Genomic DNA, 115,343 nt, shown 5'->3' with positions numbered 1-115,343 from the left:
GAACGACGATGTCGTAGGTATAGCTGTTCATCGCGTAGCCATTTTCAGCGTAGTTGATGGCGGGCTGCACCAACTGTTGCCAATCGAGTTTGCCATGTTCCTTGTGCGTGCTGTAAAGCAGTTTGAGCGTCCCAGGAATTGCGACCGAGCGTGGGCCAAGTATATCGTTGCGGCTGATGGCTTTACCATTGCTGTCTAAAAACATGTCCGGCGTTGCACTGGCGGGCGCCGCATCACGGCCGTCGTAAGCGGTGAAGCTTTTGTTTTTATTGTCATAGTAAAGAGCAAACGTGCCCCCACCAATGCCGGTCATATCCGGTTCGACCACACCCATGACAAGCTGCATGGCGACCATCGCATCAATCGCATTGCCCCCTTGTTTCAAAATAGAATAGCCAGTACTCGTGACATAAGGATTGGTGGCGCTCACCATAAAGTTGTCACCCTCACTATTAGGTAAGGTAGGAAAGGGATCAGGTTTTGCTATCACGGTACTAGAAACGATAGACAAAAGAAGAAGACTTCGTACAGACATGTAGACCTCAAATAAAGGGTATTGATAGTAATTAGGCTAGCGGATATGAGTAACATATCCAGTTTACTTAAGGTTACGGCAATGTCAGAAGACAGCCTGAGTTAGGTAAAGAAGGCATAAACCCAGACGAGAGATAATGCTCGTTTATAGGTAGGTGCTGTAAAAGAAATACAGGGTGATGGATATGGAACTGTAGGTAACAAAGCGACGCACAATGATTTGAGGCACCTGTTGGGAGAAATGCGCCGCGAAATAGCCGCCTGTTAATGTACCTAGCATGACGGTAAGCCCTGAGCTCCAGTCAATCAAATCGGTAAAAATAAAAATAACGATGGCCATTGCAGAAGCACACGTCGAGATCAGTAGTTTTAGCCCGTTCATGAGATTGATGTCGCGGTAGCCTGCAATCGCGAGGTAGCTCAACCCAATTACACCTAACCCAGCGTTGAAAAATCCGCCAAACACCCCGACAGAGAACAAAAACAAGCCAAGAAAAACAGTGATGAATCCACCATGATGAGTATCACCAGTCGAAAGTTTTTGCAGTGCTCGGTTAGCTTTATCGCCAAAGATAAACAACAGGGTAGCCGCGAGTAAAAGCCACGGTACCGCATACAAAAATTGCTGCTCCGTTGTGTAGATCAGCAACAAACTACCGCTGAAGCCACCGAAAACACTGAGCAATACGATTTTGATCAGATTGGAGCGGTCTTTGATGATCTCGCGGCGAAACGCAAAAGTCCCACTGAGGTAACCGGCGCAAGAAGCAAAGGTGTTGGTCGCGTTAGCAATAATAGGAGGAATGCCAACGAAGATGAGGGCAGGGAAGGTGATAAAGCTGCCGCCACCGGCAATCGAATTTAGAATGCCACCGAAAACTCCGGCACTAAAAAGCAATAAAAGCTGTAGAAAATCCAGTGACATAGTGGTTAAGTGCTGAGTTGAAACAATTGATTAACAATAAAGGATTTTGTTTTTTCCAGCAATACTGTTTACCCGTGATTGAGAGGTGGCTTAACGTTTAGCTCAACCCTCTGACGAAGCACGAAGCACGAAGCACGAAGCACGAAGCAAGTTTACCTATACACGAAGTACGCTGGTGGTTAAGAGACAAAAACGAGCTAAGACTTCTCTAAGGTTAATCATCATTGAGAAAGCCGACGTAACGTGCCACTTGGTTTTACGATACATAGTCGAAATTATACAACGTAGTTTTTATGTGTAACCAATTGAATTGTTGTGAAAAAACAAGGTTTGTCGAGGTGTTTTCAATGTGATGATATACGCTTCTATATCTACGATTAGCCGATCCATGTTCTGCTTGGGAAATAATTAATTGTGTCGTAGCTCACACTTATTTAAGTTACTGGTAACATGTTACCAGTAACATGCATAATATAAACCCATATTGACGAATTAATTAAAATCAGGATTCAACATAGGCTTGGATTAGGGGATAAGAATATGGCGGGTAGCAGTGTAATAGTGATGGGCGTGTGCGCATCAGGAAAAACCACAATAGGGGCAATGTTGGCGCAGAAATTGGGCCGAAAGTTTATCGATGGTGATGATCTTCATCCACGAGCGAATATTCAAAAAATGGGATCAGGTGAGCCACTTAACGACGATGATCGTGCCCCTTGGTTGGAGCGTATCCGCGATGCGGCCTATAGCCTTGAAAGCAAAAATGAACACGGCATCATTGTTTGCTCTGCATTAAAACGCCATTACCGAGATCAAATTCGAGAGGGTAATGAACATGTTACTTTTCTATTTTTAGATGGTAGTTATGATTTGATCCTTGAGCGTATGCGTAATCGCTCAGGCCACTTTATGAAAGAAAATATGGTGAAAAGTCAGTTTGATGCGTTGGAACGCCCAGATACTGAACCACAGACGGTGGTTGTAGATATCGACTGTACGATGGATGAAGTGGTAACGAAAGCAGCGATTGCTCTGGAGGTTTCACGTGGTTAATCAAGTAGTCAGAGAGGTCACCTCACGCATTATTGAGCGCAGTAAAGTGTTAAGAAGTCAGTATCTTGAGTCGATGAAGCGCCAGGAGTCGCTAGGCAAAGGCCGTACTCAGTTGTCATGTGGTAACTTGGCTCACGCGGTCGCTGCTTCTTGTCAGAGTGAAAAAGATCAAATCCTCAATTTTACTCGTTCAAACGTTGGTTTGGTGTCGTCGTACAACGATATGCTGAGCGCACACCAACCGTATTTAGGGTATCCACAAGAGATTAAAGTGGCGCTGTCTGAGTATGGTCATACCGCGCAAGTCGCGGGCGTCGTGCCAGCGATGTGCGATGGCGTGACGCAGGGCCAACCGGGTATGGACATGTCGCTCTTTTCTCGCGATGTGATTGCACAAGCCACGGCGATTTCACTGAGTCACAACGTATTTGATTCCACATTACTGCTCAGTATTTGTGACAAAATTGCGCCGGGGCAATTGATGGGCGCACTGACTTACGGTCATTTACCCACCGCTTTCGTCCCTGCTGGGCCAATGAAAACAGGCATCAGTAACGAAGAAAAAGTCGACGTTCGCCAGAAATATGTTTCGGGTGAAGTGGGTGATGATGCGTTATTAAAGATGGAATGCAGCGCCTATCATTCACCGGGAACCTGCACCTTTTATGGCACTGCCAATACCAACCAGCTTGTTTTTGAATCCATGGGATTGATGTTACCGGGATCGGCGTTTGTTCAACCCGATACCGCGCTGCGACGTGCATTGACAAAGTCTGCAGCGGTATCGATAGCCTCAATGGCGAAGGCTACGCCAAATTATCGACCGTTGTATAAAGTGGTGGATGAAAAGAATATCGTCAATGGTGTGATTGCACTGCTTGCTTCCGGTGGTTCTACGAATCACACCATTCATATGGTTGCGGTCGCAAAAGCGGCAGGTATTATTTTAACGTGGCAGGACATGAGCGACCTGTCAGATGTCGTGCCGTTACTGGTTAAAGTCTATCCAAATGGCCCGGCTGATGTGAACGCCTTCCATGACGCAGGTGGGGTACCTGCATTACTGAAACGTCTAGATTCGGAATCCTTACTGCACCGAGATGTTCAACCTGTGTTTGGGTCATTTGCTTCCCAAATGTCGCTGCCAAGTTTACAAGGTGAAGAATTGATTTGGACGCCTGTTGAGGAATCGACGGATGGCGCTGTGATCTCACGATTAGATGAGCAGTTTAGTCAAAGTGGTGGGACGAAAGTACTCAATGGGAACTTGGGGACGTCGGTCATTAAGGTCTCTGCGGTATCGGAAGATTATCGGCTGATTGAAGCGCCTGCCAAGGTGTTTCGATCTCAGCATGATGTTGAAAAAGCGTACCATGATGGTGAGCTCAATCAAGATTGCATGATTGTGGTGACGCATAACGGCCCCGCGGCAAACGGTATGCCTGAACTGCATAAACTGATGCCGATTTTAGGGAATATTCAAAAAGCAGGGCATCAAGTGGCTCTTGTCACCGATGGCCGTCTCTCGGGCGCATCAGGTAAGATTCCATCGGCCATTCATATGTCACCAGAAGCGGTGCGCGGCGGCGTGATTGGGTTAGTGCAAGAAGGCGACATAATTCGCTTAGATTGTCAGACAGGAACGTTAGAAAACCTGACCGATATGACAGGACGAACGCCGGCGGTGGTAAATACGGAATCACAACAACAAGAGTGGGGGCGCAACCTATTCTCAGTGATGCGCAATACCGTATCGAGTGCACAAGAAGGCGCAAGCTTTATCGTATAGAAAGCGTTTGATTACCCGTCCATATATTCAAATATCAAAGAGCCAGATGAACCCACGGCTTGTCTGAGTCATTTGTAGAGCCTGCTTGAGTTTATCTTGGCAGGCTCTTTTTGTTTTGTGTCATTGTTTTTGTACAATTGCTTTATGCGATGGTTTTACGCGAGTGGTTTCAGTTACTCTTATCTATACATAGCAGGAAAGTTGCTATTCAGGCTTGCTCAACGCGTCATTTCTTGGGATCATCGCAGCAGATAATGAAAATTTTTATAGGCCTGTTATTTATGTCCAAACTAAGTCTCCAAGAACAGATGCTAAAAGCTGGTTTAGTTAACGAGAAGAAACTGAAAAAAGCCAAGAAAGGCTCAAAGAAGTCACGTGTTCAAGCCCGTGAAGCTAAAGCCGCTGTGGAAGAAAATAAAGCCGCGCAGGTTGAGCGTGATAAACAGCTGAATAAAGAGCGTGATGAGTTGGTATTGAGCAAGGAAATTCTTGCTCAGGTTAAGCAGCTGCTCAATATGAACAAGATAGACAACAAGCACGGTGATATTAAATACAATTTCACGGATGGTAACCTAGTGAAATCCCTGTACGTCGTGCAAGAGACGCGAGATCAGTTAGCGAAAGGCATCTTATCGATTGCGCGTTATGAAGAGACTTACGTTGTGATTCCGACGATTGTGGCGAAGAAAATTGCTGAACGTGATTCGACGACAGTACTCGAGAATGATGTTAAAGAAGAAGTCCTAGCGGAAGATGACCCATACGCAGAATACGCGATACCCGATGATTTGATGTGGTAACCGTGACTCTGAAATAAAAAAGACCGCTGAATGTTCAGCGGTCTTTTTAGTTACTCATCTAGCGATGACGGATTAGAACTTGTATGAAGCGCCTAGATATAGGCCACCAACAGTAAATACGTCGGTGTTGTCTGGTGCCACTTCTACATTGAATGCATCTATTTCGTAAGCAAGGCGCATCGCAAGGCCGTCAATCATTTGAGGTGAGTACTCAACCCCCACGCCATAACGCAACCCAGTAGCCCAGTCATCTTTTGTTTGACCGTTATCTTTGAGCTCCATTCCAACTCGGGATAAACCGATTGTCGCAAATGGGCGAAGACCGATATCGAACGTGTAGCCAAGGTTTGCCGCTAACGACAAGCTAGTTGGGCTCGCGGAAGCATCGGTGTCTGACGACGTACTTAATTTACCGTAATGCGTATAACCGGCTTCAATTGCCACGATACGGTTGAATTGATAGCCTCCGTACACTTTCAACGCTCGCTCACCATCCATTGTTGGAACGCGAGATTCATCGACATTTTCCATCTTACTTTCTGTAAGGCCAAACCCACCACCAATATAGATACCTGAGTCAGTTGCGCCTGCATAAGCGCTTGAGGCAAATACGGTACATAGTGCTAGAGCCACTGCTTTTTTCATTCTTAAACCTATTCTTTAAAATTGTATTTATAAGGACGTTGTTATTTGCGCAGTATTATAATGATTTGGTGTGTTTATCTCTGTGTAGGGAATGTCTGAGTCTGTATAGATGGTGTCACATTGTGTGACAATAGGCAGCAAGGCTATGCTACCTATTGTGGATATCGAACACGTGCTTACTGAAAATACGATTACCGAGAGGATAGCGATTGAGATTATGGTTTTAGAGGCTATCTCCTGTTGTTAATTGGTGTCCCAAGTCGTAACTCCGTTGTTTTGGACGTTCTCCTTTTAAAGCGGCAATGAGTAGCTGTGCGCTTTTTTCACCAATTTCGTAGCGAGGCGTGTCAACACTGATGAGCCTAGGGTGAATCGCTTGTCCGATATCTAATGCGTTGTAACCCACTACCGCGAGGTCGTCAGGAACTAAAATATTTCGTTGCTGCGCGGTTAAGATAGTGCCAATTGCCAGGTCATCATTGGTGCAAAATACGCCATCGATATCAGGGTATTGTGCTAATGCCATATCAAGCAGTTCAGAGGCTAGAGAGAAGCTAGAGTGCGAGCCTGTTAGGATATGTTTAATCTCTAACCCAGCTTCGCTCATGGCCTTATCGTAACCTTGCATACGAAGTTGAGTACGGGTATCTAGCCGTGCACCAAAGTAGGCTATCGACGTTCGCCCTTTGATGATCATCTGTTTTACGGCTTGATAAGATGCTTCAATATGATCCAACCCAACGGCCATATCAATCGGGTTCTCGGGCAATTCCATGGTCTCAACCACTGGGATGTTAGCGGTTTTAATCATTTGTAGGGTGCGTTTTGTGTGGTGGCTTTCCGTTAGAATGAGCGCATCGACTTGATAAGATAGTAATGAGGCGACCTTGTTTTCTTCCTCTTGTTCATCGTAACCAAAATGAGCAATCAATGTATCGTATCCGTGCGCTTTAGTGACCGCCTCGATGCCTTGAACAAATGATGCGAAAATTTGGTTAGAGAGCGACGGCAATAAAATCCCAATCGCTTTACTTGATGACTTAGATAGCATCGCTGGCGCTCTGTTCTCGATATACCCCACTTCCTCTACAACTTTGGCAATCTTGACTCGCGTTTTAAGTGCCACTGAGTCGGGATTACGCATGAAGCGCGATACCGTCATTTTTGTTACGCCAACTTGATCGGCGATGTCTTGTAGGGTGGGACGACCTTTTTGTTCCACTGTATTATGCCTGACGAATCAATGATAATGTTACATGTAACATTATCATTGATTCTCGTCTAAATCCAAATGCTTGTACATCGTGTCCCATAATAGTGAAGCAGGGCGACTTATTATTTTTTGAGCGCATACGTTTGCGTGGTTTTTTGCGTGTGCAAGGGGTCATTGATTCGTGTATGTTTGCTGCTCAAAGTATGCGCTACGCTATTTAATGAGTAAAAAATATCATCGTTTAAAAATAAAAAGAGTGAGAGTTAGAATGAATTACCACGCATTACCAAAAATTGATCTGCATTGTCACCTCGATGGTAGTGTCAGACCAGAAACGATTATTGAACTTGCCGCGCAGCAAGGTGTGTCGTTACCAAGTACCGATGTGGACGTGATTCGTGATCTGATGATTGCACCAGAGACTTGTACCGATCTGATGGAGTATCTAAAGCGCTTTGATTTGCCATTGTCTGTGATGCAAACCAAAGAAGCGATCGAGCGTATTGCCTTTGAAGTTTATGAAGATGCGGCATTAGAAAACGTAAAATATATGGAAGTGCGCTTTGGCCCTCTGCTTCACCGCGAACAAGATCTAACGATTGATGCGATTATTGCCAGTGTTGTTACCGGCATGAAGCGTGCAGAGGCGGCTTACGACATCAAAGGAAACATTATTTTATCTTTGCTGCGCCATATGCCGACCGATGATATTAAAGCCGTCATCGATGTAGGAGCTCAGTACGTAGGTCAAGGTGTGGCGGCATTTGATCTTGCAGGCGGTGAAGAACCTGGTTTCTGTGAGAAATTTATTCCTTTCGCTCAGTACGCTAAAGAGCAAGGGCTTAATGTCACGATTCATGCCGGCGAGCAAGGTGAAGGACAGAACGTCTTTGATGCGATTACTATGCTCGGCGCTGAACGTATCGGGCATGGTATCCATATTACGACCCATCAAGCGGCATTTGATCTTGTTCACAGCAAGCAAATAGCACTTGAAACCTGCCCAAGCAGTAACGTACAAACCAAAGCGGTTGAGAATCTTGCTGACCACCCAATTGAATCGTTTCGTCAACAAGGCATTCCTGTGACGATTAATACAGACAATCGCACAGTATCGAACACGACCATGACTAAAGAAGTGCAAAAGGTCATTGAACAATTCGGTCTATCGGCTGATGATTATGCCCACATTTATCGTAACAGCGTTGATGGTGCATTTACGGATGAGAAGACTAAGCAGTGGTTGCTATCCAAAATTTAAAATCAAAATCGTAACCTAAGCAGCGTAACCTTACTCGTTGAAACTGTTTAACAAAAGCCCTGATAGTCGATACTGTCAGGGTTTTTTTACATCATTTTTGGTACCTAACAGTCGAGTTTATATCCTATGTTAAAAGTATGTCCTCGCCTGAAAGTAGCCGTTTGAACGGGGTGGAATTAAAGCAGGAGATTATTATCGTGGTTATTTATTCTATTTAGTTAGCTGTTAGCTGTTAGCTGTTAGCTGTTAGCCGCTGGACGATGGCGCTCTGCTAAGCGCAGGCTTGGGGTTTCCTTAGGAGTGGTCTACAACTTAATAGTGCATTTTTATTTATCAAGGATAATGGGATGAAGATTGGATTAAGCACTGGTTTAATCGCGTTGATGCTAGCACTTCCAGCATCGGCGAGTTGGATGCTCGATGAGCAGGACTCAACACTTAAATTTGTGTCGACGAAAAAAGCGGCGGCGAGTGAAGTACACCATTTTAAAGCAATGTCTGGTTCGATCAGCGATGACGGCAAAGCAACCGTTATTCTGGACTTGAGTAGCGTAGAAACCAATATAGCGATTAGAAATGAGCGCATGAAAACCATGCTGTTTGACGTGGCGAACTTCAAAGATGCAACGATCACTACCGTCGTCAATATGAGCGAACTCGATGGCTCTGATATTGGTGGTATTTACACCACAACAGAGGATGTTACCGTGGACTTGCACGGTAAACAAAAAACGTATGCTGCGAATCTTACCGTCATGAAATTGTCAGAACATAAGCTTGCCGTAGTCTCAAACAGTCCAATTATTTTGAAAGCGGCTGATTTTGGTTTGGAAGCGGGTATAGAAAAGCTAAGAGAAGTCGCGGGTCTACCGTCAATTAATACGTCTGTCCCGGTGACTTTTATTTTGGTCTTCGATCATAAATAAGTAAAATACCTAATTGGAATCACCTAAACGCACCTTTGGAGCGTTTAGGTGAGTAAATCTCGAACTTAGACATGCCCATTCTGATACCCCTGAGTCATATTCACACTGACCAGCTTTACGCTAATAATACCTGTATCAATAACTTATCTTCAATCCTGGATTGATAGGTATCTGTATTGATAGGTATCTGTATTGATAGGTATTAGCTATTTTATCTATCACATAATCCGATTATATTTTGTTTTTGGCTTTCTCTATCCTGTAGTTCTATGATCGGAGTAAGAAAATGACAATGAATAGACGAGCATTAATTGTAGAAGGTGGCGCAATGCGAGGCATATTTGCCAGTGGCGTCCTTGATGCCTTTATGGAAGACAATTATATGCCTTTCGATTTTGCTATTGGGGTGTCGGCCGGCGCATCAAATTTGGTGGGCTACTTGTCGCAAGCACCTGAGCGGAGTTTTGATGTCATTACCAAAATGGCCACAAATAAACGTTTTTTTAATCCTACGCGTTTTGCAAAAGGTGGCGATCTTGTTGATGTGAAATGGCTATGGGAGGAATCGAATCAGCGCTACCCACTTGATTGTGAGGCGTTGTTCTCAAGTATTCCAATGTTTGCAGCTGTTACCAGCATTGACACTGGACTGGCTGACTACTATCGAGTGGAGCCTCATTCTTTAGCGAACATTATTGAAGCGACGACAGCACTCCCTCTTGCTTATCGTCGTCCCCCTTGTTTTTCCGGTGGCTGTTATACCGATGGTGGTGTGGCAGATTCTATTCCTGTTCGAGAGGCGTATCGTCGTGGAGCCCGAGACATTACCGTGATTTTGTCTCACCCACTAAGCTATGAAATGAAAGCCAGTAAATATTCTTGGCTTATCAAGATACTGTTGAACAAATATCCTAATATCGCTGAAGCAATGAAAGTTCGTTCAGACAATTATAATCAGTCACTCGATTTCATTCGACACCCTCCCAAAGACGCCACGATCAGGGTGATCGCCCCTCCTGAAAACTTTGCAGTGAAACGATTAACGATGAACCAAGAGATTTTGAAACAAGGCTATCAAATGGGACGAATGGCGGGAGAGGAACATCTATTGATTCGCCAAGGCCGGTATGGTCTGCATGAAGAAAACTGCCATTTTTGTTTTTGAACCAAACCGAACAACACAGTAAACGACTTGGTTCAAATATGATGTGCTAACTATCGATGCGTCATTTCTTGGGTAGATTGAGACGCTAAATTTTAAAATAAGCCAGTTTATGTGATAAATCTTCAGATGCTTGAGCCATTGTTTGAGATTGTTCCGCTAAATTCTGGCTGGTTTGTTTAATCTCATTGGTCGACATATGTACGACACTCACATTTTCATTGACGTCATTAGCGAAGATGCCTTGCTGTTCAGCGGCGGCGGCAATTTGTGTCACCATATCGTACGTTTTATTTAAACTGTTTACAGCATCATTGAGCTGCGCTTGCGTTTGTGTGGCGAGTTGCACACTGTGTGTGACCTTATTTTGATTGGTTGCCATGACACCAAGAACACGAGTGGTGCGCTTGTTGAGTTCATCAATTGTCCGTTGGACCTGAGACGTTGACTGTTGGGTCCGGCTGGCGAGGTTTCTCACTTCATCAGCGACGACAGCAAACCCTCGGCCTTTTTCACCGGCTCTCGCAGCTTCTATCGCGGCGTTGAGTGCGAGCAGATTCGTTTGCTCTGACACTTCAGTAATGACATTGACCACATGACTAATATCGGCGACGCCTTTTTGAAGCGCTTCCATCAAGGTATGCGTATCGGTGATGTCGTCTGAGATTGATCCGATATTATCCAATGTGTGGGCCATACTACGACTCCCATTATTAGCTAACGTTTTGCTTGTTTCTGTCGTTTGGGAGGTCCTTTCGGCATTTTCTGCAATATCTTGAATTGTGGACGACATTTCATTCATTGCGGTTGCAAGTAATTCAAGCTGTTGATTTTGCGACTCTATGCTGGTGGCCGTTTCTTCACTGGTTGCGGCGATGGAGGATGAAAGCTGCTCTGAATGATGGGCCGATGTTTTCGCCACAGAGATTGTGTCGCGAAGGGCTACCATCATCCGCTGTATTTGATTACTTAAAACCCCTAGCTCATCTTGTCTGTTTGTTTCTAGGGATTGGGTTAAGTCCCCATCTGCGATGTTATGTACGCTTTTTACTAAGGACTCGATGGGTAGAATGATGTTTCGAGCGATAGCGCCACAGATCAGAACGAGAAAGAGAGCCGCAATACCGTCAATCACCAACTCTTTGATCACTGAGGATCTAAACTCATCGTCAATATCAGAAAGAGGCACGCCAGTCCCAATGATCCAATCCCATTGGGGGATATAAATCACGTAAGTGATCTTCTCAGATTCTGTACCTTGTTTATCTTTCCAGAAATATTGTACAAAGCCTTGTCCCTCAGAGACGGCAAGGTTGATCAGTTGCTGCATAAAAGGCTGACCGCGGGCATCCGTGATCCCTGATGTGTTGATACCTTCATAGTGAGGTTGTGTGGGGTGCATAACGATATTCTGGCTAGCGTTGGCCACCCAGAAGTAATTGCCTTGTTCATATTTCAGCTGACGTATGGCAGCCAGTGCCTGTTCTTGCGCCTCCAGTGTTCCTGCTCCGTTCTCCAGACCGATGTAATGATGGACGAGTGTTTTTACTATCTCGATATTGGTGCGAATCCCATCTTTTCGATGTTCATAGTTTTGTTGTTTTTGTACCGTGAGATTAAACACACCAATGGAAAAAAGAATCATCACCGCAATAATAACGATGAACTGAAGTTTGGTACGGATAGACAAGCTGTTGAGATTCACTTAAACGTCCTTTGAAGGGGGTTTTGAGTTCTAAATTGAGCTCGGTTTATGGTTGAATCTTTGTCGGCAAATGCATGAAAACATTGATACCCAGAATTGATTAACTATGAATAAAGTGAATACATAGAGGGGTGAACTGAGGGGGTGTCGAAGGGGTTGTTGGGTGCTATTGATCGTGGTGATGCATTGGTGTTAGTTGTTCGTTTATTGTATGCAAGCCTATTGGCTGGTATTGAAACATCTCGAACGTCATGGTGAGATTCGAGATGTCCTCATTGTATAAATGGCAATGCGGTGATGCTGCGTTGTGATCGACAGATTGACTCGAACGCAGTGCGGTGTCTAAGGGGTTTCACTACACGAATCGTCACTGCAAGACTCATCGATACAGCATTCGTCTTGTAAAAACCCAATGACGCCTTCTAGATGCTCATATTGGGCAACACAATATAATGTGCGTCCCTCTCGGCGCTGCGTGAGCAAGTTAGCAGAGGTGAGACTTGAAATATGATGCGATAAGGTTGAACCTGGGATGTCGAGTCGATCTTGAATCTCACCTACCGGTATACCTTGATGGCCTGCACGCACTACTTGGCGATATATTGCTAATCGTGTGACGTGGCCAAGCTCTTTTAGTGCTTTTGCTGCAGTGGTGATTTGCATAGAGTTTCTCCCATTTTTTGTATTTCGATAATAATGGAAATTACTGGGAGTCTCTAGCTTTTTTTAAGGTTTCAAAGAGCCTATCGAGGATTGGGTAGGCCATGGGAATCACGACATACAACCCAAGAGCAAATAGCATGGACCCAAATAAGTCTATAGGCCGATGCATACCAAGCCATAAACGGCTCATCGCAACACCAGACGCCCAAGCTAAAGTCAATGCCGCCAAAGTATAATGACCATTTCTTACAAACAAACCACCAAAAAACAGCACACAAATTGAAGCAAAAATAGTGTGCCCAGAAGGGAAGGAATAATCAGTTTCACCCATCCAATGTTTGGTTCTCCAGTGACTGACTTGTTGCGATGTTTGTTCGATGGCTTGATTCTTCTCTTTTACGCTGAGGTCATAAAAGCCTTCCGGAGAATGTACGATATGCTGCTCCGCCAGTAGTTCCGTGTAGGGACGTGGGCTCTGTGTAACGTCTTTTAACAGTGATTTAGCAGCAAAACTTAATACCAGAAGTAACCCTAATTGGACAAGAAGAGACAACTTATTCGGTGCCTTTTTTACGACCCATGCCGCTGTTGTCATGAAGACCACTAAGGTCATTAAGAAGCCTTGATGTCCGGCCGAATAAGTAAGGTACTGCATCGCCGCGCCAGTTACATCACTGACGTCGCCACTCAATACGGATGGATAAAAAATTAACGTTAACAGAAAGGTAATCGTAGCGAATACGGAGAGGCAAAGCATGCCGGAAATTTTGGTATCTGAGGTTGAAATATGTGGCATGGTATCCGTCTACTGAATTTTTTCAGCAGGCATCATAAGGGATTATTACGTTATTTCTAACAGAGCAATGTCATAATGTGACATTGATATGAATCTCGGCGGATACAAAATGCGATAGGGGTGTGCGTCTTAGTTCTAAAATTATTACGATTTGGCTTTAAAATTAAGACGTAACGAAGCAAATTGTGTGGCATTAGTAAACCGATCTCAAGCGTTACGGTTTGCGTATGTCATACATTTCACTTCGATTACTAAGTCTGAGTTAAAGATCGCTCATGAGTGTTTCAAGTTCTTCATTGGCACGTAATATTAGCGTATTAATTTCATTAGCATCCCTACAATTTAAAGATACATCCCAGTGTTTATTGGTCCGGCAATCAATGCCCTGTATATGAACAATAGCGCCCTCGTATTTGAATGTTAATGTCTCAAACGAAGCGTCATGGTGCTGTCTAGATTCGACAATATCGATATCTAGCTGACCTACTGGGTTGATATATACATTAGCATGGTGACAGCGAGGTTCCGCGAGCAGAAAATTGCGATGAGTTTTAATCATGTTCGTCTCCTTAGCAGTATGAAATGGGGCTGAAATTGGTGTCGTGTAGAGCAACGATCGCAAGAAGAGTCTAGTCACAAATAACAGTGACAATGATGACGTTATGATGAACTTAATATTATATAAATAAAGACAGAGAGTTAGATTCAATGTTTGGTTCAGGCGTTCAACCTACATTCAATACCTACATTATTTGTAGCAGTAGCATCAATGCCAATATCAATTAGTTGTGAAATGCTCACTTAATGCTGAGCGACGATTCTGCCCCGGGCTGTAGCCATCCATAGGCACGGTGTGTTCGTAACCTTGCAGAATAAATCGCTGTGGGGGAAGCGCTGGTGTAATACGTCGTAATTGAGGTGAGCGTGGCGTTCCTACTTTTTCGTAGACCCAAGAACCGCTGCCGGTTTTGAGTTTGATAATGCGGCCATCGAATTCATATTGAGTCGCGATAAGCCGATGATTTCGCTGCACGCCACTTGAAGCAAATGTCAGAATTTCGGTGCTTTGTTTGGGTGCACCAATCTCAATCCAGTTGCCGTAGACACGTGATGGCGCGACATGATTTTGATGGCTGGTGTAAAAAGCGACGCCAAGTACTGAGGCGAGGATAATAGAAACCAATAAGATGATGATGAGAACTAGGCTATCGTTTGTAGTTGATTGTTTTCTGCGACGTGACGTCATTCAGTATTCCTTTTTTAGCTCTTAGAATGATATCGACCATCTGGGCGCATACTTGAGCTTACGTTGCTTTGTTTATTTGCTGTAGCCTTGGGTTGTAACAGTTTGTGGTTTGCGATCTCAAACGTTCACCGTCGCATTTATAGAGCCTGTTAATACAAGGTTTATGTTAATTAACAACAACGTTTTGTTGATAGGGCTGAAACAGCTGATTCACGTTAACGCTAGCGTTTAGCCTTGCAGCTAATAGATATAAACCGCCAATTTTTCTGTGTAAAAATAAAGCGTCAGCAGGGGGCGTGTGCCAATAGTCTTTTTCCATACTCAACACGGTACCTGCATCGCTGAGGCGCTGAGCTAGGTTACTGCTACCGAAGTTATAAGGCCCTATTTGTTTTAGCGGTTCGCAGGCAAGTCTAACTAAATCGAAAATGGCGGCTTTTTGGTCGGGAAGAATGTCTTGGTTGAAGAAACCGATTTGAGTCAGAGCGAGGCCTAATGCGTCGTTATCGTCGTTGAGGATGGCCGAAAATGCGAGCTGGTAACCTTGGCTGATTTGCTCGTTGTAGCTGCGTGTCGCACCGAAGTCGAGTAATACCACTTTCTTCTCCGCAGCGTTATAAAGAAAATTGGCGAAGTTTGGGTCTGTTTGTACCAACTTAAACTCAAATATTTCCTTGAACAACAAACTCAGTAGCAAGTGAACCACACGATTTCGTGTCTCTTGATCGGCATTAATTAGGGATTCAATAGGGTCACCAGACACATAAGTCATGGCAAGAACACTGTCAGTGGTGATGTCGGGAATGACCATTGGCAGAATAAAATCATCACTGCCGTCTAAATGAGTGCGATAGCGATTGAGCAGGGATGCCTCAAGCAAGTAGTCGGCCTCCGCATGAAGCTGCAGCTTTGCCTCTTCTAGCAACCCTTGGAAATTAACACCCTTAGGAATTAATCCAACGACATTAAGTAGCGTCCCAACGTTATCCACATCGCTATCGATGCTTGTTTTTATACCGGGATACTGAACCTTAATGGCAAGTTTGGTGCCCTCTTCAGAGTGGGCTTGATGGACTTGACCAATAGAGGCACTGGCAATGGGTTTAAAATTGAATTCGATAAAGTGGCTTTTCCAATCAGGGCCGAGTTCTTGACTCATGACATTCGCGAGCTGTTTTGATGGCATCGGTGACCCGTCGGAGCGCAGCCTAGCGAGGATTTGTGCAAGCTCAGGGCTGATGAGATCGCCTGCGTCCATGGACATGAGTTGACCCACCTTCATTGCAGCGCCTCGTAAATGCGCGAGTTGGTCGGCAACACGTTTGACATTGTTAGGTGTGAGCAGCAAGTCTTTCTTGGTGGGGCGTTTACCCTGTGCAAACTGTTTGGCACCCTCTGTCACCATCGCACCTGTGACTCGGGTCGCCAAAGAGGCAAGCTTGCCAAATCGAGTTAGGCGACTAGTTGGAACCTTACTTTCGTTGTAGGCCATAGGATTACTCCGATATCGAAATCAGTAATTAAGCGATGTAGTATGAGAAGAGATTGTTATAAACACGGCTTGTGAGGCATAACAATATCGACTGCTAGCGGGTTTTCGCTTTAAGCGCATTTATAATCTTATACCGATTGCGCGCCACAATTGATCAATGACTTGTTTTACGTCAAATAGTGCGGTAAAACCATGTTTTTATGTTACATAATTGATCAAGGAAGTCCCATGATAAAAGAAAATACCTATTTTGATGGTGGAGTGAAATCTCTCGGTTTTACCCAAGCTGACGGTGACAGCAGTGTCGGGGTTATGGCTGCTGGAGCCTATACATTTGGTACGGGCGCACCAGAAAAAATGAGTGTGATTAAAGGTGCTTTGACGATCAAGCGCACTACTGATGCAGATTGGGTAACGTTTAGCGCTGGTGAAAGCTTTGATGTTGAGGGTGATTCAAGCTTTGACGTACAGGTTGACACGCCAACTGCATACCTGTGTGAATATTTATAGATTTTGCTGCGAGCATGATTTAAGCACTAAGGCCTTGTGAGAATGGACTTCGAGCACTGTGCTAAGTGAAAATAACGCATCGACAAATTCGTCGATGCGTGACACAAAGGCAGTGGATAAGGTGTCTAAGTGAACCGTTCGATTGAGAACGGTTTTGTTTATTTAACGCAATTTTCGGTACTTGCTTGCAAGTGAATGGACTGCAAGTGAACGGGTTGTAAGCAACTGAGAAACAATAGATTAGTAGGTTTCAAAGACGCCAGAGTTATAGTCTTCAATGGCTTGCTGAATTTCTTTGGTACTGTTCATCACAAACGGGCCATAGTGAACAATCGGTTCATTGATGGGTTCTCCTGCAAAAACCAATACCCTTGCATCATCGAGTGCTTCTAATGCCAATACCTCTCCCATAGACAACAGCGCCAATTCTCCTTGTTCTATCGTTTGACCCGCGATAACAATACTTCCTCGGTATGAGTACACCATGGCATTGTAATGCTCGGGCACGGTTAAATGAGCCTGCTGGCCTTGTTTTGCGTGCCAATCTGCGACAGTTAAAGGGACACCTGTTTTGTGTAAAGGGCCACTGACTGCGGTGTCATTGACACCAATGTCCCCGGCGATGACTCGCAATAATCCCACCTGATCATCGTTGAATTCAGTGATAGTCTCTGGCTGAAAGTCATGGTATTGCGCCGCGAGCATTTTATTTTTTGCTGGTTGGTTTATCCAAATCTGGAAGCCATGTAAGGCGCCTTCCTCCATGACTGGCATCTCGCTATGGATTACGCCTCGACCTGCGGCCATCCATTGTGCGCCTCCAGAGCGAAGTTCCCCTACATTGCCCATGTGGTCACGGTGCTGAAAGTGTCCTTGTCGCATGTAAGTCAACGTTTCGATACCGCGGTGAGGATGAGGTGGAAAGCCTCCAATGTAGTCTTTCTTGTCGTCTGAGCGAAGCTCATCGACCATGAGAAAAGGCGAGAAAGCCGGGTTGTCAAATCCATGAACGCGACGAATTTTCACACCATCGCCATCGGATGTGGCGTGGGATGGAACGATTTGTTGAACGCTTCTGTGTATGGTCATAATACGTATCCTTGGCAGCGTCATACGCATAAACATGCTTCATGCGATATCCGCTCGATATAGGTTACCTCATACTATAAAGCTCAGTGGAAAGGGGTTGCAGGCGTAACAAGCGATGAAGTCGTTCGAAGAATTTGAATGATGGGTGAGTGGTGTTAATACGAGGTGGTTTTTACGGTGCAGGCTGGTTCAGTATGGTATTTGTTGTTGAGCTGAGTATAATGGCAACCGTTTGCTTCGTATAACCCCAATAATATGGTTTGGGGGTCTCTACCAGTACCCGAATAGTGCTGATTACGAAGAGTTAAGATCACAGTTGTGCGCTGACTCTTTGTATTGGTAATGAATTTGGTATTGCTCTTCAAGTCTCTACACGATTATTGTTTTTGTTGAAACTGTTTGTCTAAAAGCGGTTCGTTTGAAAACAATGCCTATGAAAATAGTGTGTATGAAAACAAGGCGCGCGAAATCATTGATGATGAATCAAGGGCAAGAATAGCCCCATGATTCGCCTTCAACGGGTTTATGGCACCCATGTTGAGACCAAAGGCTTTCGAAAAAGTCATGAATTCCTCCCATACTAAGACTAAGTGCACCCACAATATGAACGATTAAGGTGGAATATGAACGCATTTATTCAAGGTCTTCCCAAGGTAGAGCTACATTTACATATTGAAGGCTCACTCGAGCCTGAATTGTTGTTTGAGCTGGCTCAGCGCAACAATATTGATTTACCTTACTCGTCTCCAGAGGCGCTCCGTACCGCCTATGAATTTGACGATCTACAGTCGTTTTTGGATATTTATTATCAAGGCGCAAATGCACTCATTACGGAACAGGACTTCTACGATCTAACATGGGCCTACTTGTTGCGTTGTCAGACGGATAATGTGATACACACTGAGATATTTTTCGACCCGCAAACGCATACTGAACGCGGTATTGCGTTTGAGACGGTGATTAATGGTATCGACCGAGCGCTGCAAGATGGTAAACAGAAATTGTCGATTTCATCTCACCTCATCATGTGTTTTCTACGTCACTTGCCCGAATCATCGGCCATTGATACTTTGCAATTGGCCTTGCCCTACAAAAACAAAATTATCGCCGTAGGGCTGGATTCATCAGAAGACGGTCATCCTCCGGAAAAATTTAAGCAGGTTTTTTTGCAAGCGAGAAACGAAGGGTTTTTAACAGTAGCCCATGCCGGTGAAGAAGGACCAGCACAGAATATTGTCGACGCTATTGAATTATTAGGGGTGAGCCGTGTAGACCATGGCGTACGCTGCATTGACGACCCTGCCTTAATCCAACAACTTATCGCGACTAAGATGCCGCTGACGGTCTGCCCATTATCGAATATCAAGCTGCGAGTTTTTGATACGATGTCTGAGCATAACATTGTCGAGTTATTACGAAAGGGCGTATCGGTGACGATTAACTCTGATGACCCAGCGTATTTTGGTGGTTACATGAATGACAATTTTTATGCCGTCAGTATGGCTCATGACATGACAAAACAAGAGCTAGCTCAGTTCACGTTGAACGCGATCGAGGCGAGTTTTATCGGTGAACCACTTAAACAGGCTTATCAAAAACAAGTTCAAGATTACCTAGCGCAGGGGGAGTGATGTGGGCATCCGACGACGAGTGGGTGGTGTTGGTTGGTTCCAAGCGCGCTTGAGGATAAATCCACTATAATGATGAAGTCGTCATCCCTGAAGGTGGCAGCCTCTAAAAAAGGAATGACGACTTTTCGTTGCTCAAGTCTATGCCTAGACATGAGCAACGAGTATGACGTTCGAAAGGTGGGTGATTCAATTTGTTCGTACTGTTTCCTGTGTTTTTTATTAGTAACTGTGAAAAACGTCAAATTTGATATGTCAGCTTAACGTATTAGGTCTTAAATACGCATTAGCGCTTAGATACGAATTAGTGCTTAGATACGAATTAGCACTTAAATTAAATATGCCCTCATTCTTAAACCCACATTAGACCTTCAACACAGATAGTGAACCTTACGCTGCTCGCTTTTTGCTTTTTTCATCTCCTCAGCAAGTGTCAAATCAGAGAATTGTCTCAACAAATCACAAAAATTGGCTTCTAGGCACTATGCTAGGTAGAGGATGGCAAAGTTGCTAGATACAAAGAAGAGACTACTGATGGAGGCGTTAGCGTCGTCGAGTTGGGCGTTAAAGATGCCCGATCTTACATCAATTGGCTAAACATAAAATGTTGAACGCAAGACACTTGATGAGCTTGAGGAGTTGATATGAAAAAATATGGAGCCTTGCTCTGTTTATTTGTTCCTATGTTGTCATGGTCAATGAACCGCGCTTGGGAAGAAGTTACCATACCGAGTGAAGGTGAATCTAACTCAATAGGTAGCTATGCGAATGGCTGCCTTGCTGGTGGAGCGGAGCTTGCTCCGACGGGAACAGGGTACCAAGTTATACGCACGCAGCGAAATCGCTATTATGGGCATGTCGACATGATCGACTATCTAACATCGCTGGCCATCCAAGTCGACGGACTCGGGATCGGGCGGATTTTAGTCGGAGATATTGCGATGCCACGTGGCGGTCGATTTGCCTCTGGGCATGCAAGCCATCAGACGGGGTTAGATGCAGATATCTGGTTACGCCTACCTGATGAGCCTTTGAGCCCAGAGCAGCTGTCTACCCCTAAGGCGTATTCGGTTGTTGACCTTAAAAGTTATCAAATTGAAAAAGAAAAATGGACAGACAGCCATGCATTGCTGATCCAGACAGCAGCAGTCGATGACCGTGTGGCTCGGATTTTTGTGCATCCAGTCATAAAGCAACAATTGTGCGACACCGAATGGACTGACCGAGACTGGTTACGAAAAGTACGTCCATGGTGGGGACACTATTCTCATTTTCATGTACGTCTGCATTGCCCTGAAGGCGACACTCAGTGCGTAGCACAATCACCACCCCCAAAAGGTGATGGATGCGGCGCTGAACTGGCCTCATGGAAGCCTAATCCCTACGTTGCACCTAAGCCAAAAGCGAAGGTAGCAAAGACGCTAGAGACCCCGAAAAAGAAACCGGCCAAACCCAAATACAGCGAATGCGTTGCGTTATTGAATCAACAATAACGCCGCGAGTGCACTGGATTATCCGGTTCGTTGGAACGACACCTAGAACCGTGAAGCGGGCGACTTTGTTCACTATGCAGTTGCGGGTCATGTCAACAAGCCTAACCGGTTGACCCTGCTCATTACTGAACACGATACTCGATAGTGACCTGATTACCATCAATGTGAACATTGGTAATGTCACCGTCGATGGTGAGCTTGGTATTAAAAAGGCGTTGATCGACAGCCATGATATGCGACGAGCCTTTTAATGATGGCAAATGATGATTAGGGTTAATATGCAAAAGTTTGCAAAACTGTTCGATAAAGGGCGCATCCAGCGGGTGCTGGCCATTCAAACGATTTGATAGCTCAACCTGACTGATACTTAAGCGTTTAGCGACTTCCATCTGAGTAATATGCATCTTTGCTTTCTGTGACATCCAGACCTCATAGAGCGCGTCTGTATCTTGTTGTGTATAGTTCATCATGTGTTTAACCCCTGCGATTATCAAGAAGATGTAAGCCTCTTCATTTATTGCGCCGTATTCAACAGCAAACGACTTCCTTTGTTGTCAGTGTAGAGAAAGGCAGGTAAGGGCCATGTAGTGCTAATGACAATTTATCGCAAATTCACGCTAACTTGAGATGCTCTCCTCAATTAGTGACGCGTATTATATGCGCCTAAAACCATGCCTTACTAAGGCATGGTTTGTATTGAATTTGTGGTATGAGACGCGATACATACGGCTTAGCTTGGGCTGGATACCTCGTCAACTAAATACAGAATGGACTGATAGGGTATACCGCTGTGGTGGGCTAATCCTATCTCACATGTGATGCTGTTACTAAACCCGCGCTGGCAATTAGATGGCACCTGTGATTTTAACGGCGCAACGGCCGCTTGGTTCAATTCTGGTGTTGTGAACCCTTTGTCACCGGCCCAGCCGCAACATTGAATATGTTCTGGAACAATGACGGAGTCGGCGCACTGCTTAGCAAGAGCAAGCATGGTCTGTTCTAGGCCCATTCGACGTGAGCTGCAGGTAATATGCAACATGACGGGTTCGTTGATAGGTGATAAAGATAAATGATCTAAAAGGTAGCGACTGACAAAACCAACGGGTTCACTAATGTCGAGTGGTTTGGAAAAATGCTCAATACTGCGTTTTGCGCAAGGACTGGTATCCATCAAAACCGGGTAGCGACCTTGTTGACTGGCGTGCCAAAGTACATCTTCAAGTTCGGATGCCTTTTTTGTGGCTATCTCAATCATCCCCTTACTGTCGTAGGGCATACCACAGCATTGGTCGGCAAGCTCTGGCGGGATGATTACCTCATATCCGGCCTTGCTTATTAGTGACAGTGTCACCTCTGTGAGGGGGCGCTGATCGACTGCATTGGGTTGTGCTGACATATTGCGGCTTGCACAAGAAGGAAGGTAAACCACTTTTTTATCCGACTTCGTATGCGAGTTGAGTTGATATGAGGTGGTTGCTGCGCGATTAAAACGTTTACCGTTTGGGGTTTCAGCTAACCAAACTGGTGTGCGTTGCTTGGTCACGGCTCGTAATCCGTCGGATAGTTTTTCGACACGTTCACCACCGAGTATATTCTTGGCGACCGCGCCACTTTTTAACCCGAAGCGCGCAATGGAAGCTGTGGTTGAGAAATGCTCGGCTGTCCATTTGGCAACGGGTTGGAAATTTTTGTATTGAGCAGAACGAAGCTTTTTAACCAGATCACCAGTGTTGATACCAACCGGACATCGGTCCGCGCACAAGCCAGTAGCGGCGCATGTGTCCAGCCCTTGATATTCAAAGACCGACTTTAGCTCGTCAGTACTCATTGTCGACGCGACGTTATCGATAGATGCGCGTTCTCTGCGCTGTATTTCACGGTATAAGACAATACGCTGACGTGGGGAAAGGGTCAGTGTCCGTGATGGGCAAACGGGTTCGCAAAAACCGCATTCAATGCAACGATCAATCAGATCATCGGCAGCTGGCATTGGCTTTAGATTTTCGATGTGAGAATTTGGGTTATCGTTAATAATCACCCCTGGGTTGAGCAAGCGATCAGGATCAAATAGCGCTTTAATTTTTTGCATTAATGCGTACCCGTCATGACCCCACTCAAGTTCGACATAAGGTGCCATGTTACGACCGGTGCCATGCTCGGCTTTCAAAGAACCTTGGTATTTGACGGCAACGAGTTCGGCTACGTCATCCATGAATTGACCGTAGCGACTCACCTCGTCTTGGCTATCAAACCCTTGGGTAAAAACAAAATGCAGATTTCCTTCTAACGCGTGCCCAAAAATAATGGCCTCGCTATATTGGTAGCGGTCAAATAGCGCTTGGAGATCGCGAACCCCAGCAGCGAGGTTTTCAACAGGGAACGCGACATCTTCAATAATGACGGTCGTACCGACTTCTCGTACCGCGCCGACTGCGGGAAACATGCCTTTTCTGATCCCCCAGAGCGTGGATACGGTGGCTGGATCTGTGGTGAAAGGTACCGACTCGATAATTGAGAAATCGGATAGCGAATCCATCACGATGCTGGTGGATTGATCCAATGAATGTTGGCAAGAGGCATGAACCTCGATAAGCAGCGCGGCGGCTTCAATATCTAAATGTTGGATAAAATCAGGCATGCCAGGTTTGTCGGCAACGGATCGGAGTGATCGACCATCCATCATTTCAACGGCGGCAACTGGCGTTTCTGTAAGCTTGGTCACCGCTTGACTGGCTTCTTCTATGGTAGAGAAAGTGAGCAATGTTGAAGATTTGAATTCATGTTCAACGACGGTGTGGTAGGTGATATCGGCAATAAAACCGAGAGTTCCTTCGGATCCGATCATTAGGTGCTCAAGGATTTCGATGGGATCGGTGAAATCGACTAAGGCATTTAGGGCATAACCTGTGGTGTTTTTTAAGCGATATTTATGCGTAATCTTTTGGGATAAGGTGGAATCAGCTTGCGTCGCTTGCGCTAGTTGCATGAGCCCCGCGAGAATATCAGGCCGAGTGTGCTTAAAGGCCTCAATACTGCCATTGTCAGCGGTATTGAGCGTTGTTCCATCGGCGAAAACAATCGTCATACTATCGACGGTTTTGTAAGAGTTCTGCGCTGTCCCACAGCACATGCCACTCGCGTTATTCGCGGCGATCCCCCCGATCTTACAGGTATTAATCGATGCTGGATCGGGGCCAATTTTTCTTTTGTAGGGTAACAAATATCGGTTGGCATCCGCGCCAATTACCCCCGGTTGTAGGCGTATTTTATGTCCATTGTCCAAGATATCGTGATCACGCCAGTCATCGGTTAGTGTAATGAGGACGGAGTCAGAGACGGCTTGACCAGATAAACTGGTACCCGCTGCTCGAAAGGTAAAATGCACACCAAGGAGTGCGCATTGTTGAATGGTAAAGATGACCTCGTCTAAGCTGTTGAGACGCAGTACAATTCTTGGCACCAAGCGATAAAAACTGGCGTCAGTACCGTAAGCTAAGCGTTCAGGTTCACCGGTAATAATGCGCTCTGATGATATGCGTGTCGCAAGCGTTTGTTGCAGTTTCTCATAGCATTCAATGCTTGGGCTTTTTTCAGTGTGAGTCATTGATCGTGTCCTTACGGTTCATTCGTGACCGTCTATTCAATACGGTTTATTCATCTTCCAGAAAAATAACGATGAGTTGGCTGGGGCCATGTGCACCATAGGCCAGCGTTTGTTGGATATCGGCCGTCTTTGATGGGCCAGAAATTAACAACGCGTTGGTTGGCATGTAATGACTCCATTCTCCTTTTGCTATCGCTTGCGGGAAATTAGCGAATAATGCTGATTTTTTTATCACGGCAATGTGGCATGGTGGGATCAGCGAGAGTGTTCTTGGTTCATGCTCGGTTGGCCATAAGATTAAGGCACCAGTATCAGCAATTCCACCGAATGTGTGTGTGATACCCGCGTCAATTTGGTCAAAAAGTTCGCTTTTCCATTCTTCGATCTTGTCAGAAAACTCAGTGACTTGAATTTGAGAGGTGGCGTCATGGAACGCCTCTATATATTCGCCAGCTGTGCCAATCGCGACGTTATTCAGCTGATACTCTTCAACCGTTTGGCGCAGCGTTGCGACAAGAGAAGCACGCGTTGTGATTTTTACATCCGTATGGTTGGCGGTCATCATGCCAATAAAGCGCTCGGCGTAATCGTCCGGCGTTAGGTTAGGGTCACTTCCCCAAGGCAAATAAGCGCCGTTGTGTGGCGATGAATTCGAGCTGCGGGGTGCATTTTTGAGGCGGTCGAGGATGCGCTCTTTGGTTTGCCGAGTGTTCATAATTGTCGCCTCAATGTGATGATTTATTGGACTTAAGCCTGCGCGACTTGAGTTGTTGATGTAAGGTTTGAGCGGCTGGTTTTGGACTCGTGCGGCATTGGGTCCATGCTCCGAGTTTGTTTGGCACCATATGTTGAAGCTTGGTGGCGAGATAGGTCGCCGAATGATAGAGGTTTGGTGAAGATGCCGCGACCGCAAAGCTCTTCATTAACGCGGCTTCAAGTACACTGTGCGCTGAATTTTGTCCATTTAAAGGTGCGTTACCATCGCTGGTGGGTTGCTTCGCTTCTTTTCTTAATCGTAACAGCATCTCTGGGATTGGTATTTTAACCGGACATACCTCACCACAAGCGCCGCAGAGACTGGAGGCGGTCACGAGGTCCTTCGTTTTATCTAAGCCCAGTAGATGTGGAGAAATAATCTTTCCAATGGGGCCTGGGTAAACGGTGCCATAAGCGTGCCCTCCGATTTTTGTATAGACCGGGCAGTGATTCATGCACGCGCCACAACGGATACATTGTAGTGTCTTACGAAGTTCTTCATCTTGGTATGCCTGACTGCGTCCGTTGTCGAGCAGTACTAGGTGGACTTCTTCGGGGCCATCTTTCTCGCCCGGTTTTCTCGGGGAGCTGATCATATTAAAATAGGTCGTGATCGCTTGGCCTGTGGCACTGCGTGTGAGTGCACTGTATAACGGAGGCACATCTGATAAGAACTCCACCACTTTTTCTATGCCAGTAATCGCGATATGGACATTAGGCACAGTGGTCGACATTCGCCCGTTGCCCTCGTTTTCGACCAAGCAAAGTGTCCCAGTCTCTGCGACAGCAAAGTTCACACCGGATAAGCCAATATCGGCTTCAAAGAATTTTTTCCTGAGCCTTGTGCGGCCTGTTTGAATAAGGCTGTCCACATCATCTGTCGGCGTGAAGTTATCCAAGTGTGCCTCGAAGGTGTCGCTGACCTCTTGTTTATTTTTGTGAATCGCCGGCATGATGATATGCGAGGGTTTATCGCCATCAAGCTGAACGATGTATTCACCCATGTCGCTCTCTAAGCAGCTAATACCGAGTTTTTCCATCGCATGGTTCATCTCAATCTCTTCACTGACCATCGACTTGCCTTTGATGATCTGTTTCGCATTATGCTGTTTTGCAATACTTGCGATGAATGCGTTAGCTTGAGCTGGTGTGTCGGCCCAATGCACCTGAATGCCGTTTCTATAACAGTTGAACTCAAGTTGCTCGAGTAACTCAGGGAGCTTGCTTAGGCAACGTTGACGGATGGATTCGGCAATGTCTCGAATACGTGCTTCTTCTTGTGGATCGTTGAAGGCTGCTTGCCGCTTCTCTCGTAAGTAATCCATCGCACCACGAAAATTAGCGCGTAATTGCCTATCAGCAAGGGCGTCTTTGGCCTGCTGGTGAAAGTGCTGTGGGTTTTGGCTCATGAGTCTCTCTCCTGCGTGCGTTCTAATAAGAAAGAAGCAAGGTGACGCCCTTTAATTGGTTTATTTTGGTATTCAAAGGCGCCATTGATGTTGAGCAGACAACCCCAATCTGCGCTGACGAATGTCTCGGATTGTGTATTTTCAATGTGGCGAGTTTTGTCCTCTACCATGGCTTGAGAAATGTCGGGGTGCCGGACTGAAAAGCTGCCACCAAAACCACAGCATTCACTTTCGTAATCTTGTTGCCGTAATTCCACCTGTGATAACTGGCTCAATAATTGTGTGGCGGTGACATGCACGTTCATCTCTCTTCGTGCTGCACAAGAGGTATGCATAACGACGGAGGTTGCCTGTCCGGTATCTGTGAGCTTGACGCGGCATACATTGACCAAAAACTCGGTCAGTTCGAACACTCGCTCACAAAATGTGTTTACGCGTTGCTCACTAACATCTCCGCGAAAGAGCCGTGAATAATGGTGATGCATCATACCCCCACAAGATCCCGATAAGACAATCACGGGGATATTGTCAGGGAACAGATCCATTTGACTTTGAGCAACACGCTTGGCTTCCTTTTCGTAGCCAGAGGTATAGGCAGGTTGTCCACAGCACGTTTGCTTTTCAATAAAGATGACGTCGATATTTTGCTGTTCAAGCAACGTAATGGCGTCAAGTCCAGCGTCTGGGTCAAAGATGTCGACAAGACAAGTCGCATAGAAATACACTTTTGTCGGCTTTGGTGGATAAATGCGCATGGTAATAGCTCCAGCTTCACTGCCTATTTCGATAGGCTTATTTTGTTATAGACCATAGTTAACGTTATGAAAAATAAACAGACCTAACGTATTTAAACAACATGCCCCGTCAGCGTAAACCGTACCGGAACACGGTGCCAATGGGGTGAGTTTCACTGCTCGATAGCCCGTTTCAGTTCTTCTATCGTCCAGATCGCTTGTTCATGTTCGAGTTGCCTTCATCAGTAAGTAGGCTTGTAATGAATTTGTTAGCGTTGTGTGAACTTAACGCTTCCCTTTTTATGAATACAGAGAAATAATGAAAATGATTATTTCCAAAAATGACATAATATGATGCGCGCAGATGATTTAATTTTGTTTTATCAAGTAGTCGAAGCAGGGGCGTTTAGCCGTGTTGCAGAACAAAATAACCTTACAAATTCAGTGGTTAGCAAAAGAATCGCTCGGTTGGAAGATGAGTTAGGTGTTCAGCTATTATATCGAACAACACGTAAATTAACGCTGACTGAAGCAGGCAAGGCTGTGCTCCTTAGTGCCAAAAATGTGAAGCATGCGACGATGGAGGCCGTGGCAGCCGTATCGGGCTTTGGTGAAAATGTCAGTGGTCATATTAAAATGTCGGTACCGACTATTTCTGGCGATCTGATTTTGGCTGATGCAGTGGCTGAATTTTGTAATATGCATCCAGGCTTAAGTGTTGATATGTCACTAGACAACCGATTTGTTGACCTTGTTGATGGCGGATATGACCTAGTCATCCGAACAGGGTATCTAGAAGACTCTAGCTTAATTGCTCGCCATATCCTCGATTCTCAATGGGTGGTGTGCGCCTCTCCTTCTTACATTGCCAAGAATGGCAAGCCACTCAAGCCCAATGATTTAACCGACCACAACTGCCTGCAATATGCCTACCAAACAACAGGCGCATCAGACTGGGAGTTTAAGGGACGTGAGGGTAACGATATTGTTAAGGTCTCGGGATCGTTCTCGACGGACAACGCAGGAGCATTACGAAAAGCGGCTCTTGGAGGACATGGTATCGCTTATGTGCCGAGATGTTTGGTCTATCATGATGTTCGAAATGGACAGTTAGTCGATATCTTTCCTGAGCAAGTGGGGAAAAAGCTGGGTATTTATGCGGTCTACCCTTTTACACGCCAACCACCAAACAAGGTACGCTTGTTAATCGAGCATATCAGAACGCGATATCTTACCATTTCTCATTACTTTTAATGGGTATGATAAGCAAGGACAACGGCACTGATATGTAGGTTATCTGACATAGTAGATAACGTTTTACACAAGCTATCAGTTATCGCGCGACTGCTCCCCCAAGATTCAGAGTCGTTGGCCACTCGGTGATGATATTACCACCAAGAAAAATGTTGCCATCTACGGTCAGTGTTTCAGGCAAGGTGGTGATGTTTGAGCCACCAATGAATAAACTGCCTTTCACAATGAGATGGTTTGGCAGCGTATCGATTGGCGCTCTCATCACACTGAGATCGCCATTGACGATCATACCCTCAGGTAGCTTTACGACTGGTGTGTCGGTTAAATTGATATACCCTCCTGGTGTCACGGCTTCTGGCCAGGCCGTTAGTAGGCTGCCGAGTAGATTAGCGTAACCTGTGATTTTCGTTCCTCTTGGAATGAATGCCACTAAACTATTTGATGCGTCTAGGCTACCTTGGATGTCAATATTGTTTGGCAATGCTTCGATAGGCGTTTTAGCAATATTGAGGTTACCTTTAACGACGAGTCCTTCCGGTAATGCTGTATAGGGTTTATTGCGAAGATCGAGATTGCCATAATTATCAAGGTGGTTGAGAATTTTGTAGTGATCTAATGCCGTAGCACTGAGATTGCCGGTTGAGGCAAAAAACGTCGCAATAAGTAACCAAATACGAATCATAGAAAGTCGAACCAATAAACAACGCAGAATACAGGTAGTGTGCAATGAATAATCAACGAAAACAATGGAAAACATGGAGCCTAGTTTCGAAGACGGGTTTAATTTTGTTGCTGGGAACCGCGATCCCTTTTTCTGCAGTTCAAGCCAAGGTGATTAGCACACCAGGTGTTGATGTTGGTGCGGCTGTCTTGCTCTCGGATGCAAAAATTGGCAAGCGTGTCTGCTACTACAGTGATAAGGCGTTTTCACTGGGCTCAGTGATTAGTGTAGAAGGGGTGGTTTTACAATGTGTTGCTGAGCAAGACTTTGAGATGAATGGCGAGTTAAAATGGGTGCGTTTAAAAAGCGAGCCATAAGGCTCGCTTCACTTATTATGTGCGAATCTCACTCCAGCGCGAACCACCGCTGATGCGCTTTGGTGGTCAACGCAATGAACTTTAGCGTGAAAGTGTGCGTGTTTTTAATTCAAAAATTAGCTTTTCGGCGCTGACTTCAAATTTAAATCGAGCGTGTAGCTCTTTAGCATCATCTGCGAGAGGTGCGATGTCACATTGAACCTCGCTCGATACTGACTTTGCAAGGTCTACATATTTTTGGATTTCAAGCTCAAGCTGGGCTTTTGAATCAGAAAAAAGCTGTACTTCCGCAACATCGTCGCCTTCTTTGATGATGAATCCCATCTCACCAGAAACGCCGCAGGCTTCGCACACTTCTTCTTCTTTGTATGTATTTGACATGATAATACCTCTTACTAGTTATAAGGCTATTCTATCGCTGTGAATTTAAGGTAGCCAGAAAAAATTGTTTGAATTTATGAAAGCTATGTATGACGAGATATAAGCTTTTACAGGGGATTGACTCAAATCGTGGCGCCTTCGATACACTATGTTGCATAATGCATGTGAATGCTTGTCAATAGTACCTATTATTTAATTATGCAAGCTCGCCAGGGATAATGTGACAAAAGTCTCAAAAACAAGACCGGTGTGCTAGTGAGAGAGTACACAATTATCTTTACTGAACCGAGAAGTGTTAGACTTTATAAGTCATATATTCATTTATAATATTTCAATTGTGTGCATATCTACATATAACATTTAAATGTAAACTTTGATGCCGTAAACAGGGTTTTAATAAATATTCATGTTTTTTTGTTAGGTAATTTTGGCGAGTACTGCTTTAATTATGGTATAGCATACAGTCAACGCACCAGAGCGATAAGAGAAGAGCATCAAATGCCAAAGCGTAGTAAAGAAGATACTGAAATCACTATTCAGAAGATTATGGAAGCGGTTGTCGACCAAATTATCCGTTTGGGTTACGACAAGATGTCTTACACTACTTTGAGCCAACAGACAGGTGTTTCAAGAACAGGGATCAGTCATCACTTCCCTAAGAAAACCGATTTTACCGCCGCATTAGATGGGCGTATTTTTAAGATGTTCATTGAGCATTTAGAGTTTGAAGGTGGACTAGATAGCTTTATAAACAGTTGGTTAGCAGCTTTAAAAAATGAAGAGTTTTTGGCCATTTTGAAACTGCTTTTCCATCATATTGTTACCTCAGAAAATGCTCATGAGTTTGCATCTAAAGGTATCGACCGTTTGTATAAATTGGTTGAAACTCAATATGGTCCAGGAAGTGAGAAAGAATTGGAGTGGTTACTTGGCCGTTCGTTGATTCAACTATCTAAGTGACGTTTAGTTAATTAGTTATCTAAAAAATACCGCGCCGAGAAAGGTCGCGGTATTTTTTTACTCTCCGTTATATTATCAGCAGTTAAATTTATTTAATTGATATGTATTTGTCTGATAATTAACTGGCAAGGACCACAGGGAAGCCATTATTTGGGTGTTTGGTTATTATTGACTGATAGCCATAAACATCCTTAATCATTTTACTTGTAATGGCTTCCCAAGGTGTCCCATCAGCGACGATTTTTTGATTGTTTAGTACAATAATTCTATCTGAATATTGAGACGCTAAATTAAGATCATGAAGAACAACGACCACCGCTGTATTATGTTTGTCTGCCATCTCACGCGCCATCGACAATGTATTGTGCTGGTGGGCTAAGTCGAGCGCTGAGGTGGGTTCATCGAGCATCAAGATACGTTTCTCATTAGCATGGTGAAGCTGGCAGAGCACCCTTGCAAAATGAACGCGTTGTTTCTCCCCTCCCGATAACGTGGGGTACTGACGAGCGCCTAAGTGGGATATATCGACTTTTTCCATGTATTGCTGTGCAATGGCTTTGATTTCTTTATTCGGGAGGTTTAACGGTATCGCACCAAGCTCAACCACTTCTGAGGCAAGAAATGGAAAGCTTAGGGTGCTATGTTGCGCTAACAACCCTAAGTGTTTTGCTAGGGCAGACTTCTTCCAGTTATTTCGTGTTTTGCCAAAATAGTTCACATCTGCATTTGCTTCAATTTCGCCACTGAGGACTTTTAATAGTGTGCTTTTCCCTGCACCGTTGGGACCAAGTAATGCCGTGACCTCACCTGATTTCAAGTGAACCGAGACCCCATCTAGTATCATACGTTGCCCAAAGTGCACGCAGATGTTTTCTGCCGAGATAGCGGCCGATTGGATGTTCTGGCTCATTGATATGGTAGCGGTATGGGGGGGCTTTGAGCCGTCTACACGATCTTCTAGCGAGCGGCCTGTGTTCGTTAGCATCATAATATTTTCCCTTTTTGTTGGAAGAGTAAATAGAGGAAAAATGGGGCGCCAACCATTGCTGTGACGATGCCGACAGGGAGTTCTGCCGGCGCAACTGCCACTCTAGCAATCATGTCTGCAGCCGTCATTAGAAGTGCGCCAAGTAAAGCTGAAACAGGCAGCAGCGTACGATGGTCTGGACCAATTAGCATTCGACCTAAATGTGGGATAACTAGACCAATGAACCCAATCGGCCCAGAAACACTAACGGTCACTCCAACCCCCGCCGCTGTGAGTAGAATAAGCTGACGTTTAAGGCGTTGAACCGGGATACCTAAATGCGTTGCCTCAGATTCGCCCAGAAGCAGTGCATTCAGTGCCATCGCTTTTCTAGAAAAAAGAAAAAACAGCACTAAAAGTGTGGCGAGAGAAAGTAAGATTTTCCCCCACGTTGCGCCAGCAAGTGAACCCATCGACCATAATGACAAGTCTCGCAACATCTGATCATCGGCTAGAAAATTAAGATACCCAATGCCTGCGCCAGCAAGCGCGCTGATCGCGACGCCGGCGAGTAACATAATGGTGACTGATGTGCCAAATTTACCAGACCCGAGCTTGTACACTAATATGGTGGTCAATGCGCCGCCCAAGAAAGCAAAAATGGGCACGATAGCAAGGTTCATGAACGCAGGGAATTGTATCCCTAATAATGAGAAACTGACGATGGCAATTGCGCCGCCCAGAGAAGCGCCGGCTGACACACCAATAATGCCGGGCTCTGCAAGGGGGTTTCGAAACAACCCCTGCATCACAGTACCGCAAAGTGCGAGAATGGCACCAACAAGCATGCATAACAAAGTACGTGGCAATCGAATATCATTGACGACCAAGGTGACATGAGGGGCAAGTTGGTCAGAATTTGCCGTTAAAGCGAGGAGGCTGTCAAAGAACGTGATGTTCATGGGGCCGACTGTGATCGAATAGATCGCAGCCACGCTTAATAAAGCTGTGAAGCCAAAAAATAAGAATGATGACGGTAAATGTCTAAGCATAAATTCAACACGGTTCATTGGAAATGGGGGGTAACTCGTTTGTTAACTTGATCAGCAAACGAGCTAAGCTGTGATATTTGAGTCCAATACTTGGGGGACGGTCAGTTATTTTTCTATCCTTTTTTATGAGGTCGACCGTCGGTTATTGTGCGTATAACAATTGATTAATACGTTCGGCCTCCGACAGGCTTTTTAACCCTAGTCCGCCGACAAGAGCGTGGCCATCGATCGTGATAAATTGCTTGTTCTGTCCTGCTGGCGTGGCAGAGAGTAAAGGCAATGCTTTCAATAAAGCATCACTGCCACCCATTTTTTTGTAGCTTCTTCCACTCACTAAAATTACGTCTGGTTGCATTTCAATGATGGCTTCGTTTGACAAAGGTTTATAGGCGTTCAGCTGCTTTGCCGCGGGGTTAATTCCGCCCGCAAGATCAATAATGGCATCTGGTGTAGTGCCACTTCCCGCGACGTTAGCTGGCCTGCCTTCATGGATTAACAGGAATAGAACTTTTTTCTTAGCTGACTCGGTCGAGGGTTGGTTAGCGGTAAGCGAATGCAGTTGTTCGTTGATGTTGGCGTTAAGCGCTGCAACGTTATCTTCTTTATTAGTCAATGCGGCTATTTGTTCAATACGGTGCTTCAATCCTGAGACCGTTGGAGATGAATCAACCACCTCCACCTGAACACCCGCCTGTTTTAGTTGGGTAAGCGCAGGCTTAGGGCCCATTTCATCCGAACCAATGATGATGCTTGGCTCCAAAGCGAGTAGGCCTTCAGCAGATAGAGCTCGATGATAGCCGACCTTAGGGAGCGAACTGCCTTTAGGGGCGACGCTTGTGACATCCACACCGACGAGTTGATTATCTGCGCCGAGGGCTATTAATAACTCCGTGACCGATGCACCAGCGCTGACAATTTTTGTTGTTTCTGACATTGAATGGGTGGTATTGCTGGTTTGTGCGTATGCGTGAAACGTTACTAAAGATGTAATAGAGGTAAGCAATACCGTTTTGCGTAGCGTATGCAGCACACTTTGAAGGTTCATGGTTTTTAAGTCCGTGGTTTTTAAGTCCATAGTTGGTAGATCCATAGTCGGTCGATTCCTAATTAATTTCTGGCTTATTAGTTAACGGCTTCTTCCGTCAGTAACTGTGTGGCGGGTATACCGTTGTCTTGCATGAAGGCCAGCAACTTAACGAGGTGTTGTACTTCGGCGGCTTTATCTGCCGCAATAATAATGGGACGATTGGTGGATTTCGCCTCTTCTAACAGTGCGACTTTGAAGTTATCCCAATCAATATATTCCTTTGAGTTAAGTGCCCAATAGGGTGAGCTGGTTAATATATTGACCGTTAGGGATTCAGTTTCAACGGCGGACACTAAATTTGAATCCGTCGCGGGCAGAGCTACATCTAAACTCTCGAGTCGAACCGAAGCGGTTAACATCAAAAACACCATGACAATAAATATGATGTCCAGCAACGGCGTAAGATCTGGATAGAGTGGTGCGTTTTTGGATGGTTCGCTGATCTTTATCATCGTGCTTCCATGATCGGCAGTTTATCGATGTTTTGGGTATGTAATGGTTCTTTGTCAGAATGCGGCATCTCTACACCTTCTAGCCAAAGATTGACGTAATTAAGCGTGTGTTCCAGTTTAGCGACGACTCTTTCCGCCCATAAACCGATTAACTGTGCTCCAGCAATTGCGGGCAGCGCAATAATTAGCCCTGCGGCAGTCGTGCGCATAGCCAACCCTAAACCTTGCGCAAGGTCGTTCGGAGTCACATTGCCTGATGCTGCCGCAATCCCTTTAAACATATCGATCAGCCCCAACACCGTACCCAATAAACCAATCAGCGGGCTGATGACACCAATTAAAGACAGCAGTTTTAATCCAGAATGCAGTTGGTGACGTTTGGCTTGCAGCCAAATACTGGCCGCATCTTCGCGCAGAGATTTAGCAAATGAATGATGAGCGAGCAGCATGGCTACACCTCGATAAAGGAGTGGTCGCTTATCCGACAGTGTTGAAGCGAGTTGCTCAATGTCATTTGCGTTAGTGGGTGACACTTGGTTCAAGTGTTGGCGAATGGCACGCTTGCCAACACCGGTACTGATAGCGATCTGAAATAATCGTTCAATAATAATCATTGCAGTAAGTGCTGAGCACATGAGCAATGGCCATGTCATAAGGCCGAGTTGCTGTTGTAGAGAGTCTAAATGTTCCATGATTAATCCAATTTAAAACGAACAGGAATTTGAATTCGGTGTGCAACGGCAACTCCTTTGACGGTGTATGCAGTAAACTGCCATTGCTTGATCGCGTCGAGAGCGGTTTTATCCAAAATGGTGGCACCAGAGGATGTCACAAGGACTTGTTTTGTTTGGTTCCCCGATTCATCTAACCAAATCTCATAAGTAGCAGTGCCTTCAATACCACGCTTTCTCGCAATCCTTGGATAGCGAGGCTGGACGGGTGTGGTTGAAAAAGAAGGCGTTTCTAACAATATTGGTTCACTGCTTACCCCTTTATTAACGATCGCAGCTTGTGCATTTACAGGAGGAGAATCGGTTTCACTCGCCGTTTTAGTCAGGTCGTTAATAGACTTGGTTTTATTTTCTTTGGGTGTATTGTCAGGTAATTCTTGTTGCTTTTTCTTAACTTGAGCATTGTTCTTATGCAGATCGCGCTCAGTTTTAACTACTTTTTTCGGCGGTTTAGACGTGACTTTCTTTTTCTTTAATGGTGCAGGCTTTGGTTCAACGGTTTGCGAACTCGCTGATTCTGTAGTTTCTTTTTTAGGTTCAGTATTATTCTGTTTAGGTGGCTCTGAAGCAGCCTGTGCAGGTGCTGATTGAGCGACAAAATTCAAAGAAACGGAGGAGGATTGGCTTCCAGAAGGCATCGCAAAGACCTTCTGTTCATTGTCGACCAACATGAAACTAAGATGTATCGCAACAGATAACCCTCCTGCAACGGCATACCTTTTAATGTTCACATTTTACCTCTGTTCATTGTGAGTCTCTGTCTATATGACGTGGTGGGCTATGACGCCCATTGGTTTTTAAAAGCCAATTATGTATCACAATGAAAATAAGATCAATTATCAATTGCATTATCATTTGCATCAAATTATGATCATGAAAATGTTGTAATGAGTACTGCCGTACAGGGCTGAGCTCTGTCAGAGAATAGCTATGAATATTGATTTAACTCGCTTAAACAGCTCACACTTTGGTGTGGCTTCACCGGATCCATTACGTTTTGCATTTACTCAAAAAACCTCTCCTCACGCTGGAGGTATGGGCATGCCAGTATCATCAGAGCGTCGAGAATCCTTATTTCGAGATCTGACGAACCAACCTTCATCACGCTCCAAGAAACGATGTCTTTATATACATATCCCATTTTGTCGAGTGCGATGTACGTTTTGTAATTTCTTTCAAAATGCCGCCAGTCGCCAGTTAGTGGATGATTACTTCGCAGCATTGTTACAAGACATTGAGGCCAAATCTCGACTACCGTGGACACAATCCGGACTTTTTCATGCTGTTTATATTGGCGGTGGTACGCCAACTGATTTGTCTCCTGATCAGATAGAAAAATTAGGCCAGGCGATCAAGCGTTCTTTTCCACTGGCAACTGACTGCGAAATGACGCTAGAAGGGCGGACTAATCGTTTTACGGATGAGATGTTTGATAAAGCCTTAGAGGGGGGATTCAACCGTTTTTCATTTGGTGTACAGAGCTTTAATACCAAGGTAAGACGAAGTGCTAAGCGCTTGGATGACAGAGAAGTGGTGCTTGATCGTGTCTCAGCATTAAGTGCGAGAGACGAAGCCCCTATTGTTATCGACTTACTTTATGGCTTGCCTTATCAAACGTTAGAGGTTTTCGCTCAAGACTTAGAGGACTTTAAGTCATCGGGTGCACATGGCATTGATCTATACCAACTCGTAATTGGTGGTAATGCACCCATGCTGAACTTGGTTGAGAAAGGGCGTATTGACCCGCCCGCTACTTCAGCAGAAAAAGCCAGCATGTATGAACTTGGCGTTAAATTCATGGATGAGCACTTTATCAAGCAGTTAAGCGTCAATCACTGGGCAAGAGACAACAGAGAGCGCAGTCAATACAACAGCGTCGCAAAAACGTATGCGGAAGTATTGCCAATAGGCTGTGGTGCCGGTGGCAATATTGGCGGCTATGGCATGATGAATCATCGCTCATTGGACGCGTATATGTCAGCAATGCGTTCTGGCAATAGCCCCATCGCGATGATGACGAAACAGCACGACCTCGAACCGGTATTTGCGAGCCTGAAAGCCGGGTTTGATAGCGGTGTGGTTCGCAGGAGCGAACTAAATACCATCGGGAAATACGACACTTTTACGGTGCTAACGCCATTATTCAAGGTTTGGCAGCAAAACGGTCTTGTGGAATTAAAAGACGATTATTTGGTCTTAACGTTAGCAGGAAGTTTTTGGGCGGTGACTTTGGCTCAGGGCGCGATCACGGCGTTGTCGACTCAAGGCAATACACAATCGACGGTGAACTCAAACTCAGCGTCTCATTCTCATCATCAATCGAGTACGCAATCAAAACTCGCTGGATAACGAAAAATATAGGAATTGAAATGACAGCAACACTAAACCAACAAGTTGAGGCAATTTTAGCGGATGAACCAGCACTTCTTCCTGCCGCCATCGCCCTACAGCTAGAAGTCAGTGAATGTGATGTGGTTTGCGCCTTCCCCGCCGACATGGTTGCGATATCCGATGGCAGCATGGCTCAAGAGATCTTGGAATCACTGACAACATGGGGGCCTGTAACCACGATCGTACACTCATTTGGTTCCATCTTTGAGGTTAAAGCGCCTTTCCCTAAAGGAAAAGTGGCACGTGGCTATTACAACTTAATGGGCAAGGAAGGCGAATTGCATGGCCACCTTAAGCTCGACTTAATCGTCAAAGTGGCCTTGGTTAGTAAACCATTTATGGGTAACGAGAGTCATTACTTTGGCTTTTTTGACGAACAGGGCAATAACGTTTTCAAAATCTATCTAGGCCGAGACAAAAAACGCCAATTATTGTCAGACCAAGTGATACGTTTCAAAGAGATGCAGAACATGATTCGAGGCTAATGTAACGAATTTAAGGTGACGCGTCGGATGCAGGTTAGCCGAGTTCGACGCTAAGCTAGCGCGATATTATTATAGATAAAAAGCTCATCAATAAGACCTATTATAAAAATTAAGAAAGTAAGGAAATAAAATGGATAAGCAAGTTAAGCAAGAGCGTTTGCAAGGACGTTTAGGACCTGAGATAAAAGAATTCCGTCAAGGGCGTAAAACCATTCAGCTAGCGACCGTTGATGCGGAAGGTTGTCCTAATGTGAGTTATGCGCCGTTTGTACAAAATCAACAAGGTTACTTTGTGCTGATTTCCCAAATTGCACGTCATGCACGTAATTTACAAGCTAACCCTAATGTGTCTCTGATGATGATCGAAGATGAGTCGGAGAGTAAACAACTATTTGCTCGTAAACGCTTAACGTTTGATGCGATTGCAACGGTAGTGGAAAGAGAAACACCACAATGGCATGCGGTAGTGAATCAAATGCAAGAGCGGTTTGGCGAGATTATTGATGGATTAAGCCAGCTACAAGATTTTGTTTTGTTTAACTTAAAGGCCGAGCAGGGGCTCTTTGTAAAAGGCTTTGGTCAAGCTTATCAAGTGTCGGGTGATGATTTAGTGGATTTCGTCCATCTGCAAGAAGGCCATCGTCGTGTCGAGACGGCTGAGAAAGTAGATTGATATCGGCTGAATAATATTACACGCATAAGGGGCTACGATTGTTGCAGAGTGCAGACCCTTATGCGAAGACATCGAGGAACCATGTAGAATCAATAAGTCATCGCGCTGAATTATATTAGCTACGCATGAATCAGAGGTAGCTAAGCATGAATAATAGGTAACCATGCTGCGCCACGTACGCCGCTGCTGTCGCCGTATTTGGCTTTAAGTATCGGCGTATAACTATCAGGGCTAAAAACATATTGAGTCATTTGTTTTTCAATATCCGAATAAAGCGATGCTACCTGTGACAGACCACCGCCAATGACGATGGCATCCGGGTCTATCATATTGATAATGTATGCAAAGCTACGAGCGATGTGGTCAACAAGTTGATAGTAAGATAATCTCGCTTTATGGTCACCTCGCTGGTAAGCCTCGATGATTTCTGGAGCCGATTTGGTTTCGGAAAATCGTTGAGCGTATTGCACTTCAAACCCTGTACCAGATATAAATCGCTCAATGCAATTTTGACGACCACAATAGCAGGGCTGACCAATGCCATCTTTTGAATATTCATAATTTGGTAAGGGATTATGGCCCCATTCACCACAAATCGCATTGGCACCAATAATCAATTGCTGATTCACGACGAGTCCACCACCACAACCGGTTCCAAGAATGACGCCAAAGACCACTTTTTTCCCTGCTGCCACTCCGTCCATGGCTTCTGACAATGCAAAGCAATTGGCGTCATTGGCAATGTATACATCTCGATTCAGCGCTTTCTCTAAATCTTGTTTTAGATGCCTACCATTTAAGAAGGTGCAGTTGGCATTCTTAACAACGTGGGTTTTGGGGCATATTGCGCCTGGAAGGCCTAAACCAATACTGCCTTTTTTACCGAGTTTAGCCTCCGCTTGTATCACCAATTCGGTAATCGATGAGATAAAGTTGGCGTAATTGTTCGGTGTCACAATTCTTTCTTTTATGAGTTCTTCATTATGTTGATTGTAAGCTCGGAGTTCAATTTTTGTTCCGCCAATGTCTAGGCCAAATTTTATTGTATTCATGATCTTTGGGTTCTCAAGCGGGTCATTAGAGGGGTTAACGAAAAGAGCAGTAAACGGAGTTATCTGCTCTTGGGCGCAATGGCTTTATCGTTCGAATTACGTCTATTCGTTATTCGAGTACGGTACGAAGCCGAGCAATCTTTTCTTGTAAGATTGACGTTGGGCAGCCTAGGTTAAGACGTATAAACCCTTGGCCTTGCTCACCGAAGCTATAACCCATTGTAGGGATGACACCAGCGCGGTGTAGTCTGTTTTCTAGCTCTTGGTCACTAAGATTGAGAGCTCGACAATCTAACCATGCCAAATAGGTGGATTCTTGTTGTCGGTATTTCACTTTTTTCAGCTCAGAATCAACAAATTGTGCCAGCACGCAGTTATTGTTTTCTAGGTAACGCAAGGTTTCACTCAACCATTCTCGGCCATGGCGATATGCAGATTGGTTCGCCAGTAAGCTTAGTGAGCTGTATACATCAATACCGTATGCCAATAGCTTTGATTTTAATGCGATGGCTTCTTTTTCATTTGGGATCATCGTGTTTGTCAGACGCATTGATGGCAAGCCAAAGGATTTAGTACCCGCAATACACACCGCCATTTTCTGACGATACTTAGGGTTAACTCGTAAACAGCTGAAGAACTTATGGCCACTAAACACCACATCTGCCCAGATTTCATCTGAGATAATATAGGTGCCGTACTGATGACAGAGCGCACACACTTTCGTGACTTCTGCTTCAGACCATACACGCCCGCCCGGATTGTGAGGGTTACATAGCATGAGAATCTTGATTCCCGTTTTTAGCTGACGCTCGAGATCCTCAAAATCAATCGTGTAATAGCCATCATTATTGTCGAGTGGTGATACGGCAAGTGAGCGATGGGTGTTTTCAATGGTGCGATAAAAAGCGTGGTACACCGGACTGAACACCAAGACTTGGTCACCAGGGTTACTCCATCGTTCAATCAACATGGCAATGGCAGGAAGGCTTCCGGGCGTAGTGTGAAACCATTCTTTCTTCAGTTCGACTTGATGATTCTCAGACCACCAATCAATCACCGAGTTAAAGTATTCATCGCTGCGCTCTGAGTACCCAAAGACGCCGTGTTCAATGCGCTCTTTAAGAGGGGCAGTGATGAATTCTGGTGCTTTAAAGTCCCAGTCAGATACCCAGCTAGGTAGCGCTTCTCCTTTTGGAACCCCGAGCCACTTTTCCATGTAGTCCCACTTGAGGCAATCGGTATCATAGCGATTGATAACGGTATCTAATTCGTGTTGCATAAATGTCCTCATTCGTCATGGGAAGCGTTAGCTTCCCATTGTTGTGTTGATTTTTTACTAAATAGTGGCGGTTTTTTTCGCTGCGTCTGATTGCTGAGACTTAGCAGTATGGACAGCGTCTTTTAGCTTTGCGATGCCGATACCGCTAGAAGCCCAAATCATGGCAAAGAACACACCAGAGTAGTTTTGCACTGCCCAAGGAAGGTAATCGAGCGTTGCTACCCCGAGCGTTGCTGCCATAAATACACCAGCGTTTGTCCAAGGAATGAGCGGCTCAATAACCGTGCCCGCATCTTCGATAGTTCGTGATAAGTTTTTCGCATCCAACTGCATACGCTTGTATGTATCTCGGAACAGCTCTGACGGAATGAGCAGGGCTAGCTTACCGTCTGAGGTGGTACAAACCACGGTTAATGTGGTGACAATAGTCGCCCCAATTAAGCTTGCAGTGCCTTTAATACCTTTGGCCAAAATGTTAACCAAAACAGTTAAACCACCCGTGAGAGCCAGTGTGCCAGCAAACGAGAAAGCGCAGAATACAAGTAACACAACGCCCATCATTGATGACATGCCGCCACGATTGACCAGGGTTAATACGTCGCTGACTATTTCAACATGGCCTAAACCTGCACTTGCAAACATGGAGGCGTTAAATCCACCTAGCGTAGAATTAAGCGCTGTCGCGAGGTCAAAGCCTTGAAATACGATGGCATTAATGATGGCGATAGAGATAGCAGCGATCATTAATGGGATAGTTGGAAGCTTGCGTATCGCACCCCAAAGAATCAAGACAGGCGGTAGTAGCAAGAAGATATTTAACGAGAAAAGTTCATCCAAGTTGGCCAATATAGCGATGATTTTTTCGGGAGTGTCTGCTGAGACATCACTGTTTCCCGCAAAGAAAAAAACCACAGAAGCAAGCAAAAATGCCGGAATTGTTGTCCAAAGCATGTGTTGAATATGCGAGTACAAATCAGTACCAGCAACAACCGGTGCAAAGTTAGTAGAGTCGGAAAGAGGGGAGATCTTATCACCGAAATACGCGCCAGAGACAACGGCTCCAGCCACAGCGGCTAGGTTAGCATCCATACCTGTCGCGACACCCATTAAAGCGACACCGACGGTACCCGCCGAGCCCCAAGACGTCCCTGTACACAGAGAGACCAAACTGGTGACGAGAAACGCAGTGAGGATAAGGTACTCGGGACTGATGACTTTCAAACCGTAATACACCAGCATTGGAATGGTGCCACCGATCATCCAACTACCAATTAAGCCGCCAACTAAGACGAGAATGAACACTGCAGGCAAAGCCTTAGCAAGCCTTTCTACAATTGCATTTTGAATATCATTCCAGCCATAACCTAGCTTCCATGCGACACATGAAGCAACAATAGCTGAAGCAAGAAGCAAGCTTTCAATGGGTAAACCAAAGACGCCGTATCCGACGACTAAGAACAGCAACATGGTGAGAATTGGCAACAAGGCCAATCCTACTGAAGGGGTCGATACCGTATTTTCTTTCATGTAAATTACATCCTGATTGTTATGCGTAGGGCGAATGTTTTTTAGAGTAATTATTAGATTTATTGTGCAGATAAAGCATATATTGAGATATAGACGGAATCTGTGATGAAATTCAATAATGTAATAATTTGAAATTGCCATGTAAATTACATTAATGCATAGTGACAAAAAAAGGAGATAATAATGGCTACAATTAATGATGTCGCAAAATCGGCGGGGGTCTCTACCGCGACCGTATCTCGCGTTATAAACCATTCTTCAAACGTGGTACCTGAAACGGTCAGTTTGGTTGAAAAAGCGATGCGTGATGTTGGCTATAAAATTAAAGGTAATCAACGTCTTAATATAAACCAAGGCTTAAATGCGATTGGTTTGATTGTCAGTCGTTTTAACTCGCCTTTTTATGGGCTATTGAGCCAAGGCGTAGAGAAAATTGCTAAGCAACACGATAAAAAAATGATCGTGGCGAGCGGCAATTATGATGCGGATTGTGAAGAGGATGCAATCAAGTTCATGTTGAGCAAAGGATGTCGCAATATTGTGATCCACAGCAAGGTTATGAGTGACAAATCCTTGGTCGAGTACGCAAAACAGCTCCCTGGTCTTGTCGTGATCAACCGTCTTGTTCCAACAATTGAAGAACAATGCGTATGGCTAGACAACAGTGAAGGGACCTACCAAGCGACTCAACACTTGATAGAGCAGGGGCATCGTAAGATTGCCTTTCTGTCGTGTGATACAGAGGTTGATGATAAGTTTCTGAGGTTTGATGGTTACCGAAGAGCGCTGGATGATGCCGGTATCGAGTTTAACCCAGACTGGGTAGAAGAGGTTCCTTTTGGTGAGCAAGGGGGAGCACTTGCGGCGACGAATTTCTTAAACAAAGGGCTGCCGATGACCGCAATGGTCGCTTTTAATGATTTTTTTGCCGCAGCCGCCATTCAAGTGTTCAAAGAGCATGGTGTCTCTGTCCCTGAACAGTTGTCGATTATTGGTTTTGATGATGTATTACCTCAGTGCTATTTCTCACCAAAGTTGACGACGATTCGCAGCCCTATAGAAAGTATGGCAATAAATGCGGCGCGAATCTCGATAGAAGGGCGACAAAGTGCGGTGTCTCGCTCTTTTCATCCTTTATTGATAAAGCGCGACTCCGTTATGCCTGTACGATGTTAGGAAATGACTAATGTTCGCTGAAGGTTTCTGCGCCCCTAAGCATTGCTTCAATGAGTTCACCCGCATTGAATTTCATTAATGCTTCATGGGCTCCTACCTGCCTAGCTCGGTCGGTACACATTTCACTCGATAATGAGGTGTGTAGGATGCGATAAGCTTGGTTTAATGACGAATCATTTTGTACTTCAAAGACCAGTTCATAGCCATCTAGGCCAGGCATTTCGATGTCACTGACGAGGATATCAACCGCGTTGCTTCTATTGGCTTGATCACGCATAAACGCCAATGCGCTATTCCCGTCTTTACAGATATTGAACGGGATATTGATTTGATTGAGTGCATCACCTAGTTGTTTTCTCGCAATCGATGAGTCATCGACAAGCAACACATTGAGAGCTTTCATTCGTTCACGTTGTACATCGGTTAACATCGGGATTTTGGTATCCGCGTATTGTGGGTAGATTTTTGACAGTAACAGTTCTAAATCAAGCAGTTGCACAATGTCACCGTTAAACTTGGTCACTCCCGTCACAAAGATGTTTTTTCCTGAACTGTCTGGAGCGGGTTCTATTTCTCTCCAGTTACACTCGATGATTTTATCTATTTCTCTGACCATAAACGCAACCACGGTCCGAAGACAATCCGTGACAACAAGGTAGGTGCTGGAATATTCTTCTGGCGTGATAGGTCGAAAACCAATGGCTGCCGCCATATCGATGACAGGAACCGTTAATCCCCGGATGCTAACCGTGCCCACAACGTGCTGATGAGAATAAGGGATCTGAGTTGTCGGCAAGAATGGGACTATTTCTCGAACCTTAAGCGTACCGATAGCAAAGCGCTGCTTTTGCATATTAAGAGTGAACAATAACATGCCTTGTGCTTGATTTGCTTTACTTATAGTTGGCGACATCGAATACATACCCTAAGTTGGTGACAGTCTAATTCTATAGAATAGTTTTAAATTTCCCTAACTTATCTGCGGCAGATCAGAATAAAGTTGAAGCTGCTTAGATTGTAAACGTGATTTCGATCGCATAATGATTTACACTCTCGCTATTATTAGCATCTCATCGTTTTGTATTAGGGTAGACACGTCATGGCAAGAACTGCGGCCGCACTGCACATTTTGGTTAAGCATAAAGAACAAGCTGAAGATATTATTAGCCAATTAAAAAAAGGCGCCAAGTTCCAGGCTCTTGCAAAGAAACACTCAACGTGTCCTTCTGGCAAAAAAGGTGGTGACTTAGGCGAATTTCGCAAAGGTCAAATGGTGCCACAATTTGATAAAGTGTGTTTCACTGGTGAAGTCTTGACTCCGCACTTAGTAAAAACCAAATTTGGCTGGCATGTTGTTAAGGTGCTTTATCGGACCTAAACTTAGCGGCATGACCGTTAAGTCTGTGATACACTCCGCGTCCGTTTTATTCATTCGTTTACTAGGTTCAGATAACAATGAGCATGAAAAAAGAAATTCAAACACTTAAAAACCGTCTTGATGCATGTCAGCATAAGCTTAACAGCGCTAAAGCTCGTGGTGACAACGAGATGATCTCCAAATTTACGGATGAAATTGAGAAACTAACGAAAAAACTGGCACAGCTAAAACACAAAGCTAGCTATGACATGAATCAAGAGCGTAAAAGCTTGTTGGATATGCCGTTTTATCGTGAAATCACTAAAGCAGAGCAGGCTGATCTTGGCAAGCTTAAGAAATCGGTTAAGGGCCTTGTTGTGGTTCACCCAATGACCAAAATTGGCAAAGAGCTGCGTCTTGATGTAATGACAGGTTTTGCTCCGAAAAAATTCTAATCGTTTTCTACGATAGGAAAAACGCGCTTACTGAAGCGCGTTTTTTTGTGCCCAAATTTCATGAAACAGTAAGGGTTTGGTGTGAAACTAATCATTGAACTCGCTCAGTGGGACATAAGTTCACGAAGGCTACGCCTTGTTTCTCATACAATAGAAAATGTCTAGAGGATGATTTGAACCTTGTTAGGTTCTATATAATCGTTGTTAGAGTAAAAGACTCATTTTTGACAGGAGTGAACCATGTCACAGTCAACGACTAGCCAGAGTAATGTCATTTTGCATGCTTTTGATTGGCCGTATGCATTGGTAGCGGAAAGAGCGGAAGAAATTAAAGCACTAGGCTATAAAACCGTGCTCGTTTCTCCTCCGATGAAATCCTTTAGACAGTCTTTGCCGGTTCAATGGTGGCAATTGTATCAGCCGCAAGACTATCGAGTAATCGATAATAAGTTGGGCAATACAGAAGACTTTAAGGCAATGATGGCCGCCCTTAATGAACAGGGGGTGTGGGTATACATTGACGTTGTTTTCAATCATATGGCAAACGAATCTGGTTCAAGGTTGGATCTTCAATACCCGAGCAACGCTGATATTGAAGGCTACCAAGCGCATTCCCAATACTTCGAACAGCAAAAACTATTTGGGGATTTGAATGAGCCTCTTTTTGATGAGAATGATTTCGTTGAAGCATTTGGTATCAAGAACTGGAAAGATCGCTGGGAAGTCCAACATGGACGCTTAACCGGTGGACCCAGTGACCCAGGTTTACCAACCCTACGCACGAGCAAACGCGTCATTGAGCAACAACAAGCTTATTTACGCGCGATGAAGAATCTTGGGGTGCGTGGATACCGCATTGATGCGGCCAAACACCTAAGCCTCGAGCACATTCAAGCGGTGTTTACTCAAGATATTACGGAAGGGATGCACGTATTTGGCGAGATCATCACGGATGGCGGAGCCACGAAAGAAGAATACGAGTTGTTTTTGCAGCCGTACTTAGAGGAGACTCGGCTTGCCGCCTATGATTTCCCATTGTTCAATACGGTATTTGAGGTGTTTGAGAAGAAAGGTAGTATGGCGTCACTAATTGACCCTTATTGCTTTGGTCAAGCGCTGACAAATGCTCGTTCGATTACCTTTGCTACGACTCATGATATTCCAAACAACGATGTTTTTCAGAATCTTGTGTTGGATGAACAAAATGAATGGTTGGCTTATGTGTATATTCTTGGGCGGGATGGCGGCGTGCCATTGATCTATTCTGATCTTGATCCTAGCGGAATTAAGAATCAGCAAGGGCAACCACGTTGGATGAATGCTTGGAAAGATGAGAAATTATCGCAGTTGATCCAGTTCTACCACCGTATGCATGGTGAAGCTTTCGAGATTGTAGAAGCCAATGATGACATCCTTGCGTTTACCCGTGGAGATAAGGGGCTGGTGATCATTAATAAATCTTCACGAGAAAAAAGTGTGTCGGTGGATACAACGGTAAAGTTGCAATCTGCATTAAGCGACCGATTATCCGTAGCCAGTGGCGTTGTGACGGTTCCAGAACATTCTGCCGCGATATTTTATATCCAACCGAAAAAATAGTAATAAAAAAAGCAGGAAAAGCGTGGTGCTTTTCCTGCTTTTTAACGTCTAACCACGTTAACTTGCCAGAGTGTTCCGTTAACGTATTCGCTGTTATTTAGTGTAACGGGTTAGGACATCGAGAGCGTACTGCATGCGTTCTCTATCAATTTCTTGCTCAGGAAGCAGTCGGTTACGACCATCTTTGACTTCGTACAACCCGTTCCCTTTCAGTGAGAAGATTTTATCTTCAGATACGATGGCATAATCACCGTAATCAGCCACGATAGTGTAAGGGCGGTCAACAAATTTCCCATATAAGTCCTCACCAACACTGTAGTCCTTAATGTCATTGGTCACACCGAGATAGTTCTTCATAATGGTCGGAACAAAATCAAAGTGAGTGGTCATCTTGTCTGTTGGCCAATCGTTACTTTCTTTGTTGACGCCCGCACCGATCATTATGAAAGGTACCTTGATCTGAGCTTCGGTGAAGTTACCGTTGTGGCCCCAGAAATTCTGGCCATTGTCATTCAGTTCTTCACCATGATCGCCGGTTACAATGATCACGGTGTCATTGTAAGTGCCTTCTTCTTTAAGCTTGGCCACGACTTCTTTGATTTTGCTGTCAACAAAGTGCGTGCTGGTTCTATAGCGATTAAATATGGGTTCCGGATCAGAATCGTTACTGCGTACAAACGGGTTGTTGGCGCCAGACATTGGTTCAAATTTAGGTTCGTAGTCGTCCGGGAAAATGAAGCCATGGGGCGCGTCAAAAAACAAGAAAGAAAAGGTTGGCTTTTCACTGCGCTGTTCATACCAGGTCGTCCAATCATCGACGAGTTCGATATCACGATCTGCCGCTGTTCCTGTGTTTTTGCCTTTGATCCGTAAGTCTGGGATTTTGGCAAAAATAGTGCGATTGAACTCAGGAGATTCAATATGAGCGGAAGTAAATACGCCGATCTGGTAGTCCAGATCCTGGAGTCTGTCCATTAAAACCGTTGGGCGTTGGTTTGCCAGCATTGGATGCCAATAAGGACCAGGTAGCCCATAAAATAATCCAAATGTCCCCATTCGCGTCGCATTCCCGGAAGAGTAGTGTTTGTCGAACGATAAGCCATCTTGCGACATTTGATAGACAGTTGGCATATATTGCTCTGTCACGGTGTCTGGACGCCATGAGTCAATCAGAATGAGCATGATGTTTCTAGGTTGCCCCGATGCTTCTCCAGTCAAAGGGTGTAACGGATAGTTTAAACCGCCTTGAATCTTCGGTGTCTTTGCTTGTCGTTTGGCTAATTCCTCACGATCTAAAAAGCCATGCTCCATTAACAGTGAATTAGCAATAGTCGGGTAGAATAATGGCAAATATTGATTGACGAACATTACCGGTTGATAAGCCGTTGCTGCCGCCCAAATATGGATACCGTGACTCGCGAGAGTAGTAGCGAAAAATAGGGGTAAGAACACTTTTCGCAAAGCTTTCGTCAGTCTAAAAGTTTGACTTTCTATACGACCCAACGCCCACCATTGGAGCGCAAACAGTGCGACAAGGCCAGCGACGAGCATGGCCCATGCTGACAGTGGAAATTCAACTATTTGTCCTGACATGACGAGAGACAGCACTGGATAATTGAGATGGAATCGATAGAAACCAAAAATCATAGTGTCTACAAATAAGAACGCTAAACCTACCGTTGCTAGGAGCGCAAGTACTGGCCTTTTGGCTTTAAAGGGTAAAAAGCAAATAAATAGTGCCAGTAATCCAAAGACAAGAGTCAGCAAACTCATATGACTAATTAAACTAGAAGCCGCAAACGTATCTTGCAGGATATCAAAGGGGACATCCGGGAAATAAAAGAAGTAACGAGCACCGATGAGTGTCGCTAACAGCGCATTAATAATAAGAAAGTCATAGTAAGCACTTAAGCGCGTTTTTAATAATTTGAACATTTTTGAATCAACCCACGAGAGTAGTTGCGTATTCAGGACACGACCTGAGTTTAAAACGTGGCACATTGTAGAGGAGTGGTGAGCGAAATTGAATTGAAAACATGAGTTAGTGGCGAAATACTGACAACCTGTTACATTTAGAGGCTATTTGTCACGTTCTACGCCGAAGTTATTCATGTGACGTATGGTTGGCGGTAGAACCAGCACTGTTTTAGTTCTGTTGGTCACAATAGCCTGTAATGATTGGCTGTTTAAATATCAATGGAAATGACGCAGTCTTGCTTGAATAAATAACGGCAATGTATGGCTTTATGTTACCGATGCGGCAGCCACACCTGACGTCTATTAACCATTTAACATCAATTGCCTACGCTGCTACAGATAATCAATGAGAAACGTGCTTACTCTCATTTTGCGGACATCACTTTATCTAAGTAATCCATAGTTTCGTTAAAGTATGGATTAAACGTCAGTCTTGCATGGATTTTATCTGTTTCTTGATAGCCCCATGCGGAATACCATGTCTCGTCTCCGTTCATACAGCGATCTGTGTTGATGTCATTTTGCCCGTTATCACAAATTTTCACCGATCCCTTCATACCGTAATATGGGTTGCTTGGGCTAAATAACATACCCATGTGAGAGGCATTGGAGATATTCAAATCAGGGCGAGGCATCGTTTGGCGGATGATGTTATTTCCTTCAGGTGGAGTGCTGCCTTGCCAGATGAGCGCATTATTTGGATGAGTAAAGTGGGAATTGAACCATTTTGCAGCTGCCTGAGTATCAATAATACTGTCTGTCTCACTCAAAACCATCATTGTTGGTTTCGTAAAGGATTGAGTCAAAAGCGCTTCGCGTACCACTTGAGAGGTTTGATAATACGCCGATGCTCCATTCATCGGTAATGAATTATACCGAAGCGGGTTATCTTCGAGGTCTTGATCAGCCCACGTCACAAAATAGCTGGCGAATTGTGCGTATTTTACGGCTTCCGACTTTGGTTTGAATGCTGGAGAAAACAGGACTAATCCAGAAATGCTGCTGTCGTTGAGTGCCAAAGACGTGACGAGATTCGCGCCAGTGGAGTAGCCGCCAAGCCACAGAGTTGGGTAATCATTTTTCAATAAGGAAACATGATGTGCCACGATAGCATTCCAATCGTTGTAACGTGATAGAACAAGATCACCCGCTTTACTTCCATGCCCTGATAACAGAACTGCGCGAACTAAGTAACCTTTGTTGACTAGGTGATGAGCAACGTCATGGAACGAATACGGTGAATCGCCGAGGCCATGGACCAGCAATACTGCTTCGCCATTAGGCTTATCCGGAATGAGTTCAAAAGGGCTGTTCAGATTAAGTTCTGTTTGATGATCAGGGGTTTTGAAGTCGCGATTCTCCATTAACCAAGTACGTGTTTCCGTGAGGTAAGCATCGAACGTTGGCTGATCAAAGCGTGGCAACTGTTTGGCGGTTTGATAAGCAGGATCAGAGTTATCGCTGCTACTGCAGCCTACAATACTCGCACTGATGAATACCGCTAAATAAAAAGCGAAAGCAGTGAGCTTTCGCCTGTGGCGTTCTTTAGTCATTTGTTGTCAACGGCTACTTAGTTGAGACATTTTCATATTCGCCTTCAATGGTCTTTCCTGACGACGGTTCTTGGTAGTATGGTTGCGTTTTCAACTGTTGTTCCATCTGTTTTTTTATACGATTGCCGGTAATAAAAGTAACAATCGCCAATGGAATGGCCATGAGTAGGCTAAATATCATAGCGAAAAACCCAATGATCAGTGCGCTGATGGTAACGAGCAAATTCTTCATAATGACCTCTGGTGTAAATCGTTAGTAGACTGTAAATCGTTAGTAGACAGTCATACTAACGTAGCGTTTCTGAATCAAAGATGAACGAGGTCAATTAAATTCACGAAATCAATGCTACTTCAAGTTATTAGTATATAGGCAAGTGCAGTTGTTTGAGAAAATGTGGACGGGTGTAGCCTGACATTTAGTCACTGTACTGGTTGAATAAGGCTGACGAACTTAAAATTGCAGTTGGGTGTGGCATAAATAGCAAGATCTACTAATTTTATATTTACAATTATTTAATAGATTATTACCGCTATGCAACCAGCTCCGATACCTGCGAATGACGATTATCGAGTCAAAGTACTTCGCAAACTAAAAATTTTAGATACGCCGAATGAGGAGCGTTTCGACCGAGTGACTCGATTAGCTAAGCGCATGTTTAACGTGGATATTGCGTTGGTTAGCTTGGTTGATGAAGATCGGCAGTGGTTCAAGTCTTGCGTTGGCTTAGAGGCTAACGAAACGGGTAGAGACATTTCATTCTGTGGTCATGCCATTCTTGGTGATGAGCCCTTTATTATTCCAGATGCAATGGCTGATGAACGCTTTTGTGATAACCCTTTGGTTGATGGTGAGCCGAACATTCGCTTTTACGCGGGTGTGCCTCTCAAGCTTCCTGAGGGTATAAAGATTGGTACACTTTGTATTATCGGACGAGAACCGAGACACTTCTCTGACCAAGATGTCCATGATTTGATTGATCTGGCAAAGTTGGCTGAGAATGAACTCGTTGCTAATTTAAACTCAACGATTGACGAACTAACACAAATCTCCAATCGTAGGGGGTTTAATGCGTTGGCGGATAAAGCCATCAGTAAGTGTCGTTTTTCTATGGAACCATATTGTTTGGCTTATTTCGATCTGAATGATTTCAAAAGAATTAATGATTCGCTAGGGCACTCGGTTGGCGATGATGCACTTATTTCGTTTGCTCGACTACTGATAGATAACTTTAGAGATTCGGATGTGATTGCAAGAATTGGCGGGGATGAGTTTGTTGTGTTGATGTCGGGTACAACTGGTATTGATGCACGTTATCCGATGACGAGGTTCGATGAGGAAATCGCTAAATTTAATGCTTCTCAATCTCGTGTGTATGAACTTGGTTACTGCGTAGGTATCGTCTCGTGTTCACCGTTGGAAGATCTTACCCACAAAGATTTGTTGGAGAGGGCTGACAAAGCCATGTATAAATACAAATAAGCTTGATGATTCATACGCAAAGCGGAGTAAAACACTGACGTGTTGGTTCATGTTAGGAATAACCATTGTCCATTTCCCCGTCTTTCAAGATAGGTTTCAAGACACCTGCATTATCGATGTTGATGGTTTTCTGTAAATGATGCTTGTAACGAGCGTTGCAACTCAATCAGTGATGAAAAAGCAAAGTCACTTTCATGCCCTAAATTTTCTGTCGTCATTTTGTCGCTATTACTGATGAAACAACTTAAGCTGCCAGCATTCTTAGCGGTTTCTATATCGTAAAAGTGATCACCAACATAAAGTATTTGGCGGCAAGTTAATTGCCACTTTTCCATAAGATAAATAAGCGCATCCGGTGCCGGTTTTGCTGGGAAATCTTCTCGAGTCAAGACGTCGTCAATGATTAAACCGTGAGCCCGTAATTTTAACTTAGCCGCTTGTCGACAGTTCCTAGTGACAATGCCAACCCGCCAATTTTGGTGTTTAAGCCATTCAAGGGTCTCTTTAGTACCCGGCATTAATAAACTGGATTGTGCATCGTACATCTCATAAGAAAGTACAATGTCGTGCATACGCTGTTGTTCTTTGACACATTTCTGCTGTGCTATGTGCAGTAATAGATCTTTGTTTTGTGGACAACCAATTTCTTGTCGTAACCCCGCGAAATCGATATCAGAAGACACGAGGGTATTATCTAAGTCAAACACCATCGCTTTTAAGCCGTAAAAATCCAAAATGGTAACCGCTGTTAGGTAGGTTCCTCAAAGAATAGAATACCTTAACTAATATTGATAGCCGGAAAAATGTGATTTGATGTAAGACTTGTAAGTACTTTTATTGAAGGCTATGTTTGTCCTTTACCTGGGGTAACGGCGGCCTATGGGTCTCTTCATCCAACAATCGTATCGCTTGATGTATGTTCACCTCGACAAGATTGATAAGAGACTGCATATCAGTGATGCTTACTGGCTGTTCGCGGTCGTATAACGAGAGTAAAGCAAGGATTTTCCTCTCGATTAACTGTAAATTTAGCTCGGCAATGTCACTGTGAAGCGTCATAAGTATATTTTTTACGGCAGCGGTATCCCCCGTTGGATAAGCCTGAACAAGTGAGTCGAGTGATTCTTCGGCTGTCTGTTTAAAGCATTGAATACCGTTGATATCAATGCTTTTTTCAGAGCTATCTGGATTGGATAGCTGAATCTCAGCTTCCGTGGCACTAAGGCTTTTCATTTTGGTCATATCGTGTCGAATTAGCTGCAGAATATTAGGGCTTGCTTGTTCGGTCGGCGGTGACATGAGTTGGTGACGAAATCGCTGGAGCGCGTCGATAAAGCTCTCTTTTTGTAGAGGCTTGGTCAAAATAAGATTGGCACCGGCGGCAACAAAATTATCGTGGGCTTCTTTAAAGACATCGGCAGTACAACCAAAAATTAACGTATTGCATTTAAGTTCCTGCCTAATGATTCTTGTTGCTTCTATACCATCCATAATAGGCATGTGGTTGTCCATGATGATTAAGTCATAGGTGTTATTTTTGACGCAGGTTACCGCTAATTCGCCGTTTTGGGCCACTTCAACGTTGTGGCCTTGTTTAGTACAAAATGTTTTCGCGACGATCGCATTCACTTTATTGTCTTCAACTAACAAAATGTTAAGTGAGCGAGCGATGGCTTGGTCGTCCAATGAAACGGCTGTTTTTTGCTCCACCTCTTTAGATGCAATAGGGGTTAACTGTAAAGTCACGGTAAATGTGCTCCCACTGCCTATCACGCTGTCTACAACAACGTCCCCCCCCATTAGGTTAGCCAGTTGTTTTACAATGGTCAGCCCAAGGCCAGTGCCACCAAACTGTCGTGTGGTCGAAGATTCCGCTTGGATGAAGGGATCAAAAATGGAATTTAAACGTTCTTTGTGAATACCAACGCCCGTATCTTGGACCTTAATGATGAGTGTTTCAGTCTCTGAGTCGGTAGACGCGCTGTTGCTGAATGTAATGAGGACACTCCCTTTCGGAGTAAACTTGACCGAATTTCCCAGTAAATTAAAAATAATCTGGCGGATTCGAGATTTGTCACCACGATAAGATTGTCCGGGTTCTAGTTGGTTGATTAGATTGAATTCAATCCCTTTCTCTTTGCATAGTGAAGAGTAAGTACTAAAAATAGGCGCACAGATATCCTCAATTGAAAACTCGATCTCCTCCAGATCAAACTTACCCTCCTCAATTTTTGATATATCAAGGATATCGTTGAGTAGAGATAGTAAGTGGTTCCCTGACTCTAAAAGGATTTGAAGCTGTTGTTTATGTTGGTATTCAGTGACCGACGATTCAAGAATCTGAGCCATTCCAAGGATACCATTGAGAGGCGTGCGCAGTTCGTGACTCATGGTTGCGAGGAACGTGGATTTTGCTTGATTAGATGCGTCTGCTGTTTCGACTGCTTTTTCGAGATCTTTTGCCAGTAACTTTCTCTCGGTAGTATCGCGCTCAACGGCAATAAATTGGGCTATTTTATTTTGTGCATCTAGGATAGGGGTGATTACGATGTCAACCCAATATGGCTGACCCTTTTTGTTATAGTTGACCAGTTCGGACTTCACGATATTGCCACGTTTTAGTTCTGCCGAAATGCGTTCGACCTCGGCGGTTGAGGTCTCCTTACCCTGTAGCACTGAACCTGGTTTCTTTCCTATCACTTCTGCCATTTGATAACCTGATATGGATTCAAATGCTGCATTGACCCAGGAAGTATTGCCTTCACTATCGGTGATGATAATCGCATCACTGGCGTGTTCGACTACCATGGCAAGATGTGAACGCTCTTTTTCTTTTAGTAACAGCTCTCTATTGAGCTTTGCTTCTCTATACTGCTGCACCCACTGTCGCCAGTAAAAATACCCAGCTAGCAACATAAACAACAAAACAGATCCGAAGGTGATTTGTTGCTGCGCGGATGAAGAACGATGTAACCAGTAATCATTCATTTCGTTGAGTGTTGTGTGGACATCACTATTGAGTAACTTACCCTTTTCGTCATTGATTGTTGCAGTAACTCGCTCAAATAGATTGCGGTACTCAACCAGTGCCGAGAAGTCTGGATTGGCTTGGAGTTGTGCTGGGAGTACAGATAATGTGTGTCGCCCATCGAGATAGTTGAATAGTGCTAAACGAGTACCGTCGTCAGTAACGTTCAACAACACCGCGTCTTTCAATGTTCGTAATGTTTTTAACGAATAAACTTTAGAAACTTTTGCGCTGAGCAATCGTTCTAGGCGCTGAGAGAAAGCCTGGGCTTCAATTCTCACTTTATTTGCGAGTGCCACTGCATCTAAAGGTATTGGATTCAGGTAAACATGATAGGCGTCATAATTAAGCAGGACATTGTTGTAGAGTGCTTCGGACTGAGTTTCGATTTTAACCAATTCGTTTGAAAACTGATCAAGCGTACTCGTGTCACCGTACTCGAAGGTGTAGATGGTTTCCAAGTTACGTGTCATGTTTTGAGTGAGCGTTAGATAGACTTTTTGGTAGGACTCACTCGTATGACTCTGTGCGATGCTGATGATAAGCCAGTAGGCCACGGCGGCAATGCTAACCATATAAAGGTTTTCAATACGACGCTGGTTGAAAAATTTCTTATTCATTGCATCAGCTCCTCTAATGCTGGCGGTGGAGGAGCAGAGAGAGAACGTAGGAATGCACTGAGTTCAATAATCGTTGCTGGACCGAGCTCTCTTCCAAGTTGCAATTTAGCCATGGTTACGATGGCTTCCTCTAGTGTTTCCGCTCTACCATCATGAAAGTAGGGCGGTGTGTCGGCAACATTTCGAAGGCTAGCCACGCGAAAGACGATCTTGTCGTGTTCAAGCCCCGTTACGTTGTAGCGCCCGAGGTCTTGCTCTTTCATTAACGTTGAGCTGTCTAAATGCCCAAATCGCTGGAACAGATTGCCGCCGACATTGGTTCCTTGGTGACATACCACACATCCCAAGGCCTGGAATTTCGCCCATCCGGACATCGCAGCAGGATCAAGTGCATGCTTATCGCCATTCAAATAGCGATCAAAAGGCGCATTAGGCGTATTGAGAGATGTCATAAAAACGACGAGCGCGGCTTTTATGGTTTTTTCGCTGATTTCACCATTAAAAATATCATCGAATTGGTCGGTATAGGTGGAGTTACTTTGGACATAATTAATGATGCTTTTCCAGTTGGTATTCATTTCTAGGGGATTATGAATTGGGCCATCCATTTGAGCTTCTAAGTTGGATGCTCTGCCATCCCAAAAAAAACGAGTATTGTTGGCAATGTTGAAGACTGTAGGAGAATTCCTGCTTCCTAAGCCTTTGACGCCATTAGACACTCGAACATCTTCTGCTCCGTTGTCAAAAATGTGGTGACAAGATTCGCAACTCACTTTTTTGTTGGAAGATAGGTTGGGGTCAAGGAAAAGTTGTAGTCCCAACTTTGCTTCATTTCTGCCTTCTTTCGTGAGTACGACTGACTTGATAGGGGGGATTATCATGGATTCATGAGCCGAGGGTTGTTTAGAAAAAGAGTGTTGCGTGTCTTGATTGATATTGAAAGGTGTTTCGAAGTTGATCGCAAAATACAATCCAAATGTTAATCCGACAAGTAAAATAACCCCCCATTTCAATATTTGTCTGCTCATGGATTTCTTCTGATTTATTGACCGTAATTATTAGTATGGGATACTTATTTGCCGTTTCAATTTGTTCTAAAATAATCCGAATAATAATGAACTTATGATGGATTATGAGTCTTATAGAAGGTTTGTACGTATAAAGCACGCATGGCACGGTCTACATAAGTTGAAAAGGTTGATTTATTGTGGCGGACATGTTGCTTTTTGCTGTTCTTGATGTAACTTGTAGCATTAAGTAGTCATTGATTTTGTTAGCCTATGTTTGGCATGACTTTTATAAATTTTTATGTTGGGTGGTTGTTATGAAAACTCATTTACGAGTTCTTACTTTGGCGGCGCTAATGGGCGTTGCATTAACTGGGTGTAGCCCAGAGCCGGAGAAGACCGAAGAAGCTCCAGTTATACGTCCGGTAAAAACGATGGTAATTGGTTTAGATAATCAAAGTATGATTCGTGAGTTCCCAGCACGTGTTCTAGCGTCTGATCGCGCAGAAATGGCGTTTAGAGTGGCTGGAAAAGTTGATAGCCTACCTGCCAAAGAAGGGGATGACGTTAAGAAAGGGACGGTTTTAGCAACGCTTGACGACACACGCTTTAAACTAGCGGTGCGAGATGCCCGAGCAACGCTCCAGAGGCTTCAAGCGGACTACAAGCGTGCTCAAGAGCTAATCAAAGATAGCTTTATTTCAAAGAAAGATTTCGAGCAAATTCGAGCTGACCTTACAAGAGCACAAGCCAGTTACGACAATGCAAGAACGCAACTTAGCTACACCAAACTTGTTGCCCCTTTTGACGGTTTTGTTGCGCAGCGTAGTATCCAGAACTTTGAAAACGTTGAAGCTAAGCAAGTGGTCTTTTCTTTTCAGAATCTGAATACCCTCGAGCTTAAATTTGCGGTACCAGAGAAACTAGTTAGGCAAATTCGTGATGAGCAAGCGGCAGAACCCGTAGAGATCCCTGTATTTGCCTATTTCGATGTCGCTCGCGAAAAGCCTTATCCAGTGGTCATCACAGAAGTGTCATCTAAAGCAGATTCTGATACTCAAACATTTGAAGTAACCGTCACGTTAGAAGCGCCCAAAGACCAAAATATACTTCCGGGTATGACAGGTTATGTTACTGCTGATTTCTCGAACCTAAACCAGACTAAAGGTGCAGTTCAAGTGCCGACTACCGCAGTGGTCAGTGATAACTCACATAACCCGACCGTTTGGGTTGTTGGTGATGACAATACGGTATCACCCAAGGCAATCGAAGTGTCTACAATGGCCGGCGAGCGTATTACTGTGCTATCAGGCTTAGAGATGGGCGAGCGAATTGTGACGGTAGGCGTACCATTCCTAAACGAAGGAATGGAAGTGAGCCTGATGCCAGAAATCGATCAAGCTCAATAACTGTGACTCAGCGAGAAGAGATGTTTTATGAATTTAGGTGAGTATTCAGTAAAAAATAAGGTTAACAGCTGGCTGTTGGTCTTACTCATGACCGTTGGTGGTGTCATGGCTTATTTTGAAATGGGTAAACTGGAAGATCCAGCGTTTACTATCAAAGAAGCCAAGATCATCACGACTTATCCAGGTGCATCGCCGCAAGAAGTGTATGACGAAGTCACCTACCACATTGAAGACGCTGTTCGTTTACTGGGACAGGTAAAGCGAATCAAGCGTTCGGTTACTCGTGAAGGGTTGTCTGATATTACTATTGAGTTCAAAGATGAGTATACGTCGGCGGAAATGCCGGGTATTTACGATGAACTTAGACGTAAGATTGCAGACAACAAGCACAAGTTGCCCCCAGGTGCCGGCGAACCGCAGATTATCGATGACTTTGCGGACGTTTATGGTGGTTTCTTAGCCCTAAACGGCGAAGGTTATACCTATCGCGAGCTCAAAGATGTCGCTGATAACCTCAAAAAACAACTTGTATTAGTGCCTGGAGTACGAAAAGTTTCTATTGATGGCGATCAGAAAGAAGCCGTTTATGTTCAGATGTCACGTGCCAAAATGGCGAAACTTGGCATTGATATGGGTACCATTGAAAATCTGCTTCGTTCACAAAATTTGGTATCGGACTCAGGTCGTTTCCGTGTTGGTCCAGAATTCATTCGAATTGAGCCAACAGGCAGCTTTAAACATGTCAGCGAAATTGAAGATTTATTGATATCGAGCGACGACAAGAAACTGATTCGTTTGGGTGATATTGCCGAGGTTACGCGCGAATACAAAGAAGAGCCGTCTAAGCTCATCTATTTCAATGGTAAACCATCGCTGACGGTCGGTATTTCAATGCTTGCCGGAAAGAACGTGGTGGAAGTCGGTGGGTTGATTAATGACAAGATTCAAAGCTTAGAGAACCAAATTCCTCTGGGTATGAATCTCGATATTATTTACAATCAACCGCAAGAAGTTGATGCATCAGTTGCTGGTTTTGTCACTAACACTGTTGAAGCATTGATTATCGTTGTTGTCGTACTACTCGCGTTTATGGGACTTAGAGTCGGCCTCATTATCGGTGCGGTTCTCGTGATAACCGTAGCTGGTACTTTGGCGATAATGCACCTGTATGGAATCGAACTGCAAAGGATCTCGCTGGGAGCATTGATTATTGCACTCGGGATGCTGGTGGATAATGCGATCGTGGTGGCTGAGGGCATGATGATTCGTATTAAGCGGGGGGTTCCTGCGATTAAGGCCGCTGGTGAAGTGGTTGGTGCGAATGGTTGGGCGTTACTCGGTGGTACCGCCGTTGGTATTCTGGCGTTTGCTGCGATTGGTATGTCTCAAAGCAACACCGGTGAATTTACCCGCTCGCTGTTCTACGTTATTTTGATCTCACTGTCTTTAAGCTGGGTGACGGCCGTTTCAACGACACCTCTTTTGTGTGCGTTACTTCTTAAAAAGGAGGAACGCAAAGAAGGTGAAGAAGAAAAAGACCCATATGCGGGTGCTGGGTTTGTTATCTATAAGAGTGTTCTTCAGTTTGCTCTTAAGCAGCGTGCACTTACTATTAGCATTATTTTGGCGATGTTTGTTGCCTCTGTATGGGGCTTCGGCTTCGTAAAAAGTGCATTTTTCCCTAACGCAAATACACCGATGTTCTTCGTTGATGTATGGGAAGTAGAAGGGACCGATATTCGCCAAACTAGGGATGACACCCTAAAGGTCGCGGACTTTATTCGAGAGCAAGAAGGTGTTGAGTGGACTGCAACGTTTATTGGTGGTGGTGCCTCACGTTTCTCTTTGGTTTATACGCCGCAAGACTCTACGAATGCTTATGGTCAAGTTATCGTTCGAACTGAAAATCGAGAATTGATTGCAGGATTGCAAGCTGATATCGATAAGTTTATGAAAGAAAACATCGATAGCATTGAGCCTAAGATAAAAAGTCTACGAATTGGTCCGGGACGAGATTCAAAAATTGAAGCTCGATTTGCCGGCCCCGATCCCGCGGTGCTTCGAGATCTTTCTTCTCAAGCCGAAGCGATCATGCTCGCTGATCCTGAGGCTAAAGAAGTCCGAAATGACTGGAGACAGCCTGTTAAGTTGATCAAGCCTATTTTCAACGAGCAGGTGGCGCGTCAATTAGGGATTACTCGTACTGAGCTTACCGCTTCTTTACGTGCATCAAGTGAAGGATCACAGGTTGGCATTTATCGTGACGGTGTTAGGTTGTTACCTATCTACTTCCGCACTGATGCCAGTGAGCGCCAAAACGTGGCTCAATTAATGGATGCGCAAGTGTACAGTCCAGTCCTAGACCGTACGGTCCCAATTGCTCAAGTGGTCGTAGCATTTGAAACCGTTTGGGAAGATGCAATGATCCGTGGTCGTGATCGACTAACGACTATTATTGCATCCGCTAACCCGACCGGTGAACTGGCTGCACCAATGTTTGATCGCCTAAAGCCTCAAATCGAAGCGATAGAATTACCACCAGGTTATACAATGGACTGGGGTGGTGAATATGAAGATTCCGCTGAGGCCCAAGGGGCGTTGTTTAGCGCAATCCCAGTATCGTTTATTATGATGATCATTGTTGTTGTCTTGCTGTTTGGTAAGGTGAAACAACCATTGATTATTTGGATCACGGTTCCCTTAGCGATTATTGGTATCACCGCTGGTTTGCTATTACTTGATGGAGCCTTTGACTTTATGGCGCTGCTTGGTGCGTTGAGTTTGATAGGCCTGTTGATAAAAAATGCGATCGTCTTGCTTGAAGAGATCGATATGCAGGCAGAAGAAAAACCGGTGTACGATGCCATTATTGATTCGTCAATTTCGCGTATGAGACCAGTAATGTTGGCGGCATGTACGACGATCCTAGGTATGATTCCGTTACTTGGTGATGTGTTCTTCGTGAATATGTCTATAACGGTCATGTTTGGTTTAGGCTTCGCTACTGTGTTGACGTTAGTCTTTATTCCCGTCATGTATGCGATTTTGTTTAAAGCAAAAAATCCAGCATAGTCACGTTTAACTAAGAAAGATAAAGGCCAGATTCTTAAGAATCTGGCCTTTTTTTATTTCTATATCAGTGCGCTATGATGGCCTGGGATGTTTATTGACACGTTATTTGCCGGTTTTAGCCACTAAAAACTCAGAGAATGCAGTCCAAGATTTCTTGTCGGCATCTTCTCGGTAATTTTTGGATCCAAATACAGTAAATGCATGAGGTGCACCGCTGTATGTGATCATTTCATGAGAGACGTTGTTTTGTTCAAGCTCTACCGCTAACTCAGCAAACTGAGACATAGGAATCGCCGCATCAGCGGTACCATGAAGCACCATAATAGGTGCGGTGGTTTGTGTGTAGTTTTGTCCTTTCGGTGTCTGTAGGCCACCGTGGAACGTCACAAAGCCTCTCGCGTTCATACCCGCTCGAGCTGACTCAAGGACGGCTGCCCCTCCGAAGCAATATCCCATCACTACGGTATTATCGAGGTTGCCGCCTAGCTTGCCTGCTTCAGACAGCCCAGCATTCATAAGCGCTTGCAGTTTCGCTCTATCTTTATAGAGTTCGCCAGTGTGTTGTTTTTTATCTTCCACTTTGGTTGGCCTGACATCTTGGCCAAAAAGATCAACGGCAAATACGTTATAACCCATAGCATTGAGCATTTCCGCTCGATTCTCTTCGTATTCAGTGAGTCCGTCCCAATCATGGACTAGCAGAACCATAGGCGCCGTGTTATTAATCTTTGCCCAATACCCTTCATAGGGTTGCCCGTCTACTTCGTAAATAATGTGCTCTCCTGCCAGTGATAGGGGAGCGGTAAGTGTTGTCGCAAGCGCCAATCCAATGAGCTTATAATTCATTTGTCTTCCTTTTCGTTTGGTGTTTGTTTTGTCATTGAATTTTAGTACGAGAAATGGAAGTTGTGGTTCAATTGATAAGGAAATTATTCGTTTAAGTTCATCGCTTTCTTGATTATCAGCGCTTGAGAGTAAATATGGTAAAGAGTTAGGACAAAAGTAAGCGATGAAAAATCCCTTTTTTGGCTCACTAATATTCTGTATAACAATGAGAGAATATATGACATGGATGTAATTAATGGCTTCAAAACTAAAACGTATGAGTATGTCGGCGTTGTTGCTCGGAGTATCCCCGTTTTCTTGGTCAGCGGAATATAAAGATCATGTTGATGATAAAAAAGATAAAGTAGAGAACACGCGGCAAACAAGCGGCGAAAAGGAAGGTTTTATTGCGCTGCCGATCCCTATGTCGAATCCAACATTAGGAACAGGAGTACAGCTTCTCGGCCTTTATATGCATGCCAAGGACCCTGATTCTGTCGCTCACAATGACACATCGGGCATTATGGGAATGTATACCTCTACAGAAAGCTGGTTAGTCGGTGCGTTTCATGATGGCGCGTTAAACGACGACACAATTCGGTATACGGGAGGATTGTTCCACGGTAATTTAAATCTCAAATACTATGGCGATGGCAATGATCCGACGTTTTCTGATGATCCCCTTGATTACGGTATGACGATGACTGCCGTCATGTTGCGTGCATTGTTTAAGCTTGGCGATTCTAGTTGGTATCTCGGTCCGCAATACAATTATATGCAGACGGAAATCAGTTTTAATACGTTCAACAGTTTTTGGCCCCAACCTGAAGACGTTAAATCAGGTGGGTTGGGGGCGGTACTTCACTTTGATACCCGCGATGACAACTATTATCCAACTGATGGATGGTTCGCTCAGTTTAGTTATATGGATTATGGTGAGCAATGGGGAGGGGATGGTGATTATGCCATCGGCAAATTAGCAGCCAGTAACTACACGAGTGTATGGGAAAACGTGGTCATTGCATCAAAAGTGACGATGGAGTCTAGTGGCGGAGATGTCCCATTTTATGAAAAACCCACGCTGAAGATGAGAGGCTTTAACCATGGCCGCTATCGGAATGACAACATCATCCAAGGTCAATTTGAGGGGCGATGGACATTTAAACCACGCTTTGGTCTCGTTGCATTTGTTGGACTGGGGAAAACCTCGGAAGCAGAGCAAGATATTTTGAGTCAAAATACGATTGTAACAAAAGGGTTGGGTTTTAGATGGCAACCCGTGGAACAAAAGAAAATGAATATCAGGCTTGATTTTGCCAAAGGCCCGGAAGAAAACACATTTTACCTATCGGTCGGTGAGGCCTTTTAAATAACGTATAAAGGGAAGCTAATCGCTTCCCTTTTATTATTGGTGATGCCAGATTATCTAGTACGATTAGGCTGACATAGGGACAAGAATCATGGTGCCGATGATGACGGTAACCAAACCTGCGAGTACAGGCACTGATGTACGTTTCACCACTTCAAATGGCGAGATGTTCCCCATCCCCGATGTTGCAACGATGACACCAGAAACAGGCGAGATAGTACGGCCCAAGTTAGAAGCCTGCAGCATAGGTATAATTAAGAAAGCAGGATTGAGTCCCATCTTAGCTGCCAAAGAAGGCGCTAGTTCAACAAAGGCATAAAACGGGGCGTTACCCGAACCCGTTGCGATAGCGGCGGCAACGGTGAGGCCGGTTAGGATCAACATAAGTGCAACACCGCCCGCACCAGCGGAGTCAGCTAGGTGAAGTAGGTTATCTATGGCACCAATAGACATTAAGCCTTGAGCGAACACTCCCGCCGCTACTAATAACATCACAACGCCTTTAAACGCATCTGCCATGCCTTGGTAACAAGATTCCAAATCTTCTAGTGTCTTTTTGCCGTTAAACTTCTGAGTACAAAAGTTAATGACGGCGCCAATGAATATTGAACCCACGACAATAGTGTAGATGTCTAATGAAAGGCCTGGGATTGTACGACCGTTGAATAGGAAGACACCCACAATCGGCAAAAACGGAAGGATGCAATAAAAGGCGGGGGCATCGACTTTCATTTCAGAGACATCAACACGCTCCATTGGTGTATTTTCTTTTTTATCGAGATATTTATTCCAGAAGAAAGCGGCGGCAGCCATCACAATTATCGCGCAAATGGAGACCGGTAGTACCGTTTGAACCGCGAACACATCCAGTGCAAGCCCAGATTTTTCTGCAGCAATGACGACATCACCAGAGGTTGGGGATAAGATAATCGCGGCAGGCGAAGCACAGACTGCAACGGCTGCAGGGCGTGAGATGCCCATGGCTGTCATCATTGGGAATAAAGTTGCCATCAATAATACGCCAAGCCCAGTTGCTGAACTGACCGCCAAAGACATAAGACATGCCACAATATAAGCCGCAACGAGCAACACATACGGCGACTTAATGAACGAAAGAGGTTTAGAGAACTGTTTTACCACCACGTTGTTTGCGCCGATATGTGTCATGTAAGACGCAAATCCGCATAACAACATAATTTGCATACCGAGACCACCGCCGCGGTACTGCAGCATATACTTCACGTATTCAAGTGAGTCTGTGACCATATTACCGGTTGATGTAATTTTCGAAGGCAACACGGTGTGGCCTAATATACCGGTAAGCAAAAGCAGTAAGATACCGGCCGTCAATAACACGCCCGCAGGCTTGTGGCCTTTAACAATGAAATAGCCTACCGCTATTGTCACTATTAAGCCAATCAGTAGTTCTAACATAATCGTCCTTTCATTCCGTTAAAATCCGCAACAATGTATTTCTAAATGTGTCAGGAAATGTACAGGGAATTACTATGTGGCACGACCGTTACATAACAATCCGATGATCTAAGACAATAAATTAATGTTAATGAAAATGGTAGGTTTTTAGGCTGTGTATTGCCTGTTGTTTGGGTGTTAATGCGGTGTTGTTGTTGCGCTACAAAACCACAACGTAGATCACTCATGTATGATTATTGAGCATTTCAAGATATGAATGAAGTTTTAAGCCAAATTTGTATTGCAATGTTGATGGCATTAGACAGAATCAAGTGAGACTATTTTGGAGAATTCTTTCATGCTTCATTCTACCATTAACTTACTTGATGTTCGGGCGTTTGTGTTAGTCGCTAATCTTGGTAATTTTACCAAAGCAGCAGAAGCGTTAAATGTCTCAAGATCTCACGTGTCCCGCCAAATCCAGGCGCTTGAGAAGGAAATGGGCGTCAGCCTAATGATACGTACCACCCGTACGATGAAATTGACGCAAGCAGGTAAGGCTTTGCTCACTAGCTGCGATACAGCGCTGAATACTATTGATCAAGCCGTACATGCGGCCGTAGACGATAACGATACGGTGAAAGGAAAAATTAATATTAACTGTGTTGGTGGGTATATCGGCGAAGAGTTAGTCGCTAATTTTCTTGCAAAGTTCTCACAACGCCATCCTGATGTATCAATTGATCTCGATTTTTCGAGTCACCGTGTCGATTTACTGGAAGATGAGTTTGACCTAGCTATTCGAATGGGGGCATTACCTGACGCGAATTACATAGCACGGCATTTAATTGATATCGAAATGTTGACACTGGCAAGTCCAATTTACTTACAACGCGCGGCGCCAATCGAGCACCCTAAAGATTTGAAAGATCATAATTGTCTTACAGGTTCAGTGACCAAATGGCAGTTTATTCATGCCACGAGCAATGAAACCGTTGAAACGACAATAAATGGTGATTTGACATGCAAGAATGGAAGAGTGCTGGTTAACAGTGCCAAAGCCGGACTTGGTATTATTAGAGTGCCAGCGATGTACTGTGAGCCTGAACTAGCAGCAAAGATGTTGGTTCCTGTCTTTGGACTGTGGGGCATCAAACCGGTGCCATTATCTTTAATATACCACCGAGATAGATATCAACCGAAACGAATTAAAGAGTGTGTGTCGTTTTTAAAAGCCGCATTTGAACAGTGAACGTTTGTTTTTTTCTGTGAGGCACGCTATCGTTGGGCAACTAAGTGCCTATCTTCTAGATACTCAATAAGAGCTAAGACCGTCAGTGCAATCCGTCAATAAAATCAATGAAATCTTAAAACGTGATATTCAGTCTTGTGAAGAATTTAGTTTAGAAAAACTGAATGACAAGCTTCTTGCTGTGACAGATGTACTCGATTTTGAACATTTTTTGTTTGCCGTTTCTGTCCCGATCACATTAATGCGTGCTGAAAATGTCGTACTAACGAATCAACCTATGAGTTGGCGTGAGTTTTACGAAAGTAATGAGGTGATGTACTTCGATCAAGTAGTACTGCATTGCCGCAATAGTATGGCCCCTATTCAATGGCAAGATATCATTAACAATGGCGTAGAAGATAGCAAGAATGTCGCGAAGTTAGCGTCAGATTTTGGGCTAGGGGATGGCATCACTATACCGCTACGTGCGAACTTTGGATGTTTAGGATTACTCAGTTTTTCAAATAGGAAAAATGCGACATTACTGTCAAATGAATCAACGTTGTTGGCAACGTATGTCGGTACGCTAGTTGCTGACTACATTAATGATGTCAGACAAGTCGTCTGCAAGCAGCAACTAGGCCACGTGGAATCAAGCTTAACGTTACGCGAACAAATTTGTTTGGCGTGGGTTGCTGAGGGGAAAAGTTCATGGGAAGTCGCGCAAATTCTTGGCTGTTCAGAACGAACGGTTAATTTTCATATCCAGAATGCGAGTGAAAAGCTTAATGCTTTCTCTCGCACCCAAGCCGTATCGAAAGCCTTGTTAACTGGCTCGATCGAACCGATGTTGGTTTATCGTAGTGTTGGTAAACCAATGTCGTAAATCATCATTAATTGGCACACGCAGTGCAACGCTGCGTGTCGTGTCGAGTAGATGTACCTTTCCGTCACCTAATCGGGTACTTGGAATGCCAATTAGCCTCATAATTCGTTCAATCCCGGTTGACGTTAATGTGACATATTCGGTGTAACCCTGCTCAATGGCATATTGAACCACTAGATAAAAGAGTAGAGATGTGAAGTTAATATGGCTCGCACGTTTTGCTATCTCTCTATCCACAGCAAACCTAGTCAGCTCGACAATAGATTCATCATTAAACACCTCGCCTTGCAGTAATTCTGGGAAGGTATTGTTAAGCATGTAGGGCTGATTGGTGTGAAGGAGTCGCCAGCAAGCAGCGACTCTTCCTTCATATTCAATAAGGATATACTTAGAATCTAGTCGGTCATATTCATCAATATCCAATTGATTTTGAGTACTGATGGACCAACGTAATCGCTCAACAAACACTTGATAGCGTAGTTGGTGCATTTCAAGCTTTTGCTGCGCGGTAAGTTCGCCATAAGTACAAATGTGAATGATGGGTTCCATGGGATGTCCTCTTAGGTTAGTTCGCCTTAAGAGGTTATCGCTGGGAGCGTTTGATTATCACTGACAGATTGGCCAGCTTGTATTTTTATAAAACTACAAATGTCAACCTGTAAGTTTCTGCAGTTTATTAATTTATTAATAAGTGTATAAATGTAATCAGGCTCTGTAGACCATACAAAACAACGTCAGAACATAGATTCAACGATTATAAAACAGTCACAAATGGCTAGGTGACTTTCGGTTTACAGAGCCGTTCCCTTCAAATTTGTCAATTCTTCCTGATTTGCTCGTTTTTAGAACTATTAGTGTTTTTTAAGCGAATAGTATTTTTGAAACGAATAGTATTTTTAGAACGAATAGTGTTGTTTGACGTCACTGAAATCGAGATAATACTCCGTTAAATGCATTTGGCCAGTAAGGCTCATTTGCTCATTTATTCAGTTAAGTATCTAACGTCTATGCGAACTCAAACAAAAAAATATGCAATTATTGTATGCAAGGCTACATTATTGTCATTTGGCCTCTATGCGATGGTACTCGTTAAAGCCGTTGATAAGTTGGTAGAAAATGAGGTAGCGCAGTTTCATCTATTCACAAAATCAATAACAGACTATAAATCAACGCTTTATTTACTTGGAGTGTTATTTGAAGCTGAGATAAAAGCGACGCATACCTCGGAACAGTATGGTCCGTATCTTAAGTCTGGAAAAATCTACGCGGCCGACAATAAAAATGGCTTTACCATTAATGAACGTATTGTGAGTATGACGGCCAATCGTCTACTTCTGAATATGCCAGAAGTAACAATGGCAGAAGAGGTATTGTTCTACTATCGCTCCTATGAGAGTGATAAAATTATGGCTACACAGTCATTTGAGCTTGCTAATGGTATTAGGCCAGTTAGTTTAGATAAAATGTGCAATGAATCAATGGCCTGCGCAAAGTATGCCAATGAAGACGATCTGAAAAACAGGCTGATCATATCGAATATATATCGCGATAATGTTACCGATCAGCCAATCATGACCATATCAAGCCCGGTTTACTTTGAAAAAGAAATATTAGGTGACATTAATGTTGATGTGTACCTAAGAAAGTTCCCGTTTTTAGAGAATAAAGAGTTTATTGACTCAGAAGCAGGGCGGGGCAGACAGATTATTCTAGAGGATATGCGTTACCCCTATACTGACCATGCTTACTCTATCGATTACTTAGCAGACGATAACTTTGTGATTACTTATCGAATACCTTATAGCAAGATAGTGGTCGACTATGGTTGGTTGTTCATCGGGCTGATTACATTGCTTACTTATGTAATGAACCGATTAGATGAACTCAAAGTGAAGCGAGAAAAATTGAAAATCGCCGAGGTTGCTATCCGCAAAGATGAACTCACAGGGCTCTATAATCGAACCATTTTAAAAGACAGCGCGATAAAATATGCAATGGAAAAACAAGGTATCGCCGTTATTGCCATCGATGGTGACAAAGTAAAGGCTGTCAATGATAACTATGGTCACCATGTTGGAGACGAGGCTATCATTCATATTGCAAATTCGATGCGACGATGCTTTCGAGAAAGCGACTATTTGATTCGCAGTGGCGGCGATGAGTTCATCGCAATTTTACCGGGTTGTACGTTACTGGCCGCGGAGAAAGTGGCTAAAAAATTCGCAGATGAAGTGGCATCAAAGCCATTCGGGGCGGAATCGCTCACACTTGAAGTTAGCTTTGGCAGCACCGTTCTTCGGGAGCATGAATCACTAGACAGTGTTTTAAAACGTGCAGACGCTTCGCTCTATTTAGCGAAAGAACATAAATACGAATAGCGTATTTAACACGAGAAGGCATGCGTAATGCATAGAGAGTACGATTTTAACCTATTAAAAGTCTTGCTGATGATCTATCAGCATCGAAGCCTGACGGCGGTAGCTGCTCGTCTTGGAAAAACAGAAAGCGCAGTAAGTAAACATCTGTCAAAGTTGAGAGAACAACTTAAGGACCCACTGTTTGTTCGAACTGCTGATGGTTTCGAACCGACTCATTATTTGGAAAGGATCATTCCTGGCATTGAAAAAGGTCTTAAATCGGTTGAGCAAGCCCTAGCTCATGGTGAAGATTTTGATGAAAATAACCATGTGCAACCGATTAAAATCGCGCTTTACAACGTCTCTCTTGAACAGTTTGGAGCGCCGCTTTACCAGGCTATTCGTTTAGCGTTTCCCAAAGCAATGATCGAACTAATCACGTGGCGAGGAACAACGTACCAGGATATTATTGATGGCAATATTCATATAGGCGTGCAACTGTTTAACGAGGAGTGCCCTAAAACGATTTATCAATCTAACGTACTCCACGTTGAAATTGGCGCGGTTGTCGGTCGTCAAAGCGTGATACAGACGTGGGAAGATGTCTTTAAGAATCCATGCGTGCATTTTGAATTGAGAGGCTGGAACGACGTTCATCATAGGTTGATCAAGTCGATGGCTCAAAATGGACTAACGCTAGATTATCGTGTCAAGCTGGATAATCTAACGGCAACCTATCATCTTTTGAAACAAAACGACTACTCAGCAATTTTGTCTCAAAATTTGGCTCACTCCAATGAGTTTCGCTTTATTTCTTTTCCAGATTATTTACAGGCTTACATCCCTGTTGTGGCTTGTATGAAGCAAGGTAACCGGCAAAACCCTTTGCACCTTCGGCTGAATCAGATTATTAAGCAGGTACTGAATGCGTCGCGAGTCACTTCTGATTTTAATTCAAAGTGACTCGCTTTCTATATTTTAGTGAGGCTAATGCTCTTAAATGACCATAGACTGTGGCCGTGAGGGAGACTAACTTGCTAGGCGAATGTCTGTTTGTACAACATCATGTGAATTGACCAGTTCGACGATCGACTTTGCTTCATATTTGTCGAGAATTCTAGACTTATAAGTACTAATAGTTTTTGCGCTCAGTGATAAAAATTCTGAAATTTGTTTGTTGGTATACCCTTTTTTAAGGTAATTAAATACGACGGTTTCACGTTGTGAAAGTACGATCTTTCGGTTACTAACCTTGTAGTCGGTCTTGAACAAATTGTATCCACGAATGACACCGCTAATGGCATCACGAATTAACGCAGGTTCTTCCGATTTACTTAGGTATCCGTTCGCGCCGAGCTTGTACGCGGTCTCAGAATAGATGGGGTACCCATAACTCGAAATAAAAATAGACCGTCCTTTATAACCCGCAGCAAATGCACGTCGCATAAATTCAAATCCGTCGGCTTCGGCAAGGTTAACGTCGAGGACGATGAGATCAATACTTCCTGCTTTAACAAGATCGAGTGCGACCTGCGTATCAGAGATCTGGTGGATCAAATTAACCGTGTCGAGACTTGATACGATACGAGCAATGGCTTCTCTCACGAGAGGGAAATTATCAATGATCAAACAGTCTTTTGAGTGTGAATGGAGCATTTCCAGTACCTTGTTGAAAAATGAGCGATGTAAAAGAGAATCAAATAGGGTCCTTCACTCACTTTACTGCATCGTTTCTGCAGGATTGTTTGGTATCCGTTACTAAAATTTGATCTTCAGGAGTATAAGCAACAATTTGAGGAAAGTGTGGAATGGTCGAAATTCCAATAAGGAATTTAGTTGGTATTCAATTAAATCGTTATAAAACAGTAGGTTGATTTTGTTTCTTGAGTAATTCAAATCGTGTCGACAATGGATGTTGTTTGACTTGCTGTTGACGTTGTCATTGTTTAGATAGTTCGTATTACCTGTAATAGTGAACCCATGTCTTTTGACTAAAACAAACATTGCATGAAATTAAATTACAAAAAAATGTGACGAATGTCTTGTAATTGTCCTTTATCAGTATAAAATACACCTATATTGAAAATTAATTACAATCTTAGAGGGTTGAATCATGGGTTACGAACTAGGCGCGGCATATATTGGTCAATTAGCAGCCAAAAAAATGATTGACGACATGCTTTATGGCAAGCCTCAGCCAAAGAAAAAATCGTTCATTAAACGAATGATGAAAAAAATCAGTAAATAAGAATTGAAAAAGCTCGCATTTAGCGAGCTTTTTGCTTTCAGGACATGAGGTAAAAGGCGTAACAAAGTCGGAGCATGCTCTCTAAAGGCTGATTATGACGCAGATTTTTCTCCCAGCTCGAAGACGTTATTAGGCGGCGATGCTGCAGGATTTTCACTTAACCACACTTCTAATTGGTCAGCACCACCAATATATTCCCCATCCATCCAAATCTGAGGCACCGTCACGGGTGTTTTTTCACCAATATGTGCTTTGACTTCTGGGATCATGCGGTACAAGGCTGCGCTGTCTTTCACCACATCGTGATAATCATATTCAATACCAGCATCATCTAGGATTTGTTTTGCTTTTACGCAGTAAGGACACGTAGCCTTCCCAAAAACAATCGAGCCTTTGAGTTCATCACGTTGCGTCCATTCTTTAATGACCGACTGTACAAGCACGCCCCGGTTAAGTGCCTCGCCCTGACTAACGACCTTGCCCTCAACCATAATAATTGGCGCATGCCAAGCACCCGCTTTAAGCGGCTCCCACCAATGAGATAGCCAATCTTTTACCTCGAGCTCGACGGGAATCCCTGCAAGTTCAGTATTGAACGTATCATTTAAGATATCTTTGGTTAGCGTGCATTCACCGCATGGAATCGTTACCTTGAACGGACCCCAGCTTCCTGCCCAGCGATATAACGTAATTTTGATTGGCTCTGCCATATTGATCCGCCTCTTGTCTTTGTCTATTTAATTCTAGTCCGTTTCAATATAAGAACGACGTGTCATCAAATTAATTTCAAGAAATAGTTTTCTTTTTGGATTTTGTTTCCCAATGCGTAATAAAAGCAATAGACGCGACGATGATGGCAGCACCAACCCAAAGGCGGCCAGGAGGAACCCAGCTAAAGACAATCCAGCCCGCTAACACATTCATTGGCAGTTTAGCGTGATCAAATGGCTGCACAAACGAAGCATCAGCAACGGAGTAAGCCTTTACAATGGCCCACTGTGCAAAAGCTGTCAGTGCGCCCGCTCCAATCAGATAACCCCAAACCATCATGTCAGAAGGGAGAGACCACGAGGGGAGGGCGAGCATGAAATTAAAAGGCGTAATGAGCACCAATAAATAGATCACCATGGTGGAAGGGGGATCATTCGCTGACAGTTTTTTTACCATGAGTGAATAACAAGCCCAGAAAAAAGCGGCCCCAACCGGTAGCAATGTTGCCCAACTAAAAGAATCAGACCATGGCTCAAGGATCACCAATGCACCCACGAAGCCACATATCGTGGCAAGCCAGCGGGCTGCGCCTACCTTTTCCTTCAATATTAAACCAGAGCCTAAGGTTGCAAATAGGGGGGAGGTCATGAGCAGGGCGATACCTTGCCAGATGGGGACTGGGTAAGCGAGTGCCCACATCCAAAGCTGTATGCCAACGACGGAAAGTAGCACGCGAAAAAGATGAGCGCCAAAATGTTGGGTACGAAGAGAGCGAAAGATACCGGTTGCGCGAAGGCTAGGGATAATGACAAGCAGCGCTATGGCATATTGAATGAGCGCAATCATGGTAGAGGACATACCATGATTAATACTGACTACTTGAGCGATGTTATTGACTAGAGCGAAGGCCGCGCCAGCTGATAACATCCAGATTGCACCTTGGAGAGGCTGATGTGGTTGATTCATAAATCGTATTCTTCGTTTTTGACAATATTACTATGAAAACCGAAATTAACCAATTGTGTAAAAACGACACTTATTTGTATTCGTTCATACTGTTTAAGCGAATCTATTTGGCTATAGGCAAGAAATAAGAGACGAAAAGTAAATGAAGGTGGTGGCTAGAAAGTGATTCACCTAAAGCGACATGGTATGGAACGTAAAAGTCGCGCAGCGTGCACGACTTTTTTATGGGTCTGCTTAGATAGGCAAAGAGTCCCGATTAGAAATCGTAACGAAGCCCTAAACGAACTGAGTTTTCAGCGTCAACATCTTTGAGTTTTGCTGATTCACCTTTTTTCAGATTGTTTAGCTTAAACGCTAAGTAAGTACGAAGGTTGCTGTTGAATTTGTATTGGCCCGTCAGCTCATAGAAGTTTGTTTTTTCTTTGCCACTCGCGGCGTCAGTGCTGTCTTTTTCGGTATTTTGGTACGCCGCTAACACTGAAAATCCATTGCCTACTTTGTAAGCCGCGGAAAGTTCAGCACCCTTAAAGTCTTTACCATTTTTGTCGTCAAGTTCACCTTGAGTATACGTACCGCCAAGCTCTAGACCACCAATCGCGTAGCTTAATCCAGCAATAGTCTGTTTTGCGTTGCCTTCATCGATACCGTTATTTTGGCCATTACCATTTTGTGCATAACCTAAACCAAGTGCTAAGCCAAATGGAAGGTGATATTTAGCCGCGACACCGGCGCCGTCGGTGTTCTTATCTGAACCTAAGATAGCACTGGCTTCAACCGTTAGCGCGTCCATGAAATCGGCTGAGTACTTGACGACATTATTCACTTGCTCGTCACCAGCATTGATGAATTCTTTTTGAATACCGGTATAAATCTGACCATTATCCGACATTTGAGAAATGATCACGCCCGCCGTATCTTGTTTACCTAAAGACACAGCGCCAAATTCGGTATCTAGCCCTGCAAACATATAACGTTGTTTGAACTTATTGGCATCGGAACCATCGTCTTTACCGCCCGAACTGACTACGGCGTGCTCAACTTCGTATTTGCCAAAACCAGTAAGGCTATCGTTGATCTTTGATTGTCCTTTGATGCTTAAGCGAGCCCGGCTTTTGTTTTCCATGGTGCCATCAATGCTTTGGCCATTGTCTTTGCCGCCAAAATCACCACGAAATTCCATACGGCCGCCAATATCAAGGGATGTTCCGTCTTTGCTATACACTTCGGCTGCGCCAACCAGGCCAGACATCAACACTGAAACTACTGCACCGGCTACTACTGCTTTTTTCATTTTATACGTACCTTGGTTATCAAAAATGAGGCTCGTTACCTCAAGAACGCAATCAAAGTAAAATAGCTTTGTGAAAGAAATATGGCAGTTTTCTTAATTTAACTCATTGATTTTAAGGTTGTTAATGGGGTGTGGTGTGAATGTGTGTGGCGGAGTGAAATCAGATAAGGATTGATTATTGTTATGGGGAGAGCGTTTTGGTTAGTAAATATTATTGATTGAGGGAATAAAAAAAGACCAGGGATAGCAGCCCTGGTCTTGGATTCGAAATAGGAAACTTAATGGTGTTTAGAAGTCGTAACGAAGGCCTAGACGAACCGTGTCGTCTGCTGAATTGCCATTGTTGCTGACTTCATCAGCGCTGCGGTTATCAAGCTTGTAAGATAGGTAAGTACGTAGCGACTTATTGAAGTGGTATTGACCTGTTAGTTCGAAGAAATCACTTAAGATTTCTTTGTCACCAACATTAGGTTTGATCTCTTGTTTTTGGTAAGCCGCCATGATGCGGAAGCCACCATCAAACTTATAAGTACCAGATAATTCTACGCCAGAAAAATCGTCTTTATCGCTTGAGTTATCAAAGTTATACGTACCTTGAGTATAGGTTGCACCTAACGTAAGGGCTGCAATTGTGTAGCCTAATCCGCCAATAAATTGGTCTGCGTCACCGGTTCCTGTTACGGCGCCGTTAGTGTCCAATTCACGGAAATCATTTTGCGCGTAGCCAAGACCAATATCTAAACCGATTGGCGTAGAGTAGATACCAGAGATACCATAGCCATTTTCATTTTTTTCATCAGACGCAATAACACTGGCTTTCAAAGAAAATACATCGGCGAATACGTTCGAATAAGCAATCGCATTGTTTGCTTGTTCGTTACCCGCAGCAATAAATTCTTTTTGAGCGCCAGTCCAGATTTGACCGTCATCCGACATTTGAGAAATCTGAACGCCAGCCGTATCTTGCTTACCAAAAGAGATGTCACCGAATTGAGTACCAATACCAGCATACATATAACGCTGTTTGATTGATGTCGTAGCAGTACTGTCACCTGACGAATTCACACCTTGCTCCGCTTCATAAAAACCAAAGCCTGTTAGGTTGTCAGAAATTTGCGTCTCGCCACCAACATTAATACGGAAGCGTGATTTGTTTTCCATCGTACCATCGATTTCTTTACCACCGTTACCAATGAAATCACCACGGAATTCCGCACGTCCACCGATCTTTAAAGACGTGCCGTCTGAATTGTAGACTTCAGCTGCGAGTGCTGAACCCGATGCCATCACTGCTACTACCGCGCTCGCCAAAACTGCTTTTTTCATCTTATTTACCTTTAAATAATATTGTTAGACATCATGTCTTCTTGGAATGCAGGTAGGTTATGTTTTGGCTGTTACAGATAAATGTAAGATATATTACATTTTGATTTAATTGAACTTTTTCAAAGATAGAGTGTATGGAAATGTTTCTGGGCAATAAAAAAGGGCGAATAAATCGCCCTTTGGAGAGTGGTTCTGTCATTATTTAGAAGTCGTAACGAAGACCTAGACGTAGAGAGTTGTCAGCATCTTGTGCCGTCGTACCATCAGCTGCGAATGTTTGTCCATCAGCTGCTTCTAGGTTATTAAACTTGTAAGTAATATAAGAACGGATTGATTTGTTGAAGTAATAAATACCTGTTAACTCGACGTAATTACTAACGTTAAAGTTTGCTGCGGCATCTGGTGCGATTTCACCTTTCTGATATCCTAACACAGCCTCAAAATTGTTCTCAAATCTGTATTGAGCAACAAATTCGACACTATTGAAGTCGTTACTGCCAAGATTGTACTTTTTAGAACCTTCACCTTGCGTATAGGTCGCAGCAACGTAAAGCCCTTCCCAACGGTAGTTTAAACCTCCAAGAAACTGTTTAGAATCTTGTGCATTGTTACCTGGATTTTCGTTAGCGGCATAACCAAGACCAATACCCAATCCAAAGGGAAGGGTATAAATACCAGACAATGCCCAGCCATCTTCATTGGCTTGGTTAGAGGCAAGTAAACTAGCTTTGACTGATAGGGCATCCATAAAGTAGCCCGAGTAGTTGATAGCATTATTTATTTGCTCATCACCTGCCTGTATGAAGGTTTTTTGAATGCCACTATGTGTTGTTACTGTATCCGACATTTGGGAAATTTGGACGGTTGCGGCATCTTGCTTACCAAATGTTACGTCGTTACCATTTGTGGAAAGACCGGCATACATATAACGTTGTGTAAAGGCGGAGTTTTGGGAATTGGATGCATCGTTATTGACGGTTTGCTCAGCTTCGTAAAAAGCGATACCACTTAAACTATCTGTGATTTGTGTTTCACCACCCACGTTAATACGAACACGAGATTTGTTATCCATCGTCCCATCTAGTTCGCTACCTGAAGCTTGACCTTGGAAGTCGCCACGGAACTCTGCACGTCCACCAATACTAAGTGATGTTCCATCTGAATTATAAACCTCTGCCGCTAATGCTGAACCAGAGACGAGTGTTGTTGTAATCGCTGCTGCGATGGCTGCCATTTTCATAATTATATTCCTTCAATTATTATCACCACTGCAATGTTGCCATTGCGGGTATTAGTGCCTGCATACACATTAATACCTAAAGCAAGAATAGAACGGCATTCGGAACTTGCCTTTACATAAGTACGGGAGTTCATTTTTTGTTCGATTTTTGTGACGAGTGGCTCACTATTTACGTGCTTTGTTGGCTTTTTTATAACTGAGTTGGTGTTTGGGGTAAGAGTACGTGCGTGGTGATGTACCTATATATTCAGTTTTTGTGCGTAAAGAAACAATCTGGAGATTCTATTGCCTTGACGAATACAGCGGTCTCAAAATGCGCACATTACCTGTAACATATTGATTCAAATAGTTGCGCTAAGTTTTTTGAGTCTAAATAATTCAAACGATATATCGAGAAAAACATCAATCATCATAAATTTAGAGGGTGATTGCGATAATTTTAGTTTGTTTTATGTTTTATGTTTTGTGTCTAACGTTTTGTTTATGAAGGTTTTTATAGAATAGAAAACAGCGTTTTCAATCTTTTACGTCTTTTTATGAAAGCTTTGGGAACTTTAGGGTTAGAGTGATTTCCGTCATGTTAATCCAACGTTACATCGAGAAGGGTTACATGCATAGGTGTTATGTCTGTGTACGTAACAGCTTCATGTACGTTATGCCATTCGTCATCCAGGCGTTTGGCGCACAAAACTTGAAATATGGAAATCCCAATGAACAAAAAATTTATCGCACTAGCAGTGGCAGCTGCAGCATTCGGTACTTCTGCACAAGCAGTTGAGCTTTATAACCAAGACGGTTCTACTTTTGCAGTAGGCGGTCACGTTTCTGTAGGCGTTCAAGATTCTGAGCAAGATGCAGCTGGTGTGAACTCTGTTTCTCCGCGTATCAACTTCGAAGCAACGCAAGACCTAGGCAACGGCTTTACTGCTGACGCTAAAGGTGAGTGGGCGCTTAACATGCTTAACGGCGGCGACAACTCTTTCACTACTCGTCTTGGCTACATCGGTGTGAGCCATGAAGAATTCGGTCGCGTAGCAGTAGGTACTCAATGGGCACCTTACTACACAGCTGGTGGTGTTGCGGATCTTCCAATCGCTTTCGCGAATGACTTCCTATACGACAACCACGGTGCCCTAGGTACTGGTCGTGCTGACGCAATGCTTGCTTACACTAACGCATTCGATTTCGGCAATGCTGGTGCATTCAACTTCGGTCTAGGTTGGCAAGGTGCTAATGACATCGACAATACTAATACTACTTTAGGTACTGCTGGTAAATACAACGTTGGTCAGCGTGCACAAGTACAACTTGGTTATGATGTTGCTGGTGTTGGTCTAAACTACGCATACACGGGTGGTGATATCACTTCTACTGCAGATGTTGCAGTTGCAGTTGATGATAAAGCGACTTCTCACCTAGTTTCTGCTAAATATGGTACTTACGGTAAAGGTATCTACGTAGCGGGTGTTTATGCGATGAATGATTACATGAACAGCTACGAAGGCCAAAAATTAGACGACACTAAAGCATATGAAGCGATTCTTGCTTACGGTCTTTCTAACAGCCTAAACCTATCTGTAAACTACGAATCTGTTAAGTACGATGGCGACAAGGCTCTTTCTGGTTTTGCTTCAGGCGAAACTATTTACGCAACTACAGCTATCCAAGCTGAGTACGACGTAACATCTCGCATGCGTGCATACGCAGGCTACGAATTCGACCTTCAAGGTACTGGCGAATTCAAAGAAGATCGTGACAACATGTGGATGGCAGGTGTTCGTTTCTTCCTATAGGGAAAAATGGATAACTTAGCATCAACAGTTTGATAGAACCCGCTCATTGAGCGGGTTTTTTTATGTTCAAATTTTCGGGGTGAATCTTTGTGCGGTGCTGGTATTCACATAACTAATGGTAAAAACAAAAGAAAACATCGCTTAATCTCAAGTGATCTGGCTTTTTATAAAAATTTACACGTATCCATTTGTTTTTAAATGACTTTAATTCCCCTTCTTTTCTGCTTAAAACTTCATTTTATTTCACGACACATTCGGGAACTCTCGATTTAAAGTGATTCCATATTTCAAGTTCACGTTTTTAGCGTCTTTAACATCGAGTTGCCTGCCAGCTTCTCATCGTTAAGGAAAACCTTTAAACATCTATCGAGCCTCAAAATTCGATATTAAGCCGTCAATATGGAAATCGTAATGAACAAAACACTATTAGCACTTGCCGTTACAACAGCGGTCATCGGTACTCAAGCAAACGCACTAGAAGTCTACAATAAAGAAGGCACGCAAATGTCTATCGGTGGTCACGCGACTATCGGTCTAACAGGTGCTCATGCTGGTAAAGAAGCAAGCGTTGAAGAGAAATCGCCACGTATTAACATTGAAGTGATCCAAGACATCGGTCATGGCTTCAAGGCGGATTTCAAAGCAGAGTGGGCGATGAACATGCTTGAAGGTGGTAAAGACACGTTCAAGACTCGTCTAGGCTATATCGGTCTTGGTCACGAGACTTACGGTCGCATCGCTGCGGGTACACAATGGTCTCCTTACTACATGGCGGCGGGTGTGGTTGATACGCCAATCGGTTGGTCAAATGATTTCCTATACGACAACCAAGGTATCTTTGGTACTGCTCGTGCGGACAAACTAGCGGCTTACTTCAATACGATTGATTTCGATACTGCTGGTGCATTGACGATTGGTGCAGGTTGGCAGGGTGCTAACTCTGTAACCGATCCAATAGCGAGCAAATCTGGTACTTGGATTACCTCAACGAACCGTGCTCAAATTGCAGCGGGCTATACGATTAACGGTTTCAACGCGAACTACGCATTCAACAGCGGTAACATCACTGAGCGTGGCGTAGCAAAACTGGCTGAATCAAACTTAGTGTCTGCTAAATACGGTAACTTCGGTTCTGGTCTATATGTAGCAGCAACTTTTGCTGACAACAAAAACATGAACTCGTTTGACAGCAAGCTTATCGCTAAAACTCAAGCGTTCGATTCTATTCTTGCTTACGGTCTAGACGTGGGGCTTAACCTAATTCTAAAGCACGAAGAGATGCAAGATACTCAAAACGATGTACGTGTTAAATCTGGTACTTCTGTTCAAGCTGAATACACTATCTCTCCACGTCTACGTGCGTACACTGGTTACAACTTTGACAACCAAGGTCAAGACAGCGGTACCGTTAACTACCGTAAGCGTCAAGACAACCAATTCATCATCGGTACTCGTTTCTACCTATAATGGTTGATGCATTAAACGGTCGCTTGTTGAGCGTTTAAGATAAGTATTGAATGGTAAAGCGCCCTCATTGAGGGCGCTTTTTTTATTTTAGCGTTTAGGCGTTGCGGTTCTATTTATAAATGCGCTAAGTGAGGGGGAGGGGTGGAAGATGACGCTTTAGAAATGAGCGTAATGACCGCTGTTGAATCCCACGAACTTTCGTTGCCCATAAACTCGGCGCGACTCATTGCCGACAACTCGCTTTGGATGCTGTTCACTGTATCAGGAGAAAGGTTTTTCGATTCTTTTACCCAAAGGTGAAAGGCGGATTGGGCAGCAATTGCGTCTCGGCGGTTTATGGCTTCCAACAGTCGCGGTTTTGAATCCGTGTTTTTTGGAGTCTCACTCGCCGATTGGCTTTTAGCTGAATTCCGCCTCGCTCGATACCACATCACACTCGATACTAACCACAAACACGCAAAAAGACCGGTCAGATAAGGCCAGAAACCAGAGTCTGAAACCGTGGTGGTTGGCGTTGAATTTAATGCTTTGAATCCAACGCTCGGCTCATCACTTTGATGAACGGTCACCAACAACCCACTCAATGCAGATTGATCTTTTTTGTTCGTGGTGGTGTTCCACCAATCAACAGCGATTGCGGGTAATGGGTATTGTCCTTCCTTTTTGGCAATCAACACTTGTTTGATTGTCATGGTGACAGAGCCATCATCATTGTCGTTGAACGTTGGTTTTTCTGGATAAACACGGAAGCCGTCTGGGTTTTCTATGCTCAGGTTAGGTAGTTGATTTGAGGTGACGCCCATGGCATTGAGCGTGACGGTGCGGGTTAAAGAATCGCCCGTGTCAATATCTGCATCATTAGAGGAGACCGCGCTCCCATCTGAACGCTGCCAAGATTGCGCTAACGTTAACTTCGCGCTTGGTAGCCAAACACCCTGATAGTCAGCTGGGATGGGTTGTACCGTTAGCGCTAATGCCGGCGCTTTATGATTGAGCGTTAGTATTTTGGTGGTACCTGATCGGTTATTGCCATACAGGACTCCACCAGACAAGGTGGGCGCTTGGATAGTGAATGTACCGGCAGACTCGGCGGTCACACGATATTGCTGGTCGATAATAAGGACATCGATACCATCCAATACCGCTTGGTATTGTTTCGGCTCCCCAAGTGCTTTTAGTGTCACGCCCTGCGCTGTTGGTTGAATTAGGTCGGGGTTTTGTAACAAACGAGGGTCTACCTTGACGATAATTCGAGCGTCTAAAATAGTGCTCTCTTTTGGATACAACACCTGTTTGCCAATTTGTGTTCTAACTTCGATCATATCGTCGGTGGTTGGGGTTTGCTCATCAATGGTGACATCGAGCGTGATCGGTGTGGTTTTTGCGCCGTTTACATCAAAGCTCGGGATCACTATCTTGCCAATACGTTGCGGCGCGATGGCGATGGTCCATACGCTGCTGTCTGTTCGAGATCCGTTTAGAATGTTAACAGAAGAGCTGAAGTTAGCGCGACCCGTGTAGAAATCATGGCTGAGCGAATCGAAAGACACCTTACTGCCGTCGAGCTTTTCATCCGCCACGACCCGAAGTTGAATAACTTCATCTTTGCTGACTTTGGTTTTGTTCACACTAGCGGTAACGGTTAATGCCCACGATGGAAAGCTAACAAAGCCACTCACCAGTAATATCAGCATTAAAAATACAGGGTGGAGTTTGTTTCTAATCATTACCAGTGCTTCCCTTGAGAGGTGGGTTGGTCTCTGTCTCTTGCTTGTAAGAGCATTTGAGCTTGAATGAGTCGGCTTGGGTCTCGTACGGACTCCACTTGTTCAAGTTTACGTAAGCTTGGGTCGCTTTCTGCTACCTGTTGAGATTGGACCGCATGCCCTTGAGCGTCACGGTCACTTTTTCCGTCTTGCGGTTCTGACTTAGATTGGCGCGTCGTCTCGGCTTGTTTTGAGTCTTGCTCGTTTGCTTGACCCTGGCTTGGCGATGAGTCTTCTGACGATGATTGATTGTCAGATGACGTGTCATCTTCGGACGTTGTCTCTTTTTCGTTTTGTGGCTGAGCACCCGTTGGATCAGAGCCTTTAGATGGGGCTGATTGTGATTTTTCTTGGTTTGAATTTGAAGCGTTGCTTGAATTATCTTTCGAGCCAGATTGCGTTTGATTATTCTCACCGGTGCCTTGCTGGTTCTTATCCGATGATTCAGAATCTTGCTGTTGCTGTTGCTGTTGCTGTTGCTGTTGCTGTTGCTGTTGCGCGCGTTTTACCGTGTCTAAATCTTGTTTAGCTGCGGTATTATCGGGTTCGCGCTTGATGACCATTTCATAACTCTCGATTGCCTCGTCAAAGTTGCCATTTTGGGCATACGCGTGCGCAAGGTTATAAAGATCTTGAGTCTCGTTAAGTGGCTGCCATGACTGTATTGCCCCTTCATAGTCTCCCACTTGGTATTTTGCCGCGCCTTGCCAGCGTGCTTGAGTAAACTCCTCGGCGGCACGTTCATAATCTTGGTCTTGATAGGACTGGTAGCCATTTTGATCCGCGTTGTTGAACCACTGGCTCAATGATGAGGCGACGGCGGGAGAGGGAGTGGACGCGAGCAGCATAACAACTAATGCGCTCGTGAATACTGGAACAGAGAAAATGAAGCCTTTTCTGAACAAAGGCAGAATCAGTAGAAGCGCGAACGGGAGCAGCCAAATACCGTTGTTAACACGCGCCACGACAGTCTGAGAGTCGGCGTTGGCCTTCATCGATGTATTGGTGGATTGGCTGAACAAATCCGAACTCGTCAGCTGCTCGATGTCGGTATTGTTGCTTTGATAGGTGACAAATCGACCATCGTTGATTTGAGTGACTTGCTGCATTCCCTTGAAGTTAGTTTTTGCGACAACGGTGGTCCCAGCATCATTCTTTAATAAAGAACCATCAGAAAGCGGGATAGGCGCACCGGACTTTGAGCCAAACGCGAGAACCGATACTGTCCATGACGTGCCTTTCAATTGAGCTTGAATACGAGAGACTTCTTGGCTATCCAAGTCATCACTAAATAATAATATCTCACCCTGAGTCAGTCCTGCCTGTTTCATCATTGTGATGGATTGCTCAATGGCAAGATCAGCCCGCGCGCCTTGTATTGGCATGATGTCGGGGGAGAGGTTCTGGATTAAGTTTTTTAATGTCGCCGAATCTGACGTTAAAGGGCTTAACACATACGCATCACCGGCATAAGCCACTAAACCGGTTTGTCCTTCTTTTATTATTGGCAATAGGTCTTGCGCTTTGTATTTTATTTGCGCGAGTCGGTTAGGCTTTATGTCGTTGGCATAGACGGACTGAGACATGTCCAGCACGAGAACTCTCGCCTGGTTGGTTTGTCCTGCTGGGACGCGATGTTCTTGAAAACTTGGTCCTGCCATTGCAACGACGATAATCACGGCTAGTGATATCAATGTCGCCCGCTTGGAGTGTTTGACTCCATTGGTGCGCTCAAAATAAGCGGCAAGGTGAGGGGCCATCAGTGGCTGTGAGGCTGAATGACGTTTCACTGAGTTAACAACGATAGCGCCAATAAGAATCGGGATTAACAGCCAAAAAGCGTTAGGGTGCAGAAAGATAAAGTCAGACATCCTCCCTCCTGATAACGATTAAGGTGGACAACAGCATTAATGCCAATAAACAAGGCAGCCAAAACCACTCAGTTTTAGGGCGCCAAGACTGCGTAGCTTGGGTGATAGGTTGCAGGGCGTTGATCGTGTCGTAGATCTTCTCTAAATCTTGCGCATTTCGAGCGCGGAAATACTGACCACCGGTCATCGAGGCTATTTTTTGCAAGGCTTCCTCATCCAGATCTTCTGCTGTATTGACGGTACGAGTCATGAAAAAATCTTTGACCTGCATTTCTCCTGCGCCCACGCCAATGGTATAGATCACGGTTTGATATTTTTTCGCAATCTCTGCCGCCTCAATAGGATCAAGCACTCCGGCATTGTTGCTGCCGTCACTTAATAAAATCATGACTCTTTGCGGGGCGTTACCATCAACAAAGGTTTTAGTCGCAAGGCCGATGCCATCACCGATCGCCGTTTGTGTGCCAATGAGTTTCAATACGGTTTGATTAATTTGACGTTTGATGGTTTCACGGTCGAACGTTAATGGTGTTTGCAGGTAAGCATGGTCAGCAAAATACACCAAGCCCATTCGGTCACCTTTTCGTTTATCGACAAAATCCGAAACCACATGTTTAACGGTGCTAAGGCGATCGATGTATTGACCTTTATACGCCATGTCTTCCTGACTCATAGAGTAGGATAAGTCGATGACCAGCATCATGTCACGATGCTTGGGCTGAATGTCAACGGGCGCGCCATACCAAACAGGCCTTGCACTCGCCGTGAGTAACAGTAGCCACGCCATGACGGCGAGGCATTGGTTTAGCCTTGATTTTCGGTTAGCCTGACTCGGCATCGTGGTCAGATGCGGGAGTATGATGGGGTTGGATGTCGCATTAGGCGCCATTAATCGATAGGCAAGATAGGGAAGTGGCGCTAGCAAAAACATCCCCCACCATTCAAATGAAAATGACATCATTCACCTCTCTTCCAGTGGCGATATTTTCTCTTTGGAGGCAGTGCTCGCTGGATCCATTGCTCACAATGCTCAATCAGTACATGATCAGCGGTTTCAAGGGACGCTCGGTCGTTTGATTGGTTTTCACTTGCGTCCGATTGGTTTTCACTTGCGTCCAAAGGTAAGGATGAACTGGAACGGTAGAGGGCTTGGTCCCACTGTTCTTTGTTTGGAAAAAAGGTGGCGCTGGCCAACTGGGAGTCTAAAAATTGATACCAGTCTTGACCGCTTAATTTTGCAATGTCTTGTCGTGGGAAGTAACTCAACGCCGCTTGCCTCACCAACTCAATGGCTGATGAGGGAGTAAGCAATGACCTTTCTATATTGAATAGGTTGAGTGCGGCGCGTTGGGCCCGTTTATGAGCGCTGCGTCTTCGGTACCAAAGAAACAACACCAAGGTAATAGCGATAGCAATGAAGGCTGCCGCCCACCACCCTGGACCTAGTGGCCACCACGATGGTGCCGCCGGTAACGTGAGAGCATTGAGTTCGAGCGGATGTGAGTGGGTTGGTTCGGTCATGATTGGCGTTCTAAAATTTGTTGAAGTAACGGAGAACCACTGGATATTTGTGACAAGTGAATACCGAATGAGGCAAGCTCTTGTTCAATGTGGTCGTGATGATCTAGATAAGCTTGTTTGATGGCGGCTTTGGTGTGAGCGCTGCTCATGTCGAGCGTTATTTCATCAAACTTTCCTTGAACACGTTGCAGTCCTTTAGCGCTGACATCGGCAACTTCTAATGGATCGAAAAGTTGAATGGCTCGGACTCGGTTGTGTTGCGAAAGTAACTTTACCGTGTCTAAGTCTGCTTCCGACGTGGTTGAGAAATCACTAAGAAGTACGACTTCGCTCCCTTTGCGGCAGAGGTTCCGAAGCGCATCGAAGGCAGTATTACTTCCTGTATTTCTTGTCGTCGCAGCGCTTGGGTTGGCATTATCAAGGCTTAATGAATCGGTGCTGTTTACGTTTGATGGTCTGGTGCTTTGCTCAGACGCCGTCGCCCCCGGTATTAGCTGACGATTATGAGCCGCGACGATCTCATTGAGGAGTTGGAACACAGCACCTTTAGATGCGGAGGGACGAAGCTCTATCAATTGATGAGGACAGCGAATCACTGCGCCAACTCGATCTTTATTGGCGACGGCTACCCAGCTTAGTAAGCTTGCCAAATGGCAGAGTTGTACAGACTTAAAAAGCAGTTTTGTCCCACTAAACAGGCTAGGAGTAAGATCGAGGAATAATACGACTGGGCGTTCACGTTCCTCTGAAAACAGCTTGGTATGAACCTTTCCAGTCCGTGCTGTGACGCGCCAGTCAATCTGCCTGACATCATCGCCTGGCTGATACTGTCGCACTTCAGAGAACGTCATACCTCGGCCTTTATGTGCACTTAGGTGTGCGCCATTTAGCTGTGACCAGAGGCTTCTGGCTGGTGGTTGCCAGCGCTTGCCATGAGTCTGGTAAAAAGCGAGCTCGTCGACAGTTAGGCTCACCCCATTGCACTGCGCAGGCAGGTTCCCCTGCGTGACAGCAAGCTCTAAGGGGTTACTCTGCTTCGCTTTTCGTTTAAAAAATTGATTATTTTTTAATAACATTAATGCTACCCGTTTACAGTATCAACTATGCCGAGGCAACGGTGCCGAGCAACTCATCGATGACATCATTCCCTTTAATGCCCTCAGCTTGGGCGTGATAACTAAGGAGCAGGCGGTGGCGAAGCACAGGGTAAATAACGGCATGAACGTCTTCAGGGCTAACAAAATCTCGACCGAATAACCATGCGTTGGCACGACTGGCTCGGTCTAAGGCAATCGTTGCACGCGGGCTGACGCCCATCTCGAGCCATTTTGATAATTTTTCACTGTATTGGCTTGGTTGACGCGTAGCAATGATAAGGCGAACAATATAGCGTTCGATAACGTCTGACATGTGAATCGACAGCACTTGACGGCGAGCCTCAAATATTTCTGTTTGAGAAATAGCTTGCTCAGGTTGAACGTGTTGTCCAAGCGCCTCGCCTCTATTAAGTTTTAGGATCTCAAGTTCGCTGTCTGCATCTGGGTAATCGACATCGAGATGCAGTAAGAATCGGTCAAGCTGAGCCTCAGGAAGTGGATAAGTGCCTTCCTGTTCAATCGGGTTTTGCGTTGCCATGACAAGGAACAAATCGGGTAAAGGATAAGTCGTCTGCCCAACACTGATTTGTTTCTCTGCCATTGCCTCGAGCATGGCCGCCTGTACTTTGGCTGGCGCTCGGTTGACTTCATCGGCAAGCAATAGCGAGTGAAAAATTGGCCCCGCCTTAAATTCAAACTCGCCATTTTCTGGTCGATAAATATCAGTACCCGTTAAATCAGAGGGGAGCAAATCAGGGGTAAACTGAACTCGATGGAAACTGCCTTCAATACAATCAGCTAGTGCCTTCGCCGCACGGGTTTTGGCAAGCCCAGGAGGCCCTTCGACGAGTATGTGTCCATCGGCGAGTAAAGCGATGAGCAGCTGTTTGACCAGCTCTTTTTGACCAATAACTTGTGATTCCAAATAACCTTGAAGTTGTTGAAAGGCTTGCTTGGGCATGTCCATTTTTCCTTTTTACCGACATCGTGCTAATACGAGTGACATTACATTGAAGAGTCGAAGTATGTTGTAAGCATTACATGTGACAAATAGTCATACGTTTACATGCTCTTAGGTTACAAATAGCCATCACTTACGAATAGCAATACGTTATAGATAGATGCGCGTAACTTATCAAAGTTCCATTCGTTATGTCATTGTTTTGTAATGATGGTAGTCATGTTTGTAATAATCATAAAGTGAGTCGTAATGACAGTAGGCAACAATGTAAGAGGTTCAAAGGTATTGTTCAACACTCTATTTGGTTGAACAGAGATTACGTGATGTTATCGCCATTGAGTTCATGGGGGCGTGGGCTATGAGGCGAGGACTTGTGAACGCCACTAGCCTCGGTATGACAAAACCAGTAAACTAGCCGAATTATTATTGATAGAGAAAGGGTAGTGTTATGAGTGATTTCGAGAAAGAACTGGAATTGATGTCTTCTCAAACTGACGGTGAGCCAGAAGTCTCATTGCCTTCAATTGAAGAGCAACGTGAAATTGCAGAAAAGCTAAAGCAACTGGAAGCAGAAGGTAAACTAACATCTGAAATTCTAGAGCAATATTTTGGAAAGTTTAATGATAAAAACAGTGCACCATTACATTAATCGTTGATTCCCATCGCGGTGTTTTCCTAAGCACCGCAATAGCTTATCTTGTTCGTTGCTTATCTCATATGACTCGTATGATATGAATCAAAATGATCACACATAATAATTAGAACCACCTGTTGTAATTAAGTTGCTTATTTGTATTTTTACTTGAGAGAACTTAACTTAAAGCTGTCTCATTTATGAGATTGTCAGTTTAATTGCCTGATTATTAGCTGATTTTACTCGCGCGCGTATTTTTTCTCCTAAAACCTATACTTGACGAATGCATTAAAAAGTTTAACTTTACTATTACTTTTGGATAACTAATAGTGACAGGGAGTGTGCTATGCCGACCGTAGACTTACAGACCCGACGAGCCATCTTGTTGGCGGAAAACAATCTACAGTCAAGCTTGCTTAAAGATTCTATTGAGCAGAAGGTTGATATCAGTATCAAACTTCTCTCTCCGGATCGTTTAAGCGGTTGTAAGCTTAGCTTAAAAGAGTTTAACTTCGATCTTGTTATTGTCGACCATCCTGCGATGACAGAAAAGCACATTGAGAAATATCAAGACTTGAGAGAGAGTTTGCCAGAGCAGGTGCAAGAAGTGTTAATCAATACCTCACCAGAGCTGTCACATGCGGAGATGTTGAAGTGGCAACACTTGGTTGGTATCTTTTACTCTACCGATAATCTTGACAAGCTCGTCACTGGCTTTGAATGCATTTTACGAGGCGAGATGTGGATGAGCCGCAAACTGGTGTACGAATACATCAAGTTTTATCGTGGACGTCAGTGCGCTAAGACAAGTCACTCTTATTCAAAGCTTACGAAGCGCGAGCAGCAAATCATTAAGCTTCTCGGCGACGGCGCCTCCAATACTCAAATCGCGGATTCACTTTTTGTGAGTGAAAATACCGTCAAAGCGCACCTGCACAATACCTTCAAAAAAATCAAAGTAAAGAATCGACTTCAAGCGCTGCTGTGGGCCAAAAATAACATAGGTTCCAATGAGTTTGTCTAATCTTAGAATCGCGGTGTGGTATGAGTTGTCACAAAGCAGGATTAACAAGGTTATGCCTGTAACGTTTCGATAAAAAACACTAAACACCTTTTTAGAGCGCCTCTTGCCAAATAGGAAAGAGGCGTTTTTGATGCTTGTAGAATCTGTTTCAATCTACTTTAACCTCAATGTTAGTGAGTTGATGACCGAAGGGAAGCCGTTGATACCTTGATTAAACCCTAACGCATTAACGTGACGTCGAATGGTGAGTAACGGCAACAAGCATATCGTTTTTCACAAGCCCAAAAGGGTGCGCAAGCTGACTAGCTTAGAAGATCTCAATGCGCTTATTGCTGGGCTTCTATCATCATGAGGTAAAAACAGCGTAAGAAGATAGTGTGATGTGATTAGGTGCTTGCTTACTCGTATTTAAGTGCCCAAACACAGTAGTTGTCGAGAGTGGGGGGGTACTCACTATTTTATTGTCAGATAAGCGAGTGATCATCATGGTTGAGCAGCAGATAAAAAAATAGGGCTACGGGTAATATCCATTTTCCGCGTAGCCCCATTTGCTGCTTATCGTTTGAGTTTCAGGTTTTATAGAATTTCAGTTTTTGCGTTGGAGTATTTGGCAATAATTGGGTTAGAACTCGCCTCTGGGTCGTTAGATGACCACATACCACGCTCCATGCCTTTAATGATGAGGTGAATAACCGCAGCGTCGATGGCCGACATAATGGCAATGTTAACGGGTTCATTGTTGCTGTAACCCAATTCCACTTCGAGCAGTTCTTTGTAGTCAATAAAACGGAATGCCCCAAGACCGATCTCATGCGAAGAAATAGTTTTAGAGGTGGTAATACTAAGAAGTACTTGGCCTGTTCGTACGTCGACCGCTCTGAGGTTGATCGTCACTTGATCCGTTCGGTACTGGCCAGATGCCCCTATACCTAAATACTTAGCGCCAACACCACCGGTTCGGATGTTAGAGTCGTAGGCGACAATACCACCTTCAATCACCACATTCGCTGAATTTAACGATGATAGATCGGCACCATGGTTTGAGATCATTTTATCTTTCTTCTGTGCTGCTCGAATGATCTTTCTTTCAGTTAGAAGGTTCTGAAGTCCTTCACGCTCAAGTGGTATGAACCATTGAGAATCTAGCAGTGACGTGGTTAACAGCGATGTTCCCCCCTGAGGCACCGCCGTTGAAAAGTTACTGTTTGGTTGTGGTTTGTACTGTCCGGTTTGATCTCTAAAATCATAAACAGAGACTAAAATCTTGCCTGCCGGTTTAGGAAGTGAAATTAAATCTGTGTAAGTCGCACCCCTAGGCATGAGCTTAGGCTCTGCGGAGGTATCTGGTATATCCAAAGATGTTGCGCAGCCTCCAAGCAGAAACGCGAGGCATATATATAGTAGACCTTTCATAATACTATCCTTGTAAATTAGAGGTCGGGATTAAGGCCGGATACACTGATTTCAGTGGATTCCCCAGTCGCTTTGTCGACAATTTGGACGAGCAAAGTACCGTCTGTATCGACAACATTTAGGAAAAAATCATCAGTTTCGAGTTGGCCGGTATTACCATTACCAATGTCAGCAAGTAGTTGACTAATGAGTCTGGATTCCAAGCTAGATGCAAGGCGGTCCAATGCTGACTCATCGTTACCTAGATCGAACGATGACCCATCTGGGTCGTCATAATCATTAATAGCATTGGCATGATTAAACAAGTGTGAACTATTGAGTGGGTTACCACCAAAACTCGGGTTCACAGGTGTGTACACTAGCTCTGAGCTGTGCATGTTCATAGAAAACAGTGGCAAAATTACCAAAGTAGAGGTCGTTAAAGTCTTCTTGATTAGGTTTGTCATCCTTGTCACCCTAAAATTCATCATGTTCGAGATCGAAAGTATCTAGATACAATCTTTCTGCTTGCCATCGAATGATATAATTGCCGACAACGCGCATTGCATCTCCAGCCCTTTCTTTCGCAGTCTGCCTACCGGGTGACAAAGCTGTTCTGAATATTGCTTTTCTGGAGTGGTACACTTCTATGATGCTTCCCGAAAGCGCAGTTGGTATTTCCTTGATCGTTAGATTTTCCCTTAAGTCCGGATATGTATCATTTAGCTTCTGAGAAAAGAAAAAATAAAAATCTTCGCCGAGGCGTGTAATTGTTCTATCGACAATGACTCCGTTAACTTCATTAAAATCGTTGAAAATAACCTTATCTCTAGTCTCACTCTCTAATGCACTACCATTTTCATCGATACCATTGTCCCCCGATGCATAGACGGGATAAACACTCGTGATTAATGTGATGAAAAGAATGAAGAAATAAGTCATTTTGTTCCAAATTGGATAAGTCCGATTTAAGATCTGAAGCCACCTTTGATATGAAATAAATAGTATGTCATACATCAGAACACACATATAAACTCTTGACTTAGTTAATGAGATTATTTGCTGCGACTTAGGTGTCTTTTCTTTAGAGTTATTTAAAGCAAAATATTCGAAAAGCTAAGAAATAATTGAATTTAAGTTTATGGTTGTACTGATCAAACACTCTTACAATTTTGACAAGTTAACAAGGACTAGTTCAGACCATGGGCTCTTTCTGATTTGTCTTCTATTTTATTTAATTATTTGGTGGACGTATGTATACAAGGGTATGGAAGAGTTTGTCTCCAACCATATTGGGTACTGTTCTAATAATGCTGTCTCCAACAGTGGTTAGTGGCAACGTTATATTTAGTTCCGGAGCAAGCTTAGACTACGACGAAGGATTTTTGAATGGGATCAGCTCTGATATAGCCGATGATTACTTAGAATTGTCTGGCTCTGGATCTCTTGATATCGATAATTATGCTGAAGTAAACATAACCAACGCACGTAGTTCTTCGGTGTTGATTAAACAAAGTAGTTTGGGTAATCAAGGAGCCAATAAAGCAAAAGTAATGCAAGAAGGAAATTCAAACAAAGCGGTAATAGGTCAGGCTGGCTTTAACAACACGGCTTACATTAGACAGGAAGGTAACAACAACAAGGCACTTGTCGGTCAGATTGGTAGCAATTCTGAGGCACTTGTCCTTCAATCTGGTGACCACAACATAGCAATAGTTGGTCAGTCGAGTTCGATGTTCACCGCAAGTAAAGTCAGTATTAATCAGACTGAGGACAATAATTTTGCATTTGTAGGAGGTTCCGGGAACGCAAATCTGGGTATCTCTCAAAATGGAGGTGATATTATAATTATCGATGCCTCTAATTCAATGAAAGTGTACATAGATCAAACTAATTAGTGCCAGTTCTCATATTAGTTTGTTGTGTAAATCGCTTCGAATGAAGCAATTAGTCGACATGGAAACTTAAAGGAAATAAGGTTGTTATTATGAAAAAATTAGCGATATTAGTGTCAGCAGCTCTGGTAAGTGGTGGAGTAATTGCAGCGACACCCGAGGTTGACGTATCTAGCTATAATCAGTATATGCAAAACGCCGATAATAATAGTGTTATCTTAATGCAGAATACAGAACTAAGTAACGTGAAAGTAGTACAAGGTGCTGCGGGCAGGGATGATAATGTCTCGGTTGTAGATATGAGATTACAGAGCCCTGGAACTAGAAATGATGTTGATGTCAATCAAGATGGTACTGGCACGGCACATACCTCACTCGTACAAATTTACGGGACGAGTGGAGGGAATGATGTAACTATTGACCAAGATGGATTACAAAACGATTCTTGGGTCAGAATCTCCGCAGACAGTGATAACAACGGTAATGGGTATGGTATGGTAGATGTTACCCAAAACGGTCAAGAAAACTACTCAAAAATTAATTTGACTGGTTCAATAGGGAGCAAGAAGAATACTATCGATGTTGATCAGGTAGGAGATTATCATGAGTCTGATATTTACTTGAATAATAGTGACCTCAACGACATTACTTCTTATCAAAAGGGTGAGAAACACGATTCTATTATTACGCTAAATGAAAGTGACAGTAATATTATAGACCTAAAACAGAAAGGAAAACGCTCTAATAGTGAAATCTATCTCGTTGCATCGAGTAATAACAGTGGAGCGACAATGGGGACAGGCAATGGTATTGTAGTTTCTCAATCGTGGGATGATAATTCATACATCTCAATGAATAACGTTCAAAACAGTACAGTGTTTGTTGATCAAAACTAATTCATGTTTAGTTTTTTCAGAGCGGCGTTTTACGCCGCTTTTTTAATTGGTCACGTTCATGCATCTTCACTTGTGATATTGCCCCATTTTACTTGCGAACTTGTAAAAGATTACATACAAGTTTCAATAGAGCGAGAGCAAAATTCAGGGCTTTTAACCATAACAACCCAAACACATTCCACCTTAAAGATTGATATCAATGGTGGAGTAGCGAGGTACAGCTTAGATAAAATGCAGTTTCCTCTCGAGCTTTATGAAAAGAAAACCAGTCAACGTTGGGTGATTGATGTGCAGTGTCAGATAACACTATTAGATAGTTAAAAGCCCCAACTTCAGTGTGAAGTGGGGCTTTTATTTGTATAGAGCGCTACTGCGTGATAAAAAACGGACTCTTAAGGTTTAAACCCCCGCTTCCTGATAAAGACGACGACAAGCGCGACCATCACTATGGAATAGGTGGCAACGGTGTGCTGGAATGCCAATGGCAAATTTATCGCCAGTTTCAACAGACAAAGTGTCTGGCTGACGGAAGATAACATCTGCGTCGGCACTTTCTAGGTTTAGGTACACTTGAGTTTCGTTACCCAGTTTTTCAACCATCATGACTTCACCTTCAACGCAAGCATCGGCATCATCGGCGTGAAGCAGGTGTTCTGGTCGAATACCCATCGACATACGATCGCCTTTGTTTACGGTGGTGCCATCAACTGGAATCCAGAACGATACACCATCAGAGAGTTTTACTTTAACTTGCTGCGCTTCCACGTCTTCAATCGCCACGCTCATGAAGTTCATTTTTGGAGAGCCAATAAAGCCAGCAACAAAGCGGTTTTCAGGGTAATGGTAAAGCTCTAACGGTTTACCAACTTGTGACACCCAACCGGCGTCTAATACTACGATTTTGTCAGCCATGGTCATGGCTTCAACCTGATCGTGTGTGACATAGATCATGGTGCAACCAAGTTGACGTTGTAGCTTAGTGATTTGCGCTCGCATGTTGACACGAAGCGCCGCATCGAGGTTGGATAGAGGCTCATCAAGCAGGAATAAGTTTGGTTGTGAAACCAAGGTACGACCGATGGCAACACGTTGACGCTGACCACCAGACAGGGCTTTAGGCTGGCGCTCTAACAGGTGCCCAAGTTGCAGAATCTCAGCGGCTTGCTCAACACGACGGTCAATTTCTGATTTATCGGCTTTGGCGAGTTTAAGACCAAAAGACATGTTGTCATAAAGGTTTAAGTGAGGATAAAGCGCATAAGATTGGAACACCATGCCAACACCACGTTTTGAAGGCTCAACATCATTCATGCGTTCACCACCGATGTATAAGTCGCCAGAAGTGATGTCTTCTAATCCTGCAATACAACGCAGTAGAGTCGATTTGCCACAACCTGATGGGCCAACAAAAACAACAAATTCACCTTCGTTAATCTCTAGGTCGATGTTTTTGGAGATCAGTACGTCACCGTACGCTTTGCTAACATTTTTTAACGTGACACTCGCCATGTGGATCGTCCTCGATTCGTTTATTTCTTTCTGCCGGTCATTATAGAGATAATTTGACCGCTAATAATAGGAAATTGGTCAGTGATTTGGGTAACCTTTTGTTGCAATAGAAGTTGTGATAATAAATTTGAATGCTTCTAATGTAATAAAAGGCGCCCGATGGAAAGAAAAAAAGGGTGGCGCTGTACGATACACGCCACCCTCAAAGCCAAGATGTCATCCGTATCCCCCGCCACAAAACTCAAGCCTCCCCCCGTAAAATAAATTACCACTAAGTACTTGAATGTGTGACTACGTAACGACTCCGGCGATGTAAAACCAGTTTGATGACCTATAAAAGAAGGTCGACTGGCAAGGGTTCTTACCATCCACTCTTGGATGACTGCAGTTTCCGTGAATCATGCAATCAGTACATCCTCCTGTGAAAAATAATTATAGGGGGAGTAGCCGGGGATGAGGGGGCTAGGGAGTAGAAACGCTTGATGAGATCTAGGTCAAAAAAATCAATGCTCTAATAGTGAATTGAGTCACAACAGAAGATTGTTTTGTGATGCTGATCTATAGTCTTGGGCGATTGAGATCACGGAAACTGTCGCTACTCGATAGGGCGTAGAGATTAGGATGATGAGACCTTGCTGTATTTTTCGGATGATACTCGTCGAAATTAAGGAAAATCCTCTGGACGACCCTCTGGATAACCCTGCTATCAAAACTATAAAAAAGGATATGAACATGAAAAAAGCCCTTAGTACTGTAGCGTTAGGCACGCTAGTTGCTCTTGGTTCTTTTGGTGCAAATGCTGCTATCGAAGAAGGACAACTCACTATTTGGATTAATGGTGACAAAGGCTATAACGGACTTGCAGAAGTGGGTAAGAAGTTCGAAGAAGATACAGGTATTAAAGTAACTGTCGCTCATCCAGATGGTCTTGAAAGCCGTTTCCCTCAAGTTGCTGCGACTGGTGACGGTCCAGACATCATTTTTTGGGCTCACGACCGTTTTGGTGAGTACGCAGACGCGGGTCTTCTAGCTGAAGTGAAACCGTCTAAAGAAACAAAAGATGGCATCGTTGATTTTGCATGGGATGCGGTTCAATACGACGGCAAACTTATCGGTTACCCGGTTGCAGTTGAATCTTTGTCTCTTATTTACAACAAAGACCTAGTGCCTAATCCACCAAAAACGTGGGAAGAAGTTGAAGCGCTAAACACGAAACTTGCGAAAGATGGCAAGTCGGCAATCATGTGGAACCTAAAAGAACCGTACTTCACATGGCCACTAATGGCGGCTGATGGTGGTTACGCATTTAAGTACACAGGCACGGGCTACGATGTTAAAGATTCAGGTATTGCTGAAGATGGCGTAAAAGACGCACTGACATTTGTTAAGTCTCTAGTAGACAAGGGCGTGATTTCGGCTGATATGGATTACTCAGTGTCAGAATCTGCGTTTAACCAAGGTCAAACGGCGATGACTATCAATGGTCCATGGTCTTGGGCAAACGTTGAGAAGTCAGGCATCAACTATGGTGTAACGACGCTACCTAAATTTAACGGTCAAGCATCTAAACCTTTCGTTGGTGTTCTTACCGCGGGTATCAGCACTGCATCACCTAACCGTGACCTAGCGGTTGAGTTCTTAGAGAACTACCTACTGACTAACGATGGTCTACGTGAAGTGAACAACGATAAGCCTCTAGGCGCTGTTGCTCTAACTTCTTTCCAAAAAGAGCTAGACTCAGATACACGCATTGCCGCGACAATGGACAACGCAATGAATGGTGAAATCATGCCAAATGTACCGCAAATGAGTGCATTCTGGGCTTCTGCTAAAAACACTATCGTTAATGTTGTTGATGGTCGCCAAACTGTAGACGAAGCGGTTGTAGACGCAGAAAAGCAAATGACAAAGTAAAATAGTTAGATATTTAGTGAATTAACTATGTAGCTAATCAGTACCACGTAAATGAGTAACACCCTTTAAGGAGGGGGTAACCCCTCCTTCATTTTCATTTTTTGATTTATCGCTAGCAGGTCCTTTTATGCAGTCAGTTCAAGGTTCAGATGCCATGTCAGCGCCAACCACTAAGACACCGAGCAGTAAAAAAGTATTCCTTAAATGGGGAACATTAGGTTCGGTCGGTCTAGTCAACGGTTACGCGACAATTCTTATGTATTCACGCGGTGAGCTTGCTTTCGCCTTGCTTACTGTGATTTTAACCGCTCTGGCACTTTACATCTTTGGCAGTAAAAAAACGTACGCACACCGTTATATCTATCCAGGTATTGCGGGCATGATTCTTTTCATTATTTTCCCTTTAGCGTATACCGTCGGACTCGCATTCACGAACTACAGTGCTAAAAACCAACTGTCATTAGAGCGAACACAAAGCGTGTTAACTCAGCGCACATTCCAAAGTGGCGACAGCTACAATTTTGATTTGTACAAGACGGATAACGGACACGTTATTTATGTCAAAGACGGCGATCAGCTACTCGCGACGCCCGAATTTGATATGAATAACCCTGCGCCAGAATTTGACTTGAAACTTGCTGACGGTCAAGTCGGTGAAAAAGAAGCCATTAAAGCTATCATTCAAAGCCGTGCGATTTTAAGCACGTTAGATTTGAACATGCCAAGCGGTGAAGACATTCGTATGAGTGGTCTACGCAAATTTGCTTCTGTTCAACCCTTGTACTCCCATATTGAAGGCTCAAGCGATCTCCTTAACAATAAAACGGGTGAGATCTTCAGAGCAAATATGGAAGTGGGTTTCTATCAACCGATAGACGCTAACGGTGAATTTATTGGCAATACGGTATCACCGGGTTTTGTTGTCGATATTGGCACGTACAACTTTGAGCGTGTTTGGAAAGACGATGGCATCAAAGAACCTTTCATTAGCATCTTTATCTGGACGGTGGTGTTCTCGGTACTAACCGTTGTCTTAACGCTCGTTATTGGCTTGATATTGGCGAGTGTCGTTCAATGGGAAGCCTTGAAAGGTCGTGCAGTATACCGAGTACTCTTGATTCTTCCTTATGCGGTACCAGCGTTTATCTCTATCTTGATCTTTAAAGGTCTATTTAACCAAAGCTTTGGTGAGATAAATATGGTGCTTGAGTCCATCTTTGGTATTAGTCCAAACTGGTTCTCAGACCCTATTCTAGCCAAATCCATGGTCTTGATAGTGAATACGTGGCTGGGTTTCCCTTACATGATGATCCTGTGTATGGGACTGCTTAAAGCGATTCCTGATGACCTGTACGAAGCGTCAGCGATTGATGGTGCCGGCTTTATGCACAACTTCCGTCAGATCACGGTTCCGTTGATGATTAAACCACTCACCCCATTATTGATTGCGAGCTTCGCCTTTAACTTCAATAACTTTGTAATGATACAGCTATTGACGCAAGGTGGTCCGAACATGATTGGTACCTCTGAACCAGCGGGTTATACCGATCTATTGGTAAGCTACACATACCGTATTGCCTTCGAAGGTTCAGGTGGTCAAGACTTTGGTCTAGCGAGTGCGATTGCAACGCTTATCTTCCTGTTGGTTGGTGGACTTGCACTACTCAACCTACGTTTCACTAAATTGTCTCAAGACTAAGGAATAGAACAATGGCAATGGTACAAGGTAAGTCTTTAAAATACCGTGTATGGGCAACGCATATTGCGCTGTGGGTATTCCTGTCCATGATCATCTTCCCACTGTTGATGGTTATTGCAATCTCGTTCCGTGAGGGTAACTTTGCGTCGGGCAGCTTAATTCCAGATAATCCATCATTGGAGCACTGGAAGTTAGCCTTGGGTATTTCGGTCGTTAACGCCGATGGGTCTGTAACCCCACCGCCGTTCCCTGTGTTGTTATGGCTATGGAACTCAATCAAAGTCGCGGGTATCACCTCAATTTTGATTGTGGCACTGTCAACAACGTCAGCTTACGCGTTTGCTCGTATGCGCTTTTCTGGCAAGAACACCATCTTGAAAGCGATGATGATCTTCCAAATGTTCCCAGCCGTATTGGCACTTGTGGCGCTTTACGCTCTGTTTGATAAGTTAGGTCAGTATATTCCGTTCCTTGGTTTGAATACGCATGGTGGCTTGATCTTCTCTTACTTAGGCGGGATAGCACTCCACGTTTGGACGATTAAAGGGTACTTCGAGACCATTGATAATTCACTTGAAGAGGCGGCGGCTTTGGATGGTGCGACACCTTGGCAAGCGTTTAGACTGGTATTGTTACCACTCTCAGTGCCGATTCTAGCGGTGGTATTTATCCTGTCGTTTATCGGGGTAGTAGGTGAAGTACCTGTGGCGTCGTTACTGCTTTCTGATGTAAACTCGTACACATTAGCGGTTGGTATGCAGCAATATTTGTATCCTCAGAACTATCTGTGGGGCGACTTTGCAGCAGCAGCGGTGCTGTCAGCATTACCAATCACAATCGTATTCTTGCTTGCACAGCGTTGGTTAGTGGGTGGACTCACTTCCGGTGGTGTTAAAGGATAATAACGATAAGGGTGATCGCAAGATCACCCGTTTTTGCTTCGATTAGCGTCACATTGGTTTGGCCGCCGACTAGTTAATCAAGCAACGCTGGTGTTACGCGTAGCTGGCTGTTACCAGGATTCCTTACTATCACTATTAACAGTTTTTGTAACCAATGCCCGAGCTTGCTCGGGCATTTTCTTTTTGTGTCACGCTTAATTTAGAATCACGTTGATGTACCTATCGCCTTGGCGTTGGTAATAATGTCCCTCGACATTGGCGTAAGTAAAATTGCCTATTCTGATGTAGGTCGTTTGTCTAGGCATTGACTTGTAATGATAGTGTTTATGCTTTGGCTTCTTTTTCTTCGGTGATGGCTTGTGCTTCTTCACCACAATGACTTCTTTATGGTGCTTGTGCTTGTGCTTGTGCCCGTGATGTCCTGAGGGGTGAGCAACGGCATTAAAGTGCGTTAGACTTAATGCCAATGATAAAAGGGTGACCACTGCTTTTGATTTATACATTATTTTACTCTCTGGGAAGTAGTCTCTAAAAAGTAAGGCATTCATCAATCTGGCTTGTCAACATGCCGTGGGGGTTGGTAGGAGCCGTGACAGTTTTTGTCTTGGCTTGTCAGAGATTTAATAAATGTTACCTTTATTCATATTTTGATAATGAATAGCTCAGACAATGAGTGTCATGCTGCTGATAAAAAAGAGCGGCTGTTTGCTTTATATTTCAGCAACTAGTGCATTGTGCTGTAGGTAATATTAGGTCTATATGGTATATATTTTGATAGTGGCGCATGACGCGAAGAATGTATAAAAGGAATTTAAATGATTAAAATTGATGAATCGAAAGCGCTTATTAGTTCGGCAATCGGCGCGAGTGTATTGGCGCTGTGGGGCGGGGTAATGGCCATGATTTCAGGGTCGAGTGCCATCCTCCTAGATGCATCCTTTAATCTGTTGTCCGCTGTGGTTTCGTTTGCGTCATTGCGAATTGCACAACTTGCGCAATCAGGTACGTCACGTCACTATCCTATTGGCTATTATGCCTTTGAACCACTGATTGTGGTGATCAAAGGAATCACCATTTTGATCCTGATTGCTTTTGCGGTAGGCAGTAATATTCCAGTATTACTTTCCGGCGGTCGAGAGCCCGCGATTACGCTAATGGCTATCTATGTGTTTCCGGCGGTGATGATTTGCGGTCTGATGTATTGGGTGTGTCATATAGGGTATAACCAGTCTCGGTCCGATATTTTAAAGGCCGAAAAGAATGCGTGGTTTATTAATGGCGTGATTTCGGGGGCGATTGGGGTGGCATTGATATTGGTTCTATTGCTTCAAGGAACCGCACTCGGGTTCATCGACCGCTATATTGACCAAATCCTCGTCGTGCTGTTTAGTTTGGCGTTTATTGGTGATCCGATAAAGCTCATTAAAAATGGTATGCGGGAATTGACACTAGCAACGCCACCTATCGAGCACACTAAGCCTATCTATCGTGGATTACGTGGATTAGCACAAGAGTACGATATTGAGCTGGTGGATATCTTTATTGCCAAGTTAGGGCGAAAGACTTGGGTCAGTATTTATGTTGACCCAAAAAGAGAGTCCATGACCTTTAAAAGCTATGAACGCTTTGTGGAAGACGTTAAGACTAAAATAGACAAGCCTTACACGACAACGGAGGTGGATGTCATACTCAAACGTTCTCCGTTGTCTCAAGGCGCTACAAATTCAGCTCTCGGTTAGAAGGCGCGCACCCTACGTATTGGAGCAGGACATACAAACTCTCTTGCTCTAATGCGACCTTTTGAAATAAATCAGCAAACACACCATCTCCACCAAAACAAGTTTGAATATAGTGGTTGATTTCATCTCGATGATAGCCCTCCACATACATCGTTCTCACCCACTGGTACTCAACGGCCTTCAAATCACTGAGGGTTGTTTCACTTAGGGTAATGTCATTTACAGCCAAGGCAGGCTCCATTCAGTTAAATCTTATTCACTGCCGCGATTACATCAAACTTTAATGAAAGAAAAATGACAGATTGGTGACTTAACTTACTCCTGACAATTTAGATCAAACCCTTAGCGTGCTGTTTTAGGTTGGAGCAAAAGGCACCAACACGGGTTTTAGACTCCCCGATTTTGGTATAAATCCCGATGTTTCCAACTTTAGCGCGATCGGTGTTGATCATCACTAACCCTTGAGAGGTGAGCCATTCATGCGCATGATTACTATAAGGCATAACCGCTGGGGTCATTTTTAACATATCAATACTGGCAGAGACGGAATCGACATCATAAATAATACGCTCATCAAGTTCCGTATTATGCGGTAACCCGTTGGCCAATACGGACTGATGTCTTGGGTGGCTAGGCGTGACTCTTAGTAGTGGATATTGATCGATAGTCTCCATGGCTAGGCCCGTAGATAGTTGTTGAGATTGGGCTAGGGGATGTTGAGATCCTACATAAATCGATTCATAGTCTTGGAATAGCGGCTCAAACATCACTCGGCAGTGTTCAGATAGGTCTAAAACCTCATGGCCAACAAATAAATCTATATCACCTTGCATTAAATGGCTCAGTAACGTCAGGTTATTACCAAACTCCAAATGAAAGGAGCTGGCTGGGTTTTGTTGCTGATAATAGGCAACGGTAGGTTTGACGATGTGCTCCCACCATACCTCACCAGTGCCGATTTTTATCTTACCAAATTGACGTTGCTGCATGTCGTTGAACTGATGTTTTAGTGCGAAGTATTGTTCTTGTTGTTCTTGCGCAAATGACCGAAATTTAACGCCGTAAGCCGTCAATTCGACACCTTTTGATAACCGATTAAATAAAGGCGCACCAAGCTCAGCCTCCAATTTCTTGATTGCAGAGGTGAGAGAAGGTTGGCTGAGAAAGAGTTCATCCGAGGCACGTTTGATGTTGCCATGCTTTGCCACGGCGAGAAAATATTTTATGGATTTGTTGATGGCCATTGGATCCCTTATTCACGTTGCATTACGCTTGGTGAAATGACTGGTGATATAAATAAAAACTATATTATTATACGAAGATTCTATTTTATTTCCTAGTGATGTGTCGCTACAGTGGCGTAATAATGACTCATTTAATAAGGCATAACGATGGAACAAAAGTGGTGGCACGACTCGGTGGTGTATCAAATTTACCCAAGAAGCTTTTGTGATTCTAACGGTGATGGTATTGGTGACCTCAATGGTATTCGTTCAAAACTCGATTACTTAGCGCAGCTAGGCATTGATGTTATTTGGTTGTCACCTGTGTATCAGTCTCCTATGGATGACAACGGCTATGACATTTCTGACTATCAAGCGATTACCCCAGAATTTGGCACGATGGAAGATATGGATGCCTTATTACAAGAAGCCAAGGCTCGAGGCATTCGCATCGTGATGGATCTTGTGGTGAACCATACCTCCGATGAGCACGAATGGTTTAAACAAGCTTGTCGTTCAAAAGCATCACCGTATCGTGATTACTACGTGTGGCGCGATGCTAACGAGGATGGCAGTGCACCGAGTGAGATGGATTCTATTTTCGGAGGCAGTGCATGGCAGTGGCATGAACAGACGCAGCAATATTATTTGCATATGTTCTCCAAAAAGCAGCCGGACTTGAATTGGGAAAACCCTAGGGTGCATCAAGAAGTACATGCAATGATGAACTGGTGGATTGATAAAGGCATAGGCGGCTTTCGTCTTGATGTCATCGATCTGATTGGAAAAGAGATCGATAAAGGTATCACGGGCAATGGTCCTCGCTTACATTCCCTTTTACAGGCCATGAATCACGCGACATTTGGCGACAAAGATCTATTAACCGTCGGTGAAACATGGGATGCCACACCGGACATTGCCAAGTTGTATAGCGGCGAAGACCGCGAAGAGCTATCAATGGTGTTTCAGTTTGAGCACATTACCCTAACGTGGAACCGAGGGGACAAATGGTCGCCGTTACCGCTTGATCTCCCGGCGTTTAAACAGGTTCTGACTAAGTGGCAACTTGCGCTGAAAGACACAGGATGGAACTCGTTATTTTGGAACAATCACGACTTACCACGGGCGGTCTCTAAGTATGGCCATGAGGGAGAGTATCGTATCAAATCCGCGCAGATGCTCGCGACAGTGCTTCATTGTTTAAAAGGCACTCCTTATATCTATCAGGGCGAAGAGATCGGCATGACCAACGTGAAATTTAATTCGTTGGATCAATATCGAGATATTGAGTCACTTAATTTTTACAAGGTGAAAACAGAGTCTGGGGTCTCCCATGAAGAGATGATGCGAGCGCTGCATGAGAACAGTCGAGATAACGCTCGAACCCCAATGCAATGGACTGATCAACCTCATGCGGGGTTTACTTCCGGAACCCCGTGGATCGAAGTGAACCCGAATTTTGTTGATGTAAACGTTCAGGCCGACAGCCAGAGTGATGTCTCAATTTATCAACATTATCGAAGCTTGATTCAGATGCGTCGAGAACACCCGGTCATTGTCCATGGCGACTTTGTTCCGCTGCTACCTGATAACGATAAAGTGTTTGCTTACTTACGCCGCGATGGTGAGCAAACGCTCATAGTGGTGGCAAACTTCAGCGCTGAGACGGTAGCCATTGACTTGGCGGCAGAGCCACAGTTACGTACGCTGGCCTTAGGGGAAATGCTAAGTCATAACCAAGAGGTGCTGTTTACGTCGTTAGAAGCGATGACATTAGCACCGTATGACTGCTTTGCTGCGAGCTTAAAGTAACCAGCGGTTAGCAGCACGAGATAAAGAAACGAAATAAAAGAAGAGTCATCGGGCTACCGGTGACTCTTCTTTTTATTGAATAGGCGGTCAACTCTGAGTATCAGAATAAGCCGTCCTAATAAGGGTAATCTTGTTCGCTATCTCGCTCACTCTCAGATTCAAATTCATGCAGGCTAGGGGCGTAGGAGCATTCACCAATTTGATGTCTTGGGCAGGTTTGCTCGGCGTCTCTTACTATCATCGGTGTGCGGCACATGGGACAAGTACGATCCATCGTTAACCTCTCATATTCGATTCTGTGATTCTAATAGGGCTGTCTTTTCTGTTTTTGTTTCGGTTTCTTTGGTTGATGCCTTTCATTGACTTGCTGGCATCACCAAGACAGTTTTCTTGTCAAAATAATTCAATGACAGAAACCTGTTGGAACGTGTGATTTTTAAACAACGCCTAAATTTATAGGTAAGATCAGGGCAAAGATCAAAGGTGAGAGTGTAAGAAAATGCGACGCTGTGAGCCGCTGGGAATAAATGGAATAATGATGTAGTGGACGGTCTCACTATGACAAATTATGACTTTGCGTGACATAAAAATGCAAAAAAAGATGGGGGGCTTAGACTGAGTTTTATTGGATTTATAATATTAAATGTATAAAATCAATTGGTTGAAACTTAATGTTGCATGGCTCTAAAAGCATCGCCTCAGAATGTGAATGTTAAATATTCCGAGGCGAGACCAAATTGGTATTAACGTAAAATTTGTTTCTCAGCAGAGGCTAGTGCTTCGTTGACCGTTTGCTTCTCGTTGAGCGCATTTTCAATAGCGGCACCCTCAGATATCCAATAAGTCATCATTTGTGGAATCGCTGGCATTACTTCACCGTTCTCAGCATTGGTCATGGTCGACTTAATTCGGCTGTCTGCTTCTAGCTCATTTTGGTAGCTCTTGAGCGTGACTGCACCTAACGGTTTATCGTTATTCACGGTTTTGAGTGCTTCATTAGTAAATAAATAGTTCTCAATAAACTCGACAGCGAGATCTTCATTCGGGCTGGCTGAACTGATACCGGCACTGAGAATACCGACGAAAGGATTTGATTTTTTCTCGTCCAAAGTCGGGAAGGTGGCTACGCCGTAATTAATGCCTGTTTTATCGAGGTTTCCCCATGACCAAGGGCCATTAATGGTCATCGCAACGTCGCCTTTAGCAAAGGCCGTTTCAGCGTTGGCATAATCCATGCCTGGGTCAACAATGCCTTGTTTCTTCATATTCAACAAAAATGCTAGGTTATGTTGAGCCTGTTTATTATTGATGCCTAAATCGCTGGCGTCGTGACCCGTTGATGTTTTCTTAAAGGAATAGCTGCCCGCAGAGACCAGTGGCCACGTGAAGTAGGCGTTTTTGACGTCCCACATAATGGTTTGCTTGCCAAGTTTTTGCATATCGGCGTGAATCTGAGGCAATTGCTCCCAAGACGTAGGAGGCTCGGGTAGTAGGTCTTTGTTATAGATCAGCGAAACCGATTCAATCGCCATTGGATAACCAATGAGCTTGCCATCATAAGTAACTGCATCCCAACTAAAGGAAACCAGTTTGTCTTTAAATTCTTGGCTTGGATTGATGTCTTTTAATAAGCCCGCCTCGGCGTAGCCGCCAAATCGGTCGTGGGCCCAAAAAATGATGTCTGGACCATCGCCTGTTGCTGCGACCTGTTGGAACCTCGATTCTAAAGACTCCGGAAATTGAACACTGACTTTAACGCCAGTCTCCGCTTCAAACTGGCGACCGACTTCTGCTAACCCATTGTAGCCTTTGTCACTTCCTATCCATATGAGTAGTTCCCCCTCAGTAATCGCATGAGCTGGTGCAGCCAATAGTGTGGTTAAAGATAACGACGTTGTTACTGCTAAGGCGGTTAAGGATGTTTTTAGTGTTCTCATTGTACTTATCCTAGTGTTAACTGTTGAGGTCATTGTAGGGAAGTGCGGTGGGAGAATAAAATAGAGAAAAACCGACATGTTATAGCTTTTGTCTATTTCACTGTGGCGAGTGTGATACGGTTAACATTCACGATTAACGGGTGAAAAAGAGGGCCGACATCCTATGACGCTGACCCCCTGTATAGAGTGACGATATATGCTTAGTTGGTGATGTTTTCTGGGGTGATCTGTAAAAGATACGAACTTAACGGTTTGAGTGTTAGGTCAATATTTCCACCATCGTGGGTAACCTTAAGCACGGCTTGAATCGTGTCATCAAGTAGGTCACTCAGCGTATATTGCCCTATGTCTAATTTGAGTTGAGTGATCACACTACCTGGAATATTGAGCCGATGTTGTGTGGATTCATTATGGCTAAAGTTAAGTAAAACAAAGACATGCTCTGATTGATGTTGACGCACATACCCATAGAGTTTACTCGCGAGAGCCCCATGACGTTCGTCTTGCTCAAGCTCCAAAGACGTGCTCGTCCCAAGGAAGGCATTGTGAGTCAGGACAACGTTCATTAGTCGCGCGTAGTAAGCGCGGAGTCTGCATTCTTGCTCACTGGATGCACCGCCATCGAAGGCGCCATTGTTCATCCAACGTTGGTGGGTTGGCACTCCGATATAATCAAATATAGAGGTCCTAGAGGGCTGTCCAAAGCCTGCGTTTTCGGCACCAGGTTCACCGACTTCTTGGCCGAAATAGATCATGGTGGGTGCGTGACTAATGGTCGCAGAGAGTGCCATTGCGGGTATGGCAACCCAAGGGTCACCCACAAACTCTGGAGACGCGATTCGTTGTTCATCATGGTTATCTAGGAAATGCAGCATATGCGGCTGAATGTCGTGTAAATCTTTTTGAATTCTCGTGATGTCACTCGTGTGACCATGGCCTTGCATAATGCCTTTTAACGTATCGTAGAGATCGACTTTATCGTAAAGCGCATCCATCTTACCTAATTGGATATAGTCCCGATATAAATCAGGTTGGTAGACTTCAGCTAATAGAAAAGCATCAGGATTCGCCGTTTTGATTGAGGCATTCATGAAACTCCAAAACTCAACCGGAACCATTTCAGCCATGTCATAGCGAAAGCCGTCAACCCCTTGAGACAACCAATATAAAGCGATATCCCGAAATTTCACCCATGAGTCGGGGATGACTTTGTCTTGCCAAAACGCAAGGTGCTCGTCATGATTTTTATAACGATACGCTTCAGGAAGAGCGGCGAAGTCTTTAGTGCCATCAGGGCGAATACCGTAGTTGATCTTTACCGTTTCATACCAATCATCGGCATTGGGCTTTGCTAAACGCGACCCGTTACCTGTCCATTTAGCGGGATACTCGATGAAGGGGCTGGCAAGCGTCTCATGAGGATTCCCACCTAAAGGCGTAAGATGTGGAGGGAGCTCGGGGAGTATAAATGCCTGATTTGGAATGTAATAAAAATTGTTATCGCGGTGGTATTCAATGTGGTCATGATCATTGGCACCAAAATCCTCGATGCCTGGGGGATTATTAAGGCCTTGATAATGACGGGCGATATGGTTCGGCACGATATCAATCATCACCTTAAGCCCTGCCAAGTGAGTTCGCTCGATAAGTGCATGAAATTCTGCGTTTCTGTTGGCGGGGTTATCGGCCAAATCTGGATTAACGGAGTAGTAATCTTTGACCGCGTAGGGTGAGCCGGCTCGGCCTTTAACGACGGAAGGATGGTCGCTGCTGATATCAAAATCGCGATAGTCATTCGTTAGGGCATGGTGAGGGACACCGGTATACCAAACATGGGTCATGCCAAGCTCACGAATGGAATCTAATGCGGTGCTGGTGATGTCGCTGAACTTGCCTACACCATTCTCAGCCATTGTTCCCCATGGCGTGTTGATGGTGTGTTTGTTACCAAACAAGCGAGTAAAGATTTGGTATAGGTGAATGTTATTTTTATTGTTCATAGGGTCACTATCTCTTTAACCTTGGTATAGTAAAAAGCTATAAGGTGAGGGTAGTGTAAATGAACAAAGGATGAGGTGAATCATCCTTTGTTCGGATGTTCTAGGGCGTAGAACACCTGAATGTTGAAACCGTTATTACCGTTACTTGAGGTATTTAACGTGGGCTTCCATTTCGTCGCCAATTTGCTTACGCATGTTCATTAGCTTGATGGCCGACTCTCGTAACTCAATGTCTTCTGGTGTTTCAGGAACCCACTCGCGTACAGGGGTTGGCTTGCCAAATTCGTCGACGGCGACCATGATGACAATACAGTGTGTGGTTAGGCGGTTATTGAGTTCTTTTGGGTCACAAGCTTGCACGTCTATCGCAATGTGCATGGAGGATGAGCCGGTATAAATGACCCGTGCTGTAACTTCGACTAGGTTACCTACATGAATCGGCTCAACAAAGCGGATGCCGCCAGCATAAGCGGTGATACAATATTTACCACTCCATGCGGCCGAGCAAGCATAGGCAGCTAAATCGATCCATTTCATGACGGCGCCGCCGTGTACTTTTCCGCCAAAATTGACGTCACCGGGTTCAGCAAGAAAGCGAAGCGTCGTGTCTCGTTTGCCGCTACTCATTATAAAATCCTTATTATCTTTGGGCATGAAATGAGTATGACAAAATTGTTAACAACAAGCTACAGCGATAACCATTCGCATTATTGTTTTAATGGTTGTTCCGCTTTCTTGAGCTGGTTTCGTTGCATCGTGAAAGTGGTCATGTTTTACCACTTACCACTACTTACTGCTTATTTACGGAGAGTTCATTATCGCTAATCGGGACGACAGGTTTGCTGCGCTTGACTTGAGATAAGATGACGCCTGATATCACCATTAATCCACCAATGAGGTGAAACTCAGTGATTGTCTCTCCCAATAGTGTTGCCGCCAATGCTACGGCGATAACCGGCAATAAATTCATGAACATCGCACTGTTCTCAGCACCAATCAAGTCAATCGCTTTCACCCAGCACAATGGCGCGATGAGAGAAGCAAAAAGCCCTGCATAAGCGATTAATGGCAGCGATGCTTGGGTGGGCACAATGTGGTTGCTGGTAAGCAATAGCGGTAACAACAAGATCACCGCGAACACGGCTTGGCTATAGATCAACATCCAGCTTGACAGGTTCATCTTCCAGCGTTTTAGCAGTACACAATAGGTGGCATAAATGATGGCCGCGAGCGCCATTAACCCGTCACCTTGTGTGATACCTTGATTAAAAAAGAACGCGATGTCTCCCTGTCCTAACATGAAAGCGAGTCCGGCTAATGAAATGACGCCCCCGACAATGCTGAGCATTGAGATTCGCTTTTTTAAAAGAGGGACAGAAATAAACACACTGATTAAGGGCACTAACGAGGTGATAAGCGCCATGTTTGATGCGGTTGTGGTGAGTGCCGCGTAGTACCCAAGAGACTGGTTTAACACCATCCCCAACAGGGCGAGGAAGGCCAGTTTACCACTGTTTTTTCGGATCTCAGGCCAGTATCGTTTTAGCTTTGGTAAGCAAAATGGTGTCATCACCAATACGGCTAAGAACCAGCGATAAAAGCTCATTGCACTAGGTTCAATCGCATCAGCCGCGAGCTTGTTGATAATGGCATTGCCACCCCAAATGAGTACGGTAATAAAAGGAAGCAAATAAACCACTGTGAACCTCGTCGCAATACGTGTGTTGGGGTATAGTGTGACAGGTCGTTATAAATACATATATCTCCATTAGGACATTAATCGCGATAGGAAGACAACTTGAAAAAAAACACCAGAAACCTACATCCTTCATTGTCGATTGAAAAAATGCCGTCGGATGTATTCATGAACTTTGACGCCTTTCTTTCAAACACTGAAACCCGAGTGCATTGCCACCCGTGGGGTCAAGTACAGCTAATCAGTGGTGGGATTTTAGAGATGGAAGCGCAGGGTACGCGCTTTCTTGCGCCGCCTCACTTAGCGATTTGGGTGCCTGCGGGTGTAATGCATTGCAGTTATAACCGCAGACCATTAGAATACTGTTCACTTAATATCGCGCATGAACTCACGGCTACCTTCCCCCAAAAGACCAGCCTAATTAAAGTGACGCCTATCGTCTCAGCAATCATTGAAGACTTTCGCCACCGCGACATCAACATTGGTGATTCTGAAAAAGATCGTCGCTTAGTTCAGGTGCTACTTGATCAACTCAGTGAGCAAGAAGAGCAACACCATTTCTTGCCAACCAGTAATCATAAGTACCTCGCTCCAATCTTGAGTGCGATGGAAGAAAATCCAACCAATGATCTCTCTTTACACGATTGGGCTGGGCAAGTTCACACCACAGAGCGGACATTAGCTCGCTATTGTCAAAGTGAACTAGGCATGAGTTTTACTGAGTGGCGTTTGCGTGTGCGATACTTATATTCAATGGACTTACTGCGTAGTGGTCATTCCGTTAAAGAAGTGGCGTTTACGCTAGGCTACAACCAAGCAAGCCCGTTTATTAGCATGTTCAAAAAGTACGCGGGTCAAACGCCAGAGCAATACAAAAGTCGCTTGTTATGATCGAACTCTCTAATGAGAAGGCGAATATTAGCGGGGCAACCGGTATCGATAACCAAGGAGGTTGTCAGCTTCAACAGCCTGATTCACCGTCATTATGCGGCTTAAAAAGGTGACCCGCTAAGAATTAGTATTACTTGTTAAAGGAACGTCGACGATAAGCGATTAGCAAAAATAATGCGGAAAGCGTTAATGGGTGAGTGCTTGCGCCTTGCCTGTCTACGGTTGAGGTGTCATCTTCTCGTGATGAGATGTCCGCGCTGCTGGCCCCATTTATTGGGATCAATTTAACGGCAACGACGGTTTCAGTTGTCGTGCCTTCTCCACACGTTGAGAAGTGGTCAGTGGTATCGTAACCGGACGCACATTTTATTGCGGTGGCGGAGATGACGCCCGCGTCGTTAATATCGGATGCGGTGACGATTCGATATGCATTGTTGTCGGCGCTGTATGCTCCGCCGTTGGTTAGATCATCCAACCACCAAGCCTTTGAAGCAAAGACAGACCGGCGATCTGAATCACTACCAGTTCCGTTATATGGATAAATAAACCCTCTTCGTCTGCGTTGTTTACTGTCGATTTCTGAGCTGTTTTCTGCATCGACCTCGCCGACAATTTCATTGAACCCATTGATGGCGTTTGCTTCACCACCGGCGCTGCTAAAGAAAATACCTTGCGACTGGCTGGTAAAGTAACTGGCGGTCGGTGTGCTTTGATTCGCATCTGCGATGAACATTCGGTTCGCTGCTGTGCCATTTTCTGGAACGCTACCAAGTCGCTTAGCTTCGCCAATGACTAATAGATTTTTGTTGATATCTTTGGCAATTGAATTGCTGTAAATGTAGGTATCATCAGATTCTAGTTTTGCATTGCTAATAAATACCGAATCCCAGGCATTTTCACTGACGGTAAAGTTGTCGGTGTTGATAGGGCGGAATACCGCCGCTTGCATCAACATACTGTCGTCAGCCAGCTCAGTATTAAAGCCAACCAGCACTGGAAGCTGGTCGTACTCGCTCCCTGAATGGTCGATGATTGCCGATGCCCTGATGCTTGCTTGCGCAGTGGCATAGCTGTAGCTGTCGTAGCTGGTTTCCCATGATGCGACAGAAAAGCGGGTATCGCCATTATCTTCAAGCGACCAAATAAAAGCCTGGCTCGAAAAGCCGAAGTTTTGACAAGCGCTGTTGATCATAGGCTGATCAAGATCGACACAACCGCTAAGGTCAAGCCCTTCGTAGTACTTGGAAGAGTCTGAGTAATCAAAGGTGGCAACGGCCGCATTGCCCACAACGTAGACTTGGCTGTCACTGCCGCTGGCAGGGTAAACGAATGTATCAAAGGCAAGCGTCCCACCCATCTCTTCAACCATAGCTTGTTCACCTGTCGAATCTGCAAAGGACAGGCTGCTGTTAGCTGAAGGCAGTAAAGTGGTGACCGTTGAGCCGTTTATCACGACTCCGCGACGTCGAAAAGCGAGGGCATAATACCCTTCATAATCAAAGTACCCGCTGCTTGCATTGCCTATTACATTGCCTGAAGTATCGCGCTTCAGTGCTTTAAATTCGATGGTGTCGTCGACAATACTCAATGTCGATGTGTAATTATCAGGGACGACTGCGTCGACACTCAGTGAGGTTTGGGTTTCATCGAAAGAGCGATAGAGTGGCGTGTAACTGGATGAGTAATAAGCCTCTCGCTCGTTTTGCAAGCCTCCGATGTCGTTGTCAGCGTCACCGTACCAACGATTACTTGCCCATGCATCGCACGTGGCATAGCCAAGTTCACTTTCACAATACGATGATAAATCATCATAGTCTAAGTAGTAGAAAAACTTGTCCACTCCGAAAGCCACCTCGTCATCAATCGGCACGCCTTCTAATCCATTCATGCTGTAACCGACTACGGGATGATCATTGGAATCACAATCTTGTTCAAAACATGAACCTAGGTCTGACGACTGAATACTGGATGTGTAAAACTCAGACGCATAATCGAATGCAGAGGTGTCGACTTCAATAATACGATAGAGCGCTGCAGAGCTTGGGTACGCCACGATAATAAGCGAAGATAAAACGGTAACTGGTAGGCCTTTGATCACAGGTCGTCCTTGATATTAATAAATAAAATTGTGCGCAAATGAAAATAAAATGAAGAAATAAAAATAAAGTGAGCAACTAACGCCAAAAGAAACGGAAACGGCCGTCGTTGATGTTTATACACATCAACGACGGCCAGAATCGGTCACCATAGAGCTAACGTTTTCTTTTGGGCTCTGGCAGTTCACTTTCGGTAAGTGTTCCGCTGCTATCCACATCAAATTGGTCAAAATCCTCTAATAACGGGCCTTTAACTTCGTCTTTAGTCAGTTCGCCATCACCATTAACATCGAGCTCATCAAACGAAGGGGGACGGCGGTGGTCGCGCTCTTCGCTGGCATGCACGGGTAGTATGCTAGTCGCGAGTAGTAAGGTGGTGGCGAGAAAGATCTTCTTCATAACAGGTTCCTGAATTCAGTGGACATAAAGCCATTGCTCTATTCACCAGTAGTGGTGACGAACACGACCATTATTGATAACTAAATTGGAGGAAGTATGGATAAAATGTGGAGATGGGGAAGAATTGAGAGGGTGCAATAAAGCGGTGTGCCGAGGACGTTGTTATTTGTCCTCGGGATATGAGTACCAGCGTCTAATGACTCGTCTGTGTTTTCTACATTGAGTATACGAACCTGACTACTGAGAACGTGGGTGTGTTTTATTCGGGCTGATTAAGGCCTAAATCTTTCTGCTTTTTTTTCGTAAGCCCAAGAGATACCAAGCGATAAGACTCTTTGAGGTAATAGACAAGCTCGTCTTCTGAGCTGGCGCTACTGTCTTCACATTGAATCCATTTCATTCCGCGAGAAGCGAAATAGGGTGCAGGCCTATAACCGGATTTATCACTTAAAAAGTCGAAATTCAAATCGGAGGTTTTAAACGTAAAAGCAGGAGGAGTGTTTTGACCTCGCCATTGTGTTTTTCCTAAGCCACCAATAGCGAATACTTTTCCGCCAACCTTCCAAACATGAGATTGATTCCATTGCATCACATAAGTGGTCGCAGGCAAGCCTTTGCAAAAGTCGTTAAATTCATCGTAAGTCATTTGAATATTCGCTCATTAATGATGATGTACCTACCTTATCTTAATCTTCAGTAAGGAATAGATAAGTGCTTTAAAACTCGAATTTATAGCCGATACCGTAGACAGACTTAATGCAATCACATTGTTTATCGATGGCTTGAAGCTTCTTTCTTAGATTCTTAATATGACTGTCAATGGTGCGGTCAAATACCAACCGATTATCAGGGTATATTTGTGTCATGAGCTGCTCACGGCTATACACAAAGCCTAAATTGTCGTACAGAAACGCCAGTAATTTAAACTCAGCGGGTGTTAACGGCAAAAGCTGTTGTTGATAGGTGACGGTCATTTTTTCTGGGTTAATGACCAACGCACGCGTGTTGGATTGTGCCAATTCATCTTGGTCTAGCTCAGTATCTTGCGAGTGGTTGACTGCTTTTGTTCGTCTTAACACATTCTTGACGCGTACTACGACCTCTCTCACACTGTAAGGCTTACAAATATAATCGTCCGCCCCAAGCTCAAGTCCTACCAAGCGATCAATTTCGTCTACGCGTGCTGTTGCCATAATGACAGGGACCTGCGTAAAGGTGCGTAGCTCGCGATAAATATCTAACCCATCTCGATGGGGTAGCATCAGATCCAGAATAATGAGATCGGGATGCGTGCGTTTTACGTGCTCGATCACCTCTGCCCCATCGGTTATTAGCTGTGCCGACATGCCCGATTGTTGTAGATATTCGCAGACGATTTGCCCCAGTGTTGGCTCATCTTCGACAACTAAAATACAAGAGTTATTCATATTTATCTGATTTCTGTTTATTGAATGAAACAGTGACGATGATACCACCAAGTTCGGAAGGTTGGGCTTGGATCTGGCCTTCATGCATGTTGACAATACTGGCACAGATCGACAACCCTAACCCTGCTCCGCCATATTGACGACTGCGAGATTTATCGATGCGGTACAAACGGTCAAATAATCTTGGAAGCGATTCAACATCGACGGTAGGCGCAGAGTCTTCAATATGAAGCTCGATATGATCTGTCATATCGTGTAATGAAATTTGAATCTGGCCGTTTGCATCCGTATAGCGAAAGCTATTTTCTAACAGGTTACCAATTAACTGTGACAGGCTTTTATCATCCCCCCAGACAAAAAGAGGCTGCTGAGCATCATATTGTCGAATTAATGTGAGCCCCTTATCGGCAATTCGATATTCAAA

General features: G+C 44.3%; 106 protein-coding genes and 1 riboswitch (2 of these 107 cut by a window edge). Of the genes, 40 read left to right on the top strand and 66 right to left on the bottom strand.

Features of this window, described 5'->3' with window-relative positions; genetic code table 11:
- Both ggt and AB4405_RS19045 read right to left on the bottom strand, forming a co-directional pair.
- On the bottom strand, window positions 1-535 hold the 5' end (the start) of the coding sequence (gene ggt, locus AB4405_RS19050) for a gamma-glutamyltransferase (RefSeq protein WP_372062390.1). It extends 1,202 nt beyond the left edge of the window; the window shows 535 of its 1,737 coding nt (coding positions 1-535); it begins with the start codon at window positions 533-535; its stop codon lies off the left edge, out of view.
- A 144-nt stretch (window positions 536-679) separates the two neighbouring features.
- Window positions 680-1,459 (bottom strand): sulfite exporter TauE/SafE family protein, encoded by a 780-nt coding sequence (locus tag AB4405_RS19045; protein WP_372062389.1) that lies wholly within the window; start codon window positions 1,457-1,459, stop codon window positions 680-682.
- A gap of 540 nt (window positions 1,460-1,999) precedes the next feature.
- On the opposite strand from AB4405_RS19045, the gene AB4405_RS19040 reads away from it, so the two are divergent.
- The 3 genes from AB4405_RS19040 to AB4405_RS19030 all read left to right on the top strand — a co-directional run bounded on the left by AB4405_RS19040 (window position 2,000) and on the right by AB4405_RS19030 (window position 5,101).
- Entirely contained in the window at window positions 2,000-2,512 is a 513-nt protein-coding gene (locus AB4405_RS19040) for a gluconokinase (RefSeq protein ID WP_372062388.1), read from the top strand.
- Window positions 2,505-4,301, top strand: coding sequence for a phosphogluconate dehydratase (edd, locus tag AB4405_RS19035; RefSeq protein ID WP_372062387.1), 1,797 nt, complete (start codon window positions 2,505-2,507; stop codon window positions 4,299-4,301). Before AB4405_RS19040 ends, edd begins: the two co-directional genes overlap by 8 nt.
- Before the next feature lie 281 nt (window positions 4,302-4,582).
- Window positions 4,583-5,101, top strand: coding sequence for a DUF2058 domain-containing protein (locus AB4405_RS19030; protein ID WP_102468144.1), 519 nt, complete (start codon window positions 4,583-4,585; stop codon window positions 5,099-5,101).
- A gap of 72 nt (window positions 5,102-5,173) precedes the next feature.
- Here the strand turns inward: AB4405_RS19030 and AB4405_RS19025 are convergent, their stop codons facing one another.
- Complete coding sequence (locus tag AB4405_RS19025; protein WP_372062386.1) at window positions 5,174-5,746, bottom strand: porin family protein; 573 nt, start codon at window positions 5,744-5,746, stop codon at window positions 5,174-5,176.
- 223 nt (window positions 5,747-5,969) lie between these two features.
- Window positions 5,970-6,908, bottom strand: coding sequence for a LacI family DNA-binding transcriptional regulator (locus AB4405_RS19020; protein ID WP_372062404.1), 939 nt, complete (start codon window positions 6,906-6,908; stop codon window positions 5,970-5,972).
- A gap of 319 nt (window positions 6,909-7,227) precedes the next feature.
- Here AB4405_RS19020 and add point away from each other — a divergent pair, with 319 nt between their 5' ends.
- From add to AB4405_RS19005, 3 genes are all read left to right on the top strand, one after another.
- Window positions 7,228-8,220, top strand: coding sequence for an adenosine deaminase (add, locus tag AB4405_RS19015; protein WP_372062385.1), 993 nt, complete (start codon window positions 7,228-7,230; stop codon window positions 8,218-8,220).
- Window positions 8,221-8,567: 347 nt separating this feature from the next.
- Entirely contained in the window at window positions 8,568-9,146 is a 579-nt protein-coding gene (locus AB4405_RS19010) for a YceI family protein (RefSeq protein WP_372062384.1), read from the top strand.
- Between the two features lie 292 nt (window positions 9,147-9,438).
- Window positions 9,439-10,311, top strand: coding sequence for a patatin family protein (locus AB4405_RS19005; protein WP_372062403.1), 873 nt, complete (start codon window positions 9,439-9,441; stop codon window positions 10,309-10,311).
- An 85-nt stretch (window positions 10,312-10,396) separates the two neighbouring features.
- Here AB4405_RS19005 and AB4405_RS19000 read toward each other — a convergent pair whose 3' ends face one another.
- From AB4405_RS19000 to AB4405_RS18975, 6 genes are all read right to left on the bottom strand, one after another.
- A complete protein-coding gene (locus AB4405_RS19000; protein ID WP_372062383.1) occupies window positions 10,397-12,013 on the bottom strand; it encodes a methyl-accepting chemotaxis protein in 1,617 nt (538 codons plus the stop codon).
- 342 nt (window positions 12,014-12,355) lie between these two features.
- Window positions 12,356-12,676 (bottom strand): helix-turn-helix transcriptional regulator, encoded by a 321-nt coding sequence (locus tag AB4405_RS18995; RefSeq protein ID WP_102467974.1) that lies wholly within the window; start codon window positions 12,674-12,676, stop codon window positions 12,356-12,358.
- Between the two features lie 40 nt (window positions 12,677-12,716).
- On the bottom strand, window positions 12,717-13,472 hold the full coding sequence (locus AB4405_RS18990) for a phosphatase PAP2 family protein (RefSeq protein ID WP_372062382.1): 756 nt from the start codon (window positions 13,470-13,472) through the stop codon (window positions 12,717-12,719).
- 262 nt (window positions 13,473-13,734) lie between these two features.
- Entirely contained in the window at window positions 13,735-14,031 is a 297-nt protein-coding gene (locus AB4405_RS18985; protein WP_372062381.1) for a hypothetical protein, read from the bottom strand.
- A 219-nt stretch (window positions 14,032-14,250) separates the two neighbouring features.
- On the bottom strand, window positions 14,251-14,718 hold the full coding sequence (locus AB4405_RS18980) for a DUF2850 domain-containing protein (RefSeq protein ID WP_372062380.1): 468 nt from the start codon (window positions 14,716-14,718) through the stop codon (window positions 14,251-14,253).
- A gap of 166 nt (window positions 14,719-14,884) precedes the next feature.
- Window positions 14,885-16,210, bottom strand: a complete 1,326-nt coding sequence (locus AB4405_RS18975) for an ABC1 kinase family protein (protein WP_372062379.1) — start codon at window positions 16,208-16,210, stop codon at window positions 14,885-14,887.
- A 228-nt stretch (window positions 16,211-16,438) separates the two neighbouring features.
- On the opposite strand from AB4405_RS18975, the gene AB4405_RS18970 reads away from it, so the two are divergent.
- Window positions 16,439-16,720: a pyrimidine/purine nucleoside phosphorylase gene (locus AB4405_RS18970; RefSeq protein WP_372062378.1), complete on the top strand. Its 282-nt coding sequence runs from the start codon at window positions 16,439-16,441 to the stop codon at window positions 16,718-16,720.
- A 240-nt stretch (window positions 16,721-16,960) separates the two neighbouring features.
- Here the strand turns inward: AB4405_RS18970 and AB4405_RS18965 are convergent, their stop codons facing one another.
- Window positions 16,961-17,809: a pirin family protein gene (locus AB4405_RS18965; RefSeq protein WP_372062377.1), complete on the bottom strand. Its 849-nt coding sequence runs from the start codon at window positions 17,807-17,809 to the stop codon at window positions 16,961-16,963.
- Window positions 17,810-18,026: 217 nt separating this feature from the next.
- Window positions 18,027-18,126, top strand: a riboswitch (purine riboswitch).
- A gap of 306 nt (window positions 18,127-18,432) precedes the next feature.
- Between AB4405_RS18965 and AB4405_RS18960 the strand changes: the two genes are divergently transcribed.
- Complete coding sequence (locus AB4405_RS18960) at window positions 18,433-19,440, top strand: adenosine deaminase (protein ID WP_372062376.1); 1,008 nt, start codon at window positions 18,433-18,435, stop codon at window positions 19,438-19,440.
- A gap of 641 nt (window positions 19,441-20,081) precedes the next feature.
- Window positions 20,082-20,930: a penicillin-insensitive murein endopeptidase gene (mepA, locus tag AB4405_RS18955; protein WP_372062375.1), complete on the top strand. Its 849-nt coding sequence runs from the start codon at window positions 20,082-20,084 to the stop codon at window positions 20,928-20,930.
- A gap of 122 nt (window positions 20,931-21,052) precedes the next feature.
- Here the strand turns inward: mepA and AB4405_RS18950 are convergent, their stop codons facing one another.
- The 5 genes from AB4405_RS18950 to AB4405_RS18930 form a co-directional block, all read right to left on the bottom strand.
- Window positions 21,053-21,397 (bottom strand): helix-turn-helix domain-containing protein, encoded by a 345-nt coding sequence (locus AB4405_RS18950; protein WP_372062402.1) that lies wholly within the window; start codon window positions 21,395-21,397, stop codon window positions 21,053-21,055.
- Between the two features lie 263 nt (window positions 21,398-21,660).
- Entirely contained in the window at window positions 21,661-24,534 is a 2,874-nt protein-coding gene (locus tag AB4405_RS18945) for an FAD-binding and (Fe-S)-binding domain-containing protein (protein WP_372062374.1), read from the bottom strand.
- Window positions 24,535-24,580: 46 nt separating this feature from the next.
- A complete protein-coding gene (locus tag AB4405_RS18940; RefSeq protein WP_372062373.1) occupies window positions 24,581-25,249 on the bottom strand; it encodes a lactate utilization protein C in 669 nt (222 codons plus the stop codon).
- A gap of 10 nt (window positions 25,250-25,259) precedes the next feature.
- Window positions 25,260-26,699: a LutB/LldF family L-lactate oxidation iron-sulfur protein gene (locus tag AB4405_RS18935; RefSeq protein ID WP_372062372.1), complete on the bottom strand. Its 1,440-nt coding sequence runs from the start codon at window positions 26,697-26,699 to the stop codon at window positions 25,260-25,262.
- Window positions 26,696-27,454 carry a (Fe-S)-binding protein gene (locus tag AB4405_RS18930; protein ID WP_102467962.1) on the bottom strand — a complete coding sequence of 253 codons (759 nt, stop codon included), beginning with the start codon at window positions 27,452-27,454 and terminating at the stop codon, window positions 26,696-26,698. Before AB4405_RS18930 ends, AB4405_RS18935 begins: the two co-directional genes overlap by 4 nt.
- 333 nt (window positions 27,455-27,787) lie before the next feature.
- On the opposite strand from AB4405_RS18930, the gene AB4405_RS18925 reads away from it, so the two are divergent.
- Window positions 27,788-28,687 (top strand): LysR family transcriptional regulator, encoded by a 900-nt coding sequence (locus AB4405_RS18925; protein WP_102468139.1) that lies wholly within the window; start codon window positions 27,788-27,790, stop codon window positions 28,685-28,687.
- Between the two features lie 79 nt (window positions 28,688-28,766).
- On the opposite strand, the gene AB4405_RS18920 is transcribed toward AB4405_RS18925, so the two are convergent.
- Window positions 28,767-29,369, bottom strand: a complete 603-nt coding sequence (locus tag AB4405_RS18920) for a hypothetical protein (protein ID WP_372062371.1) — start codon at window positions 29,367-29,369, stop codon at window positions 28,767-28,769.
- Window positions 29,370-29,413: 44 nt separating this feature from the next.
- On the opposite strand from AB4405_RS18920, the gene AB4405_RS18915 reads away from it, so the two are divergent.
- Window positions 29,414-29,725: a DUF1496 domain-containing protein gene (locus tag AB4405_RS18915; RefSeq protein ID WP_102467960.1), complete on the top strand. Its 312-nt coding sequence runs from the start codon at window positions 29,414-29,416 to the stop codon at window positions 29,723-29,725.
- An 81-nt stretch (window positions 29,726-29,806) separates the two neighbouring features.
- Here AB4405_RS18915 and AB4405_RS18910 read toward each other — a convergent pair whose 3' ends face one another.
- Complete coding sequence (locus AB4405_RS18910) at window positions 29,807-30,106, bottom strand: YfcZ/YiiS family protein (protein WP_102467959.1); 300 nt, start codon at window positions 30,104-30,106, stop codon at window positions 29,807-29,809.
- A 498-nt stretch (window positions 30,107-30,604) separates the two neighbouring features.
- Here AB4405_RS18910 and AB4405_RS18905 point away from each other — a divergent pair, with 498 nt between their 5' ends.
- The gene (locus AB4405_RS18905; protein WP_102467958.1) at window positions 30,605-31,066 is read left to right on the top strand and encodes a TetR family transcriptional regulator; all 462 of its coding nucleotides are present in this window, start codon (window positions 30,605-30,607) and stop codon (window positions 31,064-31,066) included.
- Between the two features lie 118 nt (window positions 31,067-31,184).
- Here the strand turns inward: AB4405_RS18905 and AB4405_RS18900 are convergent, their stop codons facing one another.
- The 6 genes from AB4405_RS18900 to AB4405_RS18875 form a co-directional block, all read right to left on the bottom strand.
- On the bottom strand, window positions 31,185-31,964 hold the full coding sequence (locus AB4405_RS18900; protein ID WP_372062401.1) for a heme ABC transporter ATP-binding protein: 780 nt from the start codon (window positions 31,962-31,964) through the stop codon (window positions 31,185-31,187).
- Between the two features lie 86 nt (window positions 31,965-32,050).
- A complete protein-coding gene (locus AB4405_RS18895; protein ID WP_372062370.1) occupies window positions 32,051-33,085 on the bottom strand; it encodes a FecCD family ABC transporter permease in 1,035 nt (344 codons plus the stop codon).
- A 142-nt stretch (window positions 33,086-33,227) separates the two neighbouring features.
- Window positions 33,228-34,130 (bottom strand): hemin ABC transporter substrate-binding protein, encoded by a 903-nt coding sequence (locus AB4405_RS18890; protein ID WP_372062400.1) that lies wholly within the window; start codon window positions 34,128-34,130, stop codon window positions 33,228-33,230.
- Between the two features lie 77 nt (window positions 34,131-34,207).
- Window positions 34,208-34,624: a biopolymer transporter ExbD gene (locus tag AB4405_RS18885; protein ID WP_102467957.1), complete on the bottom strand. Its 417-nt coding sequence runs from the start codon at window positions 34,622-34,624 to the stop codon at window positions 34,208-34,210.
- Window positions 34,621-35,316, bottom strand: a complete 696-nt coding sequence (locus AB4405_RS18880) for a MotA/TolQ/ExbB proton channel family protein (protein ID WP_372062368.1) — start codon at window positions 35,314-35,316, stop codon at window positions 34,621-34,623. The genes AB4405_RS18885 and AB4405_RS18880 overlap by 4 nt, the downstream gene beginning before the upstream one ends.
- A 2-nt stretch (window positions 35,317-35,318) precedes the next feature.
- On the bottom strand, window positions 35,319-36,026 hold the full coding sequence (locus AB4405_RS18875) for an energy transducer TonB (RefSeq protein ID WP_408063640.1): 708 nt from the start codon (window positions 36,024-36,026) through the stop codon (window positions 35,319-35,321).
- A gap of 259 nt (window positions 36,027-36,285) precedes the next feature.
- On the opposite strand from AB4405_RS18875, the gene hutW reads away from it, so the two are divergent.
- The 3 genes from hutW to hutZ all read left to right on the top strand — a co-directional run bounded on the left by hutW (window position 36,286) and on the right by hutZ (window position 38,904).
- Complete coding sequence (hutW, locus tag AB4405_RS18870; protein WP_372062365.1) at window positions 36,286-37,704, top strand: heme anaerobic degradation radical SAM methyltransferase ChuW/HutW; 1,419 nt, start codon at window positions 36,286-36,288, stop codon at window positions 37,702-37,704.
- Between the two features lie 20 nt (window positions 37,705-37,724).
- Complete coding sequence (gene hutX, locus AB4405_RS18865) at window positions 37,725-38,231, top strand: heme utilization cystosolic carrier protein HutX (protein WP_102467953.1); 507 nt, start codon at window positions 37,725-37,727, stop codon at window positions 38,229-38,231.
- 130 nt (window positions 38,232-38,361) lie between these two features.
- Window positions 38,362-38,904: a heme utilization protein HutZ gene (gene hutZ / locus AB4405_RS18860; RefSeq protein ID WP_102467952.1), complete on the top strand. Its 543-nt coding sequence runs from the start codon at window positions 38,362-38,364 to the stop codon at window positions 38,902-38,904.
- A gap of 140 nt (window positions 38,905-39,044) precedes the next feature.
- On the opposite strand, the gene AB4405_RS18855 is transcribed toward hutZ, so the two are convergent.
- The 3 genes from AB4405_RS18855 to nhaC form a co-directional block, all read right to left on the bottom strand.
- The gene (locus AB4405_RS18855; RefSeq protein WP_372062399.1) at window positions 39,045-39,947 is read right to left on the bottom strand and encodes an ROK family protein; all 903 of its coding nucleotides are present in this window, start codon (window positions 39,945-39,947) and stop codon (window positions 39,045-39,047) included.
- A gap of 118 nt (window positions 39,948-40,065) precedes the next feature.
- Window positions 40,066-41,235, bottom strand: coding sequence for a MalY/PatB family protein (locus AB4405_RS18850; RefSeq protein WP_372062364.1), 1,170 nt, complete (start codon window positions 41,233-41,235; stop codon window positions 40,066-40,068).
- Window positions 41,236-41,292: 57 nt separating this feature from the next.
- Complete coding sequence (gene nhaC / locus AB4405_RS18845) at window positions 41,293-42,903, bottom strand: Na+/H+ antiporter NhaC (RefSeq protein WP_372062362.1); 1,611 nt, start codon at window positions 42,901-42,903, stop codon at window positions 41,293-41,295.
- A gap of 42 nt (window positions 42,904-42,945) precedes the next feature.
- Between nhaC and AB4405_RS18840 the strand changes: the two genes are divergently transcribed.
- Complete coding sequence (locus tag AB4405_RS18840) at window positions 42,946-43,938, top strand: substrate-binding domain-containing protein (RefSeq protein WP_102467949.1); 993 nt, start codon at window positions 42,946-42,948, stop codon at window positions 43,936-43,938.
- A 7-nt stretch (window positions 43,939-43,945) separates the two neighbouring features.
- Here AB4405_RS18840 and AB4405_RS18835 read toward each other — a convergent pair whose 3' ends face one another.
- The gene (locus tag AB4405_RS18835; RefSeq protein ID WP_372062360.1) at window positions 43,946-44,851 is read right to left on the bottom strand and encodes a chemotaxis protein; all 906 of its coding nucleotides are present in this window, start codon (window positions 44,849-44,851) and stop codon (window positions 43,946-43,948) included.
- Between the two features lie 186 nt (window positions 44,852-45,037).
- Between AB4405_RS18835 and ppiC the strand changes: the two genes are divergently transcribed.
- The 3 genes from ppiC to AB4405_RS18820 all read left to right on the top strand — a co-directional run bounded on the left by ppiC (window position 45,038) and on the right by AB4405_RS18820 (window position 47,349).
- Window positions 45,038-45,316 (top strand): peptidylprolyl isomerase PpiC, encoded by a 279-nt coding sequence (gene ppiC, locus AB4405_RS18830; protein ID WP_102467947.1) that lies wholly within the window; start codon window positions 45,038-45,040, stop codon window positions 45,314-45,316.
- Between the two features lie 77 nt (window positions 45,317-45,393).
- Window positions 45,394-45,750, top strand: a complete 357-nt coding sequence (locus AB4405_RS18825; protein ID WP_102467946.1) for a YibL family ribosome-associated protein — start codon at window positions 45,394-45,396, stop codon at window positions 45,748-45,750.
- A gap of 240 nt (window positions 45,751-45,990) precedes the next feature.
- Window positions 45,991-47,349, top strand: coding sequence for an alpha-amylase family glycosyl hydrolase (locus AB4405_RS18820; protein ID WP_372062358.1), 1,359 nt, complete (start codon window positions 45,991-45,993; stop codon window positions 47,347-47,349).
- Window positions 47,350-47,442: 93 nt separating this feature from the next.
- On the opposite strand, the gene AB4405_RS18815 is transcribed toward AB4405_RS18820, so the two are convergent.
- The 3 genes from AB4405_RS18815 to AB4405_RS18805 form a co-directional block, all read right to left on the bottom strand.
- Window positions 47,443-49,284 (bottom strand): DUF3413 domain-containing protein, encoded by a 1,842-nt coding sequence (locus AB4405_RS18815; RefSeq protein ID WP_372062356.1) that lies wholly within the window; start codon window positions 49,282-49,284, stop codon window positions 47,443-47,445.
- Between the two features lie 407 nt (window positions 49,285-49,691).
- Window positions 49,692-50,879, bottom strand: coding sequence for an alpha/beta hydrolase (locus AB4405_RS18810; protein ID WP_372062355.1), 1,188 nt, complete (start codon window positions 50,877-50,879; stop codon window positions 49,692-49,694).
- 13 nt (window positions 50,880-50,892) lie between these two features.
- Complete coding sequence (locus tag AB4405_RS18805; RefSeq protein ID WP_372062354.1) at window positions 50,893-51,111, bottom strand: hypothetical protein; 219 nt, start codon at window positions 51,109-51,111, stop codon at window positions 50,893-50,895.
- A 300-nt stretch (window positions 51,112-51,411) separates the two neighbouring features.
- On the opposite strand from AB4405_RS18805, the gene AB4405_RS18800 reads away from it, so the two are divergent.
- Window positions 51,412-52,359 (top strand): sensor domain-containing diguanylate cyclase, encoded by a 948-nt coding sequence (locus tag AB4405_RS18800; protein WP_372062352.1) that lies wholly within the window; start codon window positions 51,412-51,414, stop codon window positions 52,357-52,359.
- Window positions 52,360-52,469: 110 nt separating this feature from the next.
- Here the strand turns inward: AB4405_RS18800 and AB4405_RS18795 are convergent, their stop codons facing one another.
- From AB4405_RS18795 to AB4405_RS18785, 3 genes are all read right to left on the bottom strand, one after another.
- Complete coding sequence (locus AB4405_RS18795) at window positions 52,470-53,093, bottom strand: HAD family hydrolase (RefSeq protein ID WP_372062350.1); 624 nt, start codon at window positions 53,091-53,093, stop codon at window positions 52,470-52,472.
- A gap of 100 nt (window positions 53,094-53,193) precedes the next feature.
- Window positions 53,194-56,007 carry an ATP-binding protein gene (locus AB4405_RS18790; RefSeq protein WP_372062348.1) on the bottom strand — a complete coding sequence of 938 codons (2,814 nt, stop codon included), beginning with the start codon at window positions 56,005-56,007 and terminating at the stop codon, window positions 53,194-53,196.
- A complete protein-coding gene (locus AB4405_RS18785) occupies window positions 56,004-57,035 on the bottom strand; it encodes a cytochrome-c peroxidase (protein WP_372062347.1) in 1,032 nt (343 codons plus the stop codon). Before AB4405_RS18785 ends, AB4405_RS18790 begins: the two co-directional genes overlap by 4 nt.
- Before the next feature lie 296 nt (window positions 57,036-57,331).
- On the opposite strand from AB4405_RS18785, the gene AB4405_RS18780 reads away from it, so the two are divergent.
- Both AB4405_RS18780 and AB4405_RS18775 read left to right on the top strand, forming a co-directional pair.
- Window positions 57,332-58,423: an efflux RND transporter periplasmic adaptor subunit gene (locus tag AB4405_RS18780; protein ID WP_372062346.1), complete on the top strand. Its 1,092-nt coding sequence runs from the start codon at window positions 57,332-57,334 to the stop codon at window positions 58,421-58,423.
- Between the two features lie 27 nt (window positions 58,424-58,450).
- Entirely contained in the window at window positions 58,451-61,495 is a 3,045-nt protein-coding gene (locus AB4405_RS18775; protein ID WP_372062344.1) for an efflux RND transporter permease subunit, read from the top strand.
- Window positions 61,496-61,597: 102 nt separating this feature from the next.
- Here the strand turns inward: AB4405_RS18775 and AB4405_RS18770 are convergent, their stop codons facing one another.
- Entirely contained in the window at window positions 61,598-62,341 is a 744-nt protein-coding gene (locus tag AB4405_RS18770) for a dienelactone hydrolase family protein (RefSeq protein ID WP_372062342.1), read from the bottom strand.
- A 235-nt stretch (window positions 62,342-62,576) separates the two neighbouring features.
- On the opposite strand from AB4405_RS18770, the gene AB4405_RS18765 reads away from it, so the two are divergent.
- Window positions 62,577-63,689 carry a BamA/TamA family outer membrane protein gene (locus tag AB4405_RS18765; protein ID WP_372062341.1) on the top strand — a complete coding sequence of 371 codons (1,113 nt, stop codon included), beginning with the start codon at window positions 62,577-62,579 and terminating at the stop codon, window positions 63,687-63,689.
- A 66-nt stretch (window positions 63,690-63,755) separates the two neighbouring features.
- Here AB4405_RS18765 and dcuC read toward each other — a convergent pair whose 3' ends face one another.
- Complete coding sequence (gene dcuC, locus AB4405_RS18760) at window positions 63,756-65,123, bottom strand: anaerobic C4-dicarboxylate transporter DcuC (protein WP_372062339.1); 1,368 nt, start codon at window positions 65,121-65,123, stop codon at window positions 63,756-63,758.
- A 337-nt stretch (window positions 65,124-65,460) separates the two neighbouring features.
- On the opposite strand from dcuC, the gene AB4405_RS18755 reads away from it, so the two are divergent.
- Window positions 65,461-66,354 (top strand): LysR family transcriptional regulator, encoded by an 894-nt coding sequence (locus AB4405_RS18755; RefSeq protein ID WP_372062337.1) that lies wholly within the window; start codon window positions 65,461-65,463, stop codon window positions 66,352-66,354.
- 85 nt (window positions 66,355-66,439) lie between these two features.
- Window positions 66,440-67,219: a helix-turn-helix transcriptional regulator gene (locus AB4405_RS18750; RefSeq protein ID WP_372062335.1), complete on the top strand. Its 780-nt coding sequence runs from the start codon at window positions 66,440-66,442 to the stop codon at window positions 67,217-67,219.
- On the opposite strand, the gene AB4405_RS18745 is transcribed toward AB4405_RS18750, so the two are convergent.
- The gene (locus tag AB4405_RS18745) at window positions 67,160-67,768 is read right to left on the bottom strand and encodes an acyl-homoserine-lactone synthase (RefSeq protein ID WP_372062333.1); all 609 of its coding nucleotides are present in this window, start codon (window positions 67,766-67,768) and stop codon (window positions 67,160-67,162) included. The genes AB4405_RS18750 and AB4405_RS18745 overlap by 60 nt on opposite strands.
- Before the next feature lie 509 nt (window positions 67,769-68,277).
- Between AB4405_RS18745 and AB4405_RS18740 the strand changes: the two genes are divergently transcribed.
- Window positions 68,278-69,597: a diguanylate cyclase gene (locus AB4405_RS18740; RefSeq protein ID WP_372062331.1), complete on the top strand. Its 1,320-nt coding sequence runs from the start codon at window positions 68,278-68,280 to the stop codon at window positions 69,595-69,597.
- A gap of 27 nt (window positions 69,598-69,624) precedes the next feature.
- On the top strand, window positions 69,625-70,539 hold the full coding sequence (locus AB4405_RS18735) for a LysR family transcriptional regulator (RefSeq protein ID WP_372062330.1): 915 nt from the start codon (window positions 69,625-69,627) through the stop codon (window positions 70,537-70,539).
- A 66-nt stretch (window positions 70,540-70,605) separates the two neighbouring features.
- On the opposite strand, the gene AB4405_RS18730 is transcribed toward AB4405_RS18735, so the two are convergent.
- Window positions 70,606-71,232, bottom strand: coding sequence for a response regulator transcription factor (locus tag AB4405_RS18730; protein WP_102467927.1), 627 nt, complete (start codon window positions 71,230-71,232; stop codon window positions 70,606-70,608).
- A gap of 457 nt (window positions 71,233-71,689) precedes the next feature.
- Between AB4405_RS18730 and AB4405_RS18725 the strand changes: the two genes are divergently transcribed.
- Window positions 71,690-71,824: a hypothetical protein gene (locus tag AB4405_RS18725; RefSeq protein WP_277869421.1), complete on the top strand. Its 135-nt coding sequence runs from the start codon at window positions 71,690-71,692 to the stop codon at window positions 71,822-71,824.
- Window positions 71,825-71,916: 92 nt separating this feature from the next.
- Here AB4405_RS18725 and AB4405_RS18720 read toward each other — a convergent pair whose 3' ends face one another.
- The 5 genes from AB4405_RS18720 to AB4405_RS18700 all read right to left on the bottom strand — a co-directional run bounded on the left by AB4405_RS18720 (window position 71,917) and on the right by AB4405_RS18700 (window position 77,358).
- Window positions 71,917-72,534, bottom strand: a complete 618-nt coding sequence (locus tag AB4405_RS18720) for a glutaredoxin (RefSeq protein WP_372062328.1) — start codon at window positions 72,532-72,534, stop codon at window positions 71,917-71,919.
- A 76-nt stretch (window positions 72,535-72,610) separates the two neighbouring features.
- Window positions 72,611-73,501, bottom strand: a complete 891-nt coding sequence (locus tag AB4405_RS18715) for a DMT family transporter (RefSeq protein WP_372062326.1) — start codon at window positions 73,499-73,501, stop codon at window positions 72,611-72,613.
- 256 nt (window positions 73,502-73,757) lie between these two features.
- Window positions 73,758-74,792: a porin gene (locus tag AB4405_RS18710; RefSeq protein WP_372062325.1), complete on the bottom strand. Its 1,035-nt coding sequence runs from the start codon at window positions 74,790-74,792 to the stop codon at window positions 73,758-73,760.
- Between the two features lie 288 nt (window positions 74,793-75,080).
- On the bottom strand, window positions 75,081-76,118 hold the full coding sequence (locus AB4405_RS18705; protein WP_372062324.1) for a porin: 1,038 nt from the start codon (window positions 76,116-76,118) through the stop codon (window positions 75,081-75,083).
- Between the two features lie 202 nt (window positions 76,119-76,320).
- Window positions 76,321-77,358, bottom strand: a complete 1,038-nt coding sequence (locus AB4405_RS18700; RefSeq protein ID WP_372062322.1) for a porin — start codon at window positions 77,356-77,358, stop codon at window positions 76,321-76,323.
- Between the two features lie 710 nt (window positions 77,359-78,068).
- On the opposite strand from AB4405_RS18700, the gene AB4405_RS18695 reads away from it, so the two are divergent.
- Window positions 78,069-79,151, top strand: a complete 1,083-nt coding sequence (locus tag AB4405_RS18695) for a porin (protein WP_372062321.1) — start codon at window positions 78,069-78,071, stop codon at window positions 79,149-79,151.
- Window positions 79,152-79,562: 411 nt separating this feature from the next.
- Window positions 79,563-80,618 carry a porin gene (locus tag AB4405_RS18690; RefSeq protein ID WP_372062320.1) on the top strand — a complete coding sequence of 352 codons (1,056 nt, stop codon included), beginning with the start codon at window positions 79,563-79,565 and terminating at the stop codon, window positions 80,616-80,618.
- Between the two features lie 113 nt (window positions 80,619-80,731).
- Here the strand turns inward: AB4405_RS18690 and AB4405_RS18685 are convergent, their stop codons facing one another.
- From AB4405_RS18685 to AB4405_RS18660, 6 genes are read right to left on the bottom strand one after another with little or no spacing between them, the layout of a single operon-like run.
- Window positions 80,732-82,345, bottom strand: coding sequence for a BatD family protein (locus AB4405_RS18685; protein WP_372062319.1), 1,614 nt, complete (start codon window positions 82,343-82,345; stop codon window positions 80,732-80,734).
- Entirely contained in the window at window positions 82,345-84,255 is a 1,911-nt protein-coding gene (locus tag AB4405_RS18680) for a VWA domain-containing protein (RefSeq protein ID WP_372062317.1), read from the bottom strand. Before AB4405_RS18680 ends, AB4405_RS18685 begins: the two co-directional genes overlap by 1 nt.
- Window positions 84,248-85,216, bottom strand: coding sequence for a VWA domain-containing protein (locus AB4405_RS18675; protein ID WP_102532532.1), 969 nt, complete (start codon window positions 85,214-85,216; stop codon window positions 84,248-84,250). The genes AB4405_RS18680 and AB4405_RS18675 overlap by 8 nt, the downstream gene beginning before the upstream one ends.
- A complete protein-coding gene (locus AB4405_RS18670) occupies window positions 85,213-85,776 on the bottom strand; it encodes a DUF4381 domain-containing protein (RefSeq protein WP_372062316.1) in 564 nt (187 codons plus the stop codon). The genes AB4405_RS18675 and AB4405_RS18670 overlap by 4 nt, the downstream gene beginning before the upstream one ends.
- Complete coding sequence (locus AB4405_RS18665) at window positions 85,773-86,852, bottom strand: DUF58 domain-containing protein (RefSeq protein ID WP_372062315.1); 1,080 nt, start codon at window positions 86,850-86,852, stop codon at window positions 85,773-85,775. The genes AB4405_RS18670 and AB4405_RS18665 overlap by 4 nt, the downstream gene beginning before the upstream one ends.
- Before the next feature lie 25 nt (window positions 86,853-86,877).
- Window positions 86,878-87,834, bottom strand: coding sequence for an AAA family ATPase (locus AB4405_RS18660; RefSeq protein WP_372062314.1), 957 nt, complete (start codon window positions 87,832-87,834; stop codon window positions 86,878-86,880).
- Window positions 87,835-88,282: 448 nt separating this feature from the next.
- On the opposite strand from AB4405_RS18660, the gene AB4405_RS18655 reads away from it, so the two are divergent.
- Together AB4405_RS18655 and AB4405_RS18650 are read left to right on the top strand one after the other, a co-directional pair.
- Window positions 88,283-88,483, top strand: coding sequence for a restriction endonuclease subunit S (locus AB4405_RS18655; protein WP_372062312.1), 201 nt, complete (start codon window positions 88,283-88,285; stop codon window positions 88,481-88,483).
- A gap of 331 nt (window positions 88,484-88,814) precedes the next feature.
- On the top strand, window positions 88,815-89,492 hold the full coding sequence (locus AB4405_RS18650; protein ID WP_372062311.1) for a LuxR C-terminal-related transcriptional regulator: 678 nt from the start codon (window positions 88,815-88,817) through the stop codon (window positions 89,490-89,492).
- 576 nt (window positions 89,493-90,068) lie between these two features.
- Here the strand turns inward: AB4405_RS18650 and AB4405_RS18645 are convergent.
- The 3 genes from AB4405_RS18645 to AB4405_RS18635 are packed head-to-tail and all read right to left on the bottom strand — an operon-like array spanning window position 90,069 to window position 91,826.
- The gene (locus AB4405_RS18645) at window positions 90,069-90,905 is read right to left on the bottom strand and encodes a CsgG/HfaB family protein (protein ID WP_372062309.1); all 837 of its coding nucleotides are present in this window, start codon (window positions 90,903-90,905) and stop codon (window positions 90,069-90,071) included.
- 17 nt (window positions 90,906-90,922) lie between these two features.
- Window positions 90,923-91,351 (bottom strand): curli assembly protein CsgF, encoded by a 429-nt coding sequence (locus AB4405_RS18640; RefSeq protein WP_372062307.1) that lies wholly within the window; start codon window positions 91,349-91,351, stop codon window positions 90,923-90,925.
- A gap of 10 nt (window positions 91,352-91,361) precedes the next feature.
- Window positions 91,362-91,826 (bottom strand): CsgE family curli-type amyloid fiber assembly protein, encoded by a 465-nt coding sequence (locus AB4405_RS18635; RefSeq protein WP_372062305.1) that lies wholly within the window; start codon window positions 91,824-91,826, stop codon window positions 91,362-91,364.
- A 368-nt stretch (window positions 91,827-92,194) separates the two neighbouring features.
- Here AB4405_RS18635 and AB4405_RS18630 point away from each other — a divergent pair, with 368 nt between their 5' ends.
- Complete coding sequence (locus AB4405_RS18630) at window positions 92,195-92,782, top strand: curlin subunit CsgB (protein WP_372062304.1); 588 nt, start codon at window positions 92,195-92,197, stop codon at window positions 92,780-92,782.
- A gap of 89 nt (window positions 92,783-92,871) precedes the next feature.
- Window positions 92,872-93,675 carry a hypothetical protein gene (locus AB4405_RS18625; RefSeq protein WP_372062303.1) on the top strand — a complete coding sequence of 268 codons (804 nt, stop codon included), beginning with the start codon at window positions 92,872-92,874 and terminating at the stop codon, window positions 93,673-93,675.
- Window positions 93,676-94,074: 399 nt separating this feature from the next.
- Here the strand turns inward: AB4405_RS18625 and malK are convergent, their stop codons facing one another.
- Complete coding sequence (malK, locus tag AB4405_RS18620) at window positions 94,075-95,184, bottom strand: maltose/maltodextrin ABC transporter ATP-binding protein MalK (RefSeq protein WP_102532459.1); 1,110 nt, start codon at window positions 95,182-95,184, stop codon at window positions 94,075-94,077.
- A gap of 732 nt (window positions 95,185-95,916) precedes the next feature.
- Between malK and malE (AB4405_RS18615) the strand changes: the two genes are divergently transcribed.
- The 3 genes from malE (AB4405_RS18615) (at window position 95,917) to malG (ending at window position 99,699) form a co-directional block, all read left to right on the top strand.
- The gene (malE, locus tag AB4405_RS18615; RefSeq protein WP_102532460.1) at window positions 95,917-97,098 is read left to right on the top strand and encodes a maltose/maltodextrin ABC transporter substrate-binding protein MalE; all 1,182 of its coding nucleotides are present in this window, start codon (window positions 95,917-95,919) and stop codon (window positions 97,096-97,098) included.
- Between the two features lie 127 nt (window positions 97,099-97,225).
- Window positions 97,226-98,797: a maltose ABC transporter permease MalF gene (gene malF, locus AB4405_RS18610; protein ID WP_372062302.1), complete on the top strand. Its 1,572-nt coding sequence runs from the start codon at window positions 97,226-97,228 to the stop codon at window positions 98,795-98,797.
- 11 nt (window positions 98,798-98,808) lie between these two features.
- Complete coding sequence (gene malG, locus AB4405_RS18605) at window positions 98,809-99,699, top strand: maltose ABC transporter permease MalG (protein ID WP_102532462.1); 891 nt, start codon at window positions 98,809-98,811, stop codon at window positions 99,697-99,699.
- Window positions 99,700-99,893: 194 nt separating this feature from the next.
- Here malG and AB4405_RS18600 read toward each other — a convergent pair whose 3' ends face one another.
- A complete protein-coding gene (locus AB4405_RS18600; protein ID WP_372062301.1) occupies window positions 99,894-100,202 on the bottom strand; it encodes a hypothetical protein in 309 nt (102 codons plus the stop codon).
- 312 nt (window positions 100,203-100,514) lie between these two features.
- On the opposite strand from AB4405_RS18600, the gene AB4405_RS18595 reads away from it, so the two are divergent.
- Entirely contained in the window at window positions 100,515-101,438 is a 924-nt protein-coding gene (locus tag AB4405_RS18595) for a cation transporter (protein ID WP_372062300.1), read from the top strand.
- On the opposite strand, the gene AB4405_RS18590 is transcribed toward AB4405_RS18595, so the two are convergent.
- Together AB4405_RS18590 and AB4405_RS18585 are read right to left on the bottom strand one after the other, a co-directional pair.
- Window positions 101,416-101,679: a hypothetical protein gene (locus AB4405_RS18590; RefSeq protein ID WP_198593795.1), complete on the bottom strand. Its 264-nt coding sequence runs from the start codon at window positions 101,677-101,679 to the stop codon at window positions 101,416-101,418. The two genes, AB4405_RS18595 and AB4405_RS18590, sit on opposite strands and share 23 nt — an antisense overlap.
- Before the next feature lie 88 nt (window positions 101,680-101,767).
- On the bottom strand, window positions 101,768-102,676 hold the full coding sequence (locus AB4405_RS18585) for a LysR family transcriptional regulator (RefSeq protein ID WP_372062398.1): 909 nt from the start codon (window positions 102,674-102,676) through the stop codon (window positions 101,768-101,770).
- A 153-nt stretch (window positions 102,677-102,829) separates the two neighbouring features.
- On the opposite strand from AB4405_RS18585, the gene AB4405_RS18580 reads away from it, so the two are divergent.
- Complete coding sequence (locus AB4405_RS18580) at window positions 102,830-104,473, top strand: alpha-glucosidase (protein ID WP_372062298.1); 1,644 nt, start codon at window positions 102,830-102,832, stop codon at window positions 104,471-104,473.
- A 115-nt stretch (window positions 104,474-104,588) separates the two neighbouring features.
- Here the strand turns inward: AB4405_RS18580 and AB4405_RS18575 are convergent, their stop codons facing one another.
- From AB4405_RS18575 to AB4405_RS18555, 5 genes are all read right to left on the bottom strand, one after another.
- A complete protein-coding gene (locus AB4405_RS18575) occupies window positions 104,589-104,747 on the bottom strand; it encodes a hypothetical protein (protein ID WP_372062297.1) in 159 nt (52 codons plus the stop codon).
- Between the two features lie 469 nt (window positions 104,748-105,216).
- Complete coding sequence (malE, locus tag AB4405_RS18570) at window positions 105,217-106,410, bottom strand: maltose/maltodextrin ABC transporter substrate-binding protein MalE (RefSeq protein WP_372062295.1); 1,194 nt, start codon at window positions 106,408-106,410, stop codon at window positions 105,217-105,219.
- Between the two features lie 200 nt (window positions 106,411-106,610).
- A complete protein-coding gene (locus tag AB4405_RS18565) occupies window positions 106,611-108,410 on the bottom strand; it encodes an alpha-amylase family protein (protein WP_372062294.1) in 1,800 nt (599 codons plus the stop codon).
- A 141-nt stretch (window positions 108,411-108,551) separates the two neighbouring features.
- Entirely contained in the window at window positions 108,552-109,037 is a 486-nt protein-coding gene (locus tag AB4405_RS18560; protein ID WP_102532282.1) for an acyl-CoA thioesterase, read from the bottom strand.
- A gap of 163 nt (window positions 109,038-109,200) precedes the next feature.
- The gene (locus AB4405_RS18555; RefSeq protein WP_372062293.1) at window positions 109,201-110,109 is read right to left on the bottom strand and encodes a DMT family transporter; all 909 of its coding nucleotides are present in this window, start codon (window positions 110,107-110,109) and stop codon (window positions 109,201-109,203) included.
- 99 nt (window positions 110,110-110,208) lie between these two features.
- On the opposite strand from AB4405_RS18555, the gene AB4405_RS18550 reads away from it, so the two are divergent.
- Window positions 110,209-110,997, top strand: a complete 789-nt coding sequence (locus AB4405_RS18550; RefSeq protein WP_102532284.1) for a helix-turn-helix domain-containing protein — start codon at window positions 110,209-110,211, stop codon at window positions 110,995-110,997.
- Window positions 110,998-111,127: 130 nt separating this feature from the next.
- Here AB4405_RS18550 and AB4405_RS18545 read toward each other — a convergent pair whose 3' ends face one another.
- The 5 genes from AB4405_RS18545 to AB4405_RS18525 form a co-directional block, all read right to left on the bottom strand.
- Entirely contained in the window at window positions 111,128-113,095 is a 1,968-nt protein-coding gene (locus AB4405_RS18545) for a DUF3466 family protein (RefSeq protein WP_372062292.1), read from the bottom strand.
- A gap of 154 nt (window positions 113,096-113,249) precedes the next feature.
- A complete protein-coding gene (locus AB4405_RS18540; RefSeq protein WP_102532286.1) occupies window positions 113,250-113,492 on the bottom strand; it encodes a hypothetical protein in 243 nt (80 codons plus the stop codon).
- Window positions 113,493-113,751: 259 nt separating this feature from the next.
- On the bottom strand, window positions 113,752-114,138 hold the full coding sequence (locus AB4405_RS18535; protein WP_372062290.1) for an MmcQ/YjbR family DNA-binding protein: 387 nt from the start codon (window positions 114,136-114,138) through the stop codon (window positions 113,752-113,754).
- A gap of 70 nt (window positions 114,139-114,208) precedes the next feature.
- On the bottom strand, window positions 114,209-114,919 hold the full coding sequence (locus AB4405_RS18530) for a response regulator (protein WP_372062289.1): 711 nt from the start codon (window positions 114,917-114,919) through the stop codon (window positions 114,209-114,211).
- On the bottom strand, window positions 114,912-115,343 hold the 3' end of the coding sequence (locus tag AB4405_RS18525; protein WP_372062287.1) for an ATP-binding protein. It continues 1,005 nt past the right edge of the window; 432 of the gene's 1,437 nt are visible here — the last part of the coding sequence; the start codon falls outside the window, past its right edge; the stop codon is at window positions 114,912-114,914. The genes AB4405_RS18530 and AB4405_RS18525 overlap by 8 nt, the downstream gene beginning before the upstream one ends.

Origin of the sequence: Vibrio sp. 10N.261.51.F12 (genome assembly GCF_041471725.1) — a bacterium.
Taxonomy (GTDB): domain Bacteria; phylum Pseudomonadota; class Gammaproteobacteria; order Enterobacterales; family Vibrionaceae; genus Vibrio.
The sequence above is the reverse complement of the archived record's forward strand: the minus strand, read 5'-3'. Positions and strand labels throughout refer to the sequence as shown.

Excerpts from the sequence above, each read along its gene's own strand:
- AB4405_RS19045 (WP_372062389.1), bottom strand. The coding sequence starts at position 1,459 with ATGTCACTGGATTTTCTACAGCTTTTATTGCTTTTTAGTGCCGGAGTT.
- AB4405_RS19040 (WP_372062388.1), top strand. The coding sequence starts at position 2,000 with ATGGCGGGTAGCAGTGTAATAGTGATGGGCGTGTGCGCATCAGGAAAA.
- AB4405_RS19030 (WP_102468144.1), top strand. The coding sequence starts at position 4,583 with ATGTCCAAACTAAGTCTCCAAGAACAGATGCTAAAAGCTGGTTTAGTT.
- AB4405_RS19025 (WP_372062386.1), bottom strand. The coding sequence starts at position 5,746 with ATGAAAAAAGCAGTGGCTCTAGCACTATGTACCGTATTTGCCTCAAGC.
- AB4405_RS19020 (WP_372062404.1), bottom strand. The coding sequence starts at position 6,908 with ATGACGGTATCGCGCTTCATGCGTAATCCCGACTCAGTGGCACTTAAA.
- add (WP_372062385.1), top strand. The coding sequence starts at position 7,228 with ATGAATTACCACGCATTACCAAAAATTGATCTGCATTGTCACCTCGAT.
- AB4405_RS19010 (WP_372062384.1), top strand. The coding sequence starts at position 8,568 with ATGAAGATTGGATTAAGCACTGGTTTAATCGCGTTGATGCTAGCACTT.
- AB4405_RS19005 (WP_372062403.1), top strand. The coding sequence starts at position 9,439 with ATGAATAGACGAGCATTAATTGTAGAAGGTGGCGCAATGCGAGGCATA.
- AB4405_RS18995 (WP_102467974.1), bottom strand. The coding sequence starts at position 12,676 with ATGCAAATCACCACTGCAGCAAAAGCACTAAAAGAGCTTGGCCACGTC.
- AB4405_RS18990 (WP_372062382.1), bottom strand. The coding sequence starts at position 13,472 with ATGCCACATATTTCAACCTCAGATACCAAAATTTCCGGCATGCTTTGC.
- AB4405_RS18985 (WP_372062381.1), bottom strand. The coding sequence starts at position 14,031 with ATGATTAAAACTCATCGCAATTTTCTGCTCGCGGAACCTCGCTGTCAC.
- AB4405_RS18980 (WP_372062380.1), bottom strand. The coding sequence starts at position 14,718 with ATGACGTCACGTCGCAGAAAACAATCAACTACAAACGATAGCCTAGTT.
- AB4405_RS18975 (WP_372062379.1), bottom strand. The coding sequence starts at position 16,210 with ATGGCCTACAACGAAAGTAAGGTTCCAACTAGTCGCCTAACTCGATTT.
- AB4405_RS18970 (WP_372062378.1), top strand. The coding sequence starts at position 16,439 with ATGATAAAAGAAAATACCTATTTTGATGGTGGAGTGAAATCTCTCGGT.
- AB4405_RS18965 (WP_372062377.1), bottom strand. The coding sequence starts at position 17,809 with ATGACCATACACAGAAGCGTTCAACAAATCGTTCCATCCCACGCCACA.
- AB4405_RS18960 (WP_372062376.1), top strand. The coding sequence starts at position 18,433 with ATGAACGCATTTATTCAAGGTCTTCCCAAGGTAGAGCTACATTTACAT.
- mepA (WP_372062375.1), top strand. The coding sequence starts at position 20,082 with ATGAAAAAATATGGAGCCTTGCTCTGTTTATTTGTTCCTATGTTGTCA.
- AB4405_RS18950 (WP_372062402.1), bottom strand. The coding sequence starts at position 21,397 with ATGAACTATACACAACAAGATACAGACGCGCTCTATGAGGTCTGGATG.
- AB4405_RS18945 (WP_372062374.1), bottom strand. The coding sequence starts at position 24,534 with ATGACTCACACTGAAAAAAGCCCAAGCATTGAATGCTATGAGAAACTG.
- AB4405_RS18940 (WP_372062373.1), bottom strand. The coding sequence starts at position 25,249 with ATGAACACTCGGCAAACCAAAGAGCGCATCCTCGACCGCCTCAAAAAT.
- AB4405_RS18935 (WP_372062372.1), bottom strand. The coding sequence starts at position 26,699 with ATGAGCCAAAACCCACAGCACTTTCACCAGCAGGCCAAAGACGCCCTT.
- AB4405_RS18930 (WP_102467962.1), bottom strand. The coding sequence starts at position 27,454 with ATGCGCATTTATCCACCAAAGCCGACAAAAGTGTATTTCTATGCGACT.
- AB4405_RS18925 (WP_102468139.1), top strand. The coding sequence starts at position 27,788 with ATGCGCGCAGATGATTTAATTTTGTTTTATCAAGTAGTCGAAGCAGGG.
- AB4405_RS18920 (WP_372062371.1), bottom strand. The coding sequence starts at position 29,369 with ATGATTCGTATTTGGTTACTTATTGCGACGTTTTTTGCCTCAACCGGC.
- AB4405_RS18915 (WP_102467960.1), top strand. The coding sequence starts at position 29,414 with ATGAATAATCAACGAAAACAATGGAAAACATGGAGCCTAGTTTCGAAG.
- AB4405_RS18910 (WP_102467959.1), bottom strand. The coding sequence starts at position 30,106 with ATGTCAAATACATACAAAGAAGAAGAAGTGTGCGAAGCCTGCGGCGTT.
- AB4405_RS18905 (WP_102467958.1), top strand. The coding sequence starts at position 30,605 with ATGCCAAAGCGTAGTAAAGAAGATACTGAAATCACTATTCAGAAGATT.
- AB4405_RS18895 (WP_372062370.1), bottom strand. The coding sequence starts at position 33,085 with ATGCTTAGACATTTACCGTCATCATTCTTATTTTTTGGCTTCACAGCT.
- AB4405_RS18890 (WP_372062400.1), bottom strand. The coding sequence starts at position 34,130 with ATGAACCTTCAAAGTGTGCTGCATACGCTACGCAAAACGGTATTGCTT.
- AB4405_RS18885 (WP_102467957.1), bottom strand. The coding sequence starts at position 34,624 with ATGATAAAGATCAGCGAACCATCCAAAAACGCACCACTCTATCCAGAT.
- AB4405_RS18880 (WP_372062368.1), bottom strand. The coding sequence starts at position 35,316 with ATGGAACATTTAGACTCTCTACAACAGCAACTCGGCCTTATGACATGG.
- AB4405_RS18875 (WP_408063640.1), bottom strand. The coding sequence starts at position 36,026 with ATGTTGGTCGACAATGAACAGAAGGTCTTTGCGATGCCTTCTGGAAGC.
- hutW (WP_372062365.1), top strand. The coding sequence starts at position 36,286 with ATGAATATTGATTTAACTCGCTTAAACAGCTCACACTTTGGTGTGGCT.
- hutX (WP_102467953.1), top strand. The coding sequence starts at position 37,725 with ATGACAGCAACACTAAACCAACAAGTTGAGGCAATTTTAGCGGATGAA.
- hutZ (WP_102467952.1), top strand. The coding sequence starts at position 38,362 with ATGGATAAGCAAGTTAAGCAAGAGCGTTTGCAAGGACGTTTAGGACCT.
- AB4405_RS18850 (WP_372062364.1), bottom strand. The coding sequence starts at position 41,235 with ATGCAACACGAATTAGATACCGTTATCAATCGCTATGATACCGATTGC.
- nhaC (WP_372062362.1), bottom strand. The coding sequence starts at position 42,903 with ATGGCAATTTCAAATTATTACATTATTGAATTTCATCACAGATTCCGT.
- AB4405_RS18840 (WP_102467949.1), top strand. The coding sequence starts at position 42,946 with ATGGCTACAATTAATGATGTCGCAAAATCGGCGGGGGTCTCTACCGCG.
- AB4405_RS18835 (WP_372062360.1), bottom strand. The coding sequence starts at position 44,851 with ATGTCGCCAACTATAAGTAAAGCAAATCAAGCACAAGGCATGTTATTG.
- ppiC (WP_102467947.1), top strand. The coding sequence starts at position 45,038 with ATGGCAAGAACTGCGGCCGCACTGCACATTTTGGTTAAGCATAAAGAA.
- AB4405_RS18825 (WP_102467946.1), top strand. The coding sequence starts at position 45,394 with ATGAGCATGAAAAAAGAAATTCAAACACTTAAAAACCGTCTTGATGCA.
- AB4405_RS18820 (WP_372062358.1), top strand. The coding sequence starts at position 45,991 with ATGTCACAGTCAACGACTAGCCAGAGTAATGTCATTTTGCATGCTTTT.
- AB4405_RS18815 (WP_372062356.1), bottom strand. The coding sequence starts at position 49,284 with ATGTTCAAATTATTAAAAACGCGCTTAAGTGCTTACTATGACTTTCTT.
- AB4405_RS18810 (WP_372062355.1), bottom strand. The coding sequence starts at position 50,879 with ATGACTAAAGAACGCCACAGGCGAAAGCTCACTGCTTTCGCTTTTTAT.
- AB4405_RS18805 (WP_372062354.1), bottom strand. The coding sequence starts at position 51,111 with ATGAAGAATTTGCTCGTTACCATCAGCGCACTGATCATTGGGTTTTTC.
- AB4405_RS18800 (WP_372062352.1), top strand. The coding sequence starts at position 51,412 with ATGCAACCAGCTCCGATACCTGCGAATGACGATTATCGAGTCAAAGTA.
- AB4405_RS18790 (WP_372062348.1), bottom strand. The coding sequence starts at position 56,007 with ATGAATAAGAAATTTTTCAACCAGCGTCGTATTGAAAACCTTTATATG.
- AB4405_RS18785 (WP_372062347.1), bottom strand. The coding sequence starts at position 57,035 with ATGAGCAGACAAATATTGAAATGGGGGGTTATTTTACTTGTCGGATTA.
- AB4405_RS18780 (WP_372062346.1), top strand. The coding sequence starts at position 57,332 with ATGAAAACTCATTTACGAGTTCTTACTTTGGCGGCGCTAATGGGCGTT.
- AB4405_RS18775 (WP_372062344.1), top strand. The coding sequence starts at position 58,451 with ATGAATTTAGGTGAGTATTCAGTAAAAAATAAGGTTAACAGCTGGCTG.
- AB4405_RS18770 (WP_372062342.1), bottom strand. The coding sequence starts at position 62,341 with ATGAATTATAAGCTCATTGGATTGGCGCTTGCGACAACACTTACCGCT.
- AB4405_RS18765 (WP_372062341.1), top strand. The coding sequence starts at position 62,577 with ATGGCTTCAAAACTAAAACGTATGAGTATGTCGGCGTTGTTGCTCGGA.
- dcuC (WP_372062339.1), bottom strand. The coding sequence starts at position 65,123 with ATGTTAGAACTACTGATTGGCTTAATAGTGACAATAGCGGTAGGCTAT.
- AB4405_RS18755 (WP_372062337.1), top strand. The coding sequence starts at position 65,461 with ATGCTTCATTCTACCATTAACTTACTTGATGTTCGGGCGTTTGTGTTA.
- AB4405_RS18745 (WP_372062333.1), bottom strand. The coding sequence starts at position 67,768 with ATGGAACCCATCATTCACATTTGTACTTATGGCGAACTTACCGCGCAG.
- AB4405_RS18735 (WP_372062330.1), top strand. The coding sequence starts at position 69,625 with ATGCATAGAGAGTACGATTTTAACCTATTAAAAGTCTTGCTGATGATC.
- AB4405_RS18730 (WP_102467927.1), bottom strand. The coding sequence starts at position 71,232 with ATGCTCCATTCACACTCAAAAGACTGTTTGATCATTGATAATTTCCCT.
- AB4405_RS18725 (WP_277869421.1), top strand. The coding sequence starts at position 71,690 with ATGGGTTACGAACTAGGCGCGGCATATATTGGTCAATTAGCAGCCAAA.
- AB4405_RS18720 (WP_372062328.1), bottom strand. The coding sequence starts at position 72,534 with ATGGCAGAGCCAATCAAAATTACGTTATATCGCTGGGCAGGAAGCTGG.
- AB4405_RS18715 (WP_372062326.1), bottom strand. The coding sequence starts at position 73,501 with ATGAATCAACCACATCAGCCTCTCCAAGGTGCAATCTGGATGTTATCA.
- AB4405_RS18710 (WP_372062325.1), bottom strand. The coding sequence starts at position 74,792 with ATGAAAAAAGCAGTAGTAGCCGGTGCAGTAGTTTCAGTGTTGATGTCT.
- AB4405_RS18705 (WP_372062324.1), bottom strand. The coding sequence starts at position 76,118 with ATGAAAAAAGCAGTTTTGGCGAGCGCGGTAGTAGCAGTGATGGCATCG.
- AB4405_RS18700 (WP_372062322.1), bottom strand. The coding sequence starts at position 77,358 with ATGAAAATGGCAGCCATCGCAGCAGCGATTACAACAACACTCGTCTCT.
- AB4405_RS18695 (WP_372062321.1), top strand. The coding sequence starts at position 78,069 with ATGAACAAAAAATTTATCGCACTAGCAGTGGCAGCTGCAGCATTCGGT.
- AB4405_RS18690 (WP_372062320.1), top strand. The coding sequence starts at position 79,563 with ATGAACAAAACACTATTAGCACTTGCCGTTACAACAGCGGTCATCGGT.
- AB4405_RS18685 (WP_372062319.1), bottom strand. The coding sequence starts at position 82,345 with ATGATTAGAAACAAACTCCACCCTGTATTTTTAATGCTGATATTACTG.
- AB4405_RS18680 (WP_372062317.1), bottom strand. The coding sequence starts at position 84,255 with ATGTCTGACTTTATCTTTCTGCACCCTAACGCTTTTTGGCTGTTAATC.
- AB4405_RS18675 (WP_102532532.1), bottom strand. The coding sequence starts at position 85,216 with ATGATGTCATTTTCATTTGAATGGTGGGGGATGTTTTTGCTAGCGCCA.
- AB4405_RS18670 (WP_372062316.1), bottom strand. The coding sequence starts at position 85,776 with ATGACCGAACCAACCCACTCACATCCGCTCGAACTCAATGCTCTCACG.
- AB4405_RS18665 (WP_372062315.1), bottom strand. The coding sequence starts at position 86,852 with ATGTTATTAAAAAATAATCAATTTTTTAAACGAAAAGCGAAGCAGAGT.
- AB4405_RS18660 (WP_372062314.1), bottom strand. The coding sequence starts at position 87,834 with ATGCCCAAGCAAGCCTTTCAACAACTTCAAGGTTATTTGGAATCACAA.
- AB4405_RS18655 (WP_372062312.1), top strand. The coding sequence starts at position 88,283 with ATGAGTGATTTCGAGAAAGAACTGGAATTGATGTCTTCTCAAACTGAC.
- AB4405_RS18650 (WP_372062311.1), top strand. The coding sequence starts at position 88,815 with ATGCCGACCGTAGACTTACAGACCCGACGAGCCATCTTGTTGGCGGAA.
- AB4405_RS18645 (WP_372062309.1), bottom strand. The coding sequence starts at position 90,905 with ATGAAAGGTCTACTATATATATGCCTCGCGTTTCTGCTTGGAGGCTGC.
- AB4405_RS18640 (WP_372062307.1), bottom strand. The coding sequence starts at position 91,351 with ATGACAAACCTAATCAAGAAGACTTTAACGACCTCTACTTTGGTAATT.
- AB4405_RS18635 (WP_372062305.1), bottom strand. The coding sequence starts at position 91,826 with ATGACTTATTTCTTCATTCTTTTCATCACATTAATCACGAGTGTTTAT.
- AB4405_RS18630 (WP_372062304.1), top strand. The coding sequence starts at position 92,195 with ATGCTGTCTCCAACAGTGGTTAGTGGCAACGTTATATTTAGTTCCGGA.
- AB4405_RS18625 (WP_372062303.1), top strand. The coding sequence starts at position 92,872 with ATGAAAAAATTAGCGATATTAGTGTCAGCAGCTCTGGTAAGTGGTGGA.
- malK (WP_102532459.1), bottom strand. The coding sequence starts at position 95,184 with ATGGCGAGTGTCACGTTAAAAAATGTTAGCAAAGCGTACGGTGACGTA.
- malE (WP_102532460.1), top strand. The coding sequence starts at position 95,917 with ATGAAAAAAGCCCTTAGTACTGTAGCGTTAGGCACGCTAGTTGCTCTT.
- malF (WP_372062302.1), top strand. The coding sequence starts at position 97,226 with ATGCAGTCAGTTCAAGGTTCAGATGCCATGTCAGCGCCAACCACTAAG.
- malG (WP_102532462.1), top strand. The coding sequence starts at position 98,809 with ATGGCAATGGTACAAGGTAAGTCTTTAAAATACCGTGTATGGGCAACG.
- AB4405_RS18600 (WP_372062301.1), bottom strand. The coding sequence starts at position 100,202 with ATGTATAAATCAAAAGCAGTGGTCACCCTTTTATCATTGGCATTAAGT.
- AB4405_RS18595 (WP_372062300.1), top strand. The coding sequence starts at position 100,515 with ATGATTAAAATTGATGAATCGAAAGCGCTTATTAGTTCGGCAATCGGC.
- AB4405_RS18590 (WP_198593795.1), bottom strand. The coding sequence starts at position 101,679 with ATGGAGCCTGCCTTGGCTGTAAATGACATTACCCTAAGTGAAACAACC.
- AB4405_RS18580 (WP_372062298.1), top strand. The coding sequence starts at position 102,830 with ATGGAACAAAAGTGGTGGCACGACTCGGTGGTGTATCAAATTTACCCA.
- AB4405_RS18575 (WP_372062297.1), bottom strand. The coding sequence starts at position 104,747 with ATGGATCGTACTTGTCCCATGTGCCGCACACCGATGATAGTAAGAGAC.
- malE (WP_372062295.1), bottom strand. The coding sequence starts at position 106,410 with ATGAGAACACTAAAAACATCCTTAACCGCCTTAGCAGTAACAACGTCG.
- AB4405_RS18565 (WP_372062294.1), bottom strand. The coding sequence starts at position 108,410 with ATGAACAATAAAAATAACATTCACCTATACCAAATCTTTACTCGCTTG.
- AB4405_RS18560 (WP_102532282.1), bottom strand. The coding sequence starts at position 109,037 with ATGAGTAGCGGCAAACGAGACACGACGCTTCGCTTTCTTGCTGAACCC.
- AB4405_RS18540 (WP_102532286.1), bottom strand. The coding sequence starts at position 113,492 with ATGAAGAAGATCTTTCTCGCCACCACCTTACTACTCGCGACTAGCATA.
- AB4405_RS18535 (WP_372062290.1), bottom strand. The coding sequence starts at position 114,138 with ATGACTTACGATGAATTTAACGACTTTTGCAAAGGCTTGCCTGCGACC.
- AB4405_RS18530 (WP_372062289.1), bottom strand. The coding sequence starts at position 114,919 with ATGAATAACTCTTGTATTTTAGTTGTCGAAGATGAGCCAACACTGGGG.